Origin of the sequence: Acinetobacter sp. YH01008 (assembly GCF_013420435.1) — a bacterium.
GTDB lineage: Bacteria > Pseudomonadota > Gammaproteobacteria > Pseudomonadales > Moraxellaceae > Acinetobacter > Acinetobacter pseudolwoffii.
Genome location: NZ_VOYD01000001.1, coordinates 172,265 through 287,607 on the forward strand (window position 1 = coordinate 172,265; position 115,343 = coordinate 287,607).

The following is a 115,343-nucleotide window of genomic DNA, read 5'->3' on the forward strand; positions in this document are numbered from 1 at the left end:
ACCGTCACGGACAAAACCTTGCCACTTTTTCGGTGGTGCCAATACATGACCGGCCATTACGGACAGATCAATCATGGCTTTGGCATGGTCTTTACGTTCAATCTGATACGAATCTAAAAGTTCTGGGCCGGTTTTGCCTTGAACCACCAGTGCGACTTTCCAGGCCAGGTTAAAGGCATCCCGCATCCCGCTGTTATAACCCTGACCTTGCCAGACGGGCATAATGTGCGCAGCATCACCTGCCAGTAAAATGCGGTCTACCCGGAACTTGTCCGCAATACGGGCATTATGCGTATAAACACGTTGACGGATCACTTCGATGCCATCGGTACTTGGAAGCACTTTGGCCAGTAATTTGGCAATATTTTCCGGTTTGCTGAGTTCTTCCTGAGTTTCACCCGGCATAACCATAAATTCAAAACGGCGAATTCCATGGGGCAATGCGGCGGATACATAAGGACGTACCGGATCACAACACAGGTAAATATGCGGTGTCGCAAGCGGATCATTTTCAAGATCGATCACGATCCATTGATTCGGCGCAGTTTCACCCTCAAAAGCAATGCCCAGATTGCGGCGTACATAAGAGTTACCGCCATCACAGGCAATCAGGTACTGGGCACGGACTGTTTCTGTATCCCCTTGTTCGTTTTGCAGGTTAAGTGTTACACCCTCGGCATCCTGACTAAACTGGGTCAATTGACGTGAGAACAGTACCTGCGTATTTTCATATTGTTTTAAGCCCTGAAGCAGAATCTGATCGACTTGTGGCTGAATAAAGGCATTACGGCGTGAAAATCCAAATTCACGGGTTAAAGGTTGAATATCTGCAAAACAGCGACCCTTAGGTGTTAAAAAGCGCATGGCATGATTGGGCGTGGTATGGGGCAAGACTTGATCGACCAAACCTAAGGATTGAATGGTACGCAAAGATTCATCATCGATCCCAATGGCACGTGGATAATCAATCAAACTATCGAGTTGCTCGACCATCGTGACGCTCACGCCTTGCTTGCTCAGATAGTTGGCAATGGTTAAGCCTACAGGCCCAGCGCCGAGGATTGCTACATCAGTGCTGTAATTGGTATTGCTCATAGTGAATGTCCATTCAATCGACTTGCATTTCAATCTATTAAGGGACAGTTCTGAGTTGTAAACAAGTTAGGCGATAGTAGTTGAGCTATATCAATAATATTAATCTTAAGTGGCTTTTTCTTATGCAAATAACTGAATTTAAATGATAAATTTAAAATAATTCAATAGTCATTCTCAATCCTGTGATCAGTTTTAACTATGATGGGCATTTAAATCTAGTCAACAAAAATGCTGAACCCGCGCAAAGCATGATTCAGCATCGATCAATATGAGGCAGTACAGGCTAAGCCTACTGGAGAAATACTGCCCTGATATTTTCTTTGATCATTTAACCCGTCGTTAAATCACTTAACGTGCTGCAGGTTGTGCAGGTGTTGCGCTTTCTGCAGCAGCTTCAGATGCAGCTGGTTGTTCTGCATTTGCGCCAGCAACCGGAGCATTTGACTCAGGCAATTCCTGGGTACTGACAATCACTTTTTCTTCAGTGTTTGTATTTGCGTTTGTTGTTTCAGTAGCGGCAAAGCTGGTGGCTGCAGCAGCAGTAAGCGTTGTTGCAAGTAAGATTTGTGCATATTTCATTTTTGGCATCCTTTATTTATGTCATGTAATTTGCCGAGCTGACCATCACATCAATTCGACAGGAGTTCATCCTAAGCACTGAAATTTTGATGAGCAAATCAATTAACAAAAGCGACACGGAGTGAATAACTCAGCATATACACAATGCAGAAAGTTGTTTAATTACTGTTAATTATGCAGTGTTCTATTTAATGAAAATGTATATGAATGTTTCAAAAAAGCTGAATTTTAAATATGAATAAACATCAAGATTCTCTATTTGAGATAATTCTATTAACTTATAAACTGATAGTTTCAAGTCGCCATTGAGCAAGAAAATGTCTCTAAAACCATGCTGTGCCCTATAATACAGGGCATGATCTTATCTATTTAATCTCTTGAGAACCGATTTTGAAAATTCTGTCCGCAGCACAGCCGATTCCTGTCCATATCATTTCTGGATTTTTGGGGGCGGGTAAAACCACACTGCTTAAGCATTTATTACAGCAGAAACCTGAACAGGAAATCTGGGCCGTACTGATGAATGAGTTCGGTCAGATCGGGGTGGACCAGCAGTTATTGCCACAAGATTCAGGCTATGCGGTAAAGGAATTACTGGGTGGCTGCCTATGTTGTAGTAGTCAGTTGCCGATGCAGATTGCCTTGTCACGTTTACTGTCCGAAGTGAAACCGGATCGGCTGTTTATCGAGCCGACCGGGCTGGGACATCCTGCACAATTGTTAGAACAGTTGACGGAACCGCATTGGCACAGTCATTTAAACATGCAGGCTTTGGTCACGGTGGTCGATGGTTCACGTTTGCATGATCAGGATTGGTCACAGCAAAATCTGTATGCAGATCAGCTTAAGGCCGCGCAGATTGTGGTGATTTCACATACAGATTTAATGACAGCCGAAGATCATGCTGCGCTTACGCAGCTTCAGGCGGAATATCAAGTCTATGCCCAGCAGTGGTTGTGCACAGAGCAGGGACAGCTGAGTATTGAGCAGATTAAACAGGATTATCAAGGTTCTGTACGTCAGCTCCAGCCTTTATTAAAACAGCAACAGATCAATCCTTCCCCAGAGGTACCCGTGCTGATTCAGCAGCTGCCTTATCATTATGTGGAAAGCGCGCAGGGCTATCAGGTTGCGGGCTGGAAGTTGCCAAAACGCTGGCAATTTCATTTTTATGATTTGCTCGACTTGCTGTGTGAACAAAAAGACTGGCTCAGAATCAAAGGAATTTTTAATACCGATCAGGGCTGGAAAAGCTTTAATTTTAATCCGGAACAGTTTAATTATCAGTCGGTCGAGGCAGGTATTGATAACCGGGTCGAAGTGATTTATCAACAGTCACGCGATTGGCTGGAGTTTGAAAGCACGTTGATGCAATGCCGTATTGATCCGGAAAAATAATAGTACTGTTTCCAGTGCACTGAATGAGTTATTGACCTAAATCTGTTCAGCAAAATACTGCTAAATCTTATATGCTAGGCGCCAAATTTGAGGATTGTGTTATGGCGTTAAAAGCGACGATTTATAAGGTTGATTTGAATATTGCAGATATGGATACGCACCGTTATGCAGATTATCAGTTGACGATGGCGCTGCATCCTTCAGAAACCATTGAACGCCTGATGGTGCGTATTCTGGCGTATGCGCGTTATGCCGATGAAACGCTGGAATTTACCAAGGATCTGTTTGAAACCGATGAGCCGGCCTTGTGGGAAAAAGACCTCACTGGTCAATTGGTGAAATGGATTGAAGTCGGTAGCCCGGATGAAGATAAAGTCAAAAAAGCCAGTGCGCGTTGTAAGCAAGTGGCTGTGGTGACCTATGGTTCTGCGGTAGATGAATGGTATAAGCGCAGCAGCAAATTAAAGACGTTAAAGAATGTGGAGGTGTGGAAATTATCGACTACAACCACCGATGCATTGCCACAATTATGTGCACGCACCATGCAGTTACAGCTCAATGTGATGGATGGTGAATGGACTCTGATTGGCGATCAGGGGCAGGTGCTGGTCGAGTGGGAACAGTTACAATAAGGACGCATAAGGATGCACGTCTGGACTTGTATCCTGTCGCTTAAATTGCGTATACCTGAGGGATGAAAATACTCAGGGCTGTGTCATGTACCATGAACTTTATGATTTACTGCTGGCCGTCGCGATCGGGGCCATTATTGGTGCAGAGCGTGAATATCACAGTAAATCTGCCGGACTGCGTACCATGATCATGGTCAGTCTCAGCTCCTGTCTGTTTACTATCATTTCCCTGAAAATAGGCGTGGAAAATCCTGACCGGCTGGCGGCCAATGTCCTGACGGGGCTAGGCTTTTTAGGGGCAGGGGTCATTCTCAAAGATGAGAACCGTATTTCAGGAATTACCACGGCCACCACCATCTGGATGACCGCAGCACTGGGCATGGCAGCCGGTGCGGGTTATGAAATCCTGAGTATCTGGGCCACTTTAATGGTCATGGTGGTGCTGGTTCTACTGATGTATGTACAGCGCGGGATCGAGTCGCTGAATCAGGAACGTAATTACGAAATTGTCTGTCCTTTTGAGAAACATGAGCTCAACCATTATGAATCGCTTTTCAAACAATATAAGCTAAAAGTCATGCATTCTTCACAGCGCAAGGTTGAGCAGCAGATTAGCGGAAGATGGGTGCTGATGGGATCGGCCAAAAACCATCAAAAACTCACCCTGCATTTACTCAATGATCAGAATATTCAGGAACTCAGCTTTTAATCCATCAAGGACTAAAGCCTAAAAAAATCAATCAATCCGGTTTATACTGGTTCTTGAATTTATGCCAATCTCAGGTAAATAAGCATGATTAACGAACTTGAAATTATTGATTTAAAAGTAGGCGAAGGGAAAGAGGCGGTAAAAGGCGCGCTGATTACCACACACTATACCGGCTGGCTAGAAGATGGAACCAAGTTTGATTCATCGATTGATCGCGGTAATTATTTTGAAACCGTGATCGGAACAGGCCGTGTGATCAAAGGTTGGGATCAGGGCATTTTGGGCATGAAAGTGGGCGGTAAACGTAAACTGCTAGTGCCGGCACATTTGGCCTATGGCGAACGTAAAATGGGCAAAGTGATTCCAGCCAATTCAGACCTGATTTTTGAAATTGAACTGTTTGATGTAAAAACACGTGATTAATTCATTGAAATAAGATTCATTCAGTATCATGAGTGAATGCTGATCGGGAGAAGTCTCAGTATTGGGGGCTTCTTCCGATAAACTACAAAAAAATATTTGAACTCCCTGATATTCCAAGTAGATTATAAGAAGAATAAAGCTCTTTTTCAGGAAACTACTGTCTTTGCAAAACGTGATAAGGAATGTCTATTTTGTAATGTGGGTTTGGGCCATAAGCTGGGGCATCTTGATGAGCACTTCAGTATCTGCCCAGATCGCTGCCACATCCCCCGGGGTGCAGCAGCAGTTCCGTGATCATATCTCTGAAATTCATTTTAGCGAACACAGCAGCAGCCCTTTGCAGGGGAAATGGTTATTTTATCCGAGCCAGTTTATTGTCCAGCCAAGTTCCGTACTGTTATCAAAAACAGTGGAATTGCCGGCTTCTTTTAAAATACTGACCAACTCAAATATTGGTTATGGCACATTTATTAGCCATTATAAAATTCCTAAAGAATTTATCGGACGCCGGATTGCCATTCGGATTCCTGCTCAATATGGCGCTTATCGGGTCTATGTAAATGGCGAGTTTATTGTCCGGCTTGGGCAAATCAGTAAAACACCTGAACAGCAGATCACTGAAAAAGCCCCCCGGATTGGCTATTTCGTTGCAGACAGTGAATACATTACCTTAAGCATTCAGGCCTCGAATTACACTCATTTGCATGGAGGGCTGGAACGCCCAATGCAGATTGGGGTCGCAGGTACAGTCAATCGTCAATTCCAGCAGTTGATGATGAGTATTGCCATGGCCTGTGGCGCAGTACTCGGGGTGGGTGTTTTCAATATCCTGTTTTCAATATTTCGAGGATCGAAAGAGCGTAATAGCAAAAGCATTTTTGTGTTTGGCTGTTTTATTATCTTTCTGGCCCTGCATAATATGTTTTCAGCGCCCTATGCCTATTCGGTATTTACCAATATCGACTGGTTATGGGGAACACGTTTAGAGTATCTGTTTACGTTTCTGGCGGTATTGTTTTTCCTCAGTTATATGCATCTGTTTAATCAGCGCTATTTAAAACCGCTGATTTATTATATTGCGATCGTCTTATTGATTTTGAATATCAGTGTGACGCTATTTTCTACCCCCGAGTTATTTGAACGTCTTGCGCTCTATAGTGCGATTTATGGTCTGGTGATTATTGGGAATTTTATGTACGGGTTTTATCAGACCCTACGTGATAAGCAACCGTATTCACGCCTGAATCTGTTTGCCATTATTTTCTTGTGTCTGACATTTTTAAATGACTATCTCTTGCTGATTAATGTTATTCAAACCACACATTTGTCTTTCATTTCCACCAGTTTATATGCCTTGTTGATTATGTTTCAGCAGTCTAGACACTATGCGCATCAAACTTATCAGACAGAACAGCTAAATTTTAACCTCATCGAGCTCAACAGTTCGCTTGATCAAAAAGTCAAAGAACGTACCCAGCAACTGCATCAACTGAATGCCAAACTGGAACATCAGATGAAGATTGATGCGCTGACCGGTGCTTTTAACCGGCGTGCTTTAAATAGTGAAATCCAGCAGAAGTTTTTGCAAAGCCAGCAACATTCACATGCCACACTGCTTTTTGCCATGCTGGATGTTGATTATTTTAAAAATTATAATGATCATTATGGCCATTTAAAGGGTGATGAGATTCTACAAAACCTGGTTAAGGTGATTCAGGCCAGCTTGCCTCAATCGGGTTATCTGGCGCGTTATGGCGGGGAGGAATTTGCCATTCTGCTTGGTGATATACCGATTCAGGTTGCCCTGCAATATCTGGAACGTGTCATTCAGCAGATTCGGGAACAACAATTTGAACATCTAAACCGGCCGGATGGCAAAGCCTGGATCACGGTCAGTGTGGGCGCGGCTTGGATAAGCCCACAACATCAATATGCCGATATTCATGCCTTGATGAAAGCTGCAGATGTACAGCTGTATCTGGCCAAACACACCGGGCGTGATCAATTAAACTTTGAGCAGGGCGCGGATTAAAAAACGTATTTATACAGATATGATCCATCATCTTGTGAATGTGCAGGGCTGGAATCAAATCCACATCGCTGATAATAGCTGAGGGCTGTTTGAGTCGACTTGACTGCAATCTGATAGATTTTTTTCTCTACTAATGCTGCATGCATTTGATTAAATAATTCGGTGCCAAATCCAAGCCTCTGGCAATGTGGGGCGACATAATGCATCCGGATTTCTCCAGTATCACTGACCAATAAAAACCCGACTACTTTGTCGTGCACAAGGCAAACCCAACAATCGTTATAAAGCATATCGACAATCAGGCTGGCATGATCAAATTTTTCCAGCCAGCTTTGGATGCGACTGTCCTCACGTTGATGATCTAAAACACAAGATTGAATACTATCATGAATCACCTGAATAATTTGAGGTATATCCTGAATCTTCCCTTCACGAATCACCATGTTATTCATTTTCTCGAACATTTACAGGAAGGCTTCATTGGAAGAGAAATGCAGGTTGAAACAAAATAACAATCTTGTAGTTTTTTGAGAGGATTTTCTTAAAAACCAGTAGGTGAAGATAACTTATGTTGCTGATCTGTCGGTTTTGTTTATCTGATTTTCTAGAATCAACGCTTCTCAGGAGCGGGTGCTAAAATTTACAGCAAGCTTTGCTAGAATCGCCGTGCTTACTTTAAATCCCCATAAAATCGAGGCAAGGATGCCATCATCGAAATAGTGCAGGAGTTTGCACTGTCTAAAAAATAGACGTATGCTAGGTGTTAGGCCATTATTCAAATGAATATGAAGTGCTCGGTAATAAAAATAAAATCAGCCACACGAGATGATCTACTATGTTTAAATTGTTGCTCTTGCTGTGTATTTTTTTGCTGTTCAATGCCGCCTGGATCGTGGGGCGGAAAATTTATAAAACCCAGTCTTATCTCTCTGCGCAGCGTGCAGAAAAACCTGAACAAATTGCCAGTATTTCAGAACATGTCATGACCACGCATGAGAAACAGGTGCATCTGGTTGATGCTTATGAACTGGAACTGTTTGATGATGTGGCTCAGCTGTTTTTTCAGCGTCATGTAGCTATTCAGGACAGGGCACAGGCAGAGCAGTTACAGCAGGAAATCTTGCAAAAAATGCCTATGCAAAGCAGTACACAAATTCGTCAGATGGATTTAGGGGAGTGGTCGATTTTCTGGAATTTTTACCATCAGTCACTGGAATATTATGTCGGCCGCTATGGCGTGTTTTATACGCATGTCGACCGTTTTGGCCAAGAGCATCGTCAGGAAATTCGTACCGATCTTTTACAGTCAGATTGTGCTTGATCTCTCTGCTCAGGAAGCTTGTAAGTTTTGCAGGAAACGATAGGCGTTAAACATCAGGCTGCATATTTAAGCCGATGTAATTCGGAAAAGGTATTTAAGGCATCTTGCCAGATTTTTTCTGCCCCCTGACGGAAATAGCCCATATGACCAATGTCCTTTAAACCATAATCTTCAGCTTTAAGATCAATATAATGCACGTTTGCCTGACGGTAATATTGCATAAAAGCATGTCTGGAATTAGGCAGGGCCCAAGCATCATCGAGAGCAGCAACCGCATAAATCGGAGTACTTACCGCAGCATAACGTAGGTGTAAGTCTTTCAAATCCGGATCGGCAAAGAAATAGGTCGGATATTTGCACCACTTACGCCACTGATCATAGACATCACGTGGCAAGTCTGCACCCATGTTAAATTTGCTCCATGGCAAATAGCCGGTGATTGCTACAAGTGGAGGGAAAACAATATTCCAGATCATCTGAACCTTGATTTTTTCCTTGAGTGGCATATAACCATGCCAGCCGGCGCCTGTGCCATAACAGTACATCGCTTCGATGCGGTCATGATGTTTACACAGACCTAATGCCTGACCTCCATAGGAATGGCCAATCATATAAATATCCAGTCCTGTCCGGCCCAAATATTCAATTGCCGCACTCAGGTCATATTCTCCCCAGTCCAGATAAGACATTTTAAAGCCTTTGAGCTGTTTCGGTGCGGAAGCGGCCACCCCTCGATAATCGAAGGTCAGCACCTGAAAACCGGCATGAGTTGCATATTCTGCAAAACGGCGATAAAACGCTTGCGGTACTCCCGTCGCACAGGCAACGACAATATTGGCCTTCGCCACAGACGGTGTCCGGTAGAGTTTGCCACTTAAGCTATAACCATCTTCTGCCAGAAACTGGACACTTTCTACCTGCATTTTTCCCTGCACCATGAGTATATCCTTCGTTATATTGGATGAGATCTTGTTTTTTGTGCGCTAGCTTATGTTTAATCCAATAATGGGCCAGATGTCAAAACTCGGCAGTCGTATAGCGAGAAGAACCCTTTAAACATATATGAAGATCGCTGCGCTATCATCATGTCTAAACAGGGGGAAATAGTATGATTATTGATTTTCAGCAGGCGCAATTACAGAAGTTTATGGCTCTGGCAATGAAGATCGAAGCGCAGCCTGAACTGTATGTGCAGTTTGATTCGGTTTCAGACTTTTATAAAGCAGACTGGTTGCAGGATTTTCCAAACGGAACCACATGGTATGTGTCCGGTTTAGACGATGGCGCCGATGAATTTCATGTCGTGATTGACTATGCCACAGCGCAGCTACAGATCAGTTGTGGCCAGACACAGTTGTCTGCAAAACTATCTTGCACAGATTGACCGAATTGCCGCTATTTCCCGATAAAAGAATAATGACAGATGCTATAAAGTTGATATAAATTGCAGAATCATCTCTGTGTTTGGTTTTATTTGCGATAGTCCGGAGTGACCTAAGCGAATAATGCAATAAAAATAAGGAAAAATAGCATGGCACATCAGTTCACTGTGAAAGCAATTATCAATGGCGTGTCTATTGATGAATTTAAACGTCTGGCCAATGATATTCGTTTGCATGAGGCAGTCTGTCATCGAATTCCTGCGCAAAATTTAGAAATTCTGGTCTCGGAAAAGCAGGGGCATATGTATACCTTGAAACGTGCCTATAATCTGGATGTCAACATCCCGGATATGGCAAAAAAATTACTCAAGGATGCATTCCGTTTGCAGCGTACCGATATCAGCGATCTGAATCAAATGACATCGACGGTACAACTCGGGGCAAATTTACCGATCGAGGCGACCTGTCAGCGTGCAGTCACTGGAGATGAAGACCAGATCCAGTTTCAGCTCAACTGGACAGTAAAGGTCAAAGTGCCGTTGCTCGGCGGTATGCTGGAAAAGCATGCAGAAGGCGAGATTCGTAAATTTAGTGAAATTGAACTCAGTATCGTTGAAGATGAATTACGCAAGAGCCTAACAGCCTGAATTAGTGCACCCATCTCGTTCACCAATATTTAAAAAGGGCACTTTTAAGCTGGGTGGTGGCGGTCAATTCGGCAATGTATAGCCATTTAGCTTGCTGCCGTTCTCTAAGCAATGCGGCTTAAGACGTAGAAAAATAATAAGGCAATACAGATGGGATTGAGTGCCGTTTGATCGACTGAAGAAACGGCATCATATTATTTATATTTATGCCGCTAACTTTGAGCTTAATCACTTCTTCTATGATATTGCATCGCCAGTCGATAAGCGAGTTGATCCACATTCAGTAATTATCTGCGCGTACTGCGCAACATGAGCTAACCATCTGCATGCTATTGTTTGTATAGATATTTTTGATTGGTGAAACAGATTGCTGAATTGCAGTGCCATAAGCAAAGACTTCGACCATACCGCCTTGCATGCCCAGTTCCGTAGTGCTCAGCCGAATCCCCATAATCTGGGTGGCTCCGATTCTTTCAGCTTCAAGTTTTAAACGTACAATCGCCTCACGCCGTGCCCGCTCTACCACGCTTTCATAGCTGGTCAAACGACCTCCCAACATGTTCTGCACATTGGCAATTGCGTATTTAAAATAATCATGGGAAATGACCACATTACTGCTGATCATCTGTCCGGAATGTTCAGATAAGATAAAGCGGCTGTTGTTGACCTGGATATAAGCCAGTCGTTGTTCCTGTTCGTCTAGATAACGAAAATGTTTGCGTTCATTATAACGACCAAAGCCAAAACCGACGCTAAACAGAATGACAAAAATGACGATCTGAAAAATTAAACCGTCCATGAATTATTCTGCCTGTGGAAAAGGGTCGGGTAATTTTGGCATGACTGGATCAACAATGACCGCCGTTCCATAGACAAACAGTTCAGAGGCGCCTTGGGCAATATTGGAGGTCGAGAAACGAATACCGACAATCGCATTGGCACCCATGCTACGGGCTTTTTCAACCATCCGGTTCATCGCTTCCTGACGGGATTCTTCCAGCAGCTCGGTATAAGCAGTAAGCTCACCCCCGACAATATTTTTCAGGCCAGCGAGTAAATCACGCCCGACATGTTTGCTGCGTACCGTACTGCCATAAACCACATCAATTTGTTGGCGAATAGTATGTCCCGGTACAGATTCCAGATTGCTAAGTAACATGCGTATGTTTTCTAAATAAATTGCTGGTCTATGACAATAGGAAAACTGCCTTGAAAATGCAATAAAAAAGCCCACCGAAGTGAGCTTTTCTTTTTCTATTTTAAATCTATTTCGCCTGCTGTTCTGCTGCGCGGCGTTGTTCAGTCACGGACGGCTGATTCGGCAGGGTATCCGTGGTATTGACTTTTAAGCCTCCGCCGAGGGTCTTGTAGACTTCAACCTGATTGTTCAAGTTGGCCTGTTCAAGCAAGAGCAAGCCTTGTTCTGCGGCATAAGAGGCACGCTGTGCATCCAGTACCGTCAGATAGCTGTCAATCCCGGCGCGAAAACGTGCCTGCGACAGGCGATAGGTGGTATTGGTGGCTTCTACCAGACGGCGCTGTGCAGCAATTCGATCACCAATGTTTTGGCGAACTGCTAGCGCATCATTTACTTCACGAAAAGCGGCTTGAATCGACTTTTCGTAATCTGATAATGCAATTTGCTGATCGGTTTCAGAAATCTGGATATTGGCCTGACGGGTACCCCAATCGAAAATTGGAATATCCAGACTTGGGCCAAAGGACCAGCCAAAACTGCCTGATTTAAACAGATCGCCTAAATCGGTCGATGCATAACCTGCTGAACCGGTCAAACTGATGGTCGGGAACAGGCGTGCGCGTGCTGCTGCAATATTGGCACCCGCTGCAGACAGACGATACTCGGCAGCGCGTACATCTGGACGGTTAATCAGCAGATCACTTGGCAAGCCTGCACCCAGTGCCGTATTGGACGTGATGCGGGTTACGCGTTGTGCCGGCAATAAAGTCGCAGGCACTTGCTGACCGACCAGCAGGTTTAACAGGTTTTGTGCCTGTGCCACCTGAGTGCGGTAATTCGCGACATCATTGCGTGCCGTTTCGACGGAAATCTGGGCCTGACGCACAGGAAGTTCGCTGTCGATCCCGACATCAAAACGTTTCTTGTTCAGGTTAAACGATTCAAGCTGTGCTTTTAGCGTTTGTTCAGCCAAAGCCAGATTGGCATTGGCAAATGAATAGCTGAGCCAGGCTTGAGACACCTGACCAATCAGTGCAATTTGCGTCGCATCTCGCGCACTTTGAGTCGCCAGGAAGTTATCCAGTGCATTGTCACTTAAGCTACGTACACGCCCCCAAAAGTCCAGCTCAAATGCGGTTACACCCAGACCTACATTATAGGTGGTTACAGCACCGCGGCTTTGAGGATTGCTACTGCCCGTGTCTTGACGTAACACGCTGCCACTGGCACCAATGGTCGGTAACTGATTGTTTTCAGTAATCTGATACTGTTGCTGGGCGCGTTGAATATTCAGGGCAGCAGTGCGCAGATCACGGTTATTGTTTAATGCCAGATCGAGCACCTGTAACAGGCGCTGATCGGCAAAAAAGTTTTTATAACCTTGTTCTGCTACAGAAGTACCAGACGCATTGGTATAGCTGCTCGGGATATTTGCCTGTGCAACCGGCTCTGGACCACGCATGCTTTGACAGGCTGTCAAAGCAAGCGCAAGGGCAGATACCGCAATGCTACGACCTGTAATAGACCATACATTTTGCATTACGACTTATACTCCTGATTTTGTTGTTTTGGTTTGTATTTAAAGATACTTCGAATCCACACGTAGAATACCGGGATAAAGAAGATACCTAACAAGGTCGAGCTGATCACGCCACCAAGTACACCATAACCGACTGAGTGCTGACTACCTGCACCTGCACCTGAAGCCAGGGCAAGCGGCAATACACCAAAACCAAAGGCCAAAGTGGTCATGATAATTGGACGTAAACGCATTTTCGCCGCATGCAAGGTTGCTTCGAATAAATCTTCACCTTGCTCTTGTAGCTCTTTCGCAAATTCCACGATCAAGATCGCATTTTTCGCAGAAAGACCAATCACGGCAATGATCGCCACCTGGAAGTAAATGTTATTCGACAGGTTCGGGTTTTGCAGCAGCACCATCCCGCCATAAGTCATGAGCAATGCACCGACGATACCCAATGGCACCACCAGCAGAACCGAGAACGGAATCGACCAGCTTTCATACAGGGCTGCCAGACACAGGAATACGATCAGGAGTGACAGGGCATACAGGAACGGCGCCTGTGCACCAGATTCACGTTCTTCCAAAGACAGACCGGTCCATTCGAAGTCAAAGCCGGTTAAGCCCATTTCTGGTAACTTCGCCGCAATTTCTTCCATGGCCACCATGGCATCACCCGAACTGATTCCCGGAGCCGGTGTACCTTGAATGTTCATCGACGATACGCCGTTATAACGTTCAAGACGTGGTGAACCATAGGTCCATTCGCCTGTGGCAAAGGCCGAGAAAGGCACCATTTCACCGCGATTATTACGCACATACCACTGGTCCAGATCTTCCGGCATCATACGTGAGCCAGCTTCACCCTGAACATATACCTTCTTGACCCGACCGCGATCAATGAAGTCATTGATGTACGAACCGCCCCAAGCAATACCCATAGTACTGTTAATTTCGGCAACGCTGACACCCAGTGCACCGGCTTGTGCATGATCAACAATGACACGGTACTGTGGATTATCTTCCTGACCATTTGGACGCACACCTGCCAGACGCGAGTCTTGTGCTGCCAGGCCCAGAACCGCATTACGTGCTGCCAGAAGCTGGTCATGACTTTGACCACCTGCCGCCTTAAGCTGTAAGTTAAAGCCAGCCGACACACCCAGTTCAGGCATTGCAGGTAATTGCAGTGGCATGATGTAAGACGCATCTTTAACAATCATGTTTAGCGCCATACCACGCTGGATAATGGCACCGACTTGAGATTCCGGACTAGTACGTTCTGACCAGTCTCTCAGTTTAATAAAGGCCAGACCTGCGTTTTGTCCCACACCGGTAAAGGAGAAACCTGCCACACTAAACACCGACTCGACATGATCTTTCTCGTTTTCCAAGAAATAGTTGGTCATGGTGTTGACCACTTTGTCGGTACGTTCCAGGGTAGCATTTGGCGGTAGCTGAACCAGCGCCATAACCACACCCTGATCTTCATCCGGCAGGAATGAAGACGGCAGTTTCTGGAACAGCAGCACGATAACACCCAGCACTACTGCATAGACAATGCCTGAGAAAATCTTGCTGTGGGTCATGCGATTTACGCCGCCCTGATATTTCACCGCCACATTGTCAAAGCTGCGGTTAAACCAGCGGAAGAAGCGGGCAAAGATACCGTTACTTTGCGGCTTGTTCGGATCATGCTGTTTCAGCAAGGTCGCACACAGGGCAGGGGTAAAGGTTAATGCCACTATCAGCGACAAGACCATTGCTGTGACCAGCGTAATCGAGAACTGACGATAAATAACCCCGGTGGTTCCACCGAAGAATGCCATAGGAACGAATACTGCTGACAGCACCGAGGTAATACCAATCAGTGCGCCAGAAATCTGTTTCATCGACTTTTCAGTCGCAGAAACCGGATCCAGATGCTCTTCCACCATGACCCGTTCTACGTTCTCGACCACAACAATGGCATCATCGACCAGAAGACCGATCGCCAGCACCATGGCAAACATGGTCAGGGTATTAATCGAGAAGCCGAAGACGTTAATCACGGCAAAGGTACCCAAGACCACCACTGGAACGGCCATGGTTGGAATGATCGTGGCACGCCAGTTCTGCAAGAACAGGAACATGACCAGGAACACCAGGATAATCGCTTCGATCAGCGTTTTGACTACGCTCTTGATCGACAGTTCAATAAATGGTGTTGTATCAAAGGCCAGTTGATCGACCATGCCTTGCGGATAGTTCGGACGTAACTGTTCTAAGCGTTCTTCAACCGCTTTTGCTGTATCAAGCGCGTTAGCACCTGTGGCAAGTTTAATTGCCACACCACCAGCCGGTTTGCCATTAAATTTCGAATCAAACTGATAGTTATCTGCACCGAGTTCCACCCGTGCAACATCACCCAGACGAACTTGCGCGCCCGAAGTGGTATTTTTTAGGAAGATATTGCTGAACTGTTCTGGGGTTTGTAACAGGCTTTGAGCCGTTACGGTTGCATTCAGCACTTGACCTTCAACAGCAGGAGCACCACCAAGCTGACCGACCGCAACCTGTGCGTTCTGGGTGCGAATTGCAGTCGCAATATCGCTCGGTGTTACTTGCAGGCTGGCCATTTTGGCCGGATCTAGCCAGATGCGCATCGCATAAGAGCCACCAAAGACCTGAACTTCACCAACCCCGGCCACACGGCTTAAAGGTTCAGAAATATTCGAGTTGACATAGTCTTTGATGTCATCGGCGGTCAGGCTGCCATCAGGTGAATAGAAAGCCAATACCTGAAGGAAGCTGGCACCGGATTTGGTGACACGCACACCCTGACGCTGTACATCTTCGGGAAGAAGTGCAGTGGCAGACTGTAATTTGTTCTGAACCTGAACCTGTGCGATATCAGGATCAACACCCTGGTCAAAGTTCAAGGAAATAGAAGAAGAACCGTTACCCGCGCTGTTAGACGAGATATAACGTAAGCCATCCATACCGTTCATCTGCTGCTCGATGATCTGGGTGACTGTATTTTCAACAGTTTCAGCAGATGCACCTGGATAAGTCGCAGAAATGGTCACGGTTGGCGGAGCAATCGTTGGATATTGTGCAATTGGCATTTTGCTGATGGTTAAAATACCGGCCAGCATGATAACCAATGCAATCACCCATGCAAAAATCGGGCGATGAATAAAGAATTGAGCCATGAACCATTACTCCTTATGCATTTGCAGCAGGTTTTTGTTCAGGTTGTTCTTTCTTTGCATCATCTGCCTTTTTCTCGCTTGCTGCAGGCTGTTGCGGTGCAGCACCTTGTGGCGCAGCAGCTTGAGGTTGATAAGGTTTAGCTACAACTTGCTGTTCAGGTTTCACTTTTGCAATCCCGTCCACAATCACTTTATCACCTGGATTCAGACCTTCAGTCACAATCCAGTTGTTGCCTTGAGAGCCGGTGGTCGTGACTGGACGTGGTGCCACTTTACCATCAGCACCGACCAGCATCGCCATTGCCTGACCTGTTGGAGTACGGGTCAACGCCGCTTGTGGGATCAGGAAGGCATTGGGCACTTCACCCTGTACGATTTGCGCAGTCGCAAACATACCTGGCAGGAGTAAATGGTTTTTGTTCGGGAATACCGCACGTAAAGTCACCGTACCTGTTTCCGGATTTACGCTGGCATCCGAAAATGCAAGACGGCCTTCAATCGGGTAGATGCTGCCATCTTCAAGCTTTAACTTCACTTTAGTGTTGTTTGAGCTATTCAAATCGCCTTTGTTGAGCTGCTGACGTAAACGTAAAAGCTCAGCACTGGACTGGTTGATATCCACATAAATTGGATCTAAACGCTGAATGGTAACCAATGGCTCTGGTTGATTCGCCGTCACTAATGCACCCGCAGTCACAGAGGAACGGTTGGTCTGGCCCGAGATCGGTGCACGTACAGTCGAATAGCCCAAGTTAATTTCGGCATTACGCAAGGTGGCACGGTTGGCATTCAGATCGGCTTCAGCCAGTTTGACCTGTGCCACGATGTCATCATATTCTTGTTTAGAAATGGCATTGGTTCCAACCAGCTGGCGGTAACGGCCTTCCTTCACACGTAATACACCCAGATTGGCTTCAGCACGGGCAATTGCTGCACGAGCATTATCCACGGTCGCACGGTTGGTGCTTGAATCGATTTCGTACAGAGCCTGACCTTCACGCACATAACTGCCTTCAGTGAACAAGCGTTTAAGCACCACACCACTGGCTTGCGGACGTACTTCTGAAATTTCAAATGCTGTTGTACGACCCGAGAGCTCTACAGACTGCTCTACACTTTGTGGTTGTGCAACAAGAACACCGACTTCAGTCGGTGGCATTTGTTGTTGAGCACCAGCTTGCTGGCCCTCTTTTGGATCTTTGCTACAACCAACAAGTGCAAGACTTGTTGCTAATGCGCAAGCAGTCAGGGCAGGTGCCCAAAGCTTTGCAGACATCATTGTTTCACCTCTATTAGATCTTTATCTAAATTTTCTTATTTGTGCGCCGCGCAATATCTGATCCAGACCATATACCACAACGAAATCCAAATAAAACTGATACTCCAGCCGGATATGACATCTGAAGGAAAATGTACGCCTAGATAAACTCTTGAAATCCCCATCATCAGCATCCATAAGCCTGCACCGATCATGATGATGGTAAAGCGAGAATGTTGCCGATACATGTAAATTGCCAGACAAGCCAGACATGCCGCATACAGACTATGCGCACTTGGAAAGGAACTTCCAAAACTTTCAACCAGATGCAAGGACTCTGGTGGTCGGGGTCGGGCAATTGCAAACTTTAACAGCCAAGCTAGGAGTATTCCTCCGATAATTCCGATACATATAAAAATTACGCTTGTATGCTTTTTATACCACAGCAAGGCAATACACCATAGTGTGGATAAAAATAATACAAATGGCATGCCACCTATCACTGATAAGGACAGAGTAATTCGATTCCAAAACTCGGTGCGATACAGACTCATCCACTCCACTGCGTGCAAATCAAGCTTGCTTAAAGCAGGGATATTCAGGATGAACACACTGAAAATTAAAAATAAAATACCGACAAAAAGTAACAAGTAATGCATGCCAAAAATCCTTGTCCCTTTAACCGTTCGCAGATCGGTTAATTGTCTGGAGTAGAAGTGTACTTGTCAGTACACTTTTTTTCAAGTGTGCGTATTTTATGCGAATTCCATTTTTTTAGTAAGGAATTTGTTGCTAAATATACTGTAATTGTCGCAGTTTTAAGATTTTGTCGATGTATGATTTTCGTCAATTTCAATGCTTTGCTTGGGTGGCCAGAAGAAATCACTTGGCCGGGTCAGGAAGTGAGTCATGACCAGTTTTGCCAACGGTTTCCACTGTTCAAAACGTACCCGTCGTGCACGTAAGGCCACAATAATGGTCAAACTGAAACTGACAAATAAGTTGGTCAGGCCAATCAACAACACACCGAGGAAAGACACCACAATCAAGCCAATATCCGGGCCATTAATATTGATCAGGCCCTGAATAAAGTTGGCCGAGGCAAAGGCAATATGACGGATATCGAGCGGCAACCCCAGAATAAAACCAATGGTGCCCATACTGCCGAGCATGATGCCAAACATGAAATTACCTGCCAGCGCTCCCAGATTACGTTCAATATAATCTGCAAACCGGTACAGCCGTTCCTGTCCCATCAATTGCGATAAACGTATATGGGCTTTCAGGCGGGGGCCTACTTTGCGGTAGACGGCCATGTTGTCAAAATAACCGGCCAATAACCCGGACAGGAACAGACATACCCCGGCAATTGCAGCATGCGGAATTGCCAAAGAGGTAAAGGGATTCAGGTCATGTAAGGTTTTGGTTGCCTTGGCATGATTCATTAAGGGTTCATGCAGAGCAACGTCCCACATTAAGGTAATCAATGCCGCCACCGGAATAGCAATCGAAATATTGCCCAGAATTGCCACAAACTGGGTACGGATAATATTCACAATCAGCGCAGCCAGCTCGGCAATTTGCGCCATTTTTGAGCCTTTGCGTTGCTGGACTGTGGCCGCCAGTGCAGCGGCTGTCATCGCTGGCTGTTTGGTCGCCACGGTAAAATGCAGCACATGAATCAGCATAAAACCCAGCGAATAATTCATGCTATAGCTAAAGGCCTGCATGAGAGGCGCCATGCTCAGGCGTGTCATCAGGATTTTCAGGGTGGCCATCGTCGCGATGATTGCACCTGCACCGGCGGCCGATTTGTACATGGCCAGAAAGCCTTTTTTGTCAGTACTGACATAGTGTTCGCCAGTTTTACTGGCATTCTCAGTCACCTGCAAGGCCAGGAGTTCACTGTTAGTCGCCAGCAGGGCACGTACACTGCGTTCGCTATAAATCGCTTCAGTGATATCTGCAATAAACAGGCCGATGGACTGGTAGCGTAGGTCATCCTCGTCCATGACCATGTTGAGCAGGATTTCAACCCGCTCCAGACACTGCTCTAGCAGTGCCAGCATATAGGTCAGACTCACACTGACCCCAATCCGTTTGGTAGAGCGGCGAATTTTTGCCACGACATCATGGCACTGTTCCAGCATGACCAGCGCTTGCGAAGCATCTGGCGGGGTGATCGAATCGACCAGCGTGACCGTGTTATAGCGTTTTTTGTATTCCTGAATAAATTCGTTAATCTCACGGTTCTGCACCAGAAAAGGAGATTCATATTCCATCAGTTCCGGCTGTGCATTAATAAATTCAGGATGCAGACCAATACCACTGATCCGATACGACAAAATGGTCAGTGCCTTGATCAGTTGATCTTTAATGCGGGTCTTTTCAGGCTGATTGGAGTGACCCTGATTGAGAACTGAAAATAAGCGTTGCCAGTCATCTTCATCAAAATAGTCGAGCCAGTATTTATCGGTCGGCTGATAAAAAACCTTGCGAAATAATTCTTGTAATTGCTGATGATCCGGAATAACTGGCAGGATATGCGCGCCAATACGCTGATTGAGCTGATTCCAGAAACCATCCAGAGACAAAATACCGGTATCGGAAAACAGACTGGTCTGTTTATAACGGTTAATGATCCGCAGGGTAAATGTCTGTAATGCTGAAACTGCATTCGGCGTCAATAATAAAGCTTGGATAAATGCATTGAACTTTGCTTCGATTTCTTCGGTATTTCTGCTGTCTTCCGGTCTGATTCTTTCAATCAGTTCAATGAGAAGATTTTCATCCAGCACCGCCTGAGGTTGCTCAAGCTGATGCTGCATGTTTTGGAAAAGATCAAGAAAATTAATATGCATAGGCGAGTTTAAAGATTACTGAATTCGGTGTAGGGCCAGTTTGGCCAGATTAATCAGAGCTTGACGATACTCAGAGTCAGGTAATGCCTGCAAGGCATGAATGGCGGTTTCCGTTTCTTCAGTCGCACGTTGACGGCAATAGTCCAGTGCCCCGGACGCATTGACAATTTGAATGACTTGATCGAGATGTTCTGTACCGCCAGTGGCAATACTGCGACGGATAATTTCATGCTGCTCACCGGAGGTATTTTTTAGCGCAGCAATCAATGGCAGGGTAGGTTTGCCTTCCATCAGGTCATCACCGATATTTTTGCCGAGGGTTTCTGCATCGGAGGTGTAATCTAGAATGTCATCAATAATCTGGAAGGCATTGCCGAAATGACCGGCGAAAGTTTTTAAAGGCTCACGGAATTCATCTTTACCCGACAGAATCGCTGCGCCTTCTGTCGCCAGTTCAAACAGGCGCGACGTTTTACCATGAATAATATTTAAATAAGTCGCTTCACTGGTTTCTGGCTGGTGCTGGGATTGCAATTGCAGCACTTCACCTTCAGCAATTTCACAGGTGCCGGTCGAGAAATCTTTCAGCAAGACCATATTGTTTAAATCGACCAGCAGATCAAATGCACGTGAAATCAGGAAGTCACCGACCAGAACAGCAGTCTGGTTATTCCATGTCGCATTGGCAGTCGGACGGCCACGACGCAGGCCAGATTCATCGACCACATCATCATGCACCAGCGTCGCCGTATGCAGCATTTCAATAATCGCGGCCAGCTTGCGATGCGGTTCTAAATCTTCAGCACCACAAGCCTTGGCAGCCAGAAGACACATAATCGGGCGCATGCGTTTGCCACCCGCTTCGACCACATGTTTGCTGACGGCCATCACCAGTGCAACTTTTGAAGTAATTCCTTCATTAATGAATGTGTCCATCGCAGCAAAGTCGTTAGCAACAGGAGCGAGAATGTCTTGCTTAAAGTCGATGGTCATGTGAAAGAAAACCTCTAGTCTGGTAAATCGCAGGTCGTAGTTTAACAATTTATAACATGAGTGAAACCTAAGAAATGCATAAACTCCACTAAAAATCAGCTTTTTATAGATCTTATTCAGATTCGATCTATATTCTGCGCTACAAAAAATCAGGAAAGGTCAGCGATGTCGCCCTCTTCATCAGGCTGAGTATATTAATCAAACTGGCCGAATTTCTGCTGTATTATTTTGTTGCTGAATATATCTTGAGTGTCTGATTTGATAGAAATTATTTAAGTGTTAAATAATTAGCACATACTCGCCATTATTATTTCAGTAAAATGGCTTGTTGTTTTTTTGAATATCCCTTAAAATCCTCGCCCTTAGATATCCCCCAGTGGCGTACGTCTTAAGATCGATATCTTCCTTTATCGGCACGACGACACGGGCTTGTTTGGAGTACATTATGTACGCAGTAATCCAAAGCGGTGGTAAACAACACCGTGTAATCGAGGGTGAAACCCTTAAAGTAGAATTATTGAAAGCTGAAACTGGCTCAACTATTACGTTTGATGACGTATTGATGCTTGTAAACGGTGAAAGCATTCAAATCGGTGCTCCAGTTGTTGCTGGCGCTACTGTAACTGCTGAAGTAGTTAGCCATGGTCGTCACGACAAAATCCGCATTATCAAAATGCGTCGTCGTAAACACTACCGTAAACAACAAGGTCACCGTCAATGGTTCACTGAGTTGAAAATTACAGCTATTTCAGGCTAATTACGAGGAGTAAATAGACATGGCAACTAAAAAAGCCGGTGGTTCGACTAAAAACGGTCGTGATTCGAATCCTAAAATGTTAGGTGTTAAAATGTACGGCGGTCAATCTGTGACTGCTGGTAACATTATCGTTCGTCAACGTGGTACTGAATTCCACGCTGGTCAAAACGTAGGTATGGGCCGTGACCATACTTTGTTTGCGACTGCTGACGGCGTAATCAAATTCGAAGTGAAAGGCCAATTCGGTCGTCGCTACGTATCTGTTGAAGCGTAATTCGCTGAGATAGAAAAAAAGCCCACAGTTTCTGTGGGCTTTTTTATGCCTGAAAATTGACTGTAATGAACGCCTGATCCAGCTTATGTAAAAAAACGGCTGAAATCTTCATCATGATGAACAAAAAAATAGATTTCGAATTAATAACCATACAAAAGTTCTTATTTTCTATCATTTTAGCTTTTAATTTTCGTTTAAGATGAGACATCAAATAAATTGTGATGACACAAAATATAAAGGTGAAATTATGAATATGCTTCGTAAAACCGTCTGTGCTATGGCTCTGGGTGCAGTGACTTTAGCACCGGTGATGAGTACAACCGTGTTTGCTGCACCTGTGGCAGCGTCGGAGCAACAGGCAACTGCCAGTCTGGTAAAACAGCTGAATTATGTGCGTAGCATGACGGCAAATTTTGAGCAAAGCACCAAGGTGACCAATCCGAGAGCAACCCAGAAAAAAGGCTTGAGCGCACAACATATGAATCAAACCTTTAAAGGGGTGATGAAAGTCGAGCGTCCGGGTAAATTCTATTGGGAAACGACAGCACCATCGAAGCAAACCATTACAACGACTGGTAAAACAGTATGGATTTATGATCCGGATTTGCAGCAAGCGGTTCGTCAAAATCTGGATGAGCAAGTTGCCAATACACCGGCTTTGCTTCTGTCAGGAAATACCAGTCAGATTATGCAGTCTTACCGGGTCACTCAGCCGAATAAGGGGAAAACCTATTACACGCTGTATCCTAAAAATACCGATGGTGTCTTTGAGAGCCTGACCATTAGCTTTGGCGCCAATAAAGCACCGAGCTTGATGATCCTGCAGGATTCACTTGGCCAAACTACAAATATTAAGTTTAGTAATGTGAAAGTGAATGGCAGTATTCCGGCTTCTACCTTTAACTTTACCCCGCCAAAAGGTACGGACATTATTGATCAATAATCAGAAGTATCAAGTAAATCAAAGAGCAACCGATTCTGGTTGCTTTTTTATTGCCGATTATCAGGATTGCTTTGAGCAGGCTACAAGGTTCAGCTATATCTAGACACAAGAGCATCTTAAAATAAATAAAAGTCGAGTCAATGAAATTGCAAAATTTTGGGAGCTCAGGATGAAGATCAATCTGTTTAAAACTGCTGAATTTTATGCTGTCTTATTAATCACTGTATATATGTTGGGCTGTCAGCCGCCATCCAATTCAGTTGCAACGCTTACCCAAACAGATCCGTGGGTGCAGATTGAAGCCAAGAGTATTCCCGTCAAAGGGGTGGCCAAAGTGGTGTGTGAAATAGAAGGCTGTGTACGCTTTGATCTTCATACGGTGGATACCAACCTCGACTGGATTGATCAATATTTTATAGAACGTATTCAGCATACCGAGCCGGTTGCATTCACCAAAGTGACTCAGAAAAATCCTAAAAAAGCCGATGAGCCCCATTATCTGGATCAGCGTTTTATCAAGGTACTATTTATCGCTCAGCGTGATCATCTGGCGACTTTTGCCTTAATAAGTTCCAATCTGGTGAAGAATCACACTGCATCAAGTGAACATGTGGAATATATCAATTTTGATATGAAACAGAAAAAGCGTCTGGCTTTGCATCAATTGATGTTAAAGGGCGGTGAGCAGAAACTACTCAATGTGATATATCGAACCAATACTCGATGGCTACGCACACAGGGGATACAAGCACAGCAGTTAAAACTGAGTGATAACTATTATTTTGACAGGTCGGGTCTGGTGTTGGTGTACCCGGCAGGTGAATTAACGTCTAAAGCAGCAGGAACGCCTGAATTAAAAGTGTCCTATGCAGATTTGGGTGAAGTGATTTGGCCTGAATATTTAGCCATTTTACAGCCCAAGACTTCCTAAATATTGTGCTAATAAGGCACAGCTGGGGTCGTAGTCACTGTATTTTTTGACGTTAAGAGCTTACACTATAGCCAGTTTTTTTCTTCTGCAAAGATTGATTATGATCGACCCGAAATTACTCAGAAACAATATTGAGGCTGTAAATTTGGCCTTGGCAAAACGTGGTGTTCAACTCAATGTTGAAGAGTGGGCCTCCCTAGAAGCGCGCCGTAAAGAAATTCAGTCCAAGACAGAAACACTGCAAGCTGAACGTAATGCCGGTGCAAAACAAGTCGGTCAAATTAAAAAGGCAGGCGGTGATGCTTCTGAAATCATGACACGCATGTCTGCGATTGGTGATGAAATCAAAGCGGCTGAAGCAGCATTGGCTGAACTGCAAGCGGAGCTTGAAGAAAAATTACTGTCTATTCCAAACTTGCCAGATGAAGCTGTGCCTGAAGGCAAAGACGAAAGCGATAACGTGGAAATCCTGAAATGGGGTACACCACGTGAATTCGATTTTGAGATCAAAGACCATACTGACCTCGGTGAAATGATGGGCGGTTTGGAATTTGAAACCGCAACCAAATTAACCGGTTCTCGTTTCAGTGTTTTGAAAGGCCCATTGGCGCGTTTACAACGTGCATTGACACAGTTCATGCTGAATACGCATACAGACCAGAATGGTTATACTGAAGCTTATGTACCGTATTTGGTGAATGCGGATTCATTACGTGGCACAGGTCAGTTGCCTAAATTTGAAGAAGATCTGTTTAAACTTCAAGGCGAAAAAGAATTCTATTTAATTCCAACTGCTGAAGTGCCAGTGACTAACTTCGTGCGTGATGAAATCATTGATGCAGATCGTCTGCCATTAAAATATGCAGCACATACCCCATGTTTCCGTAGTGAAGCAGGGTCTTATGGCCGTGATACCCGTGGCCTGATTCGTCAGCACCAGTTCGACAAAGTGGAAATGGTTCAGATTGTTAAACCTGAAACGTCTATGCAGGCACTGGAAGATTTAACCGGCCATGCTGAAGGTATCTTGCAAGCATTAGGTCTGCCATACCGTAAGATCATCCTTTGTGGCGGTGATATGGGCTTTGGCGCGACCAAGACTTATGATCTTGAAGTTTGGGTGCCAAGCCAGAATACTTATCGTGAAATATCTTCATGTTCAAACATGGGTGACTTCCAGGCGCGTCGTATGAAAGCGCGTTACCGTGCCGACCAGAAAAAAACTGAATTTGTACATACCTTGAATGGTTCGGGTCTGGCGGTTGGTCGTACTTTACTTGCTGTGATGGAAAACTATCAACGCGCCGATGGCTCGATTGAAATTCCTGAAGTATTACGTCCATATATGGGTGGTGCGACTTATATCGACTAATGCTTGATATCAGCATCCCTAAATGTGCATGAAAATTGCATAGACAGTCAGATTTAAAATTTTGAGGTAGTTCGTGGATATCTTTCCAATCTCGTTAAAGTTGCAACAGCAACCTTGTCTGATTGTCGGTGGTGGACATATTGCCTACCGTAAAGCGGTATTATTAGCAAAAGCCGGAGCAGTGATTCATGTCATTGCCCCTGAAATTGATGCCAATTTACTTGGGATTGTTCAGCAGTCTCAAGGGCAATATGAGCAGGCACCATTCAGTACACAGATTCCTTTACGCCATTATCGTTTAGTGATTGCAGCAACAGATGATGCTGATGTGAATCGTCAGGTTTTCGAGCTGTGCGAAGCTGAAAATGTACTGGTCAACAGTGTCGATGATCCACCACATTGCCGTTTTATGGTACCTGCGATTATTGACCGTTCGCCGCTGGTGATTTCGGTGGCATCGAATGGCACGTCGCCGGTGTTGTCACGCCAGATTCGGACTCAACTGGAAGCGACGATTCCACATGGCATGGGCAAGCTGGCTGAGTTCTCAGGCAAATGGCGCAGTCGCGTTAAAGCAAAAATTGTCAATCCGGATCAGCGCCGTATTTTCTGGGAAGATCTGTACGCCAGTCCGCTGAAAGAGCAGGTGTTTAATGACAATATGGCTGAAGCAGATCGTCTGATCGAGCAAGCATTACAAGAGTGGCAACAGCCGAAAGGTGAAGTCTATCTGGTGGGTGCAGGTCCAGGTGATCCAGAACTGTTGACCCTGAAAGCTTTACGTTTGATGCAGCAAGCCGATGTGGTGATTTATGATCGCCTGGTGTCTGAACCGATTATGGATCTGTGTCGCCGTGATGCGGAAAAAATCTATGTTGGTAAGGCGCGTTCCAATCATGCAGTTCCACAAGATGGGATTAATGCTTTATTGGTCAAATATGCCAGTGAAGGCAAGCGGGTTTGTCGTCTGAAAGGCGGTGATCCTTTCATCTTTGGGCGTGGCGGCGAAGAAATTGAAGAACTGTTTGCGGCAGGTATTACTTTTCAGGTGGTGCCGGGTATTACCGCAGCTTCAGGTTGTTCCGCCTACGCCGGTATTCCATTAACGCATCGGGATTATGCACAAAGTGTGCGTTTCCTGACAGGTCATTTAAAAGAAGGTTCGCCTGAATTGCCTTGGCGTGAGCTGGTCTATGAAAACCAGACCTTGGTGCTGTATATGGGACTGGTGGGATTGGAAAGAATCTGTGCGCAGTTAATCGCTCATGGTCAACGCGCAGATATGCCGGTGGCACTGGTCTCTAAAGGCACGACTCCTGAGCAAAAAGTTGTGGTGGGAACCCTTGCTGACATCGCCTCTAAAGTGTCTGAGCATCAAATTCAGGCACCGACTTTAACCATTATTGGTGAAGTGGTTCGCTTGCGTGAACAACTGCAATGGCATGAGCGAGGATAAGCAAATCACTGCTTTGCCCGAGCGCAAGACGAAGGCTATGCCTGAGTAAGAGGATAAGCAAATCACTGCTTTGCCCGAGCGCAAGACGAAGGCTATGCCTGAGTAAGAGGATCAGCAAAAGTTGTCTCTTGGTTTGACCGTAAGACGAAGGCTATGCCTGAGTAAGAGGATCAGCAAAAGTTGTCTCTTGGTTTGACTGCAAGACGAAGGCCATGCCTGAGTAAGAGGATAGCAATAGTTGATACTTTTTGCCCGAGCGCAAGACGAAGGCCATGCCTGAGTAAGAGGATAAGCAAAAGTTGTCTCTTGGTTTGACTGCAAGACGAAAATTACACCTGAATAAAAGGATATGACGATTAATCTCATGGTCCGAATACAGGCAAAAATTTGTATCTGAAAAAGATAGCACTGATGTTGCTGTTTGATCTATAAGTTGAAAGCTATATCTGAATGAAATGTATAAAGTGAGAAATAAGTGATCCACGTTGTTTTATATGAGCCCGAAATTCCTGCAAATACAGGCAATATTATTCGTCTGTGTGCCAATACGGGAGCACAGTTGCATCTGGTCAAGCCACTGGGTTTTGAACTGGATGATAAAAAACTGAGACGTGCCGGTCTGGATTATCACGAATATGCACGTATGCAGATTTGGGACACTATCGAAGATTGTCTGGCCGATCTGGCAAGCAAAGGCATTGCTCTGGATGCGGTCTATCCGCTGACCACCAAAGGGACTGAAATGCCACATACCTCGGACTTGAACCGTCCTGTGGCATTGTTGATGGGGCCGGAAACGCGTGGTCTGCCTGAACATGTTCGGATGATGTTCCCGCAGCAGCACTGGATTCGTTTACCGATGGCAGAGAACTCTCGTAGTTTAAACCTTTCGAATGCCACGGCAGTGATTGTATATGAAGCCTGGCGTCAGCAAAGTTTTAAAGCGCTCTAAGCTTAAATTTACAATAATTTGAAAAGCTGCCTTTGGGTGGCTTTTTTATTTGCTAGGATAGAGAGAGACAACTGATTGGAATAAGAAGGATATACGCGTGAAGCCGATATTAAAATTTGCCTTGGCCTGTTGTATTGGAATGACTGCTTTACACCTCGGTGCGCAAGAAGCAAGTGATGTAATGGGGGAAACGCAACAAGTTCAGCCAATTACGCAAGCGGAAATACAGCAAGGATTGGCTGACATGCAAAAACGCTTGGATGCGCGGATCGATAACTGGGGACAGAGTCTGAATTCCGATGATTTTGAATGGACTTGGCGTGGACGTAAATTGAAGCAGACCAAACGTCAGGAAGTTTGTGATATTTTTCAGGATGTGGTCAATGAAATGTATCAGCTGGCGGTCAAGAATAAAGCCAGACTAAATCCGGAAGAGCAAAAATTATTGTCGAATAGAAGTCTGTTCATTGAAAAACTGGGCTATGAAAATAATCGGGTCAATACCCAAATGGGTTTTGATTGTCGTTTATCCTAAGTAAAATCAAAACATAAAAAAGGCGCTTAAAGCGCCTTTTTTATTTGAACCGGAACGATATTATTTATCGTCAAATTCGTTGTGCTGAGGTGCAGGATGCTTGAAACCTTTGGTTTTATAACCCAGGTACAAGATACCGCCAAATGCCCAAATCAGACCATATTTCAATGAGGTTTGATCAACTTCGAGCCATAAGGCAAATACTGCAATGAAACCTGCAAGTGGTACCACCACAAAGTTCAGAATTTCTTTCGCAGTTTTGGTACGACCATCACGTAAAGCATAGCGTGAAATGACAGACAAGTTTACGAAACTGAACGCCGTCAATGCACCGAAACTGATCAGTGAAATCACAAAATCAAGATCCATGAAGCCAGCTGTTAAGGCTACAGCACCGACAATCATAATGTTGTATGACGGTGTGTAGTTTTTCGGACTGATATGACCAAAGATTTTCTTGTTGATCACGCCATCACGGCCCATGACGTACATTAAGCGAGATACACCTGCATGTGCAGAAATCCCTGATGCCATGACGGTAATGATTGCAAAACCAAGTACATAAGCCTGGAACAAGGACCCACCCACCAGCATCAAAATTTCCGGCTGAGTTTCAGCAATATTCTGGAAATATGAACCTGGATTGTTCGGGAAGTAAATCTGCATGAAGTAAGTGCTGATAATGAAAATAATACCGGCAATTAAAGCGGTCAAGAAAATCGCTTTAGGCAAAGTTTTTTCAGTATCTTTGGTTTCTTCAGCCAGCGAGCTTAAAGAGTCAAAACCAGTGAAAGAGAAGCACAGTAAAGTCGCACCAGTAATCAGGGCGCCTACTGACGTTAATTCATTCCAGAACGGTTCCAGACTCCAGAGCTGATAGCGTTGCTCAGCTGTGATTGGACCATCCGCATTAAAGCCAGCCTGTAACTTGCTGTAGACCATCCAGGTAAATACGGCAATGACAATCAACTGCACGAACACGATCATACTGTTGAAGTTCGCTACAAAGCGCGCACCACGTAAATTGATGCCAGTCATGAATGCAGTCAATACCACGACCCAAACCCAATGATTGATATCAGGGAACAGGGCTTCTAGGTAAATGACGGCAAGAATGATGTTGACCATTGGCGACAATAAATAATCGAGCCAAGATGACCACCCCACCATGAAACCCACATTCGGGTGAATGGATTTTTGCGCATAGGTATAGGCCGAACCCGAAGAAGGGTAGCGACGAATCATATGACCATAGCTCAAAGAGGTTAACAAAATTGCAATCAGCGCAAAAATGTAAGAGGTGGGAACGTGGAAGTTACTTTCTTCAGATACCAGACCGAATGTATCAAACAAGGTCATGGGTTGAATATAAGCCAAACCAATAATAATGATGTGCCAGAGTCCCAGCGTTTTTTGCAGTTTAGCTGCCGATTGAGTCCCAGAGATATTAGTCAACGGCGTTATCCTCTTAATCGTTGATCAAGGATCAGTCATATTTATAAGGATCGTTTGAGACGAACGATCCCCCCTACAGTTTTCTATAAAAGCCCGCCAATCTACTTGAAAAGAAGGGCTTTTGCTAGCTATTTTTTTGACTTTTGAGGTGCATAAAGTATGCCATTCAAATTAGCGCAATGATTTCTTTATGCAAGATAAAAGCCTGATGTCTAAAAAAACATCAGGCTTTAATTTTCGCTATATTGGCTTATTTTTCAGTAATTACCAAGCCTTTTTTAAGATAGATTTTAAATCTTCCAGGGTGGCTTCTTTCGGGTTATAAATGATGGAACCATCGTTCAGGGCTTTCTCTGCCACTTCATCCAGCTGCGCTTCAGAAATCTTGCCGGTTTCACGTAATGTACGTGGCAGTTTGGTCAGACTATAAATCCGATCTCGCATGGTCAGAATAGTGGCAATGGTTTTGTCTGCGCGTAAATGTGCTGGTGTTTGCGCATAAATATCGGCACCTGCCAAAGGTAGCAACAGATCAGCAATCTTGTCACCATTGACCTCTTTGTTGTATTCCAGCACATACGGCAGGAACAGGTTCATACATAAACCATGCGGCAAGTGCACCACTGCACCCAGTGAATGACCGAGTGAATGCACAATCCCGACCATCGAGTTAGAAAATGCAATACCGGCCATGGTCGATGCTTGAGCCAGTTCCAGACGGCCTTGCGCATCATTGGGATTATCCAGCACATTGAATAGATGGCTACTGATCTTCTTGACTGCTGCGGTGGCATAAGCATCTGAGATTGGATTGGCTGCCATGCAAGTATAAGCTTCGACCGCATGGGTCAGTGCATCCATTGCGGTCATGGCGGTTAAATGCGGCGGCAAAGTCTGGGTCATGCGCGGATCTAAAATCGCAGCATGCGGCATCAAATAATACGATGCGAAAGGCATTTTAACGTTCTTCTCGGTATCTGAGACGACGGCCACCATGGTGACTTCTGAGCCTGTCCCCGAAGTTGTTGGAATCACAAAAAATGGTTTCAGTGGCTTAGGCAGGTTGTGGGCACCAGAATATTTAAGCAAGTCATCACCCCCTTCAGACACCAGAATATTGGTGGCCTTGGACGTATCAATGACTGAACCACCGCCTACAGCAATGATCGCATCACAGTGATTTTCACGATACAGTTTTGCCGCACTACGTACTGTACCCAAGCTAGAGTCGGGGGGGACGTCATCAAAAATGGCTACAATTGCAGCATCTGCCATTTCAAATGCCGCTTCAATCGGTGCCAGCAGATTATTGGCGCGTACACCTTTGTCGGTAATGATCAGCGGACGTTTTGCGCCTAAGGTCGCAAGTTCAAACGGAATATGTTCTAACGCGGCATGTCCGGCAATGACTTTAACCGGACAGAAAAATTCATAATAAGGTTTAGCCATGTTATACACTCCGTTTTAAATAAGATTGAGCGATTTTTAGATAAATACTGCTCGCTTCGCTTAGTTTTTCTTTGAGGCTGAGATTGCTTGGATATTCTTTGACAGCCAGTTGCGCCACCAGTTTAGGCAAAATCAGTGCTTCCATTTTATTTAGACAACGCACCAGACGAATGGCATTGGAAATATCGCCATCGGCAATCATGCGGTCATTGGCAAAGGCTTGAGAGGTGCTTTCCTGAAAGGAAAAAACTAAAAAAGCATGGTGCAGATGTTTAAAGGTAATAGTCAGATCAGGTGCTTTTTCCAGATTTTTCACCAGTTCCAATTGCTTGTCCTCAGTGACCCGCGCCACAAAGGCTGGGCCATGCGGAAAGACTTTCATGGAAAGAGTGAAATGGACTGGAAATTGGGCAACTTCCTGTTTGATTTCTTCATCCACCTGGCTTGCCATGACCAGACCGCGGCCAATCACATCCATCATGAGTTTGACATAGGCAAGCTGCAAAGCGGGTTTTACGGATTTAGTTGCAATCACGTGATGATCCCTATCTCAATATTATTGGTTTAGAGTAAATACTCTAATTTATTTGGGGGTGAAATGCAAAGGCTTTATCTTTGCTCGACAGTGACTTGATTAAAGTAACCGCTGTGGCGCAAAGTTTCAATAATTTCACGACATAACTGGTTGAATTGTGGCGGTTGTTCCAGTAGGTCGCTCATGCGAACCATTTCCAGTCCCGCATAACCACAAGGGTTGATGGTATTAAATCCGCTCAGGTCACAATCCAGATTTAAGGAAAGACCATGATAGCTACGGCCTTTACGAATTTTAAAACCCAGTGAACCAATTTTTCGTTCAGCCACATAGACCCCCGGTGCATCGGGTTTGGCATAAGCATCGATGCCGTATTTTTTCAGCAGATCGATCATCAGGTTTTCAGCATAGGACACCAGTGTACGCACATTCCAGCCCAGGCGATTCAGGTCAAACATGAAGTAAGCCACCAGCTGGCCCGGGCCGTGCCAGGTCACTTGACCACCACGATCGGTTTGAATTACCGGGATATTGCTCGGTATCAGAATATGTTCTGGCTTACCGGCCTGACCTTGAGTCAATACATCCTGATGTTGCAGAATCCACAGCTGATCCGGGCTATGTTCATCACGGTTTTCCGTAAAAGTTTTCATTTCCAGAAAACGATCTTCATAAGGTGTGAGGTCGTGATATTGACGAATGATCAGCTCGGGCTTTTGCAGCACATCAGTCACAGGAAGTGTCCTTGGTAATTATAAAAAACTGATCATAATTATAATGATTTCGGCATGAAATAGGGGCGAGACCTACAATATTTAAGCGCTAGCTCAGTCATTGTACAGGCATAAAAAACACGCCCGAAAGCGTGTCTTTTGTATTTTTGATTACAGTGCGGTTTTAATCAGCGGACAGGCGGCCAAATCTGCATATACTGCATGTACCTGCTCCAGTTCCAAAAAGCGCAGTTGTGCGGTAATGGAATGATATTTGCCAGTACGCGACGGTGTGATGGTCATTTCACTGCCATCAAACTCAGGAAAATGTTTTACAAAGATATCATTTACGGCCTGACGCAGTTCAATGCCAGCAAGGCCAATCAGTTTGATGGGATAGTCCATCGGGAACACCCAGAGGTGTTCCTGTAAGTCACGAGAAGGTGTGCGGTCTAACATGGTAGTCCCCCTGATTTGAAACGCCTGCAATCATGCAGGCGTTTGGGTCTGTCTTGGCTACTTAAGTGGAGACTGATGATTAAATTTCAAGTTTCCAGAATAAGCATCAAATCTTAATCATTCTCAAGGAATGAACGTAAGTGTTCTGAACGCGATGGATGGCGAAGTTTACGTAGTGCTTTCGCTTCAATCTGACGAATACGTTCACGTGTCACATCAAATTGTTTGCCCACTTCTTCCAAGGTGTGGTCGGTCGGCATGTCGATACCAAAACGCATTTTCAGGACTTTGGCTTCACGTTCAGTCAGGTTTTCCAGAACTTCGCGTGTCGCTTCTTTCAGGCCTTCTGAAGTCGCAGCATCAATTGGTGACGTGATGTTGCTGTCTTCAATGAAGTCACCCAGATGCGAATCTTCATCATCACCGATCGGTGTTTCCATCGAAATCGGTTCTTTGGCGATTTTTAGCACTTTACGTACTTTGACTTCGTCCATTTCCAGACGTTCGCCCAACTCTTCAGGTGTCGGTTCACGCCCCATTTCTTGAAGAAGCTGACGCGATACACGATTGATCTTGTTGATGGTCTCGATCATGTGCACCGGAATACGAATGGTACGTGCCTGATCGGCGATTGAACGGGTGATCGCCTGACGAATCCACCAGGTTGCATAAGTCGAGAATTTATAACCACGACGATATTCAAACTTGTCCACCGCTTTCATCAAGCCAATGTTACCTTCTTGAATCAGATCCAGGAACTGCAAGCCACGGTTGGTGTATTTTTTCGCAATTGAAATCACCAGACGCAAGTTGGCTTCGACCATTTCTTTCTTGGCGCGACGTGCCTTAGCTTCACCAACGGCCATGCGTTTGGCAATGTCTTTAATGCCTTTAACATCAAGACCCAATTCTTTTTCAATATCGGCAATCTTTTGCTGGAAGGCCAATACATCTGGACGTACTTTTTCCAGATAGGCTTTCTGGTCTGCAGGTGTTTTCGCGATCTGTTCATCTAACCAGGCTGGATTCGATTCCTGTCCCGGGAAAGAAGTACGGAACTGGGTACGATCCATACGACCACGGCGCACGGCATAACGCATCACTTCACGTTCTGCACCACGGATCTGGTCATGCGTACCACGAATCATTTCTGAAATGATATCGAATAGACGCGGCGTGAATTTGAACATCATGAATACGGTCGCCAGTGCTTCCAGCGCAGCTTCAGATTCTTCGCTGTCACGACCATGTTTTTCGATGGCTGTTTTGGTATTCAACCATGCATTTTCAAGTTCAGTGAAGCGCGCTTTGGCAATTTCAGGATCTGGACCAGAATCAGCTTCTGAATCATCTTCAGTTTCAGCTTCTTCCTCTTCATCATCATCCAGTTTTACATCCTTGGTCGATTTTTTCGAGTCAGTCTTGTCTTCAGCGATCTCGACTTCTTCTTCGAGTACTTCAGGAATTTCTTCGTCTGATTCAGGATCTAAATAACCCGATAACAGGTCAGCAAGACGGCGTTCGCCCGCTTCATAATCTTTATATTCTTGGAGTACAACTTCTACCGCATTGGGCCAGTAAGCAATCGAGTGCAAAACATCACGAATACCTTCTTCGATGCGCTTTGCAATGCTAATTTCGCCTTCACGGGTTAAAAGCTCAACGGTACCCATTTCACGCATATACATACGCACAGGGTCAGTTGTACGACCTGGCTCATTTTCTACAGAGGCCAGTACGGCTGCAGCTTCTTCTTCTGCAACTTCATCGGCAGCTTCTGTAGTATCTTCGAACATCGTATCATCAGATTCAGGCGCGCGATCATGTACAGGAATACCCACGTCATTCAGCATCTGAATGATATCTTCAATCTGCTCGCTTTCTGTGATGGAGTCCGGCAGATGATCGTTAACCTCAGCGAAGGTTAAGTAACCTTGTTCTTTGCCTCGGCTAATCAGAGCCGCTACTTGTGAAGTAGGGGAAGTCATATCGCTCATCTTTTGCTTACTCTTCGTTGAATCTGTGACAGGAAAAACCGTACAACTTATGCACGATTTAAGCTCATTAAATTTAGTGAATAGCCTACGTATTTCATCAGAGTATTCAGCATTCAAGCTGTCTGATAAAATATTTAAAATGAAATTCAGTAATTTAAGATGGGGATGAATTTGTTATTTTCAAGTCCAGCCCCGGCATCTGTGTATTTGACCAAAAAATGTGTAGTCAAAAAACATAAGGACGCAGGGTGGATTATATCATGTCACACAATGTCCTTAAAAAAAAGCCCTATTTACAACTTTAAAATACGAAAATTTAAATAAAACTTGACTTGTGGTTTTAGGCAAGATAAATAGCGCTAAAACCATTTACATTTTTCACTATGAGGAAGTTTTAGTGTCTTCTACAGATTTTGAACTAGATGATAGCTTCGGTGAGGATGATGTTAATTTCGATGAAGCTTCCAGCAAGCTGAGCGCTAAAGAGTCGTTGGAAAAACGTCGTCTGATTGATGATTTACTTTCACAACGTCGCTTGGAACGCGAACTCAAAGATTTTGACTATGACTTCGACGATGATGACGATTTTGATGACGAAGATTAACGAATTCGGATTTAGCATGGCCTGAATAAATGCTATGCTAAACCTTTCGGTTTTCTAAGTTTGGATGTTAGATGAGTGCTTTAGATTTAGACCTGTTGAGTGAATATCTAGATGGTGACCAAAATGAACATGGTCTAGATTTCGCAGCAACCCATGGTTTCTTATGTGCTATTGCAGTAGGCCCAAAATTCGACAAATGGTTAAACGAGCTTTTTGATAGCAATCAAAAGAAAGTGCCTGCAGAAATCATCACTCAGGTACAAGCATGGTTAGAGTCTATCCGTCAAAGCTTAGCCAATGAAGAAGGGATTACATTCCCATTTGAAATTGAAGAAGCAGACACCGAATCAAGCTTGGGTGACTGGAGTGTGGGCTTTGTCGATGCCATGTTCCTGAACGAAGAAGCTTGGTTTACTGAAGAATTTGAAGAGCAACTGGTAGATTTAACTCTGCCAATCATGGTCTTCAGCGGCATTGATGATGAAGATCCGCAAATGGAAACTTTCCGTCGCAATGGCCAGTTAATGGACGAACTTGCAGAAGAAATTCCAGACAACTTAAATGAATTGTATCTGATGTATCACACTCCAGAATAATTCATAAAAAAAGCACCGCACGGTGCTTTTTTTAGCTTTGGACTTTTATCAAAGCATCGAAGGGATTTTACTTTCTTTCAATACCGACCCGTTTGCTCAGACTGTAGCGGGCATAGCTATTATAGGCAATATGAAAGATCAAACCATGCACCGCAATCACAGCAGCCATCAGAAATGAATTCGGGCCCCTTCCGGTATAAGCCATGTTGTTGAAGATGGCTTCAGTCTGTGGATGCATCCAGATCACAACAAATATAAAAATAAACCCAAATGTAATCGCAATGATGGTAGAACCCCATACCAGTTTGCTTTTCTCTTCCTTGCTGGGTAAATGTTGTTCTCTCTTCACAAAGTATCGGGCACTGAGAAAGGCTGACGCGATTAGGGCCGGGATCAGGAGAATCGCGCCCAGATTGAATACATAAATGAGTACGCCCACGAATAGAACCAAGCTAAGATAAACGGTAGCAAAATATTTAAGATAGTGCGACATCGTTTTAGCCTCCTTCATGCTGAGGTCTATTCAGGATGGACGATTTTTACGCTGCTGTCTACGGTAGATAACCCAGGCAATAATGACTATAACAATCGCAATAATCACATAACTGACTTTACTGAAAATTTGCTGCATCAACTCTTGGTTTTCACCAAAGTAAAATCCGACACAGGCCAGAAATGTGGTCCAGATGATGGTTCCGAGTGTGCTATAGAACATGAATTTCCAGAAGGGCATACGGCTCATGCCGGCAGGAATGCTGATCAAGGAGCGGACGGCAGGAACCATACGGCCAAAAAACACAATCCGATGTCCATAATGTTCAAACCAGCTCAGTGATTTTTTCACATCATTGGATTTGATAAACAGATATTTGCCATAACGGTCGACAAACTTGAAAATGGAATCGTGATTGAATTTATAACCCACCCAGTACAGCAAGGCTGCTGCTAGTAATGAGCCAATGCAACCGGCCATGATCACCCCGACCAGTATTAACTCACCCTGAGAGGCCGAATAGCCCGCAGAAGGCATAATGATTTCGGAAGGGATGGGTGGGAAGACATTATCCAGAAACATGAGCAGGGCAATACCCCAGTAGCCCAGTTGTTCCATGACGGAAATAATCCATTCAGTTAAATTCATAAGATGGTCAAAATAAAAAATACTGCCTGTATCCTAAGCAGTATTTTTTATGCGGTAAAGTCTTGGAATATAAATGAGCAGGCAGAATCAGCTATGTGTCAGCGTATAAATATAGACTTTGCGTAAGCCATAGGCCAAACAGACAGGTAAAACACTCAGCAGGATAAAATGAATGACACTGGTATTAAGATGATAACCAATAAACAGCGCTAAAATCGCGCCAATCACAGTTCCCAAGATGACCACAAACACATGTGACTGGCTCTCAAGCTCGTCATTAACCTGATGAAGTCGTTGTTGTTTTATATTCTCTTTGGGTTGAAACTGAACCAGATTATCTGGATCTCGAGCAAGTGAACTGGTCATGTTATATTCCTTTTCATTTTAAAATTTAAGTTAATAATGAAAGACTTGGCTTAAGATAGACTTTTCAATAGACTAGCAATCTTGCTTGGAAAAAAATAAGGTTCTTGGTAATGAATTGGTGAGAGTTTTATTACTGTTGTAATTTTTATGTAAATAAAAAACCCTCCGAAGAGGGTTTTTATATATTTTCTTACAAAGCGGCTGGCTTAGAGACGTTTACGTTTTGCTGCCAGAATTTGGGACTGACGCATACGGAAACCGTCTTTTTGTTTCTCTGTGGTCTTGTCAATGCAGTACACGCAAGAGACACCATGTTCATAACTTGGCAGCGCCACTTCTTCAGGAAGCAAAGGCCAGCCACAGGCATGGCATTTGGTGTTTTGACCTTCTTCGACACCGTGTGTTACTGCTGTACGGCCATCAAATACGAAGCATTCGCCTTCCCACATACTTTCTTCAGCCGGAGTTTCTTCCAGGTATTTTAAAATACCACCTTTCAGGTGATACACCTCTGTAAAACCTTCTTGCAGAAGCAGAGAGGTTGATTTTTCACAGCGAATACCACCGGTACAGAACATGGCAATTTTCTTGTCTTTGTGCTGTTCCAGATTATTTTTCACATATTCAGGGAATTCACGGAAGCTTTCAGTTTTCGGGTCAATCGCGCCTTTGAACGTTCCTGCTTTGTATTCGTAATCGTTACGGGTATCAACCAGAATCACGTCATCACGCGCAATCAGTTCATTCCATTCCTGAGGATCAAGATAGTGACCGACCAGATCACGTGGTTTCACTTCTACCCCTAAAGTCACGATTTCTTTTTTTAATTTAATTTTCATTTTACGAAATGGCTTGTCAGAGCTGTCTGACTCTTTATATTCCATCTCAACAAAGCCTTCATTGAGAAGGAACTGGTGAATTTGATCAATCGATGCACGGTCACCTGCAACCGTACCGTTAATCCCTTCACCCGCTACAATGAGTGTTCCACAAAGGTTGATTGTTTTTACCAAGTCTAAAAGACGTTGTTGAAGATCGGCAGGATCTTGAACTTCTTTGAATTGATAAAGTGCGGCAACAACCCAACCTGAGGTCGCTTGCTGTTCTACAGGTGCAAGCTGTTCTACAGTAGCGTTCATGGAATACTCCAACGTAGCATGATAATTTAAAGGCGCATATTTTAGCGTGATTCGAGTGAATAAGCGAGTAAAACACTTGCCTTTTAACAGGCTTCAATTCATGGGGGAGAGCGTGTATAGTCATGCCCGACCCGGAATTTTGTAAAGTTTTATGCAGTGATGCAGGTACTGGAAGTTGTAGTATCTTTGGAGTGTGTTTTGAGTTCAGATCGTCGTATTGCGTCTTTAACCCCGTGTGCTGGGCGTTGCTCGACCGTATTTGGTGATGCGGTATGTCGTGGTTGCCGCCGTTTCAATCATGAGGTGATTCACTGGAACACTTATGGCGCTGATCAACATCATGCCGTATGGCGGCGTCTGGATGCACAGCTGGATCAGATTTTAGTGCCGTTGTTGCCACATGCAGATATCGTCAAGGTTCAAGCCTTTGTGCTGTCAAAACGGGTACGTTTACGTGACGATGCCTCCAAAGGACGTAAGCTGTATCATGCTTTAAAGCTCTGTGAAAAAAATCGGCATTTTACCGATGATAGTGGTTTGGGGATTCATTATAAGCAGGTACGTCCACTCTGGGATGAGTTTGAGCGCCGGATTCTGACTTTGGCCACTGCCAGTTATGATCTGGCTTTTCTGCGGGCGGATGGCATTAGTCAGCATCTGATTCATCTGCAGGAAGAGGAATAAGTCCTCTTTTTTTATGCAGAAAAATAACAACAGCTGAGGGAAAAGCATGAATATCAGTGAGTATCTCTTGTATTGTCTGGCTGTTGTGGTAATGATCGCCACGCCTGGTCCGGTGATGTTGCTGGTGGCCAGTGCCGGTCTAAAAGGCGGTTATGCTGCGGCTTTAAGAACTATTTTTGGCACCAATTTCGCTTCATTGATATTGATTGCTTTATCGATATTAAGCCTGAAAGGCTTGCTGGTCATTAATGAACAGTGGCTGGATGCCATCAAGTTGCTGGGTTGTCTGTATATTGGTTATCTGGGGCTGCAAATATTTCGGGAGGTGATTTTCCAGCAAGCAGAGTCAACTCAAAAGAAGTTATCTCCGGTACGTGGCGGCTTTCAGCAGGGTTTTCTGGTCGGTATTTCCAATCCCAAAGATATTATTTTCTTTGCGGCTTTTTTCCCGCAGTTTATTGGTATTACATCTGATCTCGATTTGAGTCTCATAATCTTAACCTTGAGCTGGATCGTGCTGGATTTCCTGACCCTGTCGGTGGTGTATTTGGGTTTTAACCGTTTATCCCGTTCTCGGTTGTATCCGCATTTGCTGGCCTTGTGTGGTCTCATTCTGCTGATCATTGCTCTTTACGGCATTTATCAGATCCTGATTTAAAAAAGTACTGCACAGTTGTAAGGTTCCTGCCTGGCATATGCGCTAAAAATCATGCTAAGGTAAAATCAAATAAAAATTGAACAGATCAGCATGTCTAAAACAGTAACCAAGCCCGATCATCCATTCTCACCGCTGTTATTTATTCAACCTGCTGTTATTCAGATTCTTCAAATCATTGGACTCGCGCTGATCGCTGTCAGTATCGTGTATCTGCTGGCAGCAAACTGGTGGATGCTGCCGAAATTTGTCCAGTTGTTTATGCCGCAAGTTTTATTGCTGGGTTCGGCATTGCTGAGTGTGCATTTTGCTGCGCGAGAAAAGTTAAGACAAAGTCTGGATACTGTATCGGGTTTAATGCTGGGCTTAAGTCTGGCAGTGATTGGGCAGATCTATCAGACTGGCGCGGACAGTTATCAACTATTTTTGCTTTGGGCATTGTTACTTTTGCCTTGGCTGTATCGACCGAATATTGGTGTGTTTGCATTATTTTGCGTGGTCAGCCAGCTGGCGCTTTATTTTTATTTTAAACAAAGCTTTTGGTTGGTGCGTGCTGAAACTGCCTATCTGCTCAGTCTTAATCTGTTGACCGGACTGAGTCTGATCTATGCATTACGCTATTATCCGGTTTTACGCTATCTGTTGATTGCCGTGGTGGTACTCATTTCGGTATTCAGCATGTTTCGATTTATCGACTCGAATTCGATCTGGTATTTGGCTTCGGTACTGGTCTTAGCACTGTTATTTAGTGCTTATTTCTATACTCGGCAGCAACAGCTGGAAACCAGTTTGCTGGTTGCAGGGCTGGCACTGAGTTTTAGCATTCTGATTTTTGATCTCACAGACCAATATTTGCAAAATTCAGCTGCAGGCTTATTGGTGCTGGCTTTGCTCATCTTTGGCTGGTTTGCGGCGATTAGTGCGCTGCTGATAAAGCTGTTACCCCAGAGCCGGTTTTCGGTCATTCCACTGGCGCTGGGCGCATGGATTGCTGGTGTGATACTGGCCATGCTGTTGCTGACCTATTGGGAAAGTTTATCCATCCTGATGGGGCTAATCTTTATCGGGATTGCCTGGTGGCTGATTCATAGCAAGCCTTCAGTTTTTCTGCGGCAACTGGCTTATTGTTTGTGGGTTTGCGGTCAGGCTGCTGTCCTGATTCATACCGAATTGTTGACAGATAGTTTATTGCTGATCTGGCTGATACAAATCGGTATTACGTTGCTAAGTATCATGAATCGCATGCATTGGCTGGTGCTGCTATTACAGTTATTACTGGCTCATGCGTTGGGAATTGCAGTTTTAATCGAGCAGCACCCATTTTCTCATGACCATCGCCTGATCACATGGATCATGCTGTTGAATTACAGTGTGCTGACCGTGGCTTTACTCACTGCAAGACACTGGCTTGCTTCAGCTTATGCCAAAAGTGTGAATCTGTGGATGATCAGTATTTTGGCAGCAACGGCTATTTTTCAATGTCTGTTGCAATTTGGCGTAGCGCAGCAACTGCATCCGCGCGGTATAGATGAAGCAATTGTTTTCTATATTTTACCCGCAGTATGGCTGCTGAGTTTTATCGGAATACATCTGAAGCAATTTTCGCTGACACCACTCTGGCTGATTCCTGCCGTAGGCATTTTACTGATTGCACTGGGCTATTTTGAAATTTTCATCATTCTGGTACTTATGGCCTGGGCGATGGTCAATCAACAGCGATTGATGCAGGCCTTATTGGTTCTGTTACTGATCTTCTGGTTATGGTTGCTGTATTACAATCTGGGACTCAGCTTTTTATTTAAGAGTGTCAGTATCTTTGCTTCAGGTCTGCTGGTTTTGCTTCTGGCTTATGTGTTGAGCTCACCGAAATTTCAGTCGAAAACAGGAGTAGCCTCATGAAAAAGTTCTGGGTGCTACACCTGAGTATTTTTAGTATTGCCTTATTTGTGGGCTTAATTATCCAGCATGAATGGCATTTAAGAAATAGTCAGAGTATTTTTGTTAAGTTGGCGCCCGTCGATCCGCGTTCGATTTTGCAGGGCGATTATATGGCGCTGAACTATCAGTTGCATTTTGCTGGTCTGGATGCTGATGAAACTGCCCTGAATCAAACAGGTTCAGATATCACTATTCAGGATTTTAAAGATCGGTCTCAGATCGTGAGCTATGTACGCTTGGATGCACAACGACGAGTGATACGAAGCAGTTTTGATCCGCGTCTGTTACAAGTTCATCCGGCATCTTCCGCAAAACTGCTGTTAAAGAATCCACGCAATAGTTTTGAAGCTTTATATCCGGCGGCCAATAGTTTTTTATTCGCCGAAGGCCTGGAGCCGTGTTATCGCAGTGCCAAATTTGCCGAACTTAAGCTTAAGGAAAATGGAAAGGCTTTACTGGTTAATCTTGTTGACTCCCATTTAAAGCCCCTAAATTGTGAAAGTTCTAAAAGCTGGCGGCAGGGCAGTTAATTATATTTAGTCATTCTGGCCATAAAAAAGCCCGCGAGGTGCGAGCTTTGGGAATCTGGTCGCATCGACTTAAGCGACTTGTACCGGAATACAGTTGGCAGTATGGCTGACGGTATTGTTTGGATTTGCATAGACCAAGCGTGGCTGATGTGCATTTGCTTCAGCTTCAGTGAAATCACCAAAAGTTGCAATAATGATGATATCGCCTACATCGGCTTGATGTGCAGCGCCACCATTGACTGAAATGATGCCTGAATTATCTTCGCCACGAATGGCATAAGTTGCAAAACGTTTACCATTGGTCACGTTCCACACATGAATTTCTTCGTATTCGCGAATGCCAGCTAAATCCATCAAAACGCCATCAATTGCACATGAACCTTCATAGTGTAATTCTGCATGTGTAACGTGAGCGCGGTGAATTTTGCATTTTAATAAACGAGATAGCATGGCTAGCGTCCCCTGAGTTGAACTAAGACTTTGATCATCATATGGTTGAATCAATTTCTACGACACTGGATAAGTGGGTAGGCTTGCGCATTTTGCGCTTAAATGATCTTTCTGACAAGCGGAATTGTCCAGCGATTTTTGAATGATCAGTTAGGCTTATAGGCATTAATTTGATTCATGGCTTGCTGTACTTCTGCATTCACCAGCATTTTGGTACGTGCGAGCGCATGTGAAATTGCATCATCCATTAACTTTTGTTCGCTGCTGGGCGCTTTACTGAGCACATGACCAGAAACACGGTCTTTGGCACCAGGATGGCCGATTCCAATACGCAGGCGATGGAAGTTTGAACCAATATGCGGCACGATATCGCGTAGACCATTATGACCACCGTGACCACCACCCGTTTTCAGGCGAATGACACCAGGATTCATATCCAGTTCATCATGGGCAATCAGGATCGATTCAGGTGCGATATTGTAGAATTTGGCGAAAGGAACAACACTTTTACCGGAAAGGTTCATAAAGGTTGTAGGTAGAAGAAGACGAACGTCTTGACCTTCGATATTGCCACGACCACTAAATCCATTGAATTTCGGGTCTTTCTTGAGGGTAATGCCATATTGCTCTGCAAGGCGTTCTACGAACCAGAAGCCTGCATTATGGCGGGTTTGGGCATACTCAGAACCTGGGTTACCCAAACCAACAATCAGTGAAATATTTGACACTAATTACACCATTAACACTTATGCGCGTTTGAAGTCAGCGTGCATTGGTGTGTTTTTAGCTGGGTGACGTTGTAACGCTTGGATTTTCACGCTTTCAACTTTACCGTCTACATCAATTTCGATAACTTCTTCAAAGAATGAATTGTTTTCTAAGAATTTAACAAGCTGACGAAGCTCAACAGTAATTGCTACAGGAGCAGCTTCACCACCGTAGATGATTGCAGGAACTTTAGCTTGAAGACGAAGGCGGCGGCTCGCACCTTTCCCTTGAACTGCTTCTTCACGTGCTGCTGCGTTTAATACGAAGTTTGCCATGATAGACATCCTATTTAAGTTAAATGAACCAGACTTGCGACCAGTCTGGTGAGTAAAAGCCCTACCAAATGGCAGGGCTTTGAAAATTCAGCGCTCTATTATAGATAAGAATCGAACATTGCGCTAATAGATTCTTCGTTGTTAATGCGACGAATCGTTTCAGCAACCATGCTGGCTACGGAAACCTGGCGAATCTTGCCCAGTGCTAAAGCTTCATCTGAAAGTGGGATGGTGTCACAAACCACCAACTCATCAATCACAGAATGTCTTAAGTTTTCTAATGCTTTACCAGAAAGTACTGGATGCGTTGCATAAGCAACAACCTTGCGAGCACCGAAAGTTTTCAATGCATCAGCTGCTTTGCATAAAGTGCCTGCAGTATCTACCATGTCATCGACGATGACACAATCACGATCTTTCACATCGCCAATCAAATGCATCACTTGTGATTCATTCGCTTTTTGACGACGCTTATCGATGATTGCAAGATCGATATCACCCATTTGTTTCGCAACAGCACGTGCACGAACCACACCACCGACGTCAGGTGAAACCACCATCAGGTTGTGATGTGACTGCTGACGTAAGTCAGCAAGTAGCGCTGGTGTACCGTAGATGTTGTCTACAGGGATATCGAAGAAACCTTGGATCTGGTCAGCATGAAGATCAATCATCACAACGCGGTCAATACCTACAGTCGTCAGCATGTCTGCAACGACTTTAGCAGTAATTGGCACACGGCTTGAACGTGGACGACGGTCTTGACGAGCATAACCAAAGTAAGGAATCACGGCAGTAATACGACCTGCACTTGCACGACGCAAAGCGTCAGCCATGACTAAGATTTCCATCAGGTTATCGTTAGTAGGAGCACAAGTAGGTTGCACGACGAATACGTCTTTACCACGAACGTTTTCAGTAATCTCGACAGCGATTTCACCATCAGAGAACTGACCTACAGAGGCAGCGCCTAGAGGAATATGTAAGTGACTTACGACTTTTTGAGCGAATTGTGGATGCGCAGATCCACTAAAAACGACAAGATTGGGCATGAAGCACCCTTGGCGGTTGGGATATATGGGAATAGATGGCAGGGGTAGCTGGATTCGAACCAACGGATGCCGAGATCAAAACCCGGTGCCTTACCACTTGGCGATACCCCTAATGCGGCAGAACTTTAATATTTTTACGGTAAAGTGTCAAGGTAAATTAACAGTCTTACAGCAAATGAGTGTTCTGTCTTTTTTCGAGAAAATGGCAGGGGTAGCTGGATTCGAACCAACGGATGCCGAGATCAAAACCCGGTGCCTTACCACTTGGCGATACCCCTAAATTTGATGAACTGTAAGATGGCAGGGGTAGCTGGATTCGAACCAACGGATGCCGAGATCAAAACCCGGTGCCTTACCACTTGGCGATACCCCTAATACAGTACATCTACAGGTGAAAATGGCAGGGGTAGCTGGATTCGAACCAACGGATGCCGAGATCAAAACCCGGTGCCTTACCACTTGGCGATACCCCTATCTACACTTTAAACTGAACTAAAGGTGATTCTTGTAAACTGTTGACCAGGTAAGCTTTACATGGTGCATTTGCAAGAATATCTTCGATATTCAGATTTTCAGTGACTTCAATAAACACACAAGCACCTGTACCTGTAAGTTTTGCAATACCGAACTGGTCGAGATATTGCATCGCTTCATCGACTTCAGGATATAAGGATCGAGCCAGTGGCTCAAAGTTATTTCCAAAATCAGATGGCGTTTGCTGATAGGCGCAAAATTTAGTGCTCTTCGTGTCTCTTGTCAATGCTTTTTGCGAAAAAAGCAGTTGAGTGCTGATAAAACAGTCAGGTTTTAACACAATGAATTGTTTTTGATCTAAGTCTATGAATGTTAAGTGTTCGCCAATGCCTTCAGCCCAGGCATTTCGACCATGTACAAATATCGGTACATCTGCACCCAGCTTGACTCCGAGATCTGCCAGTTGCTCGATATTTAAACCGCACTGCCAGAGCTGGTTCAGCACAATCAGGGTGGTGGCTGCATTCGACGAACCGCCCCCGAGTCCAGCACCCATCGGGATATTTTTCTCCAGACGAATCTTTAGCCCGGTCAGTGTTTGAGCATAGGGCTTCAACAGTTGTACCGCACGATAGATTAAATTTTGTTCCAGATCGACGGAGGCCAGCCCTTCAATCTGGATGTGTTGATTATCTGTTTGTTCAAACTCCAGCCAGTCATACAGATCAATCAGCTGAAAAATGCTTTGCAGCTCGTGATAGCCATTTTCACGGCGACCGGTAATATGTAAAAACAAATTCAGTTTAGCAGGCGAGGGAACACGAATCATCATGGGCTAACATCAGGTCAATTAACGGTTTTCAATGATCATTGTAATACGGTTTTCCGCGCCATTTTCAAGTGACTGCTTTAAAATCAAGCGGTTTGGCATTTTGGCCTGCGCATTGTAATTGAGATCGACCGTCCAGCCCTGTTCAATAATCTGGCTAATCCGCTGTGTATCATCTTTTTGCAATTTGGCAGTCGTTGTCGCAGGGCGGGCCTGTACCCAGTCCACTAAATAGCTGATCGGTGCTTGCCAGCCTGTGGCGCGTTGCAGTAATTCTTCGGCACTTGCCGCCTGAATCACACCTGTTTTAGCACTGTTTAATGTGACTTGGCCGGGCGTGCCGGAAATCTGGGTTTTGCCCACACCTAAAATACCACTCAGCTCAATATCAAATTCTTCTTGCTGTTGTACCCAGGTAAAGAATGCACTGCCGGTCTGTTGCGGTGTGCGCACACCAATTTTACCTTGCAGCTGGAATTGATTATCTGCCTGTACAGAAGGTGTCACTGGCGTTTGCGGATTGATCATCTGCTGACAGCCAGTTAAGAATAAAGCAGTTGCTGCAAAGGCACAGCAGCCCAATTGGCTTAAATTGCGCATAAAAGAATTAACTCGTTTGGTTTTGTGGTGCTAACAATAGCGAATTAAGTTGTTTTAATTCGGGGTCATTTGGATGGTTTTGTTGTAATTGTTGTAACACTTGATGGAAGTGTTGTATATCACCATTCATGTACAACGAACGCGCATAACGTACCCCAATCTTCACGCTTGGATTGAGTTGATATGCTTTGTATAAGACATCTGCAGCCGTGGCAAAGTCATTCTGTAAATAACAGATATAACCATAAGTATCCAGAATGGAAGCCTGTTCCGGTGCATATTCCAGTGCCTGTTCGACATAGCGGCGCGCTTCTTCCAGACGCCGGTTCTGCATTGCCAGGGTATAGGCATAGGCATTCAGATAGGTCGGACTATTCGGTTCAATCTTGAGTAAATTTGCCAGCAATTTATCCAGCTTGTTGCGATCCTGATGTGGATCTAGCAATAGCACTTGTGCATAAACCAGTTCCGGATCATCCGGCAGGTTTTTGCTGGCTTCTTCTAGCAGGCGGATCGCAGCTTTTTTATTCTGCATACGCGTTAAAATATCTGCCTGGGCCAGATATAAAAAGCTGGCATGTTGTGGATAATTCACCCGTTCCTGAGTCAAGAAACGCAGCGCATCATGCAGCTTATCCTGCTGGGCAAAAATCGAGATCATGTTACGACGCGAGACGGTGTACAGACTGCCATCGACCAGACGATAATAGGCTTTGGCGGTTTCATAATGCTGTTTGCGTTCAGCATTCACTGCCAGATAATAATAGGCTTCATTTTGATACTGCGCAGAATAACGCAGTTCGACCAGATGTTTTTCGGCCTTCTCGTATTCTTCCAGATCAATACTGGTCAGTCCGGCAATGAACAGGGCTTCTTCAGCCGTTGGCCATTTTTTTAGAATGTCTTGCAGTTTTTTTAGCGCCAAAGTCGCTTCGTTCAGCTTGACCAGATATTTGACTTCGGCCAGACGCACATCCAGATTATTGCGGTGTTTACGGCTGGATTTTTCATACCATTGCAGGGTTTCTTCTGGATCGCCAAGAGCATTCAGCAGATTGGCTTTCATCAGGATATAACCAGTCGCATTCGGACGTTTTTTTAGAGCACGGTTAATGGTATTTAAAGCCTGTTCCAGCTGACCATTTTGTGCTTCCAGACCGGCCACCAGCACCAGAATAGACGGATTGTCTCTGGCTTTGGTGGTGCTTAAAGCCTGAATCAGATAGCTGCGGTCTTCTGTGCCTTCAGGTGAAATCCCAGCGAGAATTTCTTCCAGATCGGCACTGTCATCAATTTGCAGGATTTTCTCTAAGGTCTCTGCCGCCAGCTCATACTCATGCGCTTTCAGGGCAATATGGGATAAATAAAATAAGGCGGGGACATCCTGCGGCTCCTGTACCACCCAGTGGGTCGAGATATCGAGGGCTGCCTGTAAATCATCATGTTCCAATGCAACATTCAGTGCACGCTGCTTGACCGTGGTGGAGTTGCTCTTGATTGCCAGAACTGTATAGTTGTGCAAAGCAGTCGGAATGTCATGTGCGGCAATGGCAAACTCGGCCATCATACTTTGTTTTATGGCATCATAATTTTGATTTGCATGGTAAACTGCTTCCGCTGCATAAAGATGAGCAGTTGAAGCCATGCTACCCACCAGTAGGAATGTGGTAGAATATTGCTTAATTGTAGGGCCGTTGATACGGCTGATTGTTTGACGCAATTTTTCTTGATCCAAGTAATGCTTTTTATGACACCGATATTGCACAATAGCATAAATTTATTGAAATGATGACCTGATATGTCTTTCTTTGCATTGGGTGTCAACCATCAAACTGCCTCTGTAGAACTGCGGGAACAAGTTGCGTTTAACCCTGAAAAGTTAAGTGCCATTCTTGCCGAGCAAAGCCAACACCCTGAATTAAACGACATGGTGGTGGTGTCTACATGTAACCGAACCGAAGTTTACGCGATGTCTGACAATGTCGACATGGTGCTGAACTGGCTCGCCCAAAAAAATGGGGTGGATGTCAAACAACTGCAAAATCATGTCTATCGTTATGAAAATGCCCAAGCCGTGACGCACTTGATGCGTGTCGCCAGTGGTCTGGATTCACTGATGCTGGGTGAACCGCAGATTCTGGGACAAGTCAAAAATGCACTTTCTCTTGCCAAAGACTCCCAGACGGTGTCACGCAGTTTAAACCGAATTTTTGAATATGCCTTTTATGCGGCCAAACGGGTTCGTTCCGAGACTGCTGTCGGCAGTCATGCGGTATCGATGGGCTATGCGGTTGCACAGTTGGCCCTACAGGTATTTAGTCATCCAGACAAGCTCACCATTATGGTGGTAGCAGCCGGGGAGATGAACAGTCTGGTCGCCAAGCATCTCGCAGAAATGGGTGTGGGCAAGATTATTATCTGTAACCGTACCCGAGAACGTGCAGACATTCTGGCGCAGGAAATTGCGCATCGGGTAGAAGTAGAAATTATTGACTTTGACCAGCTGGCAGACAATCTGCATCGCGCCGATGTGATTTCCAGTTGTACCGGCAGTCTGCATCAGGTGATTCATTTTGCAGATATCAAAGCGGCACTGAAAAAACGCCGTTATCAGCAAATGTTGTTAGTCGATCTGGCCGTGCCACGTGATATCGATCCTAAAGTTGAAAAACTTGATGGGGTATATCTGTATGGCGTCGATGATCTGCAAAGCGTGATTGAGGAAAATCTGGCGCATCGTCGTCAGGCTGCGGTTGAAGCCGAAGTTATGGTGAATCAGCTCGCAACAGAACTGATGACCCAGCAAAAGGTCAAGCAGGCCGGGGCCACCATTCATGCTTATCGTGACCATGGTGAAGAGTTGCGGCAGGAAGAACTGGCATTGGCGCTGCAACGTATTGCCAAGGGTGAAAAAGCAGAAATGGTTATGGCTGAGTTTTCGCACCGCCTGACACAGAAACTCTTACATCCGACTTCTATTGTGCTGCGTGAGGCGGCCAAGGCGGAAGATCCAAGCTGTTTTGAAATGATGCGCGATACCTTGCAAGAGGTAGTTGATACACGCCGCAAGACCAAACATTAGCGAGCTTTTTAACAATAGCTATTTTGAAGAACGGCGTTTAGAGATAAACGCCTTATTTTTATTTGAAGCGATTTAAAACTGTTAATCGTCCAATAAGGTCATGGAGCGTTTTTTATCAATTTCGTAAATCTGCATTTTCAGATTCTTCATTTCTGCAATGCTGCTAAATTTTTTCGATTTTATCTTGTTTTTCAGACATTGATATTGCAGCTTGGTCGAGAAGTCTGCCGCCAGTTTGTCGGCCTGTTCAGGCGAAGAGGTATAATCGCTCACATTGGCATGTTGTAGAATATGCTGTAATTCATGATGATGTACTGCACAGGCACCTAAAACATAATAGATCGAGAGTTCAGGATCATCCGGCAGGTCATCAAAAATCACATTCAGAATATTTAGGATTTTAAACAGCAGCTGATCTTCAGATACCAGCGCACGCAGTGGTTCAAAATGAATATACAAATAGGGATGATTCATCAAAATTGCAATCACATATTCTTCAGCATCAATTTTGGTGCTAAAACTTAAGGATGCATCGGTATTAACCTTGGGTTGCCATTTACGGTTAAAGCCCAGTTTTTCGCGGAAAAATTGCTGCAGCAAATAGCGGAATGAGCCATGTTTAGGCAATAATTCGGTCAGGTTTTTCAGTTCACCCATGACCTGACTTTTACCTTCAGGGGTGGTGATGTCCTGATTTTGAGTCAGATGGGCAAACACGAAGTCCGACATCAGCGGCGCCTGATCCAGCAAGCGTCTAAAGTTTTCGATGCCTTCACGGCGGATCAAGGAGTCCGGGTCATGGTCAGCAGGCAAAACAAAGAATTTCAGCTCACGGCCATCACTGAGTAATGGCAGGGCAATGTCCAGCGTTCGGCGTGCGGCTTTTTGACCGGCAGCATCGCCATCAAAGGCAATGGTAATCCGGTTGTTCTGCTTAAACAGAATGTTCAGATGGTCGGTATTACTGGCAGTTCCCAGTGTCGCGACTGCGCCATGAATGCCGTATTGCTGCAATGCAATCACATCCATATAGCCTTCGACCATCAGCCATTCCTGGGCTTTCTGCTTTCTGCCTTCATACAGCCCATAAAGCAACTGGTTCTTATGGAAAACTTCAGAGTCTGGCGAATTGATATATTTGGGCTTGATCTCGTCATTGAGCGCACGGCCACCAAAGCCGACCACACGACCCTTGGTATCACGGATCGGGAAAATTACTCGCTCTCGCAGCAGGTCGAAATCACGGCCACTGTCGCTGGTACGAATCAGCCCCAGTAGTTTCAGGCCTTCAATATCCTGAGGAAAGGCTTTTTCCAGATGTTGCCAGTCTTCAGGTGCATAACCTAAGCGCCAATAGGCAATGGTTTCTGCAGTCAGGCCACGTTGCTTGAAATATTGCTGTGCACTGGAACTGTTGGGTAACTGGCGTTCATAGAACTGCGCAATATTTTCCAGCAGGTCGTATAAGTTGCCGTCTTGCTGAACTTTGGCCATCGGCATGTGTTCAAAAGCAGCAAAAGGGTCGCCGTAGAAATCCTGTTCGGAGGCCTGAAACTCTGCAAATGGATCAAAAGAAGCATCCGACACAGAATGTTCTTGTGCTGGGCGTTGCGGAGCTTGCGTATTCTCAACTTTGGTCGCAGCGACTATTTTCGGTTTGGCTGATTCCCGTTTGTATTTTAATTTATTGGAATCAGTATTGTCTTTTGGCAGTTCAATGCCGGTCTGACTGGACAGGTCTTTCATCACTTCGACGAAATTACGGCTACCAATGTCCATTAAAAAACGGATGGCGTTGCCATTGGCCTGACAGCCAAAACAGTGAAAATATTGTTTGTCACGATAGACGTGAAAAGAGGGTGATTTTTCCTGATGGAAAGGACAGCAGCCCGAATAGGTACGGCCAGTTTTTTTCAGTTTCACGAATTGACCAATCACATCGACAATATCGGTGCGATCGAGAATCTGATCAATCGTATGTTGAGGAATTGCCATAATCTGCTGAGCTTCTCGTGCTGCGTATCTAAGGTTTAAGTGATTGAATCAATAGGATTCAACTGATTCAGGTCAATTCTTTCTAACTTCCTTTGTATACCTTTTGCACGATTTGTTCAAGCCTGGCCGGGACAAAGCAAAAGGGCAAGTATGATACCTTGCCCTTAAAGAAAATGCACCTGCGACAGTCGGCTTATTCGGCAGTCGGTTCAGGTTGCTCTGCTTCGGTATTTTTAGGACGATCAAGCAAACCAAAAGATACACGATTGGTCAGGCTGCGCTTTTCAGTTTCTGGCGCATCCGACTCTGCATTGTTGTCAGTCACCGTCTTGGCTTCTTTACCAAAAATACCCAGTGTGGCACGGTTAAAGAAACTGCTTTCGCTACGTGCTGCACGCAAGTTGACCGTACCATCAGATTTCACCAGATTTGGATAATTCAGCTTTAACACATCAACATATTGCTGAGAGGTTGCTTTATCACCCAGTTGATCATAGCCATAGGCAATCGTTGCCAGTGCTTCTGGAATCTGAGGGGTTTGTGGATAATGTTCCACCACCCATTGTGCACGTTCAACCGCAGCCAGATAGGCTTTACGTTTTAAATTAAAGCGTGCCGCATTCATTTCATGCTCAGCCAGTTCCTGACCGATAAATTTCATGCGCTGCGCTGCATCGACCGCATAGGTGCTAGACGGATAGCGGCGAATGAAATCGACAAAATTCTGATAAGCCACTTTCAGATAGCTGACATCACGATGCGACTGTTTCAGCGAGGTATAACGCAGCAGACCATTATAGTTCTGCTCCATATTGGATACGCCGCGTACATAGTAAGCATAGTCGACATTTGGATGTTGTGGATTCAGACGGATAAAACGCTCTGCCAGTGCCACTGCACCTTCATAATCTTTTTGCTGAAATTTTACATATAACAGTTCAAGTTGCGCTTGCGGAGCATACTGACTGGTCGGGAAATAGGTTTCCAGTGCTTCTAGCTGTTTTGCGGCATCGGTATATTGATTACGATCTAGCGCTTTCTGTGCTTTTTGAATATAAACTTGCTCGCTAGATTCAGGACCTTTATCCACGACTTCTTTTTTGGGATTACTGCTACAGCCTACCATTGCCGATGCAATGCCAATCGTGAGGGCAAGCATTGTCATTTTATAATGTGGTAGCGACATAAAAATTCCTCTGTTAATACGGGCAATGAGCTACAATTGCACTATTAAACCACTTTTGTCTGAATGAGCAAATGAGTCAAGCACAATCTTCCAATTCTAATATCCCTGATACTGATTTCAATTTACTTGAAGATTCTGAGGATGCAGATAACCATACTTCAGAAGCAACTGCAACACGTTTATCGTTGCAATTTCAACTGGATGAAACTTATATCGGGCAACGGATCGACCAGATTGCCGCGATGGTCTGGAGCGATTTTTCCCGAGAAAAATTAAAGCAATGGATCAAAGATGGCAATTTATTGGTGAATGGTCAGCCGGTCAAGCCGAAATTTAAAAGTGATGGTTTTGAAATCCTGACCTTAAATGTCGAGCTTGAAGCGCAAACGCGCAGCCTGCCGGAAGATATTCCACTGGACATCATCTATGAAGATGATGACATTATCGTCATTAACAAAGCTGTCGGCATGGTTGTGCATCCGGGCGCAGGCAATACATCGGGTACTTTGGTGAATGCTTTGTTACATCATTATCCAAAATCGGCTGAACTGGCACGTGCCGGTCTGGTACACCGTATTGATAAAGACACCAGTGGTCTGTTGGTCGTCGCGAAAAATCTGGAATCACAGTTCTCTCTTAGCAAACAGCTTGAGAAAAAATCAGTGTATCGTCTGTATGATCTGGTGGTATATGGCAATATTATTGCTGGCGGTACCATTGATGAACCGATCAAACGCCATCCGGTGGATCGCGTGAAAATGACTGTGCTTCCGGGCGGTAAAGATGCAGTAACGCATTATAACGTCAAAGAGCGCTTCCAGCATTTCACCCGTGTTCAAGCCCGTCTTGAAACCGGACGTACCCACCAGATTCGTGTGCATTTTAGCTATATCGGCTTTGGCCTGATTGGTGATCAGGTGTATATGCCGCGTGTACGTATGCCGGCAGGTGCATCACAATTATTAGATGATACTTTACGTGGCTTTAAACGTCAGGCCTTGCATGCAGCAAAACTCGGTCTGACCCATCCGCGTAGCAAAGAAGAAATGACCTTTGAAGCGCCGTGGCCGGAAGATTTTGCCAATCTGATTGAAGTGCTGCGCACCGAAAACAAAGCCTATTAATTTTTTTATTTAGCTCGCGTCAAAGCAAGGAATCGAGATGCAATTTGTACCAGGACTTCCACAAGGTGTGTATGTGGGTCAGACCCGCGTTCATCATGCGAAAGTACAGCCATCCACGCAGCCTGAGCTTGCAGGTTTTAATCTGGCCTTGCATGTGAAGGATGATGCGCAGCGGGTACAACAGCATCGTATGGCTTTACTGCAAGATTTCGCTGCCTTTGGCGTAGATAAAATTACCTGGATGACCCAGACGCATAGCACCATCTGTCATAGCATTAATGAACAGATACCCTTTGAGGCATTGGTCGGCGATGGTCTGGTGACGCAGCGCAAAGCGCATGCTTTGATGATGATGACCGCAGACTGTTTGCCGGTGGTGTTAGGTAATGCCGATGGTACGGAAGTTACCAATTTGCATGCTGGTTGGCGTGGTCTGGCCGGTGGTATTGTCGAAAATACCATTGCCGCCATGCAGACTCCGCCGACCTGGGCCTGGCTTGGTGCGGCGATCAGTCAGCCCTGTTTTGAAATTGGTACAGAGGTAAAAGTGGCTTTTTGCAGTAAATATCCTGAACTGGACAGTGCATTTCAGGGTGGTGAACAGCTAGGTAAATATTATGCCGACCTGTATGCGATTGCGCGCTATATCTTGCAGCAACATGGGATACATACCGTATTGGGCGGGGATCAATGTTCTTATCGTCAAGCAGATGAATATTTTTCTTATCGCCGTGAGCCTAAAACGGGTCGTATGGCGACATTCGTGTTTATGGCATGAAAATGTTAAACTTAACTGAATTTTTTGGCTTTTGAGCATTATGTCCCTATCTTCCAAATCTGTTGCGATTGTTTATCACAGTCCTTATGGACACACGGCTAAAGTGGCAAATTTTATTGCCGATGGTGCACGGGAAACCGGTGTTCAGGTGCATATGATGAATGTCGAACATATTGATTGGGATGTGCTAGATGCCGCAGATGCGATTGTCTTTGGTTGTCCGACTTATATGGGAAGCCTGACCTCTGCCATGAAGCTGTTTATGGAGCAGTCTTCCAAGCGCTGGCTGGCGCGTAGCTGGCAGGGCAAGCTGGCAGCAGCTTTTACCAATGGTGGCGGGCTTAGTGGTGACAAACTGGCAGTGTTGCAGCAAATCAACCTGTTTGCGATGCAGCATGGTATGTTGTGGAGCGGTTTGCCCTTGATGCCGACAGGTCGTGCCGTGACTGATCTGAATCGTATGTCGAGCTTTTTGGGGCTGATGACCCAGTCGGACAATGCACCGGTAGAAGTCACCCCACCTGAAGGGGATTTAAAAACTGCTTTTTGGTTTGGTGAATATATTGCTTTGACACTGGCGCGCTTAAATCATCCAGCTTAGTCAGTGATATAAAAACCTCCACATGCTGGAGGTTTTTATATTCAAGTATTGATCCATTATTTATGGAAAATTCGCGCTTTATCACGTTGCCAGTCACGGTCTTTTTCAGTGGCACGTTTGTCATGGAGCTGCTTACCTTTGACCAGTGCAATTTCCAGCTTGGCATGCGGGCCTTTCCAGTAACAGGCCAGTGGCACGCAGGAATAACCTTTCTGGTTAATCGCGCCCATCAGCTTTTCAATTTCACGGCGATTCAACAACAGTTTTCGGGTACGGGTCGCTTCAGGCACCACGTGTGTTGAAGCACTCAGCAAAGGCTGAACTTGCGCACCAAACAGGAAAGCTTCACCATTTTTAAAGGTAATATAGCTTTCGACAATGGTCATACGACCGGCACGCATTGATTTGACTTCCCAGCCCTTTAATGACAGCCCCGCTTCAAATTTCTCTTCAATAAAATAATCGTGGCGGGCACGTTTATTCAGTGCAATGGTACCGCCATTATTTTTTTTTACTACAATAGATGCTTTCGCCATAATCTGATACTTCCAAACGTGCTGCTATTGTACCGCAACTAGAAATAAGGTGAAGTTTTTTAAATTAATGAGGATTATTCACCAAAAAAACAAGTTTTTGCTAAAATAAGATTCTACATAACAAACAGAGTACAAATGGATGTCTAAAACTCGTGTGATTTATCCGGGGACTTTTGATCCAATTACCAATGGACATATTGATTTGGTAACCCGCGCAGCGCGAATGTTTGATGAGGTCGTTGTGGCGATTGCCATCGGTCATCATAAAAATCCGGTATTTAGTCTGGAAGAGCGTGTTGCCCTGGCAAAAGAGTCATTGAGTCATTTGGACAATGTTGAATTTGTAGGTTTTGATGGTTTGCTGGTCAATTTCTTTCGTGAACAAAAAGCGACGGCTGTACTGCGTGGTTTGCGTGCAGTGTCCGATTTCGAGTATGAATTTCAGCTGGCCAATATGAACCGTCAGCTTGACTCCCACTTTGAAGCGGTATTTTTAACTCCTTCAGAGCAATATTCTTTTATTTCATCCACTTTGGTGCGTGAAATTGCTCGATTAAGAGGTGATGTGACCAAGTTTGTACCACCAAACGTGGTTGCTGCCTTCGAGCGTAAACTTCAACAAGGTTGGTAGCGTGTCTTTATATATCACCGATGAATGTATTAATTGTGATGTCTGTGAACCTGTATGCCCGAATGAGGCCATTTATATGGGTGAACTCATTTATGAGATTCATCCAGATTTATGTACAGAGTGCGTCGGACATCATGATCAACCGCAATGTCAGCTGTTCTGTCCGGTGGATTGTATTCCACTGGATCCGAACCATGCGGAAACGCAGGAACAGCTGCAAGCCAAGTATGAAAAACTGACTGCTCAAAAAACATCAAGCAATTAGTCTCGATATTTGGTACTATACCGCTCGAAGTGAGCCAGACGATCGCTGCTGTGGAGATCTCAGTGATTGAAGCAGGGGAGGAAAGTCCGGGCTTCATAGGGCAAGGTGCCAGGTAACGCCTGGGCGGTGTAAACCGACGGCAAGTGCAGCAGAGAGAAGACCGCCTTCATTATGTTTTCGAGCAATCGGAATCGGAGGTAAGGGTGAAAGGGTGCGGTAAGAGCGCACCGCATGGCTGGTAACAGTTCATGGCGAGGTAAACCCCACCGGAAGCAAGACCAAATAGGAATCCATTAGGCATGGCCCATGCTGGATTCGGGTAGGTCGCTTGAGCGCATGAGTGATTGTGCGCCTAGAGGAATGATCGTTCACGACAGAACCCGGCTTATCGGCTCACTTCAACAAATTTTGATCAAACAGTGCATTATGGGGTTGACGCTCTTTAAAGAAAATCTCATAATGCGCGCACAGTTTAAGGCTATGTAGCTCAGTTGGTTAGAGCACCGCACTCATAATGCGGGGGTCACAAGTTCAAGTCTCGTCATAGCCACCATATTCTGAAAAAACCCACTCCGATTGAGTGGGTTTTTTTATGTCTATAAAAATTAAAATGATATGATGTTATTCAAAATAAGCAACTGTATTTTAAAAATAATGACTAACAATCAAGTCGGTATAAAACGAGATGATTTTGAAAATATCCAAAGTGCGTGGGAAGGTGATCTGTGGGATAGAAAACGTTTAGGTTTGCAATTAGAACGTTATGTAGATCGTTTGCAATGTGGCGCAGTATTAGCGTTAGATGCGCGTTGGGGTGAGGGGAAAACATGGTTTGTTCGTCACTGGGCAAAGCATTTATCTGATACAAATCACAATGTCATTTATTTGGATGCCTTTGCGAATGATTATTTAGATGATCCCTTCTTAACGATTGCAGCACAGATTAGCCAAGCTTTTAAAGATTCTGATGAAATTGGTATTGAAGAGATTAATGATTTTAATTCAAAGACTGCCTCGGTTTTAATTTCTCTAGCAGCTGTAATACCAATGATTGTAGCTAAAGCTGGAATGCACTGGATAGGTTTAGGTGGGGCAGGCGAGACCATAAAAGCAGTTTATGAGGAGGCAAAGGATGTTTTTGATGTTGCTAGTGATGAGATAGCATCTAAGGTAAAGGAACAAATCGAAAAGAAAATAGAAAATCATCATATTGAAAAACAAACAATTCAAGATTTTAAAAAAGAGCTTGCTCAACTTGCATCACAGCTAGAAAAACCTTTAGTTTTTATTGTTGATGAATTAGATCGCTGTCGCCCCGATTTTGCAATTCGTCTAATTGAAAGAATTAAGCACTTTTTTGATATTCCAAAAATTGTTTTTGTTTTAGTAATGAATAAGCCACAATTATTACAATCTATCAAAAGTGTGTATGGTTATGAAGTGGAGATGAATGGTGATTATTTAGAAAAATTTATTGATTTTACAGTACATCTTTCTTCAGAAAATTGTAAAAAAAATTATGAAAATATTATCAAAGAACAACTCTTTCGAATAGGAGAGTTAGCTAATAAAGATGAAATAAACGAGTTCTATTTTTGGGTTTTAGCTTTGCAATTAGAGAAAAAATTAAATCCGCGAGAGTTAGTTAAAAAGCTAAATCAATATGCTTTATTAAGGACAAATGACACTAACAAGAATTTAATTCTTATTAGCCTAATAATGACACCGTTATCAGTACAACATGATTATATTAGGTATTTTGAAATAATTATTAAAATCTTATCTAATAATCTGTATTTAAATAAGAGGGATTTTATGAAAAAACATAACCTTAATTTAAGTTTTGATACTAAGTTTGATGCAATTACTGATACTACATGGGTGCGAGATATATTGAAATGGGATTATAAAATTGAAGATTTTTTTATGAGTAGCTTTATTCATGAGCATCATAATATTGAGCGAATTAGAGATGATGCTAGTTGGAAAGAAAGCAAGTACATAGAGTATTTGTCTGCATTTTCAATAAGCCCTTTGAGTAAAACTAGTGATTTTATTGAATCTTGGATGAATTATATAAAAACTGGACTGTAATTTTATGAATTAGATATAAAATTTACTAAGCTAACCACATCATCCGTCTGCAACTGCTCACGCATTTTTAAAAACTGCTTTTCATCTAAGTCATAGAGCTTAAGAGAAAGCAGTTTTTCTATATCTGCTTTAGGAAAACGATATTTAATAATTTTGGCAGGCACGCCACCGACCACTGCGTATGATGGAACGTCTTTGGTGACCACGGCACCTGTTGCCACCACAGCACCTTCGCCAAGCGTTACACCTTGCATAATCATGGCACGTGAGCCAATCCAGCAACCATCGCCAATGAATGTATCGCCAGCAGGCACAAAACTGCGTGTATCGAAGGGAAAGGCTGAAATCCAGTCGGTACGGTGTAATTGATTACCACCCATCATAATCACGCATTCTGCGCCAAAACAGACAAAATTGCCGATATAGAGCTGATCAATGGGTTTATCTGGGGTAGAGGGCTTGTCATGTAGATAACGCACCACGCAACGCTCAAAACCCTGATCCCAATAAGCAGAATAGTAAGAATAGTTTCCCTTAATATGAATATTTGGATTCTTCACCGTTTTTGAGATGAATTCGAACTCACACCAGTGTTTGACAGGGGAATTAATTAACTTTTCAGACATGCGTATATGGCGTTTAGAAGGTGGGGGGATTATATCAAACAAAAGTCCCCCTTTGAAAAAGTGGGATTTTGGGGGGATTCTTAAATAAGGCCTCTCCTTTGTCGAGTAGTGTTCTTCCTTTCCTAAAAGGAAAGGCAATTTTATTGTGAATTTTGATTTGTAATGATGGCTTTGTGTCCCTATGGAATAACATCCTCAGAATATATGCTGAGTGTACAAGGGGGTGAAGAATATAATTTAAATTATGAAAAATTTTATCTGAACAAATTCCAAAAGATACTAAAAATACGAGCAATACAATTGGGAAAATGAAAGCCCAGAATTGCGCAGCTGAGTATCGCGGTTGAAATAATCAGGACAGAACTGGTATGCATGTCGATGAAGTATGACCAGTTGATCGCGATGGCAACACCAAGGATCAAACCGCCAAGTGCATAGTAAAAAGCGTGTATGAAGCGATCATCCATTTTTTGTTATCTATTTTATTATTTGCTCATAAATTAAAGCTAAATCAATAGTTTTGCAATAAAAAACCCCTCAATTGAGGGGCTTTAATTGTTGTAAATATCTAAAGCTTAGATATATTCAACTTTCACAATTTCGTATTCAACTTCACCATTTGGTGTCGTAATTTTCACATCATCGCCTTCGTTTTTACCTAAAAGACCACGTGCAATTGGTGAGTTCACAGAGATCTTGTTGATCTTAAAGTCTGCTTCGTCATCGCCTACAATCTTGTAAGTTTTTTGCTCTTCAGTATCCAGGTTTTCAATTGTCACTGTCACACCAAAAACCACACGACCTGATTGCTCAAGTTCTTTCACATCAATGACCTGGCAAGCGCCCAGTTTCCCTTCGATGTCCTGAATACGGCCTTCACAGAAGCCTTGCTGTTCACGCGCTGCGTGATATTCTGCATTTTCTTTTAAGTCGCCGTGTTCACGTGCTTCCGCAATCGAAGCCGTGATACGAGGACGGTCAACGGTTTTCAGTTGATGTAATTCTTTCTCTAAGGCAATTTTGCCTTCAGGAGTCATAGGATAACGTTGCATGTTGTCCCTCAAAAGTCAGTTGAAAGATATAAAATCTATAAATAAAAAAAAGCCCGCCACCAAGAAGGTAGCGGGACTTCTTGGAAACTTAATTAACCTTTAGTTAGGTCTTGCAAGCGATATACATCCATTGGCAATTTGATTGCTAAAGCTTGGCATACAGCATCAGCACCGTTCAAGGTGGTCGTGTAATACACTTTACCTTGTAGCGCAGAGCGACGGATCGAGAACGAATCCTGCTGAGCCTGTTTACCTTCAGATGTATTGATAATGAGGTGAATTTCGCCATTTTTCAAGCGGTCCACGATATTAGGACGGCCTTCGGTTACTTTATTCACACGTTCACATGCAATACCCGCTTCAGTAATCACGCTGTATGTGCCACCCGTTGCAAGCAACTTGAAGCCATAGTCTACCAGTTGCTGAGCGATACGCGCGACATGCGGCTTATCTGAATCACGAACAGACAGGAACGCATGTTTTACTTCGCCTTCAGTTGGTTTACCTGGTAAGCGATCGTTCGAGCCTAATACAGCTTTATAGAACGCTTCACCAAATGATTTACCAACACCCATGACTTCGCCAGTCGATTTCATCTCAGGGCCAAGGATTGGGTCAACACCCGGGAATTTGTTGAATGGGAACACCGCTTCTTTTACAGAGAAGTGCTGAGGAATAATCTCTTTAGTGAATCCTTGAGATTCTAGAGATTGACCTGCCATACAACGTGCAGCAACTTTTGCTAAAGACTCACCGATACATTTAGAAACGAACGGTACAGTACGTGATGCACGTGGGTTCACTTCCAGAATGTAAACGTCAGTGCCTTTTACTGCAAACTGAACGTTCATCAAACCGATTACACCCAGTTCTTTTGCCATTGCAACAGTTTGACGGCGCATTTCGTCCTGTACTTCTTGAGAAAGCGAGTAAGGAGGAATCGAACATGCTGAGTCACCAGAGTGGATACCCGCTTGTTCGATGTGCTGCATGATACCGCCAATCACAACGTCTTTGCCGTCAGATACACAGTCCACGTCAACTTCGATCGCGTCATCAAGGAAGCGGTCAAGAAGAACCGGTGCTTCGTTTGATGCTTGAACTGCATCACGTAAGTAGCGTTTCAATTCGTCATCGTTATAGACGATTTCCATGGCACGACCGCCAAGAACGTATGATGGACGTACAACGAGTGGATAGCCAACTTTCGCTGCTTCAGCCATACCTTCTTCAGCAGATTTTACAATGCTGTTGTTCGGTTGACGAAGTTGCAGACGCTGAATCATTTGCTGGAAGCGTTCACGGTCTTCTGCACGGTCAATCGCGTCTGGAGATGTACCGATAATTGGCGCACCGGCTTCTTCCAAAGCACGAGCCAATTTCAAAGGTGTTTGACCACCGTACTGCACGATAATGCCTTTAGGCTTCTCGATACGTACGATTTCAAGCACATCTTCCAATGTGATTGGTTCGAAGTACAAACGGTCTGATGTGTCGTAATCTGTAGAAACCGTTTCAGGGTTACAGTTGACCATGATGGTTTCATAACCATCTTCACGCATTGCAAGCGCTGCGTGTACACAGCAGTAATCGAACTCGATGCCTTGACCAATACGGTTAGGCCCGCCACCAATCACCATGATCTTGTCACGCGTTGATGGATTTGCTTCACATTCTTCATCGTAAGTTGAGTACATGTATGCTGTATCAGACTCAAATTCTGCAGCACATGTATCGACACGTTTGTAAACAGGGGTTACGCCCAGGTTCCAACGGTGTTTACGGAATTGTTTTTGTGAAATGCCCATCAAGTCTGCAATACGAAGATCCGATAAACCTTTACGTTTGAAGCTGCGGATGTTGTCCGCGTTCAAATCACCAAAACCTAAAGATTTAATCTGTTCTTCAGTTTTAATGATGTCTTCGATTTGAATCAGGAACCAAGGGTCGATATTGGTTGCAGCAAATACTTCATCAAGTGTAAAGCCGTGACGGAATGCATCACCAATGAACCAGATGCGCTCAGGACCTGGCACTTTAAGTTCTTGAAGAATTTTATCTTTCGCACCTTCAGCACCGATTTCGATTTTTTCATCGAAGCCAGAAGCACCAACTTCAAGACCACGAAGCGCTTTTTGCATAGACTCCTGGAAGTTACGGCCAATGGCCATCACTTCACCGACAGATTTCATCTGAGTCGTCAAAGTTGCATCTGCTTGCGGGAATTTCTCGAAGTTGAAGCGAGGAATTTTCGTTACAACGTAGTCAATCGCAGGTTCGAATGAAGCAGGAGTTGTACCGCCCGTAATGTCATTTTTCAACTCATCAAGGGTATAGCCTACAGCCAGTTTCGCCGCGATTTTCGCAATCGGGAAACCCGTTGCTTTAGATGCAAGGGCAGAAGAACGAGAAACCCGTGGGTTCATCTCGATCACAACGATACGACCGTCTTTCGGGTTGATACCGAACTGAACGTTTGAACCGCCTGTTTCTACGCCAATTTCACGAAGTACAGCTAAAGATGCATTACGAAGTAACTGGAATTCTTTATCTGTCAGCGTTTGTGCAGGTGCGACAGTGATGGAGTCACCGGTGTGCACGCCCATTGGATCAAAGTTTTCAATGGTACATACGATGATACAGTTGTCATTTTTGTCACGAACAACTTCCATCTCGTATTCTTTCCAGCCAATTAAAGATTCATCAATCAATAACTGTTTGGTCGGAGAAAGATCGAAACCGCGTTCACAGATTTCAATGAACTCTTCACGGTTATATGCAATACCACCACCTGAGCCACCCATCGTGAATGATGGACGGATAATCACGGGGAAGCCGAAGCGTGCTTGAATAGTTAAAGCTTCTTCCATTGACTCGGCAATATCTGCTTTTGGACATTCAAGACCAATTTTACGCATTGCCTGGTCGAAGAGTTTGCGGTCTTCAGCTTTTTCAATCGCTTCTTTGGTCGCGCCGATCAATTCAACATTATATTTTTCTAGAATGCCGTGCTCATCAAGGGCAAGGGCACAGTTCAATGCAGTTTGACCGCCCATGGTGGGAAGAACTGCGTCTGGGCGTTCTTTCTCAATAATTTGTGCAACAGTTTGCCAGGTAATCGGTTCGATATACGTTGCGTCTGCCATTGCAGGGTCGGTCATGATGGTCGCCGGATTCGAGTTGACCAAAATAACGCGGTAGCCCTCTTCACGAAGGGCTTTACATGCTTGAGCACCTGAGTAGTCAAACTCACATGCCTGACCGATGACAATCGGACCCGCACCAATAATTAAGATGCTTTTAATGTCAGTACGTTTAGCCATGATGCTTCCTTAATTACTTCTTAGATGCTTCGATAAGTTCGATGAAATGATCGAACAATGGTGCGCAGTCATGTGGACCAGGGCTTGCTTCAGGGTGACCCTGGAAGCTGAACGCAGGCTTGTCTGTGCGATGAATACCTTGGTTAGTACCATCAAACAGTGAGCGATGCGTTACACGCAATACATCCGGCAGGTTGCTTTCATCAACTGCGAAGCCGTGGTTTTGAGAAGTAATCATCACTGTACCATTTTCAAGGTTTTGCACAGGATGGTTGGCACCGTGGTGACCGTGAGGCATTTTTAGTGTTTTGGCGCCACTTGCAAGTGCAAGGATCTGGTGACCCAGACAGATACCAAATACTGGAATTTCAGTGGTTTCTACAATTGTTTTTACAGCTTCAATTGCGTAGTCACATGCAGCTGGATCGCCAGGGCCGTTCGAGAGGAACACGCCATCTGGATTCAGAGCAAGTACGTCAGCAGCAGGAGTTTGCGCAGGCACCACAGTCAGTTTACAACCGCGGTCTGCGAGCATACGTAAGATGTTGGTTTTGACACCGTAATCGTATGCAACAACATGGAATTTAAGTTCAGGTTGAGAGAAACCTTTGTCTAATGCCCAAGAGCCTTCAGTCCACTCAAAGCCCTCAGGATCGCAACATTCTTTTGCCAGGTCTAAACCGTTTAAACCGCTAAAGGCACGTGCTTTTTCAAGCGCTTCTGCTTCAGTGATATTTTCGCCAGCAAGGATACAGCCATTTTGCGCACCTTTGTCACGTAGGATACGTGTCAATTTACGCGTGTCGATATCCGCAATTGCCACAACATTGTGTTGTACCAAATATTCAGCTAATGATTGGGTTGAACGGAAGTTACTGTGCAATAAAGGCAGGTCACGAATGATCAATCCGTTGGCCCAAACTTTATGAATACGACCTGATTCAGCGTCTTCTTCATTGCAGCCTGTGTTACCGATATGCGGGTAAGTCAGTGTCACAAGTTGCTGTGCATAACTCGGGTCAGTCAAAATTTCTTGATAGCCAGTCATGGCAGTGTTGAAAACGACTTCACCAGTCGTACTACCCGATGCGCCAATCGAAGTACCTTTAAAGATAGTTCCGTCGGCAAGGGCTAAAATTGCTGGGGTGCTCAAACCAAAGCTCCTGAAATTTAGGCTGTAAAAAAGCGAGAAGACGAAAAAAAAGGAAGGCTAATTTTTAAACCTACCCTCCTATGTCTGCTCGCTTGAACTTAACACGGCATTATACGCAGAATGATGCTTGAAGTCCAATGGCTTTGCAGCGAAAGTATAAGATAAATGCCTTGCTTTTTGAGTGGAAGTCTGTTTTGTAAACAGGATGAAAAAATGTAAGCAATTAATAATTGTCAGACAAATCAAATCTTAAATTTTATCAAGTCTACTAATATAGCTCAGTCAATATAACAATAGGAACAAGACAAATGACTACAGCATCAAAATCTACCCAATCCCAAAAAGCCAGCCCGAGCGTCGTGGCAGAAACTGCCGAGAAGCTTGAAAAAGTAGCAGTAGAGGCGAAAGATCAAGCACTTGAAAGCATCGAAGAAAGTAAAGAAAAGCTTGAAGTTGAAGCCAAGCAATTGACCGATACCGTACAGGAACAATTGCGCCAATTTAAGCAGGAGGTGTTGCAGCGAATTGACACTTTAAAGGAGCAGATCTTCGGTTCACAAAAAGAATTAACTGAATTGAAGAGCTTTATCAAAACAGAATTCAATGCAGTGATCGAAGACTTGTCCAGTCTGGGCAAGGAACTGAAAGAGGATGTCAGTCAGATTTCGACCAAACATAAAGAGCATTTGACCGATACCTTAAAACGTTCTAAAGACAGCACCATTGAAGTGCTGAAAAAAGTCAAGCCGGTAGTGAAAGCAGAAAGTTCAGGCAAAAAGCCTGAGCTGAAAAGTTAAGCTGCGTTGAAAGGCTGCTCTTTAAAAGGAGAACAATCACATGTTCTCCTTTGTCTTTATGTAGCAAAACGGACTCACAATAATAATCAGAAGGGGTTACGATGCCACGGCATTATTTGGTAGGTGTGCTTGTTTTATTGATATTGATTATGCTGCTTAATCTGGAAAGCGGCTTGGGGCGCATACTTTATCTGGGTGTGATTGTGTTATGTTTGGGCGTACTGGGGCTGGTTTTGGGGACTGTTCTGCTCATGGTACTCACTTTTACTTTTATTCTTTATGCTGCAGTGAAAGCCATTCGGAGCCAGCATCAGTTACCTCATTAAAATGCTACTCTAAGATGTTCAAAAACAAGAAAATGCAAAATAACCATACACAGCTAACTACTTTGTTTAGAGACAAACAAAAACGTGAGACTTCAAGTCTCACGTTTTATCAGTCTTTTACAGATTCAGACAGAGGATATACAGGTTTGACTGATCTAAAATACATGCAACCAGTCACGTTTATTATGAAAATCTGCCTGAGGACTACTATGCTGCATCGCGTAGTACTGGTCACCTTGCGAGGTTTTTAAAACAGCAGATAAACCCAGGAACAAGTTTTCCCATTTGAGTTTATGTGTTGCCATAAAATCGGTCAGATCCACACTGACATTGAGACCATAATGGGTACGTTTGAGCTGATTCAGCTCAATATCATCTGCAGCTTGTGGTGGCATATCTTCAGGATAGCGGTATTCTTCAAATTGATAAGCCTGCCAGGCCTGAGAAGGGGAGAGATTAATCTCACGATAAAAATCTTCACCCTGAACCCCAATAAAAATTTCAAAGCAGGTCTGTTCCCACAAGAAATCCTGACGGGGATGTGCAGCTACCATGTCTGGCCACAGGATGTAATGATTGGGATCGCGGATCCAGAAGCCCACATTTAAACTACATGGACCTTGCTGTTCAATGGCAGCAACCAGAGAGATGGCCTGAAAACGGCGATCAAATGCGCTAAGTTCGTAACTTGCCATAAGTCCTGTACTTAGTTAGACAAATGAGCGAAACGAACAAGATTGGACAATTTTTGGTTCTGTTTTGCCGCTTTCTTATAAAGAAGTGCAATTTTACCAATAGTTTGAACCACTTCAGCACCAGTCGCTTCTGAAATTTCAGCAATCAGCGCTGCACGCGCTTCACGATCTTCAGCGACAATTTTAACTTTAATCAGTTCGTGATCGTTTAAAGCACGCGCTAATTCTTCGATGACATTTTCCGTCAGACCTTTGTCACCTAGCATCACGACTGGGTTAAGTGTATGTCCGATTTGACGTAAACGCTTACGTTCCTGAATAGATAAAGCCGCCATGAGAGATAACCTGAATTTTAAAACGGCTTAGTATAGCAAAAGCAAAAAATAAACGCTGTAAATTATCAGGAAATAATCATATTCAATCTGTCCACGGAGAGAGCAAAAGCCTTAGATTTAGATACACATGTATACTGCAAAATAAGTCTTTTTCACGTACAATTAATAATGAGACATTTTTTTATTTAGAGAGTTATGGCTACACGCATTACCAACCAAAAGTTATCTAAAAGTAGTCGTGATTGGATGAGAGAGCATTTAGACGATCCTTATGTGAAAAAGGCACAAAAGGAAGGCTATCGTGCGCGTGCAGCATATAAGCTCTTAGAAATGCAAGAAAAGTATAAAATCATTAAACCTGGTATGACTGTGGTCGACCTGGGCGCAGCGCCAGGCAGCTGGTCACAGATTGCCGGTAAACTTGTTGGCGATAAGGGTTTATTGATTGCATCTGATATTTTACCAATGGATGCTTTACCAGATGTCACTTTTCTGCAAGGTGACTTCCGTGAAGAAGAAGTTTTCCAAAAACTGCTAGAAATTTTAGATGGTCGTACTGTAGACGTTGTAATTTCAGATATGGCCCCCAATACATCAGGTAATAAGGCTGTAGATCAACCGCGTCAGATTTACTTGTGTGAACTTGCACTGGATTTTGCCAATAAGGTGCTAGGCCCTAAAGGTCAATTTGTGGTAAAAGTTTTCCAAGGCTCAGGTTTTGATGAATTCCGTAAGCAAGTGGTTGATAGTTTTGATATTCTGAAAACATCTAAACCCTTGGCATCACGTGCTCGCTCTAAAGAAGTTTTCCTGATCGGGCAGGGACGCAAGAAGGCTTTAAAATAAGTCTACTTGCCAAGTCGTTAAAAATTGTGCATTTTGTACGTTTTCAGATAATTGTAAGTTAATTTACAGCTTAAGTATTAAGGTCACCCTGAACAGGGCATGATCAAATTAGATTGGAATGGGAATAAAGCTTTGAGCGATCTTTTTAAGAATGCCGTATTGTGGCTCGTGATACTGGGTGTGCTGGTGTTAATCTTCAGCAACGTCAGTGACCGCAATCAACCGACTACAATGAACTACTCAGAGTTTGTTGCCGCGGTCAATGCTGGCCAAATTAAACAAGTTGTTATTGACGGCGAAAGAATTCGTGGCGAAAAATCAAACGGTTCAGAGTTTGAAAGTATTCGTCCGGCAGTTCAGGATCCTGAGCTGATGCCAAGCCTCATTAAAAATAATGTTGTGGTCGAAGGTGAAGCACCACAACGTCAAGGCTTGCTCATGCAGTTGCTTATTGCAAGTTTCCCTGTGCTTTTAATCATTTTGTTATTCATGTTCTTTATGCGCAACATGGGTGGCGGTGCAGGTGGTAAAAACGGCCCAATGAGTTTTGGTAAGTCTAAAGCCAAAATGTTGTCTGAAGACCAGATTAAAGTCACTTTCGTCGATGTTGCCGGTTGTGATGAAGCCAAGCAAGAAGTGGTTGAAATTGTCGACTTCCTGAAAGACCCAACCAAATTTAAACGTCTCGGTGCAAGTATTCCACGTGGTGTTTTGATGGTCGGTCCTCCAGGTACAGGTAAAACCTTGCTTGCCAAAGCCATTGCCGGTGAAGCTAAAGTGCCATTCTTTAGTATTTCGGGTTCTGACTTCGTGGAAATGTTTGTGGGTGTTGGTGCATCGCGTGTGCGTGACATGTTCGAACAGGCAAAACGTCATGCACCATGTATCATCTTTATTGATGAGATTGATGCAGTCGGTCGTCACCGTGGTTCAGGTACAGGCGGTGGTCATGATGAACGTGAGCAGACGCTGAACCAGATGCTGGTGGAAATGGACGGCTTTGAAGGCAATGAAGGTATTATCGTGATTGCTGCGACGAACCGTGCCGATGTACTGGATAAAGCTTTACTTCGTCCGGGTCGTTTTGACCGTCAGGTTGTGGTTGGCTTGCCAGACATTAAGGGTCGTGAACAAATCCTGAATGTGCATTTGAAGAAATTGCCTTCAGTCACAGGGGTCGACGTTAAAGTACTTGCGCGTGGCACACCAGGCTTCTCGGGTGCGCAATTGGCTAACCTGGTGAATGAAGCGGCTTTATTCGCTGCACGCCGTAACAAGAACACTGTCGATATGCATGACTTCGAAGATGCAAAAGACAAACTGTATATGGGTCCTGAGCGTAAGTCGATGGTGCTGCGTGATGAAGAGCGTCGCGCGACGGCTTATCATGAAGCAGGTCATGCGATTGTTGCTGAAAGCTTGCCAGGTACAGATCCTGTGCATAAAGTAACGATCATGCCGCGTGGCTGGGCTTTAGGTGTCACCTGGCAGCTGCCTGAATTTGACCAGACTAGCCATTATAAAGACAAAATGTTGAATGAACTTTCGATTTTGTTTGGTGGCCGTATTGCTGAAGAAGTATTCATTAACCAGATGTCGACCGGCGCGTCAAATGACTTCGAACGTGCAACTAAAATGGCACGTGCGATGGTGACCAAATACGGTATGTCTGACAAAATGGGCGTCATGGTCTATGAAGAAGATGCACAGCAATCGTTTATGGGCAGTATTGGTAGCCGCAGTATTTCTGAAACGACCCAGTTAGAAGTCGATCGTGAAATCCGCCGAATTCTGGATGAGCAATATAAAGTCGCACGCGATATCTTGGAAAGTAAAAAAGATGTTGCCCATGCGATGGTCAAAGCCTTGATGGAATGGGAAACTATTGATCGTGATCAAATCCGTGACATTATGGAAGGTCGTGAGCCTCAACCGCCAAAAGTCTATGTTGCAGAAAATCCTGTGATTGATGTAACCCCAGATGATGGCCCGTTAACGCCACCGCCATTGCCAGCCAACTAAGTTAAATAAAAAATCACCTTCGGGTGGTTTTTTTATGTCAGTCATTTTTATGATAATTTTCTGAATGCTATATTTAACTCAAAACTAATGGGCAAATGTCTTATCGAGCTTTGCTTTATTGCTCTATCCATAAGACAATATTCGAATTATTGTGAACGAGAATGGAAACATGCAGCTGATGCCTTTACGACCACATGTATGGACATTTGGTGAGTTAAAACTGGACTTATCTCAGCCGCATGTGATGGGAATTCTCAATGTCACCCCCGACTCATTTAGTGATGGTGGTCGGCATAATCAAAAAGAAGATGCAGTTGCACGTGCGCTGGAGATGATGGCTGAAGGTGCGACCGTAATTGATATCGGCGGGGAATCGACCCGTCCGGGTGCCGCTGTGGTAGACGTAGAGGAAGAGATCCGCCGCGTGGTGCCTGTGGTTGAAGCCTTAGCAAAACATGATGTTGTTCTCTCGATTGATACTTCACAACCAGAAGTGATTCGTGCAGCGGTTCAGGCCGGAGCGCATATCTGGAATGACGTCCGTGCGTTGACCCGCCCCAATGCCTTAGTAACGGCCGCTGAATTAAATATTCCGGTAATCATTATGCATATGCGTGGTGAGCCGACCACCATGAACAATCTGGATCAATATGAGGATGTCACTACCGAGGTGATTGGCGAACTATCTCAACGTGTTCAGGATGCCTTGGATGTAGGAGTAAAAGCCGAAAATATCATGATTGATCCGGGGTTTGGTTTTGCCAAGAATGCTCAGCAAAATCTCAAGCTGCTTCAAGAATTTTATAAATTGACAGAAATGGGTTATCCGATTTTATCTGCCTTATCACGTAAACGCTTTATTGGGGCTGTCTTAGATGGCGCAGAACCACAGGCGCGTGCGGTGGGTTCGGCAACAGCACATTTGCTCAGTATTCAGCAGGGCGCCTGTATGGTACGGGCACATGATGTGAAAGCGACAGCGGATGCGATTAGAGTCTGGCAAGCCATGCAGATGGCGTAGACATTGATGGCGGGAGAGTAAGCATCTGGCAATGTTGTTTGGCTTTCAGGCAACAATGTGCTATATAGGCACGCTTAGATTAAATTGTCATCTTTTAGAGTGCCTGTAATGTTTGCAGATTTACTTCTCCCCATGTTCGATGATGCGTATTATCCCGATATTCTGGTTGCTGAAATCAAACAGCACATCGAACATTTTGCCCAAAAAGTCGCTAAATCAGCTTTGTCAGATCAAGAAATTTACCAGCTTGCCCATCTGACCGTTGCTGATATTAATGCCATGAAACCGCAGTTTGAAGATCTGGATTCATCTCTGGATGATACCGCTGCAGATTATATTGCCGAAGCCATGATGATGGTGGTGCAAGAGCACGGGTTGTTCGAGATTGAAATGGAAGAGCTGATTACCAATCGTGAATGGTGATCGATAAAACCCTGCTACTGCAGGGTTTTTTATTATTTGTAGAAATAGTCTTTAAAACTTTTAAAGCGAATCGAGCTGAGTAATTTTTGCTCTTCATGCATGCATTGCTGATAAAGATTCTGGTAATAAGCCTGCAGATTTGACTGGTCCTGAATCGGTTGCGGTGTTTTGGATCTGGACTGTTGATAGGCCCAAAAGGCCAGCTGCCGCAGTTTTTGCAGTTTGATCTGATCAATCGCACTACAAGAACTTTTAAATAAAGGTTCTAAGGTGACAGCGCCAAAAGAGGAAAGCGCTAAAATGATCATGCTGATGATTACCAGCATATCTGAATGAATTACATACAGATTCAGCAATAAAACCAGAAAAATTGGAATTTGCAGATACAGACAGTTCTGCAAGCGCTGACTATAGGCTTTGGAGCTGAATTGCGCCTGATATTGTGCATACCAGATATAGGGATAAAGCAGGGCCATTAACATGATCAAGGTGACATTAAAGGCGATCGTGGCATTCTTGAAAAAATAATATTCCAGAAGTACTGAACTGATGCTACAGGCCACGCAGATTAAAAGAGACAGTAAATTAATCGCGATCACAAACTGGAGATTTTGCAGGGCATTAAATTTGAAGCGGCTATAACGCAGCTTCAGGAAAAAAGCGTCTGGATGGCGTAATTGTAATGTGGCGAGATCGAAGTATTTTAATTCTGACATGAGGATTTCGCGCTAAAAGAATAAAATTCAGGCACAAAAAAACCAGCCTAATGCTGGGTTTTCTATTGCACCATTTTAATAAAGATTAAAATGGTGCCCGAGGCCAGACTCGAACTGGCACGCTTTGTGGGCGGGGGATTTTAAATCCCCTGTGTCTACCGATTTCACCACTCGGGCATGTGCGCAATAATAGAGGACGAAATAAAGCTTGGCAAGCACATTTCTAAATGATTGCTTTCTTTTCAAGCGATTCCGTGGCTTCTCTCTAAAAAAACTAGCAAATCAATCTGTTTTTTTAAGGACCCTTATTAAAAATATTCAAGATGGCTAATCAAAATGATAGAGCACTATGAGTTCTCGTCCAAATAACTGTCGACATCCAGATGCTTGATGGTTTTACAGTATTGATGCTCATGTTTCAGCAGCTGGGTATATAATTCGGCATAGTGATTTAATTGCTGTTTTAGTTCGGCACGCTGAGGATGATTGCTTGAACAAAAACGTAATTTTAGTCGAAGCATACAGGTCTGTTTATAAGCCCAGAAGCAGATTCTACGTAATTGTTGCAACTGATAATGTTCAGTATTTTGGCTGTTTTCCCGGAACAAGTTTTCCCGATAAAAACGGATAAAGCCAAAGCTCACTCCAAAAAAGAATAAACTCCACATCAGTAGGCTACTTTGTACAAAAAACAGATTTAAGGCTTGTAGTAGAATCACCACAGCCATCTTGATTGGGGTATGGCGTAATAACTGATACAGCGAATAAGAAGAATGCTGAACCTGTTGCAGAATTAAGGTGAGACTCAACATCAGGAACAACAGTATCGCCAAAATGGCATAACTTTGCGCCTGAAATTCGCTCACTTGCACAAAAGATTGCTTTATGACGTCACCGAACATCAAACTGACGGGAATAAAAATCATGGCCGCCAAGACCCAGGGAATCAAAAGCTTGGCTTTATCCCAGATCCCACGGATTTTGATCTGGCTATAGAACAGGTAATTGCCTTTAAATGCAGTCGGATACTGTTGTTGAAGTTGCTGCAGCAACAAAGTCACTTGGGTAGTGGGCATCATCCAGAGATTGATTCAGAAATAGACACAGGCACTATAGTCGATTTGACGCAGAATCACAGGACAAATCCATTTTCAGCGCTTATCATTGCTTTAATCACGAAGATTTTAGTTTTTTAGCCACGAATTATGCGAAAATAGCCGATTCAAGATTTATTTTTTTAAGGACAGTTTATGACTGATCAATCTCCTGAGGCGTTAAGCGACATCGAAATTTTAGACATCCTGCAAAGCATGAAAAAGGATGAACTAAATACTGAGGCGAAAGAAGTGATTCGTCAGGGTGGTAAAGCTGGTCGTCAGGAAGCGCATAAAGAAGCGTTAGTGGCATTGAATCAGTCATTTGAAGACAAATTTGTCGAAGCGGTATCTTTGGCTTTGGGCCTGAATACGGCACAAATCAAAAAAATCCGTTATAAAAAAGACCGCGTCCGTATTTTAAAAGCGCGCGGAATTGATTATATGGCGATTGATGGTGCTGAAACTGCACAGGTACTGTCACAAATTGCCCAAGCAATTGTGCGTGAAGACGCGATTGTTACCCATGACCTGCATAATATTTTCCCATTCTGGAAAGAAGGCTGGCCTATGGTGCAGTTCGACAATGCTTACAAGATTCTAGAAGATGATATCCAGATTCACTATCAAGCTGTTTTAGATGCATTGTTAACAAAGATCTAAGCACCTCAATAGATGTAAAAAAGCACCGTTAGGTGCTTTTTTATGATTGAATTTACTGGTTTGAATAAAACAAACTTAAAATAAAACTGATAGGAACGATAAATAGTCGTCCCCATAAAATCAAAGGTATGGCTAAATACTGTCCCCAACTCATGGTTCGGTCATAATGGCCACGGTGACGCTGGTAACCATAAGGGGTAATGATGCAAGCAAAAATCAATAAAATGATCGCTAAAAACAAAAACAGCGGATTTTGTTGTTGAGCAAAAAAGAAATAGATTAAATACAGTCCTGAATAAAAACTAAAACAAGCCAATAGCGCAGAAATGGACATCACTCTATCCTTATGATTTTTATTTTAAAATAGAAGAAGAATCAGATTATTCTGATTCTTCCTGAATTAATGGATTGATTTCAATGATCCGAGTCACCAGCAACTGATCAATCTTGAAATGATCGACATCGACGACTTCAAATTTATAACCGGCATGAATGACGGTATCGGCAGGACGCGGAATTTTACGCAGCTTGAACATCATAAAACCAGCCAGTGTTTCGTAATTTTCCTCATCTGGCATTGAGTCGATTTCAAGCGCATGTTTCATGTCTTCAATTGGCGTGCTGCCTTCAATCAACCAGGAATTATTGTCACGCTTAATAATTTGCTGATCGGCTTCAATTGGTGTCACCCAGTCGCCCATCACGGTAATCATAATGTCGGAGAGGGTAATCACCCCAACTACCAGCGCATATTCATTAATGACGACGGCAAATTTTTCCTTGGTCGAGCGAAAACGGTCCAGAACTTCCGATAAAGTTAAAGTATCCGGAATGGTCAGGACATTACGGATGGTATTTTCATTTAACTGTAGCAGCGACTGGTTATTCAGAATCCGCACCAGAATATCTTTGGCATCGACATAACCAATCACACTGTCGATGTCATTGCTACACACCAGAAACTTGGAATAGGGATATTCCGCCAGCTTTTGCCGAATACTTTCTTCTGGTTCATTTAGGGTAAAGAACACCACATTCTCACGGGTAGTCATACTCGAAGGTACATTACGCTCTTCCAGCTCGAATACATTTTCAATGAAATGATGTTCCTGTTTTTGCAGTACGCCAGCCTGTGCACCTGCATCCATCACTGCGGAAATATCATCAAAGGTAATATTATCATCACGAATGGTATTTACTTTAAACAGACGGAACAGCATGTTGGCAATAACATTAATGAGCCAGGCCAAAGGCTTACAGACTTTAATGAAAATCTGAATGGGTTCAATGACCGAGACTGCGATCTTTTCTGGCGCAATCATGGCCAGACGTTTCGGCATCAAGTCTGCAAATAGAATAAATAAAGAAGTGACGACAGTAAAGGAAAGTGCAAAGCTAATATTTTCAGCCCAAGGACCCTGGTAAAAGCGGGAAACAAAATTAAAAATATAAGGACGGAAGGCTCCTTCACCTAAAATACCGCCAAGAATGGCGACTGCATTTAAACCGATTTGAGAGGCTGCAAAGAAGTCAGCAGAATTTTCTTGTAGATCTAAAACTTTTTGAGCGCGATGTTCACCCGATTCAGCCAGAATTTTCAGTTTGACTTTACGGGCACCTGCGAGGGCGATTTCTGTTAAAGATAAAAAACCGGCCCCCGCGATGAGTATTAAGATAATCACGATATTTTGTAAGAGGCTCACAAATCCACCTGTGGATGAATAGTATCTTGGGATATTTTTAACACAAAAAAAGGCTTGAGGTGTAAAAACTACCTCTCAAGCCTTCAAAGTATAATCTTAAAAAATAAGAATTTAGAAGAATTTGAGTTTAATAGTGTGAAAATTGAGAATTATTGCTCAGGAATTCACGATTTTCTTCCTCAATCATTTGACGCGCAACATACAAAATCAGCTGACGTAACCAGCGATGTGCAGGGTGATGATGCAATAGAGGGCACCATGCCATTTTGAGTTCAAATTCGGGAATATAAAATGGTGGATCTTTCAGAATTAAATTATGATTCTTGGCTTGCAGGCGTGCGATCCGTGAAGGCAGGGTTGCCACCAGATCGACATTGGAGGCCAATAAACCTGGCATTTGATAATGACGGGTAAAGACCGAGATTTTACGTTTCTGGCCAATACGTTCCAAAGCCTGATCGATCCAGCCTAAACCGGCCTGTTTCTCCGGGTTGACCCCAAAGCCTACACCCATACCGGTTTTAGAGACCCAGATATGCTGTGCATCCAGATAGCTTTTTAAGTTCAGGTTGGTTGCAGCCGGGTGTTTATTGTTTAATAAACAGGAAAAACTGTCACGCCAGACCAGAACCTGATGAAAACTTTGCGGTATTTCATTAAAACGGTTAATCGCCAGATCAACTTTGCCTTGTTCCATGTCACGATAAGACACATCACTCGGGGTTAGAAAGTCCAAGACCACGTTCGGTGCTTCTGAACGTAAGGCTTTGACCAGCCGAGGAACCAGTGTCGCTTCGGCATAATCCGAGGTCATAATCCGGAAGACACGATTTGACGTATAAGGACGGAACTCGGTACGCGGTTCCAGAATCATGGACAAGTCAGCCAGCGCATCGCGGATACGTGGCTGTAACTCAAGTGCACGTTCTGTTGGTGTCATGCCTTCAGAAGAACGGATCAGGAGAGGATCATTAAATAAATTGCGTAATCGGCGTAAAATATTACTCATGGCAGGCTGGGTAACGCCCAATTGTTCGGCTGCACGGGTGACATTTTTTTCGCGAAGAAGTACATCAAGATAAATTAATAGATTGAGATCGACCCGCTCCAGATTCATAAAAGAAATACCGAGAATAAATACAAGAAATTATGCTGATTATGCCATAACTGCCGGGCTTTGTGTAAAGCGCCGATGAAAAAAAGCCATGAGAATGCAGATAAAATCTAGGGAATTTATGCAGGTTTAAGCTGAATGATTAACGATTTTATTCGACTGAGTAGAAGCACGGGCTAAGCAAAGATTCAGTATTTTTATGTATGCAGATCAACAGCTCCATAGCCAAGCTTTAAACTTTAAAAATACAGCTGTAATTGCGTGAATAATTGCGTGAAAAGTATGCTATCTTGATAAATGCTTCAGCCTAAGAAATAATTCAAAATCATGATTATTTTTTAATAAAAGTGGATTTGAGCCAAGCCCAGACTTAAGTCTAATGAAGTATTTTTAAGCAGTCTGAAGGAAAAACGATCAATTTTATTTTAGTAAAATATAAAATAAAACAATATCTTATTTTAACATCACAGGATTATACTAAGACTTTCATCTACTCATTTTTTAAATAAATACTGAAGATTCTTGCAGACTATTGGATTAATTTTCATAAGCCCACTAATCTTTAGCTATCCCAACGGACCGGCGAAAATCTAAACAAGTTACTGAGGGTGTGATTTGAACGGTTCGTTGCAGAAAAATCCTAATATTATTACAGGAAAATATCATGACTACATACCAAACAGCGATTGATGCAATCCGCGAATTGAAAGCGAAATTCGGTAACACTTGGGCAGACATCAGTCCTGAAGATGCTGCGCGTATGCAAATCCAAAACCGTTTCAAAACTGGTTTAGACATTGCGAAATATACCGCGGCAATTATGCGTCGTGATATGGCTGCTTATGATGCAGACTCTAGCAAATACACTCAATCATTAGGTTGCTGGCATGGTTTCATCGCACAACAAAAAATGATTGCGAACAAAAAATACTTCGGTACGACTGAACGTCGCTACATTTACCTTTCTGGTTGGATGGTTGCAGCACTTCGTTCAGAATTTGGTCCACTTCCTGACCAATCTATGCACGAAAAAACTTCTGTTCCTGCATTGATCGAAGAAATCTACACATTCTTACGTCAAGCTGACGCGAAAGAATTGAACGACTTGTTCCGTGCACTTAAAAAAGCACAAGAAGCAGGCGACACTGCTAAAGCAGCTGAATTGACTTCACAAATCGACAATTTCCAAACTCACGTTGTGCCAATTATTGCGGACATTGATGCGGGTTTCGGTAACGAAGAAGCGACTTATCTTTTAGCTAAGAAAATGATCGAAGCGGGTGCATGTGCACTACAAATCGAAAACCAGGTGTCTGACGCGAAACAATGTGGTCACCAAGCTGGTAAAGTAACTGTGCCACACGAAGACTTCATCGCGAAAATCCACGCACTTCGCTATGCATTCCTTGAAATGGGTCTTGACGACGGTATCATCGTTGCACGTACTGACTCTGAAGGTGCTGACCTGACTCAAAAAATCCCAGTGGTTAAAGAGCCAGGCGACATCGCTTCTCAATATATCAGCTACTTGGAAACATCTGAAATTGATATCGCTGATGCACAAGAAGATGAAATCCTGATCAAACGTGATGGCAAACTTCACCGTCCTAAACGTCTTGCTTCTGGCTTGTACCAGTTCCGTGAAGGCACGCAAATTGACCGCGTTGTACTTGACTGTGTAACCAGCTTGCAAAATGGTGCGGATCTTCTTTGGATCGAAACTGCGACACCAAACGTTGCTGAAATCGCTCACATGGTAAACCGTGTGAAAGAAACAGTTCCAAATGCGAAACTTGTATACAACAACTCACCTTCATTCAACTGGACGCTTAACTTCCGTCAACAAGCGTATGACCGTTGGGTTGCTGAAGGTAAAGACGTTTCTGCTTACGACCGTGCTAAGTTAATGAGCGCTGAGTACGATGCAACTGAACTGGCTGCTGAAGCTGACGAAAAAGTTCGTACCTTCCAAGCAGATGCTGCGCGTGAAGCGGGTGTGTTCCATCACTTGATCACACTTCCGACTTACCACACAGCTGCACTTTCTACGCATGAACTTGCTCAAGGTTACTTCGGTTCTGAAGGCATGTTGGCTTATGTTGCTGGCGTACAACGTAAAGAAATCCGCGGCGGTATCGCATGTGTTAAACACCAGGCAATGGCTGGTTCTGACATCGGTGATGACCACAAAGAAATCTTCGCTGGTGACAATGCATTGAAAGCTGGTGATGATTCTAAAAACACAATGAACCAGTTCAGTGCTTAATCTGCTGAATTGATTCACCAAAAAACCCTGCATCTGCAGGGTTTTTTATTTGGAAAAATGCTATTAATAAATAGGAAATGGCAACCTCAAGAAAGTATTCAAGTAAGATCATCCATAATTTCTCCATGATTGGTTTTTATCACAGTTATTATGTGTTTAATTCTTGCATTCTACTGCTATGTCACTGAATACTTAGATATAGCTTGCTCGTATTTGGTCTAAATTCATCCCTCTTTAATTAAAAAGTGACTCGGACTTATGCTGTCTAAATTTTTTATCCACCGCCCGATCTTTGCTGGGGTATTGGCGATTGTCGTGATGGCGATTGGCCTGTTCGCAGTGATGAACCTGCCAGTGGAACGTTATCCGGACATTGCCCCGCCACGGATAACGGTGGCAGCAACCTATAGTGGCGCTTCTGCGGAAACTGTGGAAGAAAGCGTGACCCAGGTGCTGGAGCAGCAGATTAAAGGGATTGACCATTTACTGTATTTTAGTTCGAGTAGTGATTCTTCAGGGCGCAGCCGGGTCAGCATCAGCTTTGAAAATGGTACCGACCCCGATACAGCACAGGTTCAGGTACAAAATGCGATTAATGGGGTATTGAACCGTTTACCGGAAGATGTCCAACGCCAGGGCGTTAACGTGTTTAAATCTCTCGGCGATACCCATATGGTGATCAGCCTGTATGATGAGTCCGGCCGCAGTAACAATATTGAACTTTCTGATTACTTGATGACACATCTGGAGCAGGACATTTCCCGGATTGAAGGCATTGGTGAAGTCGATGTTTTTGGTTCTCAATATGCGATGCGGATCTGGCTGGATCCAGGAAAACTCAAACAGTATAAGCTGATGCCAAGCGATGTTCGTGCTGCCATTGAAGCTCAGAATACTCAGGTGGCTGCGGGCGCGATCGGGGATTTGCCGGCAGTGGATGAACAATACCTGAATGCTAAAGTCACCTCGGGTTCCCGTCTAAAAACCGTTGAAGAATTCCAGAATATTATTGTCAAATCGGATCGTGCCGGTAGTTTTATTTATTTAAAAGATATTGCGCGGGTCGAACTCGGTGCTGAAAGTTATCAGTCTTATAGCACCAACAATGGTTATCCTTCGGCAGGTCTTGGGATTTCTCTGGCCTCAGGTGCCAATGCCATTGCCACCTCAAACTTGATTAAAGCTGAAGTTGCCCGTATTTCCCAGCAATTACCCGAAGGCTATAAAATTGCCTACCCACGAGACAATACACCCTTTGTACAAGAGTCGATTAAAGAGGTGGTCAAAACCCTGATCGAAGCGATCATTCTGGTTATCATGGTGATGTTCATTTTCTTGCAGAACTGGCGTGCTACTTTGATTCCTACCGTAACGGTGCCGGTGGTGATTTTGGGAACCATGGCGGTGCTTTATGCACTGGGCATGAGTATCAATACCTTAACTTTATTCGCTTTGGTTCTGGCCATTGGTCTATTGGTTGATGATGCGATTGTGGTGGTAGAAAACGTGGAACGGCTGATGCATGAACAGCATTTGTCTGCCAAAGAGGCGGCGTTAGAGTCCATGCAGGAAATTAGTGGGGCATTGGTCGGAATTACCTTAGTTCTAACTGCTGTATTTATTCCGATGGCGTTCTTTGGCGGTTCTACCGGGGTGATCTACCGACAGTTCTCCATCACTTTGGTCGCGGCCATGTCCTTATCCTTATTGGTGGCCTTGATTCTAACCCCAGCACTGTGTGCACTCATTCTGAAACCGAATCCAAAACCGGCAAAATGGGCGGCATGGTTTAACCAGAAGCTGGATCATTTAAAGCATCGTTATCTGCATCTTTCCAAAGTCACGATTCAGCATCAGGTCATTTGTTTACTGCTTTTTGCCGGCTTGATCTGTGTCTTTGCACTGTTTTACCGTGCTTTGCCAACCAGTTTTTTGCCGAGTGAAGATCAGGGGATTTTAAGCCTGCAAATCAAAGTGCAGGAAGGTGCTCCGATGAAAAATACCATTCAGGTCGGAGAAGAGGTTCGTAAATATTTTCTGGATCAGGAACAGGCCAATGTCAGTCTGGTGATGATTCGTTATGGCCGCAATTTCTCGGGAACTGGCCAGAATCTGGCCACCGGTTTTGTGGCATTAAAACACTGGAATGAACGTTCCGGTCAGGACAATACCGCACCCGCGATTCGTGAACGGGCTTTGAAGCATTTTCAAAGTAACCCTAATGCACAAATCAACGTATCCATGCCCGCGTCAGTCAATGGTCTGGGACAAACCGATGGTCTGGATTTCTGGATTCGGGATATCAATGGTAATGGCCGGCAGTATCTGGAACAGCAATTTCAGGCACTGGAAGCTCAGGCTGGCAATTATGCAAGCTTTGAAAATCTGGGTAAACGTTCTAATCCTGAAAAAGCCGAACTACGCGTCAATATTGACCAAAAACAGGCCATGGCCAATGGTCTGACCCAAACGGCAATTAACAGCACCTTATCTAGCGCTTGGGGTGGCAGTTATATCAATGACTTTATTGATCGCGGCCGGATTAAACGGGTGATCATGCAGGGCGATGCCGAATTTCGTTCCAAGCCGGAAGATCTGGCACAATGGCATGTCCGCAATGACCAGAATCAAATGGTGCCTTTTAGTAACTTCTCGCAAGTGGACTGGAGTGGTGGTCCGGAAGTGGTCAACCGTTTCATGGGCTATACCGCACTACAGATGGAAGCAGATCGGGCTCAAGGCAGCAGCTCCGGTCAGGCCATGCAGGATGTAGAGGCGCTGATTGCTGAACAGGACGGTGTAGATGTGGTCTGGAGCGGTTTATCCTTTGAAGAAAAACAGTCCAATAATCAGGCCATCTGGCTGTATCTGATTTCGATAGGTTTTATTTTCCTGTGTCTGGCCGCATTGTATGAAAGCTGGAGTATTCCAACGGCGGTAATGTCAGCAATTCCTCTTGGTATTGGCGGCAATATTATTTTCAGTTATTTGGCTGGCTTCCCGAATGATATCTATTTCCAGATTGCCTTGCTGACCACCATTGGCTTGTCCTGTAAGAATGCCATTCTGATTGTGGAATTTGCTTCGCTGGCACAGCAACAGGGAAAATCGGTGGTGGAGGCAGCATTGGAAGGTGCTTCCCTGCGTCTGCGTCCGATCCTGATGACTTCCTTGGCTTTTGGCGCCGGAATTTTACCTTTGGTCTTTGCCACGGGAGCAGGCGCGGTAAGCCGTCAGGAAATTGGTGTCAGTGTATTCGGCGGCGTAATTTTCGGAACCGTGCTGGTGCTAATTTTTATTCCCTTTATGTATGTGATGATTCGAAGTTTAATGGCTAAAAAAGAACCGGTTGATTCATGATCGTGCGCTCAGAAAAACAATCCATAGCCTGACTCAATCCGGCTGTGATGATTTAGATGCACTGAGAGCAGGGGTAATGTTCGGAGGATGATGCTAAAATCCACGCCTTTGCGCTTATAACCATGGACTGCCTATGCCGAAAATTTCAGAAAAAATACAGCATATTCAACAACAGATCCGTTCTGAACACCATGCTATGGCGATTGGCTTATTAAATGAGCTGAATGTCGCCGATCAGGCCAGTATTTTAAAAGGTTTGAAGTTAGAAGAACAGATCCGGATTTTTCAGGAACTCAAAGAACCGAGCCGGGTATTCGAGTTTATGCCACTCAGCCAACAAGTCAGTCTGGCTGAGCAATTACCGGTCGCACAGATTATTGCGATTTTAAATGCGCTCGATTCGGACAACTTTGTCGATGTTTATAAACGATGTTCTCCACAGCTGCAGCAGCAGCTCATGGCAAAATTGTCCGAAGCGAGTCGGCAAACCCTAAAAGATCTGGCGATTTATCCTGAAGGGACTGCTGGTGCGCTGATGAGCTCCAGTTTTGTTTCTTTGCATCAGGATCTGTCGATTCATGACGCTATCCAAATGTTGCGTGTGGTGGCCGCAGATCAGGAAACCCTGTATCTGATTTATATTGTTGATGAGCAGGACCAGCTGATCGGGGTAGTCTCTTTAAGGCAGATGATTCAGGCCAGTCCTGAAACCAGCATTGCCGAGATCATGCAAAGAGATGTGATTTACGCCAAGATTGGGGATGACCAAGAAGACGTCGCAAAAACTTTAACCTATTATGATTTTATGGCTTTGCCGATTGTCGATGAGCATAAAAAAATTCTTGGAATTGTCACTTATGATGATGCCATGGACATCATGGAAGCCGAAACCACCGAGGATATTTTAAAGTCAGGGGCGGTTGAGCCCTTAACTGAGTTAAGTTTAAAAACTGCGCCTATTTTTACATTGTACCAGAAGCGCGTATCTTGGCTGGTGATTCTGGTCTTTGGCAGTCTATTGTCCGGCATTGGCATTGCACATTATGAAGAGACCATTGCCGCGCATATTGTTCTGGTTTTTTTTCTGCCATTGCTGGTGGGCAGTGGTGGTAATGCCGGCTCGCAGTCGGCGACCTTGATGGTGCGTGCTTTGGCCACCGGTGATGTAGAGTTTAGAGACTGGTTTAGCCTGCTCAGCCGGGAAACCTTGGTGGCGTTGTGTCTGGGTGGCACCATGGCACTGGCTGTCTCGGTGTTGGGTTATGTCCGAGGGGATATCATGGTGGCTGTGGTTCTGGCGATCAGTATGCTCGGCATTGTGCTGATGGGCTGCCTGATCGGCATGAGTCTGCCTTTTATTCTGAACAAGTTTAAGATGGATCCGGCCAGTGCCTCTGCACCTTTGGTGACCTCTATTTGTGATGCCACCGGTGTGATTATTTATCTATTTGTTGCTTCCAAATTATTGTTTTAATTCACAGATTGCTACAACTTTGGTCTCAAAATAATTTATGCTGATGAAAGTCAGCCCTATTTTTGGAATCACATATGCCTGAGCCTGGACAAAAAACAAAACTGAGTCAACAAGAGGTCATTCGTCTGGAACGTGATCTGGCCAAGTTTGCCAACATGATGGATTCAGTGGTACGTATTCCATTTACCAAGCAAGGGGTAGGGGCAGATGCCGCGCTGAGTACGATTCCGGTCGCTGGAGATATCGCCGGTTTTGTATTGACCTGTTATGCCATTCATAAGGCCAAACAGATTGGGGTGCCGAGTGCCAAGCTGAATCCGGTCATGAAACTGGCGGTGATGGATGCGGTGGTTGGATTTATTCCAGTGGCAGGCACCATTTTTGATATTTTTATTCGTCCCAGTCGCAAGGCGCTTGATGTGGTGCATGTTCATATTCGCGAAGAATATCAGATTCACAGTGATCGACATGTGGTACACCCTTTTTTGCATGAAAGCCTGGAACGCAAACAGCAGCAATCTGCATTTTGGCGCAATCCCGTAGTGGCCTGGATCTGGATTCATATCCCGGATATTTTAGGCGCCTTGTTCCTGATTCTATTTGTTTTTGCGATTGGGTGGGGTGCGATGGCGTTGTATCAGTGGATCAGCGCATAAAGCCCTATATAAATAATGAATAATTGAATCCAATAAAAAAGCCTGCAAGTGCAGGCTTTTTTCAATCAATGAATAGTATTACTTAAGCACAATCAAGCTGTTGTAGTGCAGCAACACGTTGTTCGATGCTTGGATGCGTCTGGAACAAGGCAGCAAGGCTAAAGCCTTCTTCTTTACCCGCAGAAATCGCAAATGCTTTCATTTCTTTCGGCATGGCATCTGGCATTTCAGACTCTGCCTGTAAGCGCAATAATGCTGAAATCATAGCCTGTTTACCTGCCAAGCGCGCACCTGCTTCATCGGCACGATACTCACGCTGACGGGAGAACCACATCACAATCGACGACGCCAGAATACCGAATACGATATCCAGTACGATGGTAATTACAAAATAGGCAATACCCGGTGCTTCACCTTCTTCACGACCAAAAACGTTACGGTCAATAAAATCACCCGCGACACGTGCGAAGAACATGACGAAGGCGTTCACAACACCCTGAATCAGTGCCAGAGTGACCATATCACCATTGGCGACGTGACCAATCTCATGCGCCAATACTGCACGAAGCTCGTCTTTGTTCATACGCTCAAGCAGACCAGTCGATACGGCTACTAAAGCATCGTTTTTATTCCAGCCAGTGGCAAAGGCATTGGATTGATAAGATGGGAAAATACCCACTTCCGGCATTTTAATGCCTGCACGCTGAGAAAGTTGTGCAACTTCATGGAGCAACCAGGCTTCAGCTTGGTTACGAGGTGCATTCGGGTCAATCAGTTCAGTACCCGTGGTCTTTTTCGCCATCCATTTAGACATGAACAGGGAAATCATTGAGCCAACCATACCGAACACGAAACAGATGACCAACAGGTTGCCTAGATTCAAGCCACCTGCGCCATGGTAACTACCGACACCGAAGAGTGACAAGATAATGCCAGCTACAACCAGTACCGCGAGGTTGGTTAGCAAGAACAAACCAATCCGCATCATTGAGAAATCCTCTTATTACAGAAAAATAATCTGATTATTGAATGTAAATCATTGAAATCAATATGAGGTGAAATCGATAAGATTTCAAGAAAAAAATAGCAATTCGCTACAAAAAGACAGTATGTTTTTTGTCCATATTGAAAGATAGGTCTTTAAAAACAAAGCTGTTTCAAAATTACTCACTTAAATATATTTTTGCAGATGCTGTCGCATTGGCAGTGGCATAAGAACCCATCGGTGCATCAGTGAAGCTACCATCTGCTCGTGCAATGATCTGACGCTGATATTTTGCCGCCTGAACATTGGATGCCGTCGTGGTTTCAGTTGAATAATTGGCAGAGCTGGCAATGACACGACCAGTATCAGAGGAAGCGGTATATGTACCACTGGTGCTGCCCAGTCCCTGTGCGTACAAGTTCTGATAACGGCTGCTGACACGGCGGACATAGTCCTGAGTTTCACGAAAAGGTGGCACCCCCTTATATTTGGCCACATTGCCTTCGCCGGCATTATAACCTGCCAGTGCCAAGGTGGTATTGCCATTAAAGCGTTTCAATAACCAGGCCAGATATTTGGCCCCGGCCATAATATTCTGCTGCGGGTCATAGGCATTGCTGACATTAAAACGACGTGCTGTCGCCGGCATGAGTTGCATCAGGCCTTGTGCACCGACTGGAGAGCGAGCCTGTACATTAAAACCGGACTCGGTATGCATCACGGCTTTGATCAGGCCTTCAGAGACACCATAGGTTTGCGCTGCCTGGCGAATAATCGAATCATAAGCATTTTTATTTCTACTATAGCTCGGCAAGACCGAAGCTTCACTGGAACCCCAATTGCTATAACTATGAATATTACTGTCTGGATAATAGGTCTTCTTTTCAACCTGAAGATGGTTATAGCGACTTTTCTTATTGGTTAATAAGGTGCTGCCATTGCTATCGCGCAACTGATAAATGGTTTGACCGGCATAGACCAACTGGCAACAACTCGCCAATAGCACAGCACTGATCCCATGACACCCCAAAACACGCAAATTTATTTTCATTGTTTATATTAGGTAAACACAATCGAGAAAAATTTAATGATGAGTTTAACAAAAAATTACGGAATGAAAAGACTTGTACGCTGCATTTATAAACGAGTTTGTAAGTGCAAGCCATTTTTTACATTTTAGAGTTAGAAAAAAAAATATGATTTAATTTAAAACCTTAGGGTTGACAGGTTTAACTAGTTGATTTTTATTAATAATTAAATTGGTTAAAAAGTGATCAATTTAAAGAAAAGCCTTATCTTTTGAGACGAAGAACTTGTCAAGTGCGTTTCAATCCACAAAGTTATCCACAGCTTTTGTGGACAACTGTGGAAAAGTCCAAAAACTAGGCATCTTGCTGATTAATTGAACTGAAACGTTCAATATATCAATCTAAATAAAACATGAAAATGAAACTAATATGACATTTGCATGAAAATAAATTCTTTTGATGCGATGCGGGCCTGAATCGGCTAAAATTGCGCGGTATTTTTATTTATGGGTGAATCTCGTCTATGTACTCGCCAGTTGAGTCCGAACAAGGATTTAATTTCAAACCTGAACTGCCAACAAGCTCAGCCTACTATCGTTTGTTGAAGAAGCTGCGTCGCCAGGTCGGACATGCCATTCGTGACTTCAAAATGATTGAAGAAGGCGATAAGGTCATGGTGTGTATTTCAGGTGGTAAAGACAGTTACACCCTGTTAGATATCATGTTGCAGTTCAAGCGTATCGCACCGATCAACTTTGATGTCGTGGCGGTGAATCTGGATCAGAAACAGCCAGGCTTCCCGGAAGATGTATTACCACGTTATTTAGAAGAAAATAACATTCCGTATTACATTCTGGAAAAAGACACCTACAGCATCACCAAAAAGTTGACCCCGGAAGGTAAGACTTATTGCGCCGTCTGTTCGCGTCTACGCCGTGGCTCTTTGTATGGCTTTGCCCAGGAAATTGGTGCGACCAAAGTTGCGCTGGGGCATCACCGTGATGATATTCTGGCGACCTTCTTCCTGAACCTGTTCCATGGCGGCAGCTTGAAGGCCATGCCACCAAAACTGTTGTCTTCTGACAAAAAGAACATTCTGATTCGTCCACTGGCTTATGTGGAAGAAAAAGACATCATCAAATATGCAGAAATGCGTCAATTTCCAATTATTCCATGTAATTTATGTGGCTCTCAGGCGAACCTGCAGCGCGCAATTATCAATGACATGTTACGTGATTGGGATAAGGCACATCCAAAACGTCTGCACAGTATTTTTGGTGCATTGCAAAATGTCTCGCCATCACAGCTGGTCGATCGTGAATTGTTTGACTTTGAAGTGCTGGACAGCCAGCGCGAATTTGACTTCAAAGACAGCTGTTCGACTGAAGAAGCGCTGGAAGGCGAGAAACGCCGGATTAATATGGTCAATCTGGGCTTTGCCGCAGAATAATTTCAGTACGCAGATATCAGCCTTCGGGTTGATGTCTGTATGAAAAACAAATAAAAATAGAACTACAAAAATTGAACGACGCGTACAAAATTCGTTAGCCTTTGCGCTAATGATCATGATATAACAAAGCACGAGCATAATAGCTTCAACATGATGTCGTCTGGATAGTCGACACAAATGAACAAATAATTTGAGGAAAGATCATGCCTGCTTTTTTAACTGATGATTGGTTTTCAACTGTAGAAACACTTACTGCGCAAGCTGGTGATTTAAACTTGCCACCAGCTTTGGCGAACCTTGCGATTAATTTGGTTGTAGCGGACACTACAGGTAATACTGAACTATCTTTAGATGGTGGAGCAATTAAAAAAGGTTTGTCTTCAAATGCCAAAACGACTTTGAATATGGACGGCGAAACGTTACGTAAAGTTTTTCTGGAGTTTGATATGGCCGCAGCCATGCAGGCATTTATGACCGGTAAAATCAAAGTACAGGGTGATATGTCTCAATTGATGGCACTTCAAACTGCCAAACCGAGTCAGGAACAAAAAGATCTATTCAAGAAAGTACTTGAAAATACGACAGCTTAATTTTGCTGAACATCAGCTGAAATGAGCACAAAAAAAGCTTACCTTTGAGGTAAGCTTTTTTATCGCCGGATAGAATAAAATCCAGCTCATCAGACCTTAGATATTCACCAATTGTGGTGTGGTCTTGATGTGTTCCAGATAAGCACGAATACGGGTTACATATTGTACTGCCTGACGATAGCGGCCGTTATTGGCTTTATTCTGATCCAGATAGGCATAGAGGTTGACCCAGTTATTTGGATTCTTGCCTTGTGACTGAATGCGTTTTTGTAACTGATTCACTGCACCTGGGCCCATATTATAAGCGACCAGTGCAAACCAGTTGCGATCTGGATAAGGAATATGCTCATAGCGGCTCAGCATTTGATCATAATACTTGGCACCACCCTGAATGCTTTGGGCTGGATCGGTACGATTGCTCACACCCATTGCTTTAGCAGTGCTATTGGTCAGCATCATCAAACCGCGAACACCTGTCGGAGAGACTGAGTTCGGTTTCAGATAAGATTCCTGATAACCAATGGCAGCTAATAAATGCCAATCTAGATCATATTGCTGCGCTGTCTGTTTAAAGCTTGCTTTATAGATCGGTAACCGGTTGCTCAAATCACGTTGAATGGCTGTCCAAGATTCCTCTTTCACCACATTCTGATTATAAAATGAAGCAAGCTGCTTGATGGCACCACTTTGTTTGCCTTTACAGATAAAAGCACTAGCAGTCTGGCTCAAGGGATCTGTGGCAGATTTAAATACCAGATTTAAATTGGTATTCAAGCCATTACTCACCAAAATAGACTGATCACCACAGGTGGCGGAGAATGAAGTCAGGCGCTTATTTTCAATTTCACCTAAATCGGTGGTGGTCATGGCCAGATTGGCTTTGCCCTGAGCAACCCATTGCAGTGCAGTGGCATTATTCGGGACAATTTTAAAATCCAGTTTCACATTCAGACTGTTGGCATAGTTGCGCACCAGGTCATAACCGAAGCCATGCAGATGTTGTCCATCCTGAAATACGGTAGTCGGATTTTCGACTGCAACCACGGTCAGCTTATTGCTATTGACCACATGATCAAACTGAAGTGTGGTCTTACTTGCATTGATACTGTGAAAGGGAATAAATGCAGTGCTCAGTACAAGTGCTTTCAAAGGGAGAGAAGAAATTACAGATCGTAGGCAAAGCCTCGACCCAGTGGATGAACTACTGTGCATGTTGTCTCCGCTACAAGTAATTTATGCCCTAAAAATCACAGCCAACATAGCCAGAAATTTTAACAGTTTGATAAATTCAATAAGGGTTGGGCAGTCATGACGTCATTCAAAATGACAAGAGATTTACGCATCATTATGTAGAAAAACTACATAGATTAAAAAGTAAGCATTTCCGGAAGTAGGTGGCATATTAATGATCTAAAAAACGATTGTCAAATTTTGTACACAAATTATTATTAAAAATAATTTTAAGATACTGAAATATAATGTGAATTTTTTTTGAATTTTTTCATTGTTTTGAAATGGTAAATAAAATAAGCTGTTTGTAAGTTAATACACTGAAAATTTGATCAGCACGACGTATGAAATCCAACTTAATCACCCGTGGTGGACACGATAAATTGGTGGCAGAACTTAAGAATCTCTGGCATGAAGAGCGGCCGGAAATCACCAGAAAAGTGAACTGGGCAGCGAGTCTCGGCGACCGTTCGGAAAATGCCGATTACCAATATAACAAGCAAATTTTGCGTAAGATTGACCGCCGGGTCAGATACCTAGGCAAGCGTCTTGAAGAGCTAAAAATCATCGATTTTTCTCCAGAGCAGGAAGGCAAGGTCTATTTTGGAGCTTGGGTCGAGATTGAAAATGAAGAAGGCGAGCAGAAAAATTTACGTATTGTCGGGGTCGATGAAATTTACGATCATCATCCGCAGCATATCTCGATCAGTTCGCCCATGGCACGCGCGTTGTTGGGCAAGCAGGTAGATGATGAGGCTGAAGTGCTGACACCTTCTGGAAAGAAACGCTGGTTCATCAATTCAATTCGTTATGAAAAACCAGAAAATTCAGCAAATTAATGGAATTGATTTTATTTTGTGCAATTGATGCAGTGAAAGCATGAAAATATTTGCCAAGCGTGATTTTTGTTTATATCATGTCGGCCATGGAAGCGTGGCAGAGCGGTTTAATGCACCGGTCTTGAAAACCGACGAGGGTGTGAGTCCTCCGTGAGTTCGAATCTCACCGCTTCCGCCAAATTCGAAAAACCCAGTCAATTGACTGGGTTTTTTTATGCCTTTATTTTTATATTCATTATCAAGCTAATTCTGATTCATGCCGTTGCTTTATCTTGAATTAAATAGCTCTTGGCATCGTTTAAGTATTAACCTCTTTAAATAAAAATACATTTCAGCTTTTGTTTCGACTGATTTTTAACTGAATGAACAGCTTTTGCTAAAAGTTTTGCTAAATTTTATTGCCAAAAATCCGATTTATTTATATGATGGCGGCCAAGGAAGCGTGGCAGAGCGGTTTAATGCACCGGTCTTGAAAACCGACGAGGGTGTGAGTCCTCCGTGAGTTCGAATCTCACCGCTTCCGCCAAATTCTAAAAACCCCAGTCGAAAGATTGGGGTTTTTCATTTTAGGCAGCAATGATTCAATATTTTATTCATCAATAACCAGCTCATAGCTTAAAACTTGAAAAATGGACGCATGTGCCAAATATAGAGTCAGAGACATCAACGCGCTATCATATGCCCAAGCATCATATGGATCTCATTATGAAAATTGTCGCAGATGAAAATCTGGCATTTACCGATTATTTCTTTTCTGAATTTGCAGACATTCGTCATTGTCCAGGCCGTAACTTAATGGCACAGGATGTTCAGGATGCAGATGCATTATTGGTACGCTCAGTGACTCAGGTCAATGAAGCACTGCTACAGAATAGTTCGATCAAGTTTGTAGGCAGTGCCACTATTGGTACAGATCATCTGGATATTGCTGTATTGGAACAGCATGGGATTCAGTGGAGCAATGCATCCGGCTGTAATGCACAAGCCGTGGCTGAATATGTCATTACCGCATTACTGCATGTACGTCCTGAGTTAGTAGATGCCAATGCAACATTTAGCCTGGGTATAGTCGGTTTGGGTAATGTTGGAACCCGTCTGGCTTATATGGCAAAACTTTTGGGCTGGCGCGTGATTGGCTATGATCCTTTGGTTCAAAGAACGCAGGTCGATCAAGTTGAATTTAATGAATTGTTGCAGCAAGCGGATGCGATTTCGATTCATGTCCCTTTAACTCAAACGGGTCTTTATCCAACTTACCATTTATTCAATACGGCTACATTAGTGCAAATGCAGCCTGATGCAATTCTGATTAATTCTGCACGTGGGCCAGTGATTGAAGAGGCCGCCCTGATCCAGGATCTTAAAGCGACACAACGAACCGTGATTTTGGATGTTTTTGAGCATGAGCCGGTGATTTCAGCAGAACTTCTGGATCTAGTAACCTTGGTGACTCCGCATATTGCCGGTTATAGCCTGGAGGGCAAGGCACGTGGTACCCAGATGATCTACGAAGCTTTTTGTCAAACTTTCGGTTTTGCAGCCAATAAACAGTTTGAAACCCAGCTGCCTGTCTGTGAGCAGTTTTTTCAGGGACAGGATTTGAAAATGGCATTGCAACAGCATTTATCCCAAATTTATGACATTGCTCGTGACGATGCCAATCTACGTGCCTGTCTCAAAGCAGGTAAAATCGATCAGCAGGCCTTTGACCATTTACGTAAAACCTATCCACTGCGCCGTGAGTGGGCAGCACACGGTGGGCCGAAGGCATGACGATGACTTATCAGCCTACTTGTGACATGAATGCCATGCGTGCACGAGCCACTTTATATGCGCAAATCCGTCAGTTTTTCGCTGAGCGGGATGTATTAGAGGTGGAAACACCGATTTTGTCTCAAGCCGGTGTGACCGATGTGCATTTGGCCTCGGTACAGGCCCAGCGTCATGTGCTAGGTAAACTGAATACGCATTATTTGCAAACCTCACCTGAATTTGCCATGAAGCGCTTATTGGCTAGTGGCAGCGGGCCTATTTACCAGATTTGTAAAGTCTTCCGTGATGATGAACATGGGCGTAAGCACAATAGCGAGTTTACCATGCTGGAATGGTATCGCCCGGGCTTTAGCTTAAAAGATTTGATGTTCGAAGTAGCCGATCTGCTTAATGTGACGCTTAAAGCACGTTTTGCTGAAATCCGTCCAACCATTTTGAGCTATAAACATGCCTTTATAGATCGTCTGGATATTAATCCATTGCAAGCGACCTTGCAGGAACTGAAAGACTGCTGTCGTCGTGTCGGTCTAAATCTGGATTTGGGTGAGGATCGGCTCGGCTATATCGACCTGTTATTTTCACATATGGTAGAGCCGAGTCTCGGTTTTGATACCGCAGTATTCCTGACCGATTTCCCGCCTGAAATGGCCTCTCTGGCGAAAACCCGAATCGATGAAGATGGGGAGCTGGTCGCTGCACGTTTTGAGTTGTATATCGAAGGTTTAGAATTGGCCAATGCCTATGATGAGCTGATTGATGCCGAAGTTTTGCGCTCACGCTTTGAGGCGGATAATGCAGAGCGGGCCAGACTTGGGCTGCATGTTATGCCTATTGATGAGTATTTACTGGCGGCTTTACCGAATATGCCAGAATGTTCAGGGATTGCTTTGGGAATTGACCGCTTGCTCATGATCGCGACCAATCAGATGAAACTGGAGCAGGTCGTGACTTTCCCAGCGGATATTTCCTGATCGGGATTTGATTTTCCTTAAGCTCTTTAGAGGGCTGGGTCTCTGCACCAGACGATTGAAGCAATAAAAAAGCACCCTCGGGTGCTTTGTCTTTATTCAATAGATACCGTTTGTTGGGCTTTAAGTTCACCCAGTGCCTGAATACGCCGTTCAATCAGCATTTCGCCAATATCCGGGCCTTGAATATCGGCAGGCAGGTCTTGTGCTTTAATGGCACGTACTATCTGCATGGCATCAAGTACATATTGCGCTTGTGGATAGGCACGATCTTCCAGTCCTAAACGGCCACGTGAATCACATTCACAGGCCTGTACAAAAGCTTCGACACGCTCGGGACGACGTAAAACGTCCAGACGCTGCAATAATCGCCATAAAGTACCGGGTTTGAGATTAAATGCCTGATGACATTTCAGATGCTCTTTACATACTGCCAACGCCAGTTGCTTGGTATAGGTCGGTACTTTTAAGCGATCACACAGATCATTGACCGGCTTGATGCCACGTTCTTCATGCATGATATGCCGCGGTAATTCTTCAACCGGGGTTAATGCTTTGCCCAAGTCATGCACTAAAACGGCGAAACGTACATCCAGGCTATAGTTTTGACGACACGCCTGCTGCAAGGACATCATGGTGTGAATACCGCAGTCAATTTCCGGATGATATTCAGGACGTTGCGGAATACCATATAAGGCATCTATCTCAGGAAATAAGACTTTTAAAGCGCCACATTGACGCAATACTTCAAAATACACATCAGCATGACGTTCTGTTAAGGCACGTGAAGTTTCTTTCCAGACCCGCTCCGGTGTTAATGCATTCAATTCACCGGATTCCGTCAAGCGCTGCATGAGTGCTAAAGTTTCATCCGCAATCACAAAACCTGCACTGGTATAGCGGGCCGCAAAACGGGCAATTCGCAGCACCCGTAATGGATCTTCGACAAAAGCATCGGAAACATGACGCAGCACCCGGTTATTCAAATCCTGCTGACCGCCATAAGGATCATAAATCTGACCGGCATCATCCATCGCCATGGCATTAATGGTCAGGTCACGACGGATCAAATCCTGTTCCAGGGTCACACTGATATCGGTATGAAAGTCAAAACCATGATAACCGGTGCCGGATTTACGTTCGGTACGGGCCAGTGCATATTCTTCTTTTGTTTTGGGGTGTAGGAAAACAGGAAAATCTTTGCCTACGGGCTGATAGCCTAAGTCAAGCATTTGCGCCGGAGTTGCACCAACGACCACATAATCTTTTTCGTGATAGGGGTGTCCGAGCAAATGATCCCGAACTGCACCGCCTACTAAATAAACTTGCATGAAAAAACCTCTATTCTTACAAGCATCATGCTACAGAATAGAGGTTTTCTCAAGTTAAGAAACGAGGCGGATGCGTCGTTATCTTGTCATTGGATTAAAGTGCGTCTTGTTCCGCTTGCTGGATTTCTGCAACGGTAAGTGCAGTCATGTTCACCACGCGACGCGTAGTCGCAGTCGGAGTCAAGATATGTACCGGCTTCGCAGCACCCAACAAAATTGGGCCAATCGTCACGTTGTTGCCTGAAGTTGCTTTCAACAAGTTAAACGAAATGTTGGCAGCATCCAGATTCGGCATGATCAGTAAGTTTGCAGAACCTTTAAAACGTGAGTTTGGGAAGGCAAACTGGCGAATATTTTCATCCAGTGCAGCATCACCGTGCATTTCACCTTCCACTTCTAGCTCAGGCGCTATTTCAGACAGGATGTCATATACCTTACGCATTTTTTGCGCGCTGGCATCATGCTGGTCTGAACCGAAACTTGAGTGAGAAAGCAGGGCAATACGTGGGGTCATACCAAAACGGCGCACTTCTTCAGCAGCCAGAATGGTCATTTCCGCCAGCTGTTCAGCCGTTGGATTGGTGTTGACATAGGTATCGGCAATGAACAGGTTACGATCTTCAAGCATCAAGGCATTTAGGGTAAAGAAAGTGTTATGACCTTCTTTTTTGCCAATGATGTTGCTGACGAAGTCCAGATGAATGTCGTAGCTTGAATAAGTACCACAGAGCATGCCATCTGCCATGCCATGTTTGACCAGCATCGATGCAATTAAGGTAGAGCGACGACGCGCTTCACGCTGTGCATATTCAGGCGTAACGCCTTTACGCTGCATGATCTGGTAATAATCGTCTGCAAACAACTCATAATCCGGATTCTTTTCCTGATCAACAATCGTGATATTCACGCCATCTTCAAGACGTAGACCCAATTTTTTGATATTGGCTTCAATCACGGCTGGACGACCGACCAGAATAGGGATCGCCAAACCATCATCGACTGCAATTTGAACGGCGCGAAGTACACGCAGGTCTTCACCTTCCGCATAGGCAATACGTTTAGGATTCGATTTCGCCTGTTCAAAGATCGGTTTCATCACGAATGCCGAGTTATAGACAAACTCAGACAAACGTTGACGATAATGCGAGAAATCTTTAATTGGACGTGTTGCTACACCTGAATCCATGGCTGCTTGTGCCACTGCAGGCGCGATTTCAAGAATCAGGCGTTGATCCAGTGGACCCGGAATCAGGTATTCACGGCCAAATGATGCCGATTTCTCACCATAGGTTGCAGCATCCGCTTCGACGTGTGCCATACGCGCAATTGCATGTACACAGGCAATTTTCATTTCTTCGTTAATCGTGGTTGCACCAACGTCTAATGCCCCACGGAAGATGTACGGGAAGCAAAGTGCGTTATTGACCTGGTTTGGATAGTCAGAACGGCCAGTGGCCATGATCACATCATCACGAACTTCGTGTGCATGTTCAGGCAGAATTTCTGGATCCGGATTCGCCAGTGCAAAAATGATCGGATCTTTGGCCATCACCTTAACCATTTCTTTGGTCAGGATGCCGGCAGCAGAAAGACCAAGGAACATGTCTGCACCCGCGATCACATCACCAAGCTGAGTGGCTTCAATGTCTTGTACATAGGCTTTCTTAGATTCATCCAGGCCTTCGCGATGTGTAGTCAGCAGACCGCGTGAATCGGCAACGATGATGTTCTCTTTTTTAGCACCCAGAGCGCAAAGCAGATTTAAACAAGACAGTGCAGCAGCACCCGCGCCTGAAGCCACGATCTTGATGTCTTCAATTTTTTTACCGTTGATTTGTAACGCGTTGAGGAGCGCAGAACCGACAATAATCGAAGTACCGTGCTGATCATCATGGAATACTGGAATATTCATGCGTTCACGCAATTTTTGCTCGATATAGAAACACTCTGGCGCCTTGATATCTTCAAGGTTAATCCCGCCAAAAGTCGGTTCTAATGCAGCTACAATATCCACAATTTTGTCTGGATCATTTTCAGCAATTTCGATATCGAATACATCAACGCCAGCGAATTTTTTGAATAATACGCCTTTACCTTCCATCACTGGTTTAGAAGCCAAAGGACCAATATTACCCAAGCCAAGCACGGCAGTACCGTTGGTCACTACAGCAACCAGGTTGCCACGAGCCGTATACAATGCAGCAGTTGAAGGATCGCGTTCAATCTCAAGACATGGTGCAGCTACGCCAGGCGAGTAAGCAAGGGCCAAGTCACGTTGGTTGACCAATTGTTTGCTTGGTGTAACGCTGATTTTCCCCGGGGTAGGAAACTCGTGATAGTAAAGGGCCTGTTGCTTTAAAGATTGTTCGTCCATCAGTCTCTCGATCGTTGTAAAGATTACCCGGTCAGCGGGTAAAAAATTTATTTATGTCCCCGAATATACCATTTGTTCGCCAGTTCGCACAGCCAAAGACGGCCGTTTTTCCAACAATCTTATTGGGGTAGGGTATAAACTTAGACTTGATAAGTATAAGAATCATTGGTCATATTTTGTGTCAAATACGCAGTGGCGTCCTCTTCTGGCAGCGGTTTGGAGAATAAATATCCTTGAGCGATATCACAGTCTAAATCACGCAGATATGCTAACTGCTCTTCAGTCTCGATGCCTTCCGCCACTACGGTCATGCCCATGGCTTTACCCATCGCCACCATGGCACTGACAATGGCTTCCTGTTTGTTTTCACCAATCTTGGACACAAAGCTGCGGTCAATTTTTAGGGTATCAATCGGGAAATCAGCAAGATAGGACAGGGATGAATAACCCGTGCCAAAATCATCCAGAGCAATATGGATCTGTCGCTGTTTGATTTCATTCAGCAGGTTTTTGACTGCTTCCGAATTTTCAATTAAAGACGATTCGGTAATTTCCAGTTCCAGACTGGCACCTGAAATCTGGTTATCGGCAATGGCCTGATCCAGATCATCGAGTAACTGACCGCGGCGCAATTGCTGCGCCACGACGTTGACTGATACACAAATATGATTAAAGCCCAGATTGTTCCATTGGCGAATCTGTTTGGCTGTCTGCTGGATGACCAGACGGCCAATATCTGAAATCAGGCTGGTCTGTTCGGCTAAAGGGATAAACAAGCCGGGTGGAATAATGCCTTTTTCGGGATGATTCCAGCGAATCAAGGCTTCAAAGCCATAAATGCGCTGATCACTGAAATTAATTTTTGGCTGATAATAAACAATCAGCTCATTATTCTGGAGGGCTTTACGCAAATCCCGTTCCAGAAAAATCCCCGTTTCTTGTAGGCCATCACTTTGATTAGAATAAAAGTGAATGGTATTGCCCCCCAGATTTTTAGCTTCGTTCAGGGCCTGTTCGGCACAGTTGTTTAAATAATCGAGTTGACGACCATGATCTGGATAAAATGCCACGCCCATGGAAAGCGTGATCACATAATCCTGACCGTAAATATTAAATGGAGTGGTAAATGCCTGAGCGATGCGTTCACAGTGTCGCTGTACTGAAGGGCGAATATGTGAAATCTCATAGATAATCGCAAAATCATCACCATTCAGATGCGCCACAAACAAGGCTTCTGCATTATTCATGCGCAGGCGCTGCGCGACCTGACGTAAAAGTTCGTCCCCGCCATTATTGGATAGATATTCATTTAATGGACGGAAGCGATCGATATTCAGGCGAATCACGGCCATCTGCTGAATGGAGTCTTTTTGCGAGACCAGATATTGATGCAGCTGATAGTTATAATAGAAACGATTCGGTAAATCGGTCAGTGGGTCATAATTTTCCAGATAAGACAGGCGCTGTTCCTGTAATTTGCGTTCGGTCAGATCCGAGACAATCCCGACATAATGGGTAATCCGGCCTTCATCATCGGTGACGGCATTGATGTGTAACCATAAGGCGGATTGTTTGCCAGACATGAATTTGGCGTATACCTCGCCATCATAGGAGCCAATCTTTTGAAGCTGTTTGATAATACTGGCATGGTTACTGCGCTGTTCAGCTTTATTTTGTGCAACAAGATCGAATAAAGACTTACCGATGATCTGCTCACGCTCAAAGCCACTCAGGTATTCATAGTGAGGATTGACATCAATATAATACAGTTCAGGATTGAGAATAAAAATCCCTTCCGCGGCCTGTTCCAGTACACTGGCAACCAGTTTTAAACGTTCTTGAGAAATACGTTCCTGCTGAATATCACGACGAATACCTACCATTCGCAAAGGTTTGTTATTTTTAGGATCACGGCTAATCACGCGGCCAATATCATGCACCCAGTTCCAGCTGCCATCACTGAGCAGAATCCGGTAAGTGGCATCATAACGCTCAATCTGACCACGTAAATGCTGTTTCATGTTGCGCTTAAAATAGTCCAGATCATCAGGGTGAATCAGATGCTCTAATTGCAGATGATGATCTTTGGAATCACGCAGAATTTTTTCATCTTTATGATTGGTTAATGTAATGAGACGGTCTTTGATATTCCAGTCCCATGGGCGAATGCCGGCAATCTCATGGGCAAGATCCAGGTTCTGTTGCTGATTTTTCAAATGATAATTAATCTGTTCAATATCATAGGTACGTTCCCGTACTTTTTGTTCCAGCAGTTGATTGTTGAGCTGTAACTGTAATTCAATATCTTTGGATTTATTGACTTCAGTTTGCAGTTGCTGGCACAGCTCATCAGTCCAGGCCACTTGCTGTTCGGCATTTTTAACCAGCAGACTGTTTTCTGCATACAAGCGCGATGTCCGGCGATGAATACGATAACTACTATTGGCACACAGCAGAATGACAATCACCGCAAAATTTAAGGCCAGACCGAAGAAGGGATTGGAAAGGCTGACATGATAAATTTGCGACAATAAAAAAGGGAATAAAGAGGGTAAAAATACCAGGCAGAAATAACTGAGTTTTTGGGTCAGATAGGTCAGCCCAAATGCCTGAGTCACAATCAGGAGCAGAGCAGACAAGGTCAGTGCTTCAATATCTTCGAATGCGGGATTGGCCTGCGGCAAATAGTAATAAATTGTATAAATACCGACAGCAATACAGCTCCCGACAGCAAGACTCTGAATCTGTAACCAGCGATGTGCGCCTTTCAAATCATATTGTTCAGGCTTAAAATAAAGTGTGCTCACCAACCAGCACATACTGACCAGTAGCTCGGTCAGAATAAACCAGGTATTAAAATAGGTATTGGAAGGACGATATTGAAGGTGATAAATACAAAAAATATAAAGGCAAATCACCATTATACTGATTAAAAAATAGCGACTATGGCGAAGTGTGTTCGCAATCTGAGCATGATGCAAATGCTGCTGGATATAGTCGTCTTGCTTATCAACCATGTGATTCAATGCCTGTATTCATCCTAAACGTTTTTCCCTATGTATTGTTCTTATAAAAAAAACTCCAGGAAATGTGTAAAATTAACTCATCAATAGTTATTATTCTTTCGTCGAGATTAGAGGTCTTAGAAATAAAAATCAACAAAATTAAAGACAAATTTTTACTGGCCTGATGAACTAGAGATTATAGTTCAAAATTGAAAGGGCCACGACAGGGGCTGTTTCGGTACGTAGTACGCGTTCACCAATACACCAGTTTAGAAAACCTTTTGCATTTGCCGCTGTAATTTCTGCCTCACTGAGACCGCCTTCAGGGCCAATCAGCAGTGCAATATCCAGGGTCGCATCTGCCAGTACATCTGTTTCATCTTTATTGGGCGCCAAAACCAGTTTGGTCTTGGGTAGCTCGGTTTCCAACCATTTTTCAAGTGATATTGGTGCTAAAATTTTAGGCACAATATTCAGTCCACACTGTTCACATGCTGCAATCGCGATCCCTTGCCAGTGATCCAGTTTTTTCTGGTCACGATCATACTTCAAGCGCATTTCACAACGATCCGAAGTCAGCAGCTGAATTTCGGAAACGCCCAATTCCACAGCTTTTTGAATCGCATAATCCATGCGGTCGCCTTTGCTCATCACCTGACCGAGCAAGGCCTGGAACTTGGGTGTGCGATTGGTGGGATTAAATGCATTGACCGATACTGTGGCTGATTTTTTAGCAACCTCAGTTAAGGTCACTTCATATTCGCCACCCTGTCCATTGAACAGGGTCGCGGCTTCGCCCGCTTGAGCGCGTAATACCTTTACCCAATGATGAAAAACGGTTTCCGTTAACTCAACCGTAGTATCAACATTTAAGTCTGCTTCAATAAAAAAACGTGGCATGTAAGGATTACTCTCAGATGGAACAAAACAAGACTGCATTGCATTTACACCCTCTTTGTGTTTCTCTCAAAGGGAGAAAATGGGTGAGATCAATGCAGCCTAAAAACTTATGCTAGACCTAAGTCTTTTACAAGTTGGCGTGTAGGATCAGTGGTGTTCATGGTGTAGAAGTGCAAGCTTGGTGCGCCACCTGCAAGTAGACGCTCACAGAATTTAACCACAACTTCGTGGCCAAAGGCTTTGATGCTGGCAGTATCATCACCATAGGTTGCCAGTTGCTTGCGAATCCAGCGTGGAATCTCGGCACCGGTACCGTCCGCAAAGCGGATCAGGTTGCTGGCATTGGTGATTGGCATAATGCCCGGCGCGACAGGAATATCAATTCCGGCTTTCTGGATGCGCTCTACAAAGTAGAAATAAGCATCTGGATTGAAGAAAAACTGGGTTAATGCTGCATTGGCACCAGCTTGTACTTTTTCAACAAAGTGCTGGATGTCTTGATCAAAGCTTTCTGCCTGAGGATGCATTTCCGGATAAGCTGCGACTTCAATCTTGAAATGATCGCCTGAATATTCACGGATAAAGCGAACCAGATCAGCGGCATAGGGTAATTCACCCAAACCAACCTGACCTGATGGCAAGTCACCGCGGAGGGCAACAATACGGTCAATGCCTTGTGATTTGTACAGATCAAGCAGTTCTGCAATACGCACTTTATCATCGCCAATACATGACAGATGAGGGGCAACAGGTGCACCTTTGCCATTAAAGTCATTGATGGTAGATAGGGTGCGTTCACGGGTTGAACCACCGGCACCATAGGTTACAGAAAAGAATTCTGGATTTAAGAGTTGTAGCTCTTGATGCACAACTTTGAGTTTTTCCGCACCTACATCAGTTTTGGTCGGGAAGAATTCAAATGAAATTGGAATTTGCTTAGACATGTTGAAATCCTTTTTTATAAATACTTATATTAATTCTTAACCCTCTCCCTGACCCTCTCCCAGAGGGAGAAGGGACTTTCATTACGATAGTTAAAGTCTTTAAGACTTACCTTCTAACTATTTTCACAATAGAAGTTTCCCTCTCCTTTTAGGAGAGGGCTAGGGAGAGGTAAAAACAAAAATTAGTATTTATAAGCATCCGCTTTAAACGGACCTTCAACAGCAACGCCTAAGTAATCTGCTTGTTCTTGAGTCAATTGAGTCAAGACACCACCGAAACCTGCAACCATCGCAGCAGCAACTTCTTCGTCTAATTTCTTAGGAATAAGTTCTACACGGATTTTCGCAGCTTTTTCAGCTTCAGGAAGATCAGCAAATTTTTCGGCGAACAAGTGCATTTGACCCAATACCTGGTTGGCAAATGAACCATCCATGATACGTGACGGGTGACCAGTCGCATTACCAAGATTCACCAAACGACCTTCAGATAAAAGGATGAGGTAATCGTTTTCATTTTCTGAACGATACACTTGGTGTACTTGAGGTTTCACTTCAACCCACTTGTAGCCACGTAGGTAAGCTGTATCAATTTCAGTATCGAAGTGACCGATGTTACATACCACAGCGCCCGCTTTTAATGAATCAAGCATTGCCGAGTCACACACGTGGTAGTTACCCGTTGTAGTCACGATCAGGTCAGTGTTTTGAAGAAGATCAAGATTCACGTCTTCTTTCTTGCCAGTTTGCACGCCATTTTTGTATGGAGAAACAACTTCGTAACCGTCCATGCATGCTTGCATCGCACAGATTGGATCAACTTCAGTTACGCGTACAATCATGCCTTCTTGACGAAGTGATTGCGCAGAACCTTTACCTACGTCACCGTAACCGATTACAAGTGCACGACGGCCAGATAAAAGCATATCTGTACCGCGTTTGATTGCATCATTTAGAGAGTGGCGGCAACCGTATTTGTTGTCGTTCTTAGACTTAGTAACAGAATCGTTTACGTTGATTGCAGGAACTTTTAAAGTGCTATCACGAAGCATTTCATACAGACGTTGAACACCTGTCGTTGTTTCTTCAGTGACACCGTGGATTTTAGCAATCACTTCTGGGTATTTTTCATGAACAAGTAGCGTTAAATCACCGCCATCGTCAAGAATCATGTTGGCATCCCAAGGTTTGCCATTGACATTGATCTGTTGTTCAAGACACCACATGTATTCTTCTTCAGTTTCGCCTTTCCAGGCAAACACAGGAATACCCGCAGCAGCGATTGCAGCAGCAGCATGGTCTTGAGTCGAGAAGATGTTACATGACGTCCAACGAACTTCAGCGCCCAATTCAACCAGCGTTTCAATTAAAACAGCTGTTTGAATGGTCATGTGGATACAGCCGAGAATTTTCGCGCCTGCAAGTGGTTTTGCTGCCGAGTAGCGTTTACGCAGACCCATGAGGGCTGGCATTTCAGCTTCAGCAAGTTTAATTTCTTTACGGCCGTAATCAGCAAGTGAAATATCAGCAACTTTGTAATCTGTAAATGAAGCAGTAACCGCGTTCATCAGGATCTCCTAGGAAAAAATAGATTGGATCGTTCTGTTCGCGGATGCCGTTGTTGATCAGAACGAATGTCTGACCGATGGTCGAGCCTAGCGATTTTACATTTAGTACCTGTAAAACGTCGCAGCATCCCTCGACTAGCGCAGTATTGTACTTGGAAATTGATTTTGTTCCAATCTTAAATTGATTAATATCTGACTAATAAGAAAATTTTGAGAATAAACTATGACTGATGGTTTTGAGTATGCAATCAAAGACTGGGTTGAAATTAAGGATAATTATGAGAATGGCAATTTAATTATTGGTAATGGGGCGAGTGTTGCTTTGCATCAAAAATTTCGTTTTGATTCTTTAAAAGAAGAGGCTGAAAAATTAAGACTTTTTAATGATGATATATCTAAACTTTTTATTGAGTTTGATACATCTGATTTTGAATTAATTTTACGATTGGTTTGGCATGCGAAGTTAATAAATAAGCATTTGGGAATAATTGATCAAAAACTTGATTCAGCTTACGAAAATATAAAACAAGCTCTTATTAAAGTGGTGAAGGAAGTTCATTGTGAACATTCTGATATCGCGGATCAATTACCTCAGCTATATCAATTTACAAAACAATTTAGAACAGTAGTCTCCCTTAATTACGATTTAATCCTGTATTGGATTTTAATGTATGGAAATAGAAATGAAGATGGACATAGATTTAAAGATTGTTTTCAAGGTAGCGGGCTATTTAGAAATAATTGGCAAGATTTGAGAAATCCTATTCGTAAGGAAAAAGAAGTAACTTTGAGTCTTTATCAACATGGTAATTTATCTATTTTCAGAGATGCAAAAAATACCGAAACTAAAGTTCAAAGAGGGGATTTTGAGGATTTGTTAGAAGTTATTACTTCACAATGGGAAGATAATAAAATTCCTTTATTTGTTGCCGAGGGTACGGGAACTAAAAAGCTTGAATCTATAAAAAGTAGTCCCTATTTGAGTACTATTTTCTATGAAGTTCTACCAGATTTAATAACTCAAAAAGCTAATTTAGTCATTTATGGCTGGAGCTTAGGCAAGCAGGAATCACATTTGGTAAAGCAGATATTTAAGAACAACCAATCAGGTAAGGTGGCTATTTCTATATTTCAAAATAATCAGGAAGAGTGCCATCGAATTTATAGGCTTATAAAAAATGAAAAAGTAGCTCCAAATATCGAAGTAGAATTTTTTGACAGCCAAAGTTCAGGTTGTTGGAATAATCCTTAAATAAAAAGCCCATCATCTGACGGGCTTTTCTTACTTATTTAGTTTCAGCAGCATCTGCTTTTTGAGTCCAGAACTCAGCCTGTTCTTCATCGCCATCTACGCCTAAACCATTGGCATAAATAAATGCAAGATCGCGCATCGCTTGAACTTCGCCCCATTCCGCAGCCTGTTTAACTAAAGAGATTGATTTTTCTACATCTTTTTCAATCACATCACCGCGACGGTAAAAACCGGCCAGCTCTAAAGTCGCAGCAGGGTGCTTCTCGATATTGGCCTTACTTAACCAGTAATAGGCTAACTCAAAGTGAGCTTTAGATTCTTCCGGATCTTCTTCAGTCAGTTCTTTGGCATAAACGGTATAACCTTCACCTAACCAGTACATCGCATCAACCAGTCCGCCGTTGGCAGCTTTCAATGCCCATTCTTCAGCCAGAATGATGTCATCATCATGCTCGCTTTGCATATACAGTTCAGCCAATTCAAATTGCGCTTCAGCATTGCCTGCTAAGGCAAGATTGGTCAGGGCAGCAGAGGGAGAAACACGCTGGGTCATATCAACATCTCAAAAATATTATGCGTAGACTAAAGGTTTAAATTAAAAAAGCCAATCCGAAGATCAGCTTTTCAAGTATGAGGGGGTAAATTAGAATTTTAGACCAAGCAAATGATTGCTGAAATCACGGCGATTACCACACAGATTGAGGCGATTACTTTAATTTTACTTTCCAGATAGCTCAGGCTTAAACCAACGACCAATGCTGCAAAAGTTAAACTGCCCAGCCAATAACTGATCATGTTACTGATTGTACCTGCGAACAGGCACAGGATGAGCGCAATCGTTAATATCACCCAGCCAAGAATGCTGGCTATTTTGGTTTTGGGAGCATCTAGCTCTTTAGCAAAGATCTGTTTCTGATGTTTGGACATCGACGCGGCAAGTGCAAACATACCGAGAGAAGTCAAAGCCCAAATCAATAAGAAGAACATCATGCCTGATTCTCCTTGAGCATCACTTTGGATTTTTTCGGTGGCAAGCTTTTATGATTTTTCACTTTCTTGAATGCAAACCAGAACAGGATTGCAAGCGCCCACATCGCCAGATCAAAAGAAGCAATCATCCACTGACCATGCATGATGCTGTTCCAGATTGCCTGACCGCCGGTCAGGAAGTTCACAATTGGGAGTAGGGCAAATGCTGCTGTTGCAAGCAGGAGCAGCTCTAGCCAGGCCTGACGATTGCTACGAATCATGGCATAAACTAAAGTCAGCAACCAGATGATAAAGAAGCTGCGAATTTCCCAGTTCAAACGCATGTCCATGTCTGCCGGAATAAAACGGTTGGCATAAAAGTAGGCAGCACAGGCAATCGGTAAACCGATAATTGCCGCGATATTAGTCACTTCCACAAGACGATAACCAAAAGATTTATAGCCTTGCTTTTGTTGTTGTGGTGCGCGTTTGACACACCACAGAATCAAACCAGTCGCAATCATGAATGTGCCGACCACACCAGACATGAACAATAACCAGCGTAGAGCCAAGTCCACGCCACGTGCTTCATGCAGTGTGGTAAATACGTTATAAATACCGTTTGCAACCGAGGGTGTTTTCAGTGTGGTTTGATCCGGCTTTAATTCACCCGTCACGCCATTGAAAGCCAGACTCGGATAAACATTGCGATAGGCTAGGCTGACCCCATTTAAGGCACGAAGTTCAATTTCAGCTTTGGCGGTATTTGGCTGGATGATGTTAATTGTAGCAACCGGATTGTTTTTCCATTGCTTTTCTGCTGCTGCAAGAATGGGCGCTAAGTCTGCCAATGGCGCAGGGCGTGCAGGTGGTGCATCACCACGCGAACGGCGAGCTTCACTCCGTGCAGACATATCACCACGTTCACTACGACTCTCTCCCTCGCCACGCAGTCGACGCTGGTCACTATCACCGGATTCAGCCTGAACGCTATTGTCCTGAATCAAGCTCTTACGTTGATCTTGCAGAAATGCGCCTCGATTTTCATAAATCTGGCTGACACCCCAAGGCATCAGGGTAAACAGCAGCAGTAACAAACCGCTAAAGGTAATCATGATATGAAACGGCAGGGCAAATACCGCCGTTGCATTATGGGCATCCAGCCAGGAGCGCTGACCTTTGCCAGGACGGAAAGTAAAGAAATCCTTAAAAATTTTCTTATGGGTAATCACACCGCTGATAATCGCCACCAGCATGAGCAGGGTTGCAATGCCGACAATCCAGCGCGCCCAGATTCGGGGCAGTCCGTACAGTTCAAAATGAAAACGGTATAAGAATGAACCACCGCGTGTTTCACGGGCTTGCAGCACTTCACCGGTTGCACTGTCAATGGTTAGGCGGGTACCGCCACGACGGGCACGCGGATCTTCACCGGCACCGCGAATATTCAGTATGGTGGTATTCTGGCGTGAGTTAGGCAGCTGAATTGCCCAGCTGCCGGCATCCGGATGATGCTGTTGCAGATAAGCCAATGCGACACGGGTCTGTTCGATTTGGGACTTTTGTGGGACTGACTGATGAAATTCCGGTTTCATCCAGATGCTGATTTCATTCTGGAAAAAACTTAAAGTTCCAGTTAAAAAAATCGCATATAAAAGCCAGCCTAAAATCAGACTGGCCCAGGTATGCAACCATGACATCGACTGGCGTGGCCCTTCCTGTTTTGCATCTACTCTCATCTTAATTTCCTAGGAATTTATAGCTGATATAGAGCAAAACACTGGGAATTACGATTCCGAGCGTTGCCTTGATAGTTTTGTTGACCATAAATACCCAAATAAAGGCTGCGGTATTCAGGCTAAAACCAATCAGGGTGGCTGACATGGCAGCACTGCTTCCTGCATCCATAAACATCTGGGCAATCACGATGGCAGCCAGCGAGGCAAGCATATAACCGCCGACACCAGCCAAAAGAAAGCGATATAAAATCATCCCACGATAAACCAGCAGATTTGCTTTAACTTTATTTTTGCTCGATGGACTCGGTGCAGTAACTGTTTCAGTCGCTATTGCATGCATATTCGGACTACTCATCATCGGAAATTCTATTTACAAATTTATGAAGTAATTAGTGAGAATGATAACAATTATTATTTATATTTAAAATAAGAAATATAAAGCTATTTAAGTGAAAAATATAAAGAACTATTGATAAGTCTAAAAAAAGGGGGGGAGGGGGAGCGTGGATTAAAATATATAGAATTTAAAAATAAAAACAGCGGCTTGAAAGCCGCTGTTTAAAAACAATCTATTACGAATTAGTCTTGCTGAATACCTGCAACCACCCAGTCCTGATTTGAAGCTACTGGTTTGGTGAAATGCCAGATTTCTGCGAACGGTTGCGGCAAGCTGTTTAAGTCTTCGCTTACCGTACCGGTAAAGCGTACGCTGACAATATACTGGCCATTGTCAGTCGATGAGTCGACAACCATCGCATTCAGATTTAAAAACTCGGCAACATCCTGATCCTGATTGCTCATGATGTCGTTATACATTGACTGATAAAGATCAGGAGTCAGATAACGCTGAATTTCAGAAATGTTGCTTGCTGTATTCATGGACTGAATATGGTTAAAACGCTGACGCGCTACACGCAAGAATGCAGCAGGTTCAGTACCATCCGGTAACTGGCTGCCACTTTGGGTATAAGCTGCACCAAAAGGCGCATTATTTACCGGAGCGGAACCAAGCGGAGCATTATTGCTTGACGTTTGACCACCCACGTTCTGGCCAAAAATATTGGTACTGTCACCACCGCGAGGTGCAGTCGGTGCCTGACCAAAAGGTGCTGTATTACCAGCACCGCTATTTGGTGCAAAAGGGTTAGAAGCTACTTTTTTTTTGCGCTCATTTTACGGAAAATGAAGAAGGCAACAGCAGCAGCAAGAAGGATCCAGATCCAGCCCGGAATACCACCTTTTTCCTCTTCTGCTTGAGCAGCCTGAGCTTCAGATGCTGCTACACTTTGATCATCGGCCAATGCATTGGCAGCTACGGCACCAATCGCAGCACCCGCTACACCGGCAGCAACCATACCACCCACACCTGGGCCAGATTTTTGCTGGGTTGCAGCACCGGCAACTGGCGCTTGTTGAGCAGGCGCAGCTTGACGAGGTTGTTGATAAGATTGGGTAGGCTGTGCAGAACGTTGCATACCGTGACTTTTACCGCCACCGGCACGTTTTGCTTCAGCAGCAAAAGGCGCAACCAATAATACTGCTGTCAAGATACCTGTAATCAAACCGCGCTGTCGAACTTGCATTCATTTTTCCTATGAGAATAAAACCTATTTGTACAGTCTATTTATATAGGCTTTGTGTGGAATTTCAATCAAAAATCTGTATTTTTTTGCGCTTTACTGCAAATTCACTGCCTGATGCTTAATTTAGCTCATCACTTAAAGACATGGCTTCACTCAGGGCTTCATGCAAACGGGCAACAGCAATAATTTGCACGCCTGCAATGGTTTTTTGCGGTGCATTGCCACGCGGCACAATAATGTATTTAAAACCATGCTTGATCGCTTCTTTCAGACGTTCCTGTCCATTTGGCACGGGACGAATTTCACCAGACAGCCCGACTTCCCCAAAAACAGCCAGTTGTTGTGGTAAGGCCTTGCCACGAATACTGGAAGCGCAGGCGAGAAGTACCGCCAGATCCGAACCGGTTTCGGTGATTTTCAAACCACCGACGATATTGACATAGACATCCTGGCCGGAGGTTTGCACACCACCATGCCGATGCATGACGGCCAAGAGCATATTCAGGCGGTTCTGGTCCAGACCCAGCGCGACCCGTCGTGGCTGACCATGCGCATCATCGACCAAAGCCTGTACTTCGACCAGGAGTGGACGCGTGCCTTCACGACTGATCATGACAATCGAGCCCGGAATCGCTTCATCATAACGGCTTAAAAATATTGCAGATGGATTGGACACTTCGCGCAGCCCTTTGTCGGTCATGCCAAACACCCCGAGTTCATTCACCGCGCCAAAACGGTTTTTGACGGCACGGATCATCCGGTAACGTGAATCGGACTGACCTTCAAAATACAGCACACAATCGACCATATGCTCAAGTACGCGTGGGCCTGCCAAGGCGCCTTCTTTGGTGACATGACCGACCAGAAATAAAGAGGTACCGCTGTTTTTGGCAAAACGGGTCAGCAGGGCAGCGGATTCACGAATCTGCGAGACTCCACCTGGAGCCGATTGTAAGGTCTCGGTATACAGGGTTTGAATTGAGTCCAGAATTGCGACGGCAGGACGTTGCTGGGCCAATACTTCACAAATGCGTTCGACACAGGTTTCTGCCATGACCTTGAGCTGATCGGTTGGCAGATCCAGACGCTGGGCACGTAATGCGACCTGAGACAGGGATTCTTCGCCGGTGACATACAGGGCCGGATTTTTGGCAGACGCCATGTGTGTGGCTGTTTGTAGCAAAATGGTAGATTTACCAATCCCGGGATCACCGCCGATCAGAACCACTGAACCCGTCACCAGTCCGCCACCCAAAACCCGGTCAAATTCACTGATACCCGTCGGTAAGCGGGTTTCATGAGAGACTGAGACCTGATTTAAAGTCGTGATGCTGGACGCCTGGCCTGCATATCCACCACCGATTTTTGGCTGAGCACGATGCGTCACTGCCGGTGCAATGGTCACCTCAACCAGGCTGTTCCATTCCCCGCATTCAGAACACTGCCCCGACCATTTTGGATGATCGGCACCACACTGTTCACAACGATACACACTTTTTGCTTTAGCCATATTTGAAGATGTAGCGATTGAAATTGAGTGACAGCATAGCGGTGAATGCCATCGAAAACCAAGTCTTTCACCTGAAAAATCATGGTTTTTACGACAAGTCTTGTCGTTTTTATTTATGCTGATTTGAATGCTGTGCGTCAACGCCGTCTATAATGCCCATCTTGTTATGCTGGAATGGAACAGATCTTGTCACAATTGTTGAAACATATTGATGCGATCGCACGCGAAAAAAACCGTGATGTGCTGTTTGTGCATTTTGATCATTATGTCCATCCAGATCGGGACACAAACTCGGTTCGCCAGATTTTGATCGGCTGGCTAGAGCAACAGGGCATTGTCTATATGCCGTGTTTAGGTGTGGATCAAACCGTCCATAGTGAAATCTATCTGGGTGGTCTTTATCTGGATGTACCTTTTGATCTGCATCATAAAACCTATCAAAAATTGAGTGGATATCTGGAAGATGAACAGGGCAATATGAAAATTAAAGGCATTCAGTTTTTTGTTTTATCTTTAGGACTGGCACTTGAACTCGAATCTGACGGCAAATTACCAGAATGGGGCGGTTTACGCTCATAGAACATGAATATTGGATTTGAATTTCGAATAATTAATAATAAAAAGCCACAATTGATGTGGCTTTTTATTCTCTTGGTTCGGGATTTAAGCAATAAGGCGGTTAATAAAGTTCACCAGATTTACGTCTTGCGATGAAGTCTTTCGATTCCTTGGCAATCACGCCAGACAATAACAGCAATGCAATCAGGTTGGGAACCGCCATCAGACCATTAAAGGTATCGGCAAATAACCAGACCAGATCCAGTGTCGCGATACAGCCGACAAAAACCGATGCAATATAAATAATACGATAGGGTAGAACGAACTTTTCGCCGAGCAAGTAAGTGGCACATTTTTCGCCGTAGTAGCTCCAGCCTAAAATCGTGGAATAAGCAAAGAAAATAATTCCGAAGGTGACGACCCAGCCACCGACACCGGGCAGGAGTTTGTCGAACACGCCAATCGTCAGTACTGCACCGGTCTGATCACCAAATGAATTACCGGCCATGATGTAGCCCATGACCAGAACAATACCAGTAATTGAACAGACAATAATGGTATCAATAAAAGTACCGGTCATAGAGACCAGACCTTGACGGGCAGGATGGTCGGTTTTTGCTGCTGCGGCTGCAATCGGCGCAGAGCCCATGCCGGCTTCATTCGAGAATACCCCACGTGCTACACCATAACGAATCGCCGCACCAATCGCACCGCCTACTGCAGCTTCACCAGTAAAAGCATAGGTGAAGATCATTTTTAGTGCAGGTGCTACCAGTTCTAAATTGTTGAGAATAATGACCAGACCACCAGCCACATAGCCTACCGCCATGATTGGAACAATCACCGAAGATGCCTTGGAAATCGATTTAATCCCGCCCAAAATCACCAGTGCTGAAAAGGCAGTAATGATAATGCCGGTCATCCAGGTTTCGATCCCCAAACTGTTTTCAACTGCCAGTGCAACAGTATTGGACTGCACTGAACTGCCGATCCCAAAAGAGGCCAGTGTCCCGAACAAGGCAAAAATCAGCGCCAGCCATTTCCATTTCAGGCCACGTTCGATGTAGTACATCGGACCACCCGACATTTCACCTTTTTCATTTTTAATTCGGTATTTGACTGCAAGGACACCTTCGCCGTATTTAGTCGCCATACCAAACAGGGCAGTCATCCACATCCAGAACACCGCACCCGGACCACCCAGCACACAGGCGGTGGCTACGCCGGCAATATTACCGGTACCAATCGTGGCAGAGAGTGCGGTCATGAGTGAAGCGAATTGGGAAATATCACCTGAATGGTCAGGATGCTTGCCAAAGACCTGTTTAAAGGCTAGGGGCAACATGCGGAACTGCCAGAACAATAAACGGAAGGTAAGGAATATCCCGGTACCAACAATCAGTACCAGCATATAAGGGCCCCAGACCCAGCCGCTTAAAGTTTCCATTAAACTTTGTAAATTTTGCATAAAATTCTTCTTATTGATCCATGTCTGTGTAGTTCGAGATATTGATTAAAAAGCAATTGCTATGCCAGATGCATTCATCCTGAATGCATAAATTGGCTGAATAGTATTTTATTTTTTACACAGTTTTAAAAATTTGACAAGAAATTACTGGAATCTTTCAGGTCAAAAATAAAGCAAAAATGTAAATGGAGAGCGATATAAGAAAAATAAATTAACTTCTTCAATTAATCAGGAAATACAAATGATGCAAATTTTATTTTTGTATTCAGCATTTTTTACGTTAATTTGTCGCGAGTAAAACTCAAAGTTGTAATTAATAATGTCAGAAAAATATAACAATTCATCGGCAGAGCACGGTGAATTAAAGCGGAGTTTGTCCAATCGGCACCTACAGTTAATTGCCATTGGGGGTGCCATCGGAACCGGCCTGTTTATGGGTTCGGGTAAAACCATCAGTCTCGCAGGTCCTTCGATTCTGGTGATTTATATGATCATCGGTTTTATGGTCTTTCTGGTGATGCGTGCATTGGGTGAACTGTTACTCTCCAATTTACAATATAAATCATTTATTGATTTTGCCACGGATCTGATCGGGCCTTGGGCCGGATACTTTGTCGGCTGGACCTACTGGCTGTGCTGGATCACCATCGGGATCGCAGATCTATCCGCGATTATTTATTACCTGCAATTCTTCAATAATGGCTTGCCCTTTAGTCCTGAAGAAGGAGTGATGATCAGCGTTGCCGCGATTGTGTTTATCATGGGTTTGAACCTGGTCACGGTCAAACTGTTTGGTGAAATGGAATTCTGGTTTGCTCTGGTCAAGATTATCGCGATTGTGGTGCTGATTGCCGTTGGCCTGTGGATGGTCTTTACCGGGTTTACCTCGGATGCCGGCACAGTTGCGTCATTTAGTCATATCTGGTCACATGGCGGTATCTTCCCGACTGGAGCGATGGGCTTCCTGGCCGGGTTCCAGATTGCGATTTTTGCCTTCGTGGGTGTAGAGCTGGTGGGTACGACCGCAGCTGAAACCAAAGATCCGGAAAAGAACCTGCCGAAAGCAGTGAACTCGATTCCGATCCGTATCATTATTTTCTATGTACTTGCACTTTTGATTGTGATGTCGGTAACGCCATGGAATCAGATTGATCCAAATATCTCACCCTTTGTGAACCTGTTTAGTCAGGCTGGTATTGCCGCAGCTGCGATCATCATGAACCTGGTGGTGTTGTCCTCGGTGATGTCATCGATGAACAGTGGGGTATTCTCGACCAGTCGTATGCTGTTCGGTCTGTCGCGTGAAGAGCAGGCACCACTTGCCTTTGGTCGCTTAAACCGTCGTGCAGTTCCGGCAAATGCCTTGTATTTCTCTGCGGTGTGTTTGTTACTGGGTGCAGCACTACAGTATTTCGTTCCAGATACCGTCCGCGCTTTCACTTTAGCAACGACTTTATCCACGATTCTGTTTATCTGTGTCTGGATCATCATTATCTGGAGCTATATCGTGTACTACAAAACACGTCCAGAATTGCATGCCAAATCGACCTTTAAGTTGCCGGGCGGTCTGGTGACCTGCTGGATTGTGATCGTATTCTTCCTGAGCATGATCGTGGTGTTGGCGCTGGAAGACGATACCCGTCAAGCACTGATGGTCAGCCCGATCTGGTTTATCCTTCTGGTTATTGGCTATTTCGGTTTCTATAAACAGAAACATAAATAAACCTTATCAATAAAAACGTCAGCGATCTGCTGGCGTTTTTTTATCGCTAAAGATAATCTCTAGGCTTTAGCGCTTTGGTCATGGTGATCATCGCGTTATACTTCATCGAAACACTATTCAATTAGGTGGTCAGATGCATCAAGTCATTTGCTACATCAGTATCTTGGCGACAAGTCTTGTTCTTGCAGCTTGTGGGCAGTCAGGTGCGTTGCACTTGCCGAATGATCCAGATTACGACAAGCGTACCAAGTATTTGTTATATAAAAATACCGAAGCTGAATCCAAAGCCTCCGATGAAAAACGAGATGCCCCTGTGCAACAACAGTTTGCTGCGCCTGAAGCATCAGATTCAACGACTACACCTTAACGCTTTCAAAGAAAGGATACCTTCATGAGTTTCACCCGCATTAATGGGGTATTGCACGCTGA

The 115,343-nt window shown here is 44.2% G+C and carries 108 protein-coding genes, 8 tRNA genes, 1 other RNA gene and 1 pseudogene (2 of these 118 running past the window's edge); 54 read left to right on the plus strand and 64 right to left on the minus strand.

Going from position 1 to position 115,343, the window contains the following annotated elements:
- Positions 1 to 1,095 carry the 5' portion of a bifunctional 3-(3-hydroxy-phenyl)propionate/3-hydroxycinnamic acid hydroxylase gene (locus tag FTT75_RS00840; protein ID WP_180185796.1) on the minus strand. The gene continues 510 nt to the left of window position 1, outside the view, so the window shows 1,095 of its 1,605 coding nt (coding positions 1–1,095); it begins with the start codon at positions 1,093 to 1,095; its stop codon lies beyond the left edge, outside the window.
- A 348-nt stretch (positions 1,096 to 1,443) separates the two neighbouring features.
- On the minus strand, positions 1,444 to 1,674 hold the full coding sequence (locus FTT75_RS00845; protein ID WP_005097806.1) for a hypothetical protein: 231 nt from the start codon (positions 1,672 to 1,674) through the stop codon (positions 1,444 to 1,446).
- A gap of 390 nt (positions 1,675 to 2,064) precedes the next feature.
- Here FTT75_RS00845 and FTT75_RS00850 point away from each other — a divergent pair, with 390 nt between their 5' ends.
- The 5 genes from FTT75_RS00850 (at position 2,065) to FTT75_RS00870 (ending at position 6,868) form a co-directional block, all read left to right on the plus strand.
- The gene (locus FTT75_RS00850; RefSeq protein WP_005097804.1) at positions 2,065 to 3,072 is read left to right on the plus strand and encodes a GTP-binding protein; all 1,008 of its coding nucleotides are present in this window, start codon (positions 2,065 to 2,067) and stop codon (positions 3,070 to 3,072) included.
- A gap of 101 nt (positions 3,073 to 3,173) precedes the next feature.
- Positions 3,174 to 3,704: a YaeQ family protein gene (locus FTT75_RS00855; RefSeq protein ID WP_005097801.1), complete on the plus strand. Its 531-nt coding sequence runs from the start codon at positions 3,174 to 3,176 to the stop codon at positions 3,702 to 3,704.
- An 85-nt stretch (positions 3,705 to 3,789) separates the two neighbouring features.
- Entirely contained in the window at positions 3,790 to 4,413 is a 624-nt protein-coding gene (locus FTT75_RS00860) for an MgtC/SapB family protein (RefSeq protein ID WP_005097799.1), read from the plus strand.
- 84 nt (positions 4,414 to 4,497) lie between these two features.
- The gene (locus FTT75_RS00865) at positions 4,498 to 4,836 is read left to right on the plus strand and encodes an FKBP-type peptidyl-prolyl cis-trans isomerase (protein ID WP_005097798.1); all 339 of its coding nucleotides are present in this window, start codon (positions 4,498 to 4,500) and stop codon (positions 4,834 to 4,836) included.
- A gap of 229 nt (positions 4,837 to 5,065) precedes the next feature.
- Positions 5,066 to 6,868, plus strand: coding sequence for a diguanylate cyclase (locus FTT75_RS00870; protein ID WP_180001665.1), 1,803 nt, complete (start codon positions 5,066 to 5,068; stop codon positions 6,866 to 6,868).
- Here FTT75_RS00870 and FTT75_RS00875 read toward each other — a convergent pair.
- Positions 6,865 to 7,332, minus strand: a complete 468-nt coding sequence (locus FTT75_RS00875; protein WP_081273089.1) for a GNAT family N-acetyltransferase — start codon at positions 7,330 to 7,332, stop codon at positions 6,865 to 6,867. The genes FTT75_RS00870 and FTT75_RS00875 overlap by 4 nt on opposite strands.
- A gap of 371 nt (positions 7,333 to 7,703) precedes the next feature.
- Between FTT75_RS00875 and FTT75_RS00880 the strand changes: the two genes are divergently transcribed.
- Entirely contained in the window at positions 7,704 to 8,189 is a 486-nt protein-coding gene (locus FTT75_RS00880; protein WP_100329115.1) for a hypothetical protein, read from the plus strand.
- Positions 8,190 to 8,242: 53 nt separating this feature from the next.
- Here the strand turns inward: FTT75_RS00880 and FTT75_RS00885 are convergent, their stop codons facing one another.
- Positions 8,243 to 9,127 (minus strand): alpha/beta fold hydrolase, encoded by an 885-nt coding sequence (locus FTT75_RS00885; RefSeq protein WP_180185797.1) that lies wholly within the window; start codon positions 9,125 to 9,127, stop codon positions 8,243 to 8,245.
- Positions 9,128 to 9,297: 170 nt separating this feature from the next.
- Between FTT75_RS00885 and FTT75_RS00890 the strand changes: the two genes are divergently transcribed.
- Positions 9,298 to 9,573, plus strand: coding sequence for a hypothetical protein (locus FTT75_RS00890; protein ID WP_005097790.1), 276 nt, complete (start codon positions 9,298 to 9,300; stop codon positions 9,571 to 9,573).
- Positions 9,574 to 9,720: 147 nt separating this feature from the next.
- Entirely contained in the window at positions 9,721 to 10,218 is a 498-nt protein-coding gene (locus tag FTT75_RS00895) for a DUF2505 family protein (RefSeq protein ID WP_005097789.1), read from the plus strand.
- 280 nt (positions 10,219 to 10,498) lie between these two features.
- Here the strand turns inward: FTT75_RS00895 and FTT75_RS00900 are convergent, their stop codons facing one another.
- From FTT75_RS00900 to sdsA, 8 genes are all read right to left on the minus strand, one after another.
- On the minus strand, positions 10,499 to 11,017 hold the full coding sequence (locus tag FTT75_RS00900) for a YbjQ family protein (RefSeq protein ID WP_005097787.1): 519 nt from the start codon (positions 11,015 to 11,017) through the stop codon (positions 10,499 to 10,501).
- A gap of 3 nt (positions 11,018 to 11,020) precedes the next feature.
- Entirely contained in the window at positions 11,021 to 11,377 is a 357-nt protein-coding gene (locus FTT75_RS00905; RefSeq protein ID WP_005097785.1) for a YbjQ family protein, read from the minus strand.
- 106 nt (positions 11,378 to 11,483) lie between these two features.
- Positions 11,484 to 12,956: a multidrug efflux RND transporter AdeIJK outer membrane channel subunit AdeK gene (gene adeK, locus FTT75_RS00910; RefSeq protein ID WP_005097784.1), complete on the minus strand. Its 1,473-nt coding sequence runs from the start codon at positions 12,954 to 12,956 to the stop codon at positions 11,484 to 11,486.
- Entirely contained in the window at positions 12,956 to 16,132 is a 3,177-nt protein-coding gene (locus FTT75_RS00915) for an efflux RND transporter permease subunit (protein ID WP_180185798.1), read from the minus strand. Before FTT75_RS00915 ends, adeK begins: the two co-directional genes overlap by 1 nt.
- Positions 16,133 to 16,145: 13 nt before the next feature.
- Positions 16,146 to 17,411 (minus strand): efflux RND transporter periplasmic adaptor subunit, encoded by a 1,266-nt coding sequence (locus FTT75_RS00920; RefSeq protein ID WP_034608437.1) that lies wholly within the window; start codon positions 17,409 to 17,411, stop codon positions 16,146 to 16,148.
- A 35-nt stretch (positions 17,412 to 17,446) separates the two neighbouring features.
- Positions 17,447 to 18,049, minus strand: a complete 603-nt coding sequence (locus FTT75_RS00925; RefSeq protein WP_005097780.1) for a phosphatase PAP2 family protein — start codon at positions 18,047 to 18,049, stop codon at positions 17,447 to 17,449.
- Positions 18,050 to 18,208: 159 nt separating this feature from the next.
- Positions 18,209 to 20,251, minus strand: coding sequence for a site-specific recombinase (locus FTT75_RS00930; RefSeq protein ID WP_034608441.1), 2,043 nt, complete (start codon positions 20,249 to 20,251; stop codon positions 18,209 to 18,211).
- A gap of 15 nt (positions 20,252 to 20,266) precedes the next feature.
- The gene (gene sdsA, locus FTT75_RS00935; RefSeq protein ID WP_005097778.1) at positions 20,267 to 21,244 is read right to left on the minus strand and encodes an All-trans-nonaprenyl-diphosphate synthase; all 978 of its coding nucleotides are present in this window, start codon (positions 21,242 to 21,244) and stop codon (positions 20,267 to 20,269) included.
- Positions 21,245 to 21,689: 445 nt separating this feature from the next.
- Here sdsA and rplU point away from each other — a divergent pair, with 445 nt between their 5' ends.
- The 8 genes from rplU (at position 21,690) to FTT75_RS00975 (ending at position 28,464) form a co-directional block, all read left to right on the plus strand.
- On the plus strand, positions 21,690 to 22,001 hold the full coding sequence (gene rplU, locus FTT75_RS00940; RefSeq protein WP_005097776.1) for a 50S ribosomal protein L21: 312 nt from the start codon (positions 21,690 to 21,692) through the stop codon (positions 21,999 to 22,001).
- 19 nt (positions 22,002 to 22,020) lie between these two features.
- Entirely contained in the window at positions 22,021 to 22,275 is a 255-nt protein-coding gene (rpmA, locus tag FTT75_RS00945) for a 50S ribosomal protein L27 (RefSeq protein ID WP_005097774.1), read from the plus strand.
- A 247-nt stretch (positions 22,276 to 22,522) separates the two neighbouring features.
- A complete protein-coding gene (gene lolA / locus FTT75_RS00950) occupies positions 22,523 to 23,218 on the plus strand; it encodes an outer membrane lipoprotein chaperone LolA (protein WP_180075391.1) in 696 nt (231 codons plus the stop codon).
- A gap of 169 nt (positions 23,219 to 23,387) precedes the next feature.
- The gene (locus FTT75_RS00955) at positions 23,388 to 24,149 is read left to right on the plus strand and encodes a DUF3298 domain-containing protein (protein WP_100357873.1); all 762 of its coding nucleotides are present in this window, start codon (positions 23,388 to 23,390) and stop codon (positions 24,147 to 24,149) included.
- 100 nt (positions 24,150 to 24,249) lie between these two features.
- Entirely contained in the window at positions 24,250 to 25,521 is a 1,272-nt protein-coding gene (gene serS, locus FTT75_RS00960; protein ID WP_005097768.1) for a serine--tRNA ligase, read from the plus strand.
- Between the two features lie 73 nt (positions 25,522 to 25,594).
- Positions 25,595 to 26,977: a siroheme synthase CysG gene (gene cysG, locus FTT75_RS00965; protein ID WP_180185799.1), complete on the plus strand. Its 1,383-nt coding sequence runs from the start codon at positions 25,595 to 25,597 to the stop codon at positions 26,975 to 26,977.
- A 475-nt stretch (positions 26,978 to 27,452) separates the two neighbouring features.
- A complete protein-coding gene (locus FTT75_RS00970; RefSeq protein WP_180185800.1) occupies positions 27,453 to 27,929 on the plus strand; it encodes a tRNA (cytidine(34)-2'-O)-methyltransferase in 477 nt (158 codons plus the stop codon).
- 139 nt (positions 27,930 to 28,068) lie between these two features.
- Positions 28,069 to 28,464, plus strand: coding sequence for a hypothetical protein (locus FTT75_RS00975; RefSeq protein ID WP_218944851.1), 396 nt, complete (start codon positions 28,069 to 28,071; stop codon positions 28,462 to 28,464).
- A 60-nt stretch (positions 28,465 to 28,524) separates the two neighbouring features.
- On the opposite strand, the gene FTT75_RS00980 is transcribed toward FTT75_RS00975, so the two are convergent.
- The 6 genes from FTT75_RS00980 to rpoD all read right to left on the minus strand — a co-directional run bounded on the left by FTT75_RS00980 (position 28,525) and on the right by rpoD (position 35,123).
- Complete coding sequence (locus tag FTT75_RS00980) at positions 28,525 to 29,919, minus strand: APC family permease (protein WP_005097762.1); 1,395 nt, start codon at positions 29,917 to 29,919, stop codon at positions 28,525 to 28,527.
- A 264-nt stretch (positions 29,920 to 30,183) separates the two neighbouring features.
- Positions 30,184 to 31,368 carry an iron-containing alcohol dehydrogenase gene (locus FTT75_RS00985; RefSeq protein WP_005097761.1) on the minus strand — a complete coding sequence of 395 codons (1,185 nt, stop codon included), beginning with the start codon at positions 31,366 to 31,368 and terminating at the stop codon, positions 30,184 to 30,186.
- A gap of 1 nt (position 31,369) precedes the next feature.
- The gene (locus FTT75_RS00990) at positions 31,370 to 31,903 is read right to left on the minus strand and encodes a hypothetical protein (protein ID WP_005097759.1); all 534 of its coding nucleotides are present in this window, start codon (positions 31,901 to 31,903) and stop codon (positions 31,370 to 31,372) included.
- Between the two features lie 74 nt (positions 31,904 to 31,977).
- Positions 31,978 to 32,637, minus strand: coding sequence for a lipoyl(octanoyl) transferase LipB (gene lipB / locus FTT75_RS00995; RefSeq protein WP_100355550.1), 660 nt, complete (start codon positions 32,635 to 32,637; stop codon positions 31,978 to 31,980).
- A gap of 150 nt (positions 32,638 to 32,787) precedes the next feature.
- Positions 32,788 to 33,075 (minus strand): YbeD family protein, encoded by a 288-nt coding sequence (locus FTT75_RS01000; RefSeq protein ID WP_005097756.1) that lies wholly within the window; start codon positions 33,073 to 33,075, stop codon positions 32,788 to 32,790.
- A 113-nt stretch (positions 33,076 to 33,188) separates the two neighbouring features.
- Entirely contained in the window at positions 33,189 to 35,123 is a 1,935-nt protein-coding gene (rpoD, locus tag FTT75_RS01005; RefSeq protein WP_225554192.1) for an RNA polymerase sigma factor RpoD, read from the minus strand.
- 346 nt (positions 35,124 to 35,469) lie between these two features.
- Between rpoD and FTT75_RS01010 the strand changes: the two genes are divergently transcribed.
- Positions 35,470 to 35,676: a PA3496 family putative envelope integrity protein gene (locus FTT75_RS01010; protein ID WP_005169810.1), complete on the plus strand. Its 207-nt coding sequence runs from the start codon at positions 35,470 to 35,472 to the stop codon at positions 35,674 to 35,676.
- 71 nt (positions 35,677 to 35,747) lie between these two features.
- The gene (locus FTT75_RS01015) at positions 35,748 to 36,272 is read left to right on the plus strand and encodes a YecA family protein (protein ID WP_180185801.1); all 525 of its coding nucleotides are present in this window, start codon (positions 35,748 to 35,750) and stop codon (positions 36,270 to 36,272) included.
- 67 nt (positions 36,273 to 36,339) lie between these two features.
- Here FTT75_RS01015 and FTT75_RS01020 read toward each other — a convergent pair whose 3' ends face one another.
- The 4 genes from FTT75_RS01020 to FTT75_RS01035 all read right to left on the minus strand — a co-directional run bounded on the left by FTT75_RS01020 (position 36,340) and on the right by FTT75_RS01035 (position 38,918).
- Complete coding sequence (locus FTT75_RS01020; RefSeq protein ID WP_100329106.1) at positions 36,340 to 36,765, minus strand: ABZJ_00895 family protein; 426 nt, start codon at positions 36,763 to 36,765, stop codon at positions 36,340 to 36,342.
- A gap of 30 nt (positions 36,766 to 36,795) precedes the next feature.
- Positions 36,796 to 37,413, minus strand: coding sequence for a DedA family protein (locus FTT75_RS01025; RefSeq protein WP_074383408.1), 618 nt, complete (start codon positions 37,411 to 37,413; stop codon positions 36,796 to 36,798).
- 87 nt (positions 37,414 to 37,500) lie between these two features.
- Positions 37,501 to 37,779: an FUSC family protein gene (locus FTT75_RS01030; RefSeq protein WP_180185802.1), complete on the minus strand. Its 279-nt coding sequence runs from the start codon at positions 37,777 to 37,779 to the stop codon at positions 37,501 to 37,503.
- Positions 37,780 to 37,985: 206 nt separating this feature from the next.
- The gene (locus tag FTT75_RS01035; RefSeq protein ID WP_005097749.1) at positions 37,986 to 38,918 is read right to left on the minus strand and encodes a rhodanese-related sulfurtransferase; all 933 of its coding nucleotides are present in this window, start codon (positions 38,916 to 38,918) and stop codon (positions 37,986 to 37,988) included.
- A gap of 198 nt (positions 38,919 to 39,116) precedes the next feature.
- Between FTT75_RS01035 and FTT75_RS01040 the strand changes: the two genes are divergently transcribed.
- From FTT75_RS01040 to FTT75_RS01055, 4 genes are all read left to right on the plus strand, one after another.
- Complete coding sequence (locus FTT75_RS01040; protein WP_218947749.1) at positions 39,117 to 39,602, plus strand: DUF1289 domain-containing protein; 486 nt, start codon at positions 39,117 to 39,119, stop codon at positions 39,600 to 39,602.
- A 46-nt stretch (positions 39,603 to 39,648) separates the two neighbouring features.
- Positions 39,649 to 40,260: a LysE family translocator gene (locus tag FTT75_RS01045; RefSeq protein ID WP_005097747.1), complete on the plus strand. Its 612-nt coding sequence runs from the start codon at positions 39,649 to 39,651 to the stop codon at positions 40,258 to 40,260.
- Between the two features lie 90 nt (positions 40,261 to 40,350).
- Positions 40,351 to 42,156: a DUF2157 domain-containing protein gene (locus FTT75_RS01050; RefSeq protein WP_100329104.1), complete on the plus strand. Its 1,806-nt coding sequence runs from the start codon at positions 40,351 to 40,353 to the stop codon at positions 42,154 to 42,156.
- On the plus strand, positions 42,153 to 42,725 hold the full coding sequence (locus FTT75_RS01055) for a GDYXXLXY domain-containing protein (protein ID WP_100329103.1): 573 nt from the start codon (positions 42,153 to 42,155) through the stop codon (positions 42,723 to 42,725). Before FTT75_RS01050 ends, FTT75_RS01055 begins: the two co-directional genes overlap by 4 nt.
- Before the next feature lie 69 nt (positions 42,726 to 42,794).
- Here FTT75_RS01055 and panD read toward each other — a convergent pair whose 3' ends face one another.
- From panD to FTT75_RS01110, 11 genes are all read right to left on the minus strand, one after another.
- A complete protein-coding gene (gene panD, locus FTT75_RS01060) occupies positions 42,795 to 43,175 on the minus strand; it encodes an aspartate 1-decarboxylase (RefSeq protein ID WP_005097743.1) in 381 nt (126 codons plus the stop codon).
- A gap of 146 nt (positions 43,176 to 43,321) precedes the next feature.
- A complete protein-coding gene (pth, locus tag FTT75_RS01065) occupies positions 43,322 to 43,903 on the minus strand; it encodes an aminoacyl-tRNA hydrolase (RefSeq protein ID WP_180185803.1) in 582 nt (193 codons plus the stop codon).
- An 18-nt stretch (positions 43,904 to 43,921) separates the two neighbouring features.
- On the minus strand, positions 43,922 to 44,218 hold the full coding sequence (rplY, locus tag FTT75_RS01070; protein ID WP_004645781.1) for a 50S ribosomal protein L25: 297 nt from the start codon (positions 44,216 to 44,218) through the stop codon (positions 43,922 to 43,924).
- Positions 44,219 to 44,316: 98 nt separating this feature from the next.
- A complete protein-coding gene (locus FTT75_RS01075; protein WP_005097740.1) occupies positions 44,317 to 45,270 on the minus strand; it encodes a ribose-phosphate pyrophosphokinase in 954 nt (317 codons plus the stop codon).
- Positions 45,271 to 45,306: 36 nt separating this feature from the next.
- Positions 45,307 to 45,381: transfer RNA gene (locus FTT75_RS01080), tRNA-Gln, on the minus strand.
- Between the two features lie 92 nt (positions 45,382 to 45,473).
- A tRNA-Gln gene (locus FTT75_RS01085) sits at positions 45,474 to 45,548 on the minus strand.
- A 20-nt stretch (positions 45,549 to 45,568) separates the two neighbouring features.
- Positions 45,569 to 45,643: transfer RNA gene (locus tag FTT75_RS01090), tRNA-Gln, on the minus strand.
- A gap of 25 nt (positions 45,644 to 45,668) precedes the next feature.
- Positions 45,669 to 45,743, minus strand: a tRNA-Gln gene (locus FTT75_RS01095).
- Positions 45,744 to 45,745: 2 nt separating this feature from the next.
- The gene (ispE, locus tag FTT75_RS01100; RefSeq protein WP_035337985.1) at positions 45,746 to 46,573 is read right to left on the minus strand and encodes a 4-(cytidine 5'-diphospho)-2-C-methyl-D-erythritol kinase; all 828 of its coding nucleotides are present in this window, start codon (positions 46,571 to 46,573) and stop codon (positions 45,746 to 45,748) included.
- 21 nt (positions 46,574 to 46,594) lie between these two features.
- Positions 46,595 to 47,173: a lipoprotein insertase outer membrane protein LolB gene (gene lolB / locus FTT75_RS01105; RefSeq protein WP_005097737.1), complete on the minus strand. Its 579-nt coding sequence runs from the start codon at positions 47,171 to 47,173 to the stop codon at positions 46,595 to 46,597.
- Between the two features lie 7 nt (positions 47,174 to 47,180).
- Positions 47,181 to 48,893: a tetratricopeptide repeat protein gene (locus FTT75_RS01110; protein WP_005097736.1), complete on the minus strand. Its 1,713-nt coding sequence runs from the start codon at positions 48,891 to 48,893 to the stop codon at positions 47,181 to 47,183.
- A gap of 78 nt (positions 48,894 to 48,971) precedes the next feature.
- On the opposite strand from FTT75_RS01110, the gene hemA reads away from it, so the two are divergent.
- On the plus strand, positions 48,972 to 50,255 hold the full coding sequence (hemA, locus tag FTT75_RS01115) for a glutamyl-tRNA reductase (RefSeq protein WP_005097735.1): 1,284 nt from the start codon (positions 48,972 to 48,974) through the stop codon (positions 50,253 to 50,255).
- Positions 50,256 to 50,336: 81 nt separating this feature from the next.
- Here hemA and FTT75_RS01120 read toward each other — a convergent pair whose 3' ends face one another.
- Positions 50,337 to 52,250 (minus strand): DNA primase, encoded by a 1,914-nt coding sequence (locus tag FTT75_RS01120; RefSeq protein ID WP_180185804.1) that lies wholly within the window; start codon positions 52,248 to 52,250, stop codon positions 50,337 to 50,339.
- 193 nt (positions 52,251 to 52,443) lie between these two features.
- The gene (locus tag FTT75_RS01125; protein WP_005097733.1) at positions 52,444 to 53,436 is read right to left on the minus strand and encodes an outer membrane protein assembly factor BamD; all 993 of its coding nucleotides are present in this window, start codon (positions 53,434 to 53,436) and stop codon (positions 52,444 to 52,446) included.
- Positions 53,437 to 53,507: 71 nt separating this feature from the next.
- Between FTT75_RS01125 and rluD the strand changes: the two genes are divergently transcribed.
- The 3 genes from rluD to FTT75_RS01140 are packed head-to-tail and all read left to right on the plus strand — an operon-like array spanning position 53,508 to position 55,939.
- Positions 53,508 to 54,560 (plus strand): 23S rRNA pseudouridine(1911/1915/1917) synthase RluD, encoded by a 1,053-nt coding sequence (gene rluD / locus FTT75_RS01130; RefSeq protein WP_100534869.1) that lies wholly within the window; start codon positions 53,508 to 53,510, stop codon positions 54,558 to 54,560.
- Between the two features lie 37 nt (positions 54,561 to 54,597).
- A complete protein-coding gene (gene pgeF / locus FTT75_RS01135; RefSeq protein ID WP_180185805.1) occupies positions 54,598 to 55,338 on the plus strand; it encodes a peptidoglycan editing factor PgeF in 741 nt (246 codons plus the stop codon).
- A 40-nt stretch (positions 55,339 to 55,378) separates the two neighbouring features.
- A complete protein-coding gene (locus FTT75_RS01140; RefSeq protein ID WP_180185806.1) occupies positions 55,379 to 55,939 on the plus strand; it encodes a flavodoxin family protein in 561 nt (186 codons plus the stop codon).
- Between the two features lie 56 nt (positions 55,940 to 55,995).
- On the opposite strand, the gene smpB is transcribed toward FTT75_RS01140, so the two are convergent.
- Entirely contained in the window at positions 55,996 to 56,475 is a 480-nt protein-coding gene (gene smpB / locus FTT75_RS01145) for an SsrA-binding protein SmpB (RefSeq protein ID WP_004280586.1), read from the minus strand.
- A 139-nt stretch (positions 56,476 to 56,614) separates the two neighbouring features.
- On the opposite strand from smpB, the gene coaD reads away from it, so the two are divergent.
- From coaD to FTT75_RS01170, 5 genes are all read left to right on the plus strand, one after another.
- Positions 56,615 to 57,106 (plus strand): pantetheine-phosphate adenylyltransferase, encoded by a 492-nt coding sequence (gene coaD, locus FTT75_RS01150; protein WP_004280585.1) that lies wholly within the window; start codon positions 56,615 to 56,617, stop codon positions 57,104 to 57,106.
- Position 57,107: 1 nt separating this feature from the next.
- Positions 57,108 to 57,371, plus strand: coding sequence for a YfhL family 4Fe-4S dicluster ferredoxin (locus FTT75_RS01155; protein WP_005097729.1), 264 nt, complete (start codon positions 57,108 to 57,110; stop codon positions 57,369 to 57,371).
- A 26-nt stretch (positions 57,372 to 57,397) separates the two neighbouring features.
- Positions 57,398 to 57,775: RNase P RNA component class A (gene rnpB, locus FTT75_RS01160), an RNA gene on the plus strand.
- Positions 57,776 to 57,847: 72 nt separating this feature from the next.
- Positions 57,848 to 57,924: transfer RNA gene (locus FTT75_RS01165), tRNA-Met, on the plus strand.
- 101 nt (positions 57,925 to 58,025) lie between these two features.
- Positions 58,026 to 59,465 carry a P-loop NTPase fold protein gene (locus FTT75_RS01170; protein WP_180101138.1) on the plus strand — a complete coding sequence of 480 codons (1,440 nt, stop codon included), beginning with the start codon at positions 58,026 to 58,028 and terminating at the stop codon, positions 59,463 to 59,465.
- 2 nt (positions 59,466 to 59,467) lie between these two features.
- Here the strand turns inward: FTT75_RS01170 and FTT75_RS01175 are convergent, their stop codons facing one another.
- The 4 genes from FTT75_RS01175 to carA all read right to left on the minus strand — a co-directional run bounded on the left by FTT75_RS01175 (position 59,468) and on the right by carA (position 65,619).
- Positions 59,468 to 60,091, minus strand: a complete 624-nt coding sequence (locus tag FTT75_RS01175) for a CatB-related O-acetyltransferase (protein WP_180185807.1) — start codon at positions 60,089 to 60,091, stop codon at positions 59,468 to 59,470.
- 575 nt (positions 60,092 to 60,666) lie between these two features.
- Positions 60,667 to 61,143, minus strand: a complete 477-nt coding sequence (gene greA / locus FTT75_RS01180; protein WP_005097724.1) for a transcription elongation factor GreA — start codon at positions 61,141 to 61,143, stop codon at positions 60,667 to 60,669.
- Positions 61,144 to 61,235: 92 nt separating this feature from the next.
- Positions 61,236 to 64,466 (minus strand): carbamoyl-phosphate synthase large subunit, encoded by a 3,231-nt coding sequence (gene carB, locus FTT75_RS01185; protein ID WP_005097722.1) that lies wholly within the window; start codon positions 64,464 to 64,466, stop codon positions 61,236 to 61,238.
- Positions 64,467 to 64,479: 13 nt separating this feature from the next.
- Positions 64,480 to 65,619, minus strand: coding sequence for a glutamine-hydrolyzing carbamoyl-phosphate synthase small subunit (gene carA, locus FTT75_RS01190; protein WP_180185808.1), 1,140 nt, complete (start codon positions 65,617 to 65,619; stop codon positions 64,480 to 64,482).
- Between the two features lie 308 nt (positions 65,620 to 65,927).
- Here carA and FTT75_RS01195 point away from each other — a divergent pair, with 308 nt between their 5' ends.
- Both FTT75_RS01195 and FTT75_RS01200 read left to right on the plus strand, forming a co-directional pair.
- Positions 65,928 to 66,416: a hypothetical protein gene (locus FTT75_RS01195; RefSeq protein ID WP_180185809.1), complete on the plus strand. Its 489-nt coding sequence runs from the start codon at positions 65,928 to 65,930 to the stop codon at positions 66,414 to 66,416.
- A 101-nt stretch (positions 66,417 to 66,517) separates the two neighbouring features.
- A complete protein-coding gene (locus tag FTT75_RS01200) occupies positions 66,518 to 66,742 on the plus strand; it encodes a hypothetical protein (RefSeq protein ID WP_005169862.1) in 225 nt (74 codons plus the stop codon).
- 155 nt (positions 66,743 to 66,897) lie between these two features.
- Here the strand turns inward: FTT75_RS01200 and FTT75_RS01205 are convergent, their stop codons facing one another.
- Both FTT75_RS01205 and yhbY read right to left on the minus strand, forming a co-directional pair.
- The gene (locus tag FTT75_RS01205; protein ID WP_005169863.1) at positions 66,898 to 67,437 is read right to left on the minus strand and encodes a DOMON-like domain-containing protein; all 540 of its coding nucleotides are present in this window, start codon (positions 67,435 to 67,437) and stop codon (positions 66,898 to 66,900) included.
- An 11-nt stretch (positions 67,438 to 67,448) separates the two neighbouring features.
- Entirely contained in the window at positions 67,449 to 67,772 is a 324-nt protein-coding gene (gene yhbY / locus FTT75_RS01210; protein ID WP_005097716.1) for a ribosome assembly RNA-binding protein YhbY, read from the minus strand.
- Between the two features lie 195 nt (positions 67,773 to 67,967).
- On the opposite strand from yhbY, the gene rlmE reads away from it, so the two are divergent.
- From rlmE to FTT75_RS01230, 4 genes are all read left to right on the plus strand, one after another.
- Positions 67,968 to 68,618, plus strand: coding sequence for a 23S rRNA (uridine(2552)-2'-O)-methyltransferase RlmE (rlmE, locus tag FTT75_RS01215; RefSeq protein ID WP_005097715.1), 651 nt, complete (start codon positions 67,968 to 67,970; stop codon positions 68,616 to 68,618).
- Positions 68,619 to 68,750: 132 nt separating this feature from the next.
- Positions 68,751 to 70,640: an ATP-dependent zinc metalloprotease FtsH gene (gene ftsH, locus FTT75_RS01220; RefSeq protein WP_100355633.1), complete on the plus strand. Its 1,890-nt coding sequence runs from the start codon at positions 68,751 to 68,753 to the stop codon at positions 70,638 to 70,640.
- Positions 70,641 to 70,809: 169 nt separating this feature from the next.
- Positions 70,810 to 71,661 (plus strand): dihydropteroate synthase, encoded by an 852-nt coding sequence (gene folP, locus FTT75_RS01225; protein WP_159138239.1) that lies wholly within the window; start codon positions 70,810 to 70,812, stop codon positions 71,659 to 71,661.
- A gap of 108 nt (positions 71,662 to 71,769) precedes the next feature.
- Positions 71,770 to 72,084 (plus strand): DUF5713 family protein, encoded by a 315-nt coding sequence (locus FTT75_RS01230; RefSeq protein ID WP_005169878.1) that lies wholly within the window; start codon positions 71,770 to 71,772, stop codon positions 72,082 to 72,084.
- Positions 72,085 to 72,116: 32 nt separating this feature from the next.
- Here FTT75_RS01230 and FTT75_RS01235 read toward each other — a convergent pair whose 3' ends face one another.
- From FTT75_RS01235 to FTT75_RS01245, 3 genes are all read right to left on the minus strand, one after another.
- The gene (locus FTT75_RS01235; protein WP_100329093.1) at positions 72,117 to 72,800 is read right to left on the minus strand and encodes a hypothetical protein; all 684 of its coding nucleotides are present in this window, start codon (positions 72,798 to 72,800) and stop codon (positions 72,117 to 72,119) included.
- A 91-nt stretch (positions 72,801 to 72,891) separates the two neighbouring features.
- Positions 72,892 to 72,977 (minus strand) — tRNA-Leu (locus FTT75_RS01240).
- Positions 72,978 to 73,147: 170 nt separating this feature from the next.
- Positions 73,148 to 73,876 (minus strand): hypothetical protein, encoded by a 729-nt coding sequence (locus FTT75_RS01245; RefSeq protein ID WP_180185844.1) that lies wholly within the window; start codon positions 73,874 to 73,876, stop codon positions 73,148 to 73,150.
- A gap of 174 nt (positions 73,877 to 74,050) precedes the next feature.
- Between FTT75_RS01245 and FTT75_RS01250 the strand changes: the two genes are divergently transcribed.
- Entirely contained in the window at positions 74,051 to 74,557 is a 507-nt protein-coding gene (locus FTT75_RS01250; protein WP_074383395.1) for a hypothetical protein, read from the plus strand.
- Between the two features lie 52 nt (positions 74,558 to 74,609).
- On the opposite strand, the gene FTT75_RS01255 is transcribed toward FTT75_RS01250, so the two are convergent.
- The 3 genes from FTT75_RS01255 to FTT75_RS01265 all read right to left on the minus strand — a co-directional run bounded on the left by FTT75_RS01255 (position 74,610) and on the right by FTT75_RS01265 (position 77,377).
- The gene (locus tag FTT75_RS01255) at positions 74,610 to 74,891 is read right to left on the minus strand and encodes a hypothetical protein (protein ID WP_005097706.1); all 282 of its coding nucleotides are present in this window, start codon (positions 74,889 to 74,891) and stop codon (positions 74,610 to 74,612) included.
- 46 nt (positions 74,892 to 74,937) lie between these two features.
- Positions 74,938 to 76,260: a hemolysin family protein gene (locus FTT75_RS01260; protein ID WP_005097704.1), complete on the minus strand. Its 1,323-nt coding sequence runs from the start codon at positions 76,258 to 76,260 to the stop codon at positions 74,938 to 74,940.
- Positions 76,261 to 76,387: 127 nt separating this feature from the next.
- Positions 76,388 to 77,377 (minus strand): LysR family transcriptional regulator, encoded by a 990-nt coding sequence (locus tag FTT75_RS01265; protein ID WP_005097703.1) that lies wholly within the window; start codon positions 77,375 to 77,377, stop codon positions 76,388 to 76,390.
- 661 nt (positions 77,378 to 78,038) lie between these two features.
- Between FTT75_RS01265 and FTT75_RS01270 the strand changes: the two genes are divergently transcribed.
- From FTT75_RS01270 to FTT75_RS01285, 4 genes are all read left to right on the plus strand, one after another.
- Entirely contained in the window at positions 78,039 to 79,640 is a 1,602-nt protein-coding gene (locus FTT75_RS01270) for an isocitrate lyase (RefSeq protein ID WP_159138238.1), read from the plus strand.
- Between the two features lie 258 nt (positions 79,641 to 79,898).
- The gene (locus tag FTT75_RS01275) at positions 79,899 to 83,000 is read left to right on the plus strand and encodes a multidrug efflux RND transporter permease subunit (protein ID WP_100534864.1); all 3,102 of its coding nucleotides are present in this window, start codon (positions 79,899 to 79,901) and stop codon (positions 82,998 to 83,000) included.
- A 133-nt stretch (positions 83,001 to 83,133) separates the two neighbouring features.
- Entirely contained in the window at positions 83,134 to 84,474 is a 1,341-nt protein-coding gene (gene mgtE / locus FTT75_RS01280; RefSeq protein WP_100357860.1) for a magnesium transporter, read from the plus strand.
- A 74-nt stretch (positions 84,475 to 84,548) separates the two neighbouring features.
- Complete coding sequence (locus FTT75_RS01285; RefSeq protein WP_005097695.1) at positions 84,549 to 85,130, plus strand: DUF4112 domain-containing protein; 582 nt, start codon at positions 84,549 to 84,551, stop codon at positions 85,128 to 85,130.
- 82 nt (positions 85,131 to 85,212) lie between these two features.
- Here FTT75_RS01285 and htpX read toward each other — a convergent pair whose 3' ends face one another.
- Both htpX and FTT75_RS01295 read right to left on the minus strand, forming a co-directional pair.
- Positions 85,213 to 86,118, minus strand: coding sequence for a protease HtpX (gene htpX / locus FTT75_RS01290; protein ID WP_005097694.1), 906 nt, complete (start codon positions 86,116 to 86,118; stop codon positions 85,213 to 85,215).
- 175 nt (positions 86,119 to 86,293) lie between these two features.
- Positions 86,294 to 87,166 (minus strand): lytic transglycosylase domain-containing protein, encoded by an 873-nt coding sequence (locus FTT75_RS01295; protein WP_005097692.1) that lies wholly within the window; start codon positions 87,164 to 87,166, stop codon positions 86,294 to 86,296.
- A 500-nt stretch (positions 87,167 to 87,666) separates the two neighbouring features.
- Between FTT75_RS01295 and ttcA the strand changes: the two genes are divergently transcribed.
- Positions 87,667 to 88,593, plus strand: a complete 927-nt coding sequence (ttcA, locus tag FTT75_RS01300) for a tRNA 2-thiocytidine(32) synthetase TtcA (protein ID WP_005097691.1) — start codon at positions 87,667 to 87,669, stop codon at positions 88,591 to 88,593.
- A 203-nt stretch (positions 88,594 to 88,796) separates the two neighbouring features.
- Positions 88,797 to 89,183, plus strand: coding sequence for an SCP2 sterol-binding domain-containing protein (locus FTT75_RS01305; RefSeq protein WP_004280536.1), 387 nt, complete (start codon positions 88,797 to 88,799; stop codon positions 89,181 to 89,183).
- A 96-nt stretch (positions 89,184 to 89,279) separates the two neighbouring features.
- Here the strand turns inward: FTT75_RS01305 and FTT75_RS01310 are convergent, their stop codons facing one another.
- The gene (locus FTT75_RS01310; protein WP_005097690.1) at positions 89,280 to 90,395 is read right to left on the minus strand and encodes a transglycosylase SLT domain-containing protein; all 1,116 of its coding nucleotides are present in this window, start codon (positions 90,393 to 90,395) and stop codon (positions 89,280 to 89,282) included.
- Positions 90,396 to 90,757: 362 nt separating this feature from the next.
- Here FTT75_RS01310 and greB point away from each other — a divergent pair, with 362 nt between their 5' ends.
- From greB to epmA, 5 genes are all read left to right on the plus strand, one after another.
- The gene (greB, locus tag FTT75_RS01315; protein ID WP_005097688.1) at positions 90,758 to 91,252 is read left to right on the plus strand and encodes a transcription elongation factor GreB; all 495 of its coding nucleotides are present in this window, start codon (positions 90,758 to 90,760) and stop codon (positions 91,250 to 91,252) included.
- 88 nt (positions 91,253 to 91,340) lie between these two features.
- Positions 91,341 to 91,430 (plus strand) — tRNA-Ser (locus FTT75_RS01320).
- A gap of 258 nt (positions 91,431 to 91,688) precedes the next feature.
- Positions 91,689 to 91,778 (plus strand) — tRNA-Ser (locus tag FTT75_RS01325).
- Positions 91,779 to 91,957: 179 nt separating this feature from the next.
- Positions 91,958 to 93,025: a 4-phosphoerythronate dehydrogenase gene (locus FTT75_RS01330; RefSeq protein ID WP_180185810.1), complete on the plus strand. Its 1,068-nt coding sequence runs from the start codon at positions 91,958 to 91,960 to the stop codon at positions 93,023 to 93,025.
- Positions 93,022 to 93,996, plus strand: a complete 975-nt coding sequence (gene epmA, locus FTT75_RS01335) for an EF-P lysine aminoacylase EpmA (RefSeq protein WP_180185811.1) — start codon at positions 93,022 to 93,024, stop codon at positions 93,994 to 93,996. Before FTT75_RS01330 ends, epmA begins: the two co-directional genes overlap by 4 nt.
- 92 nt (positions 93,997 to 94,088) lie before the next feature.
- On the opposite strand, the gene FTT75_RS01340 is transcribed toward epmA, so the two are convergent.
- The 6 genes from FTT75_RS01340 to ahcY form a co-directional block, all read right to left on the minus strand.
- Positions 94,089 to 95,324, minus strand: a complete 1,236-nt coding sequence (locus FTT75_RS01340) for a multifunctional CCA addition/repair protein (protein ID WP_074383390.1) — start codon at positions 95,322 to 95,324, stop codon at positions 94,089 to 94,091.
- Between the two features lie 94 nt (positions 95,325 to 95,418).
- A complete protein-coding gene (locus tag FTT75_RS01345) occupies positions 95,419 to 97,698 on the minus strand; it encodes an NADP-dependent malic enzyme (RefSeq protein ID WP_180185812.1) in 2,280 nt (759 codons plus the stop codon).
- A gap of 140 nt (positions 97,699 to 97,838) precedes the next feature.
- Positions 97,839 to 100,715 (minus strand): bifunctional diguanylate cyclase/phosphodiesterase, encoded by a 2,877-nt coding sequence (locus FTT75_RS01350; RefSeq protein WP_180083046.1) that lies wholly within the window; start codon positions 100,713 to 100,715, stop codon positions 97,839 to 97,841.
- A 177-nt stretch (positions 100,716 to 100,892) separates the two neighbouring features.
- Entirely contained in the window at positions 100,893 to 101,603 is a 711-nt protein-coding gene (locus FTT75_RS01355) for a 16S rRNA (uracil(1498)-N(3))-methyltransferase (RefSeq protein WP_180083045.1), read from the minus strand.
- Positions 101,604 to 101,710: 107 nt separating this feature from the next.
- The gene (gene metF / locus FTT75_RS01360; RefSeq protein ID WP_180083044.1) at positions 101,711 to 102,547 is read right to left on the minus strand and encodes a methylenetetrahydrofolate reductase [NAD(P)H]; all 837 of its coding nucleotides are present in this window, start codon (positions 102,545 to 102,547) and stop codon (positions 101,711 to 101,713) included.
- A 182-nt stretch (positions 102,548 to 102,729) separates the two neighbouring features.
- Positions 102,730 to 104,112, minus strand: coding sequence for an adenosylhomocysteinase (ahcY, locus tag FTT75_RS01365; protein WP_180185813.1), 1,383 nt, complete (start codon positions 104,110 to 104,112; stop codon positions 102,730 to 102,732).
- A 223-nt stretch (positions 104,113 to 104,335) separates the two neighbouring features.
- Here ahcY and FTT75_RS01370 point away from each other — a divergent pair, with 223 nt between their 5' ends.
- Positions 104,336 to 105,364, plus strand: a complete 1,029-nt coding sequence (locus FTT75_RS01370; RefSeq protein WP_257225548.1) for a DUF4917 family protein — start codon at positions 104,336 to 104,338, stop codon at positions 105,362 to 105,364.
- 34 nt (positions 105,365 to 105,398) lie between these two features.
- On the opposite strand, the gene FTT75_RS01375 is transcribed toward FTT75_RS01370, so the two are convergent.
- From FTT75_RS01375 to radA, 6 genes and pseudogenes are all read right to left on the minus strand, one after another.
- Positions 105,399 to 105,917: a tetratricopeptide repeat protein gene (locus tag FTT75_RS01375; RefSeq protein WP_180085704.1), complete on the minus strand. Its 519-nt coding sequence runs from the start codon at positions 105,915 to 105,917 to the stop codon at positions 105,399 to 105,401.
- 98 nt (positions 105,918 to 106,015) lie between these two features.
- Positions 106,016 to 106,354: a DUF3325 domain-containing protein gene (locus FTT75_RS01380; RefSeq protein ID WP_100534857.1), complete on the minus strand. Its 339-nt coding sequence runs from the start codon at positions 106,352 to 106,354 to the stop codon at positions 106,016 to 106,018.
- Complete coding sequence (locus tag FTT75_RS01385; RefSeq protein ID WP_180185814.1) at positions 106,351 to 108,072, minus strand: PepSY domain-containing protein; 1,722 nt, start codon at positions 108,070 to 108,072, stop codon at positions 106,351 to 106,353. The genes FTT75_RS01380 and FTT75_RS01385 overlap by 4 nt, the downstream gene beginning before the upstream one ends.
- Position 108,073: 1 nt before the next feature.
- Positions 108,074 to 108,430 carry a hypothetical protein gene (locus FTT75_RS01390; protein ID WP_034608454.1) on the minus strand — a complete coding sequence of 119 codons (357 nt, stop codon included), beginning with the start codon at positions 108,428 to 108,430 and terminating at the stop codon, positions 108,074 to 108,076.
- A gap of 221 nt (positions 108,431 to 108,651) precedes the next feature.
- Positions 108,652 to 109,655: pseudogene (locus tag FTT75_RS01395) on the minus strand (Tim44 domain-containing protein).
- A 118-nt stretch (positions 109,656 to 109,773) separates the two neighbouring features.
- A complete protein-coding gene (gene radA / locus FTT75_RS01400) occupies positions 109,774 to 111,165 on the minus strand; it encodes a DNA repair protein RadA (RefSeq protein ID WP_180083038.1) in 1,392 nt (463 codons plus the stop codon).
- 174 nt (positions 111,166 to 111,339) lie between these two features.
- Between radA and FTT75_RS01405 the strand changes: the two genes are divergently transcribed.
- On the plus strand, positions 111,340 to 111,744 hold the full coding sequence (locus tag FTT75_RS01405; protein WP_180185815.1) for a hypothetical protein: 405 nt from the start codon (positions 111,340 to 111,342) through the stop codon (positions 111,742 to 111,744).
- 100 nt (positions 111,745 to 111,844) lie between these two features.
- Here FTT75_RS01405 and FTT75_RS01410 read toward each other — a convergent pair whose 3' ends face one another.
- Positions 111,845 to 113,191, minus strand: a complete 1,347-nt coding sequence (locus FTT75_RS01410; protein ID WP_180185816.1) for a sodium:alanine symporter family protein — start codon at positions 113,189 to 113,191, stop codon at positions 111,845 to 111,847.
- A 319-nt stretch (positions 113,192 to 113,510) separates the two neighbouring features.
- Here FTT75_RS01410 and FTT75_RS01415 point away from each other — a divergent pair, with 319 nt between their 5' ends.
- The 3 genes from FTT75_RS01415 to lysA all read left to right on the plus strand — a co-directional run.
- Positions 113,511 to 114,914, plus strand: a complete 1,404-nt coding sequence (locus FTT75_RS01415) for an amino acid permease (protein WP_180185817.1) — start codon at positions 113,511 to 113,513, stop codon at positions 114,912 to 114,914.
- A gap of 133 nt (positions 114,915 to 115,047) precedes the next feature.
- Positions 115,048 to 115,281, plus strand: a complete 234-nt coding sequence (locus tag FTT75_RS01420; protein WP_180185818.1) for a lipoprotein — start codon at positions 115,048 to 115,050, stop codon at positions 115,279 to 115,281.
- 24 nt (positions 115,282 to 115,305) lie between these two features.
- Positions 115,306 to 115,343 carry the beginning of a diaminopimelate decarboxylase gene (gene lysA / locus FTT75_RS01425; RefSeq protein WP_074383381.1) on the plus strand. The gene runs 1,207 nt beyond the window's last position, so only the first 38 of its 1,245 coding nucleotides appear in the window; the start codon lies at positions 115,306 to 115,308; its stop codon lies off the right edge, out of view.

Bases quoted from the DNA above. Each gene is read 5' to 3' on its own strand.
- FTT75_RS01370 (WP_257225548.1), top strand. From the start codon at position 104,336: ATGACTGATGGTTTTGAGTATGCAATCAAAGACTGGGTTGAAATTAAG.
- FTT75_RS00930 (WP_034608441.1), bottom strand. From the start codon at position 20,251: ATGCATATTAATTTTCTTGATCTTTTCCAAAACATGCAGCATCAGCTT.
- htpX (WP_005097694.1), bottom strand. From the start codon at position 86,118: ATGATGCGGATTGGTTTGTTCTTGCTAACCAACCTCGCGGTACTGGTT.
- FTT75_RS01345 (WP_180185812.1), bottom strand. From the start codon at position 97,698: ATGGACGAACAATCTTTAAAGCAACAGGCCCTTTACTATCACGAGTTT.
- FTT75_RS01305 (WP_004280536.1), top strand. From the start codon at position 88,797: ATGCCTGCTTTTTTAACTGATGATTGGTTTTCAACTGTAGAAACACTT.
- hemA (WP_005097735.1), top strand. From the start codon at position 48,972: ATGTCTTTCTTTGCATTGGGTGTCAACCATCAAACTGCCTCTGTAGAA.
- FTT75_RS00915 (WP_180185798.1), bottom strand. From the start codon at position 16,132: ATGGCTCAATTCTTTATTCATCGCCCGATTTTTGCATGGGTGATTGCA.
- ispE (WP_035337985.1), bottom strand. From the start codon at position 46,573: ATGATTCGTGTTCCCTCGCCTGCTAAACTGAATTTGTTTTTACATATT.
- FTT75_RS01035 (WP_005097749.1), bottom strand. From the start codon at position 38,918: ATGAACGCTACTGTAGAACAGCTTGCACCTGTAGAACAGCAAGCGACC.
- FTT75_RS01390 (WP_034608454.1), bottom strand. From the start codon at position 108,430: ATGATGAGTAGTCCGAATATGCATGCAATAGCGACTGAAACAGTTACT.
- FTT75_RS00890 (WP_005097790.1), top strand. From the start codon at position 9,298: ATGATTATTGATTTTCAGCAGGCGCAATTACAGAAGTTTATGGCTCTG.
- FTT75_RS01025 (WP_074383408.1), bottom strand. From the start codon at position 37,413: ATGAATTTAACTGAATGGATTATTTCCGTCATGGAACAACTGGGCTAC.
- FTT75_RS01250 (WP_074383395.1), top strand. From the start codon at position 74,051: ATGACTGATCAATCTCCTGAGGCGTTAAGCGACATCGAAATTTTAGAC.
- folP (WP_159138239.1), top strand. From the start codon at position 70,810: ATGCAGCTGATGCCTTTACGACCACATGTATGGACATTTGGTGAGTTA.
- serS (WP_005097768.1), top strand. From the start codon at position 24,250: ATGATCGACCCGAAATTACTCAGAAACAATATTGAGGCTGTAAATTTG.
- FTT75_RS01235 (WP_100329093.1), bottom strand. From the start codon at position 72,800: ATGTCAGAATTAAAATACTTCGATCTCGCCACATTACAATTACGCCAT.
- FTT75_RS00955 (WP_100357873.1), top strand. From the start codon at position 23,388: ATGAAGATCAATCTGTTTAAAACTGCTGAATTTTATGCTGTCTTATTA.
- smpB (WP_004280586.1), bottom strand. From the start codon at position 56,475: ATGGCGAAAGCATCTATTGTAGTAAAAAAAAATAATGGCGGTACCATT.
- radA (WP_180083038.1), bottom strand. From the start codon at position 111,165: ATGGCTAAAGCAAAAAGTGTGTATCGTTGTGAACAGTGTGGTGCCGAT.
- FTT75_RS01020 (WP_100329106.1), bottom strand. From the start codon at position 36,765: ATGTCGCACTATCTTAAATATTTTGCTACCGTTTATCTTAGCTTGGTT.
- rpmA (WP_005097774.1), top strand. From the start codon at position 22,021: ATGGCAACTAAAAAAGCCGGTGGTTCGACTAAAAACGGTCGTGATTCG.
- FTT75_RS01255 (WP_005097706.1), bottom strand. From the start codon at position 74,891: ATGTCCATTTCTGCGCTATTGGCTTGTTTTAGTTTTTATTCAGGACTG.
- FTT75_RS01330 (WP_180185810.1), top strand. From the start codon at position 91,958: ATGAAAATTGTCGCAGATGAAAATCTGGCATTTACCGATTATTTCTTT.
- FTT75_RS01420 (WP_180185818.1), top strand. From the start codon at position 115,048: ATGCATCAAGTCATTTGCTACATCAGTATCTTGGCGACAAGTCTTGTT.
- metF (WP_180083044.1), bottom strand. From the start codon at position 102,547: ATGTCTAAGCAAATTCCAATTTCATTTGAATTCTTCCCGACCAAAACT.
- yhbY (WP_005097716.1), bottom strand. From the start codon at position 67,772: ATGGCGGCTTTATCTATTCAGGAACGTAAGCGTTTACGTCAAATCGGA.
- sdsA (WP_005097778.1), bottom strand. From the start codon at position 21,244: ATGACCATCGACTTTAAGCAAGACATTCTCGCTCCTGTTGCTAACGAC.
- FTT75_RS00885 (WP_180185797.1), bottom strand. From the start codon at position 9,127: ATGGTGCAGGGAAAAATGCAGGTAGAAAGTGTCCAGTTTCTGGCAGAA.
- FTT75_RS01125 (WP_005097733.1), bottom strand. From the start codon at position 53,436: ATGTCGCTACCACATTATAAAATGACAATGCTTGCCCTCACGATTGGC.
- FTT75_RS01015 (WP_180185801.1), top strand. From the start codon at position 35,748: ATGAGTGCTTTAGATTTAGACCTGTTGAGTGAATATCTAGATGGTGAC.
- FTT75_RS01175 (WP_180185807.1), bottom strand. From the start codon at position 60,091: ATGTCTGAAAAGTTAATTAATTCCCCTGTCAAACACTGGTGTGAGTTC.
- FTT75_RS01230 (WP_005169878.1), top strand. From the start codon at position 71,770: ATGTTTGCAGATTTACTTCTCCCCATGTTCGATGATGCGTATTATCCC.
- FTT75_RS01385 (WP_180185814.1), bottom strand. From the start codon at position 108,072: ATGAGAGTAGATGCAAAACAGGAAGGGCCACGCCAGTCGATGTCATGG.
- FTT75_RS01355 (WP_180083045.1), bottom strand. From the start codon at position 101,603: ATGCCACGTTTTTTTATTGAAGCAGACTTAAATGTTGATACTACGGTT.
- FTT75_RS01120 (WP_180185804.1), bottom strand. From the start codon at position 52,250: ATGGCAATTCCTCAACATACGATTGATCAGATTCTCGATCGCACCGAT.
- FTT75_RS01340 (WP_074383390.1), bottom strand. From the start codon at position 95,324: ATGCAAGTTTATTTAGTAGGCGGTGCAGTTCGGGATCATTTGCTCGGA.
- FTT75_RS01140 (WP_180185806.1), top strand. From the start codon at position 55,379: ATGTCCCTATCTTCCAAATCTGTTGCGATTGTTTATCACAGTCCTTAT.
- carB (WP_005097722.1), bottom strand. From the start codon at position 64,466: ATGGCTAAACGTACTGACATTAAAAGCATCTTAATTATTGGTGCGGGT.
- ahcY (WP_180185813.1), bottom strand. From the start codon at position 104,112: ATGAACGCGGTTACTGCTTCATTTACAGATTACAAAGTTGCTGATATT.
- FTT75_RS01410 (WP_180185816.1), bottom strand. From the start codon at position 113,191: ATGCAAAATTTACAAAGTTTAATGGAAACTTTAAGCGGCTGGGTCTGG.
- FTT75_RS01285 (WP_005097695.1), top strand. From the start codon at position 84,549: ATGCCTGAGCCTGGACAAAAAACAAAACTGAGTCAACAAGAGGTCATT.
- FTT75_RS01195 (WP_180185809.1), top strand. From the start codon at position 65,928: ATGACTACAGCATCAAAATCTACCCAATCCCAAAAAGCCAGCCCGAGC.
- FTT75_RS00925 (WP_005097780.1), bottom strand. From the start codon at position 18,049: ATGCATTACTTGTTACTTTTTGTCGGTATTTTATTTTTAATTTTCAGT.
- FTT75_RS01245 (WP_180185844.1), bottom strand. From the start codon at position 73,876: ATGCCCACTACCCAAGTGACTTTGTTGCTGCAGCAACTTCAACAACAG.
- epmA (WP_180185811.1), top strand. From the start codon at position 93,022: ATGACGATGACTTATCAGCCTACTTGTGACATGAATGCCATGCGTGCA.
- FTT75_RS00855 (WP_005097801.1), top strand. From the start codon at position 3,174: ATGGCGTTAAAAGCGACGATTTATAAGGTTGATTTGAATATTGCAGAT.
- FTT75_RS01000 (WP_005097756.1), bottom strand. From the start codon at position 33,075: ATGTTAGACCGCACACCTTCTCGTGACTTACAGGAACACCTCTGGGTG.
- coaD (WP_004280585.1), top strand. From the start codon at position 56,615: ATGTCTAAAACTCGTGTGATTTATCCGGGGACTTTTGATCCAATTACC.
- FTT75_RS01375 (WP_180085704.1), bottom strand. From the start codon at position 105,917: ATGACCCAGCGTGTTTCTCCCTCTGCTGCCCTGACCAATCTTGCCTTA.
- FTT75_RS01295 (WP_005097692.1), bottom strand. From the start codon at position 87,166: ATGAAAATAAATTTGCGTGTTTTGGGGTGTCATGGGATCAGTGCTGTG.
- FTT75_RS00900 (WP_005097787.1), bottom strand. From the start codon at position 11,017: ATGGACGGTTTAATTTTTCAGATCGTCATTTTTGTCATTCTGTTTAGC.
- rplY (WP_004645781.1), bottom strand. From the start codon at position 44,218: ATGGCAAACTTCGTATTAAACGCAGCAGCACGTGAAGAAGCAGTTCAA.
- FTT75_RS01270 (WP_159138238.1), top strand. From the start codon at position 78,039: ATGACTACATACCAAACAGCGATTGATGCAATCCGCGAATTGAAAGCG.
- pgeF (WP_180185805.1), top strand. From the start codon at position 54,598: ATGCAATTTGTACCAGGACTTCCACAAGGTGTGTATGTGGGTCAGACC.
- FTT75_RS01045 (WP_005097747.1), top strand. From the start codon at position 39,649: ATGAATATCAGTGAGTATCTCTTGTATTGTCTGGCTGTTGTGGTAATG.
- FTT75_RS00895 (WP_005097789.1), top strand. From the start codon at position 9,721: ATGGCACATCAGTTCACTGTGAAAGCAATTATCAATGGCGTGTCTATT.
- rlmE (WP_005097715.1), top strand. From the start codon at position 67,968: ATGGCTACACGCATTACCAACCAAAAGTTATCTAAAAGTAGTCGTGAT.
- greB (WP_005097688.1), top strand. From the start codon at position 90,758: ATGAAATCCAACTTAATCACCCGTGGTGGACACGATAAATTGGTGGCA.
- FTT75_RS01380 (WP_100534857.1), bottom strand. From the start codon at position 106,354: ATGATGTTCTTCTTATTGATTTGGGCTTTGACTTCTCTCGGTATGTTT.
- FTT75_RS01050 (WP_100329104.1), top strand. From the start codon at position 40,351: ATGTCTAAAACAGTAACCAAGCCCGATCATCCATTCTCACCGCTGTTA.
- FTT75_RS01265 (WP_005097703.1), bottom strand. From the start codon at position 77,377: ATGAATCTGGAGCGGGTCGATCTCAATCTATTAATTTATCTTGATGTA.
- FTT75_RS00920 (WP_034608437.1), bottom strand. From the start codon at position 17,411: ATGATGTCTGCAAAGCTTTGGGCACCTGCCCTGACTGCTTGCGCATTA.
- FTT75_RS00870 (WP_180001665.1), top strand. From the start codon at position 5,066: ATGAGCACTTCAGTATCTGCCCAGATCGCTGCCACATCCCCCGGGGTG.
- FTT75_RS00975 (WP_218944851.1), top strand. From the start codon at position 28,069: ATGACTGCTTTACACCTCGGTGCGCAAGAAGCAAGTGATGTAATGGGG.
- FTT75_RS01055 (WP_100329103.1), top strand. From the start codon at position 42,153: ATGAAAAAGTTCTGGGTGCTACACCTGAGTATTTTTAGTATTGCCTTA.
- ttcA (WP_005097691.1), top strand. From the start codon at position 87,667: ATGTACTCGCCAGTTGAGTCCGAACAAGGATTTAATTTCAAACCTGAA.
- FTT75_RS01200 (WP_005169862.1), top strand. From the start codon at position 66,518: ATGCCACGGCATTATTTGGTAGGTGTGCTTGTTTTATTGATATTGATT.
- FTT75_RS01310 (WP_005097690.1), bottom strand. From the start codon at position 90,395: ATGCACAGTAGTTCATCCACTGGGTCGAGGCTTTGCCTACGATCTGTA.
- FTT75_RS00865 (WP_005097798.1), top strand. From the start codon at position 4,498: ATGATTAACGAACTTGAAATTATTGATTTAAAAGTAGGCGAAGGGAAA.
- FTT75_RS00845 (WP_005097806.1), bottom strand. From the start codon at position 1,674: ATGAAATATGCACAAATCTTACTTGCAACAACGCTTACTGCTGCTGCA.
- mgtE (WP_100357860.1), top strand. From the start codon at position 83,134: ATGCCGAAAATTTCAGAAAAAATACAGCATATTCAACAACAGATCCGT.
- FTT75_RS01350 (WP_180083046.1), bottom strand. From the start codon at position 100,715: ATGGTTGATAAGCAAGACGACTATATCCAGCAGCATTTGCATCATGCT.
- FTT75_RS00905 (WP_005097785.1), bottom strand. From the start codon at position 11,377: ATGTTACTTAGCAATCTGGAATCTGTACCGGGACATACTATTCGCCAA.
- FTT75_RS00875 (WP_081273089.1), bottom strand. From the start codon at position 7,332: ATGTTCGAGAAAATGAATAACATGGTGATTCGTGAAGGGAAGATTCAG.
- FTT75_RS01405 (WP_180185815.1), top strand. From the start codon at position 111,340: ATGGAACAGATCTTGTCACAATTGTTGAAACATATTGATGCGATCGCA.
- panD (WP_005097743.1), bottom strand. From the start codon at position 43,175: ATGCTATCTCGTTTATTAAAATGCAAAATTCACCGCGCTCACGTTACA.
- greA (WP_005097724.1), bottom strand. From the start codon at position 61,143: ATGCAACGTTATCCTATGACTCCTGAAGGCAAAATTGCCTTAGAGAAA.
- FTT75_RS00985 (WP_005097761.1), bottom strand. From the start codon at position 31,368: ATGGCTAAACCTTATTATGAATTTTTCTGTCCGGTTAAAGTCATTGCC.
- adeK (WP_005097784.1), bottom strand. From the start codon at position 12,956: ATGCAAAATGTATGGTCTATTACAGGTCGTAGCATTGCGGTATCTGCC.
- lolA (WP_180075391.1), top strand. From the start codon at position 22,523: ATGAATATGCTTCGTAAAACCGTCTGTGCTATGGCTCTGGGTGCAGTG.
- FTT75_RS01030 (WP_180185802.1), bottom strand. From the start codon at position 37,779: ATGACCAGTTCACTTGCTCGAGATCCAGATAATCTGGTTCAGTTTCAA.
- FTT75_RS01205 (WP_005169863.1), bottom strand. From the start codon at position 67,437: ATGGCAAGTTACGAACTTAGCGCATTTGATCGCCGTTTTCAGGCCATC.
- rplU (WP_005097776.1), top strand. From the start codon at position 21,690: ATGTACGCAGTAATCCAAAGCGGTGGTAAACAACACCGTGTAATCGAG.
- FTT75_RS01275 (WP_100534864.1), top strand. From the start codon at position 79,899: ATGCTGTCTAAATTTTTTATCCACCGCCCGATCTTTGCTGGGGTATTG.
- rluD (WP_100534869.1), top strand. From the start codon at position 53,508: ATGAGTCAAGCACAATCTTCCAATTCTAATATCCCTGATACTGATTTC.
- FTT75_RS01415 (WP_180185817.1), top strand. From the start codon at position 113,511: ATGTCAGAAAAATATAACAATTCATCGGCAGAGCACGGTGAATTAAAG.
- lolB (WP_005097737.1), bottom strand. From the start codon at position 47,173: ATGCGCAATTTAAGCCAATTGGGCTGCTGTGCCTTTGCAGCAACTGCT.
- FTT75_RS01170 (WP_180101138.1), top strand. From the start codon at position 58,026: ATGACTAACAATCAAGTCGGTATAAAACGAGATGATTTTGAAAATATC.
- FTT75_RS00860 (WP_005097799.1), top strand. From the start codon at position 3,790: ATGTACCATGAACTTTATGATTTACTGCTGGCCGTCGCGATCGGGGCC.
- FTT75_RS00880 (WP_100329115.1), top strand. From the start codon at position 7,704: ATGTTTAAATTGTTGCTCTTGCTGTGTATTTTTTTGCTGTTCAATGCC.
- FTT75_RS01075 (WP_005097740.1), bottom strand. From the start codon at position 45,270: ATGCCCAATCTTGTCGTTTTTAGTGGATCTGCGCATCCACAATTCGCT.